Source organism: Phycicoccus avicenniae, from assembly GCF_018139485.1.
In the GTDB taxonomy this organism is placed as follows: domain Bacteria; phylum Actinomycetota; class Actinomycetes; order Actinomycetales; family Dermatophilaceae; genus Phycicoccus; species Phycicoccus avicenniae.
This window is the reverse complement of record NZ_JAGSNF010000019.1, coordinates 1-112,294: the sequence shown is the minus strand read 5'-3', so window position 1 is coordinate 112,294 and position 112,294 is coordinate 1. Positions and strand designations below refer to the sequence as shown.

At 74.5% G+C, this 112,294-nt stretch carries 108 protein-coding genes (1 of these 108 cut by a window edge); 50 read left to right on the top strand and 58 right to left on the bottom strand.

Going from position 1 to position 112,294, the window contains the following annotated elements:
- Together KC207_RS13380 and KC207_RS13375 are read right to left on the bottom strand one after the other, a co-directional pair.
- A protein-coding gene (locus tag KC207_RS13380) for a zinc-binding metallopeptidase family protein (protein WP_211603804.1) crosses the window boundary here: on the bottom strand, positions 1-34 show its start. 1,082 nt of this gene lie to the left of the window's left edge; 34 of the gene's 1,116 nt are visible here — the first part of the coding sequence; its start codon is at positions 32-34; its stop codon lies off the left edge, out of view.
- Positions 35-126: 92 nt separating this feature from the next.
- Positions 127-2,067, bottom strand: a complete 1,941-nt coding sequence (locus KC207_RS13375; protein ID WP_211603803.1) for a DUF6351 family protein — start codon at positions 2,065-2,067, stop codon at positions 127-129.
- Positions 2,068-2,275: 208 nt separating this feature from the next.
- On the opposite strand from KC207_RS13375, the gene KC207_RS13370 reads away from it, so the two are divergent.
- From KC207_RS13370 to KC207_RS13355, 4 genes are read left to right on the top strand one after another with little or no spacing between them, the layout of a single operon-like run.
- A complete protein-coding gene (locus KC207_RS13370) occupies positions 2,276-3,214 on the top strand; it encodes an ABC transporter ATP-binding protein (RefSeq protein ID WP_211603802.1) in 939 nt (312 codons plus the stop codon).
- The gene (locus tag KC207_RS13365; RefSeq protein WP_211603801.1) at positions 3,211-3,957 is read left to right on the top strand and encodes an ABC transporter permease; all 747 of its coding nucleotides are present in this window, start codon (positions 3,211-3,213) and stop codon (positions 3,955-3,957) included. Before KC207_RS13370 ends, KC207_RS13365 begins: the two co-directional genes overlap by 4 nt.
- Positions 3,958-3,988: 31 nt before the next feature.
- Entirely contained in the window at positions 3,989-5,236 is a 1,248-nt protein-coding gene (locus KC207_RS13360; RefSeq protein WP_211603800.1) for a sensor histidine kinase, read from the top strand.
- The gene (locus tag KC207_RS13355; RefSeq protein WP_211603799.1) at positions 5,233-5,877 is read left to right on the top strand and encodes a response regulator; all 645 of its coding nucleotides are present in this window, start codon (positions 5,233-5,235) and stop codon (positions 5,875-5,877) included. Before KC207_RS13360 ends, KC207_RS13355 begins: the two co-directional genes overlap by 4 nt.
- 114 nt (positions 5,878-5,991) lie before the next feature.
- On the opposite strand, the gene KC207_RS13350 is transcribed toward KC207_RS13355, so the two are convergent.
- Positions 5,992-6,567, bottom strand: a complete 576-nt coding sequence (locus KC207_RS13350; RefSeq protein WP_211603798.1) for a methylated-DNA--[protein]-cysteine S-methyltransferase — start codon at positions 6,565-6,567, stop codon at positions 5,992-5,994.
- Positions 6,564-7,151 (bottom strand): RNA polymerase sigma factor, encoded by a 588-nt coding sequence (locus KC207_RS13345; protein ID WP_211603797.1) that lies wholly within the window; start codon positions 7,149-7,151, stop codon positions 6,564-6,566. Before KC207_RS13345 ends, KC207_RS13350 begins: the two co-directional genes overlap by 4 nt.
- A 169-nt stretch (positions 7,152-7,320) precedes the next feature.
- Here KC207_RS13345 and KC207_RS13340 point away from each other — a divergent pair, with 169 nt between their 5' ends.
- From KC207_RS13340 to KC207_RS13320, 5 genes are all read left to right on the top strand, one after another.
- Positions 7,321-8,142 (top strand): glycerophosphodiester phosphodiesterase, encoded by an 822-nt coding sequence (locus tag KC207_RS13340; RefSeq protein ID WP_211603796.1) that lies wholly within the window; start codon positions 7,321-7,323, stop codon positions 8,140-8,142.
- Between the two features lie 9 nt (positions 8,143-8,151).
- Positions 8,152-8,634: an ATP-binding protein gene (locus KC207_RS13335; protein WP_437179136.1), complete on the top strand. Its 483-nt coding sequence runs from the start codon at positions 8,152-8,154 to the stop codon at positions 8,632-8,634.
- A gap of 107 nt (positions 8,635-8,741) precedes the next feature.
- Positions 8,742-9,617, top strand: coding sequence for a DUF5926 family protein (locus tag KC207_RS13330; RefSeq protein ID WP_211603795.1), 876 nt, complete (start codon positions 8,742-8,744; stop codon positions 9,615-9,617).
- Entirely contained in the window at positions 9,617-10,336 is a 720-nt protein-coding gene (locus tag KC207_RS13325) for a glycosyltransferase (RefSeq protein WP_211603794.1), read from the top strand. Before KC207_RS13330 ends, KC207_RS13325 begins: the two co-directional genes overlap by 1 nt.
- A complete protein-coding gene (locus tag KC207_RS13320; RefSeq protein WP_211603793.1) occupies positions 10,321-11,919 on the top strand; it encodes an MptA/MptB family glycosyltransferase in 1,599 nt (532 codons plus the stop codon). The genes KC207_RS13325 and KC207_RS13320 overlap by 16 nt, the downstream gene beginning before the upstream one ends.
- Here KC207_RS13320 and KC207_RS13315 read toward each other — a convergent pair.
- Entirely contained in the window at positions 11,843-14,017 is a 2,175-nt protein-coding gene (locus KC207_RS13315) for a hypothetical protein (protein ID WP_211603792.1), read from the bottom strand. The two genes, KC207_RS13320 and KC207_RS13315, sit on opposite strands and share 77 nt — an antisense overlap.
- 37 nt (positions 14,018-14,054) lie before the next feature.
- Between KC207_RS13315 and KC207_RS13310 the strand changes: the two genes are divergently transcribed.
- From KC207_RS13310 to pheA, 3 genes are read left to right on the top strand one after another with little or no spacing between them, the layout of a single operon-like run.
- Entirely contained in the window at positions 14,055-15,353 is a 1,299-nt protein-coding gene (locus KC207_RS13310) for a glycosyltransferase 87 family protein (protein ID WP_211603791.1), read from the top strand.
- A 4-nt stretch (positions 15,354-15,357) separates the two neighbouring features.
- Complete coding sequence (locus KC207_RS13305; RefSeq protein WP_211603790.1) at positions 15,358-15,786, top strand: DUF4446 family protein; 429 nt, start codon at positions 15,358-15,360, stop codon at positions 15,784-15,786.
- Complete coding sequence (gene pheA, locus KC207_RS13300; RefSeq protein WP_211603789.1) at positions 15,783-16,700, top strand: prephenate dehydratase; 918 nt, start codon at positions 15,783-15,785, stop codon at positions 16,698-16,700. The genes KC207_RS13305 and pheA overlap by 4 nt, the downstream gene beginning before the upstream one ends.
- 80 nt (positions 16,701-16,780) lie before the next feature.
- Here the strand turns inward: pheA and KC207_RS13295 are convergent, their stop codons facing one another.
- The 3 genes from KC207_RS13295 to KC207_RS13285 are packed head-to-tail and all read right to left on the bottom strand — an operon-like array spanning position 16,781 to position 19,193.
- Positions 16,781-17,296 (bottom strand): META domain-containing protein, encoded by a 516-nt coding sequence (locus tag KC207_RS13295; protein ID WP_211603788.1) that lies wholly within the window; start codon positions 17,294-17,296, stop codon positions 16,781-16,783.
- On the bottom strand, positions 17,293-18,336 hold the full coding sequence (locus KC207_RS13290; RefSeq protein WP_211603787.1) for a 1-acyl-sn-glycerol-3-phosphate acyltransferase: 1,044 nt from the start codon (positions 18,334-18,336) through the stop codon (positions 17,293-17,295). The genes KC207_RS13295 and KC207_RS13290 overlap by 4 nt, the downstream gene beginning before the upstream one ends.
- 17 nt (positions 18,337-18,353) lie before the next feature.
- Entirely contained in the window at positions 18,354-19,193 is an 840-nt protein-coding gene (locus tag KC207_RS13285; protein ID WP_211603785.1) for a patatin-like phospholipase family protein, read from the bottom strand.
- Between the two features lie 66 nt (positions 19,194-19,259).
- On the opposite strand from KC207_RS13285, the gene KC207_RS13280 reads away from it, so the two are divergent.
- A complete protein-coding gene (locus KC207_RS13280) occupies positions 19,260-20,033 on the top strand; it encodes a lysophospholipid acyltransferase family protein (protein WP_211603783.1) in 774 nt (257 codons plus the stop codon).
- Between the two features lie 34 nt (positions 20,034-20,067).
- Positions 20,068-21,498, top strand: a complete 1,431-nt coding sequence (zwf, locus tag KC207_RS13275; protein ID WP_211603781.1) for a glucose-6-phosphate dehydrogenase — start codon at positions 20,068-20,070, stop codon at positions 21,496-21,498.
- Between the two features lie 86 nt (positions 21,499-21,584).
- On the opposite strand, the gene KC207_RS13270 is transcribed toward zwf, so the two are convergent.
- On the bottom strand, positions 21,585-22,721 hold the full coding sequence (locus tag KC207_RS13270; protein ID WP_249138738.1) for a diacylglycerol/lipid kinase family protein: 1,137 nt from the start codon (positions 22,719-22,721) through the stop codon (positions 21,585-21,587).
- Between the two features lie 89 nt (positions 22,722-22,810).
- Between KC207_RS13270 and KC207_RS13265 the strand changes: the two genes are divergently transcribed.
- From KC207_RS13265 to KC207_RS13255, 3 genes are all read left to right on the top strand, one after another.
- Entirely contained in the window at positions 22,811-24,127 is a 1,317-nt protein-coding gene (locus KC207_RS13265; protein WP_211603780.1) for a cation:proton antiporter, read from the top strand.
- Positions 24,128-24,233: 106 nt separating this feature from the next.
- Positions 24,234-24,869: a LysE family translocator gene (locus KC207_RS13260; RefSeq protein WP_211603777.1), complete on the top strand. Its 636-nt coding sequence runs from the start codon at positions 24,234-24,236 to the stop codon at positions 24,867-24,869.
- A gap of 130 nt (positions 24,870-24,999) precedes the next feature.
- Positions 25,000-25,701 (top strand): type 1 glutamine amidotransferase, encoded by a 702-nt coding sequence (locus KC207_RS13255; protein ID WP_211603775.1) that lies wholly within the window; start codon positions 25,000-25,002, stop codon positions 25,699-25,701.
- A 36-nt stretch (positions 25,702-25,737) separates the two neighbouring features.
- On the opposite strand, the gene KC207_RS13250 is transcribed toward KC207_RS13255, so the two are convergent.
- Genes KC207_RS13250 through KC207_RS13225 form a run of 6 tightly spaced genes read right to left on the bottom strand, consistent with a single transcriptional unit; the run spans position 25,738 to position 33,228 of the window.
- Positions 25,738-27,453, bottom strand: a complete 1,716-nt coding sequence (locus tag KC207_RS13250; RefSeq protein ID WP_211603773.1) for a dipeptide ABC transporter ATP-binding protein — start codon at positions 27,451-27,453, stop codon at positions 25,738-25,740.
- Entirely contained in the window at positions 27,450-28,619 is a 1,170-nt protein-coding gene (locus KC207_RS13245; RefSeq protein WP_211603771.1) for a serine hydrolase domain-containing protein, read from the bottom strand. The genes KC207_RS13250 and KC207_RS13245 overlap by 4 nt, the downstream gene beginning before the upstream one ends.
- The gene (locus KC207_RS13240) at positions 28,616-29,809 is read right to left on the bottom strand and encodes an anhydro-N-acetylmuramic acid kinase (RefSeq protein WP_211603769.1); all 1,194 of its coding nucleotides are present in this window, start codon (positions 29,807-29,809) and stop codon (positions 28,616-28,618) included. The genes KC207_RS13245 and KC207_RS13240 overlap by 4 nt, the downstream gene beginning before the upstream one ends.
- A complete protein-coding gene (locus KC207_RS13235; protein WP_211603768.1) occupies positions 29,809-30,717 on the bottom strand; it encodes an ABC transporter permease in 909 nt (302 codons plus the stop codon). Before KC207_RS13235 ends, KC207_RS13240 begins: the two co-directional genes overlap by 1 nt.
- On the bottom strand, positions 30,714-31,691 hold the full coding sequence (locus KC207_RS13230; protein ID WP_211603766.1) for an ABC transporter permease: 978 nt from the start codon (positions 31,689-31,691) through the stop codon (positions 30,714-30,716). Before KC207_RS13230 ends, KC207_RS13235 begins: the two co-directional genes overlap by 4 nt.
- Before the next feature lies 1 nt (position 31,692).
- Positions 31,693-33,228, bottom strand: coding sequence for an ABC transporter substrate-binding protein (locus KC207_RS13225; RefSeq protein WP_211603764.1), 1,536 nt, complete (start codon positions 33,226-33,228; stop codon positions 31,693-31,695).
- Positions 33,229-33,469: 241 nt separating this feature from the next.
- On the opposite strand from KC207_RS13225, the gene serS reads away from it, so the two are divergent.
- The 3 genes from serS to KC207_RS13210 all read left to right on the top strand — a co-directional run bounded on the left by serS (position 33,470) and on the right by KC207_RS13210 (position 37,078).
- On the top strand, positions 33,470-34,738 hold the full coding sequence (gene serS, locus KC207_RS13220) for a serine--tRNA ligase (RefSeq protein ID WP_211603762.1): 1,269 nt from the start codon (positions 33,470-33,472) through the stop codon (positions 34,736-34,738).
- Between the two features lie 277 nt (positions 34,739-35,015).
- A complete protein-coding gene (locus KC207_RS13215; RefSeq protein WP_211603760.1) occupies positions 35,016-36,413 on the top strand; it encodes a sensor histidine kinase in 1,398 nt (465 codons plus the stop codon).
- Complete coding sequence (locus KC207_RS13210) at positions 36,410-37,078, top strand: response regulator (protein ID WP_211603758.1); 669 nt, start codon at positions 36,410-36,412, stop codon at positions 37,076-37,078. Before KC207_RS13215 ends, KC207_RS13210 begins: the two co-directional genes overlap by 4 nt.
- Positions 37,079-37,224: 146 nt before the next feature.
- Here the strand turns inward: KC207_RS13210 and KC207_RS13205 are convergent, their stop codons facing one another.
- The gene (locus tag KC207_RS13205; RefSeq protein WP_211603757.1) at positions 37,225-38,175 is read right to left on the bottom strand and encodes a sugar phosphate isomerase/epimerase family protein; all 951 of its coding nucleotides are present in this window, start codon (positions 38,173-38,175) and stop codon (positions 37,225-37,227) included.
- 359 nt (positions 38,176-38,534) lie between these two features.
- Here KC207_RS13205 and KC207_RS13200 point away from each other — a divergent pair, with 359 nt between their 5' ends.
- The 9 genes from KC207_RS13200 to KC207_RS13160 all read left to right on the top strand — a co-directional run bounded on the left by KC207_RS13200 (position 38,535) and on the right by KC207_RS13160 (position 47,408).
- Positions 38,535-39,416: an ABC transporter ATP-binding protein gene (locus KC207_RS13200; protein ID WP_211603755.1), complete on the top strand. Its 882-nt coding sequence runs from the start codon at positions 38,535-38,537 to the stop codon at positions 39,414-39,416.
- Positions 39,416-40,639 carry an ABC transporter permease gene (locus tag KC207_RS13195; protein ID WP_211603753.1) on the top strand — a complete coding sequence of 408 codons (1,224 nt, stop codon included), beginning with the start codon at positions 39,416-39,418 and terminating at the stop codon, positions 40,637-40,639. The genes KC207_RS13200 and KC207_RS13195 overlap by 1 nt, the downstream gene beginning before the upstream one ends.
- A 142-nt stretch (positions 40,640-40,781) precedes the next feature.
- Positions 40,782-41,837: an iron-siderophore ABC transporter substrate-binding protein gene (locus tag KC207_RS13190; RefSeq protein ID WP_211603751.1), complete on the top strand. Its 1,056-nt coding sequence runs from the start codon at positions 40,782-40,784 to the stop codon at positions 41,835-41,837.
- Positions 41,834-42,886, top strand: a complete 1,053-nt coding sequence (locus KC207_RS13185) for a FecCD family ABC transporter permease (protein WP_249138737.1) — start codon at positions 41,834-41,836, stop codon at positions 42,884-42,886. The genes KC207_RS13190 and KC207_RS13185 overlap by 4 nt, the downstream gene beginning before the upstream one ends.
- The gene (locus KC207_RS13180; RefSeq protein WP_211603749.1) at positions 42,886-43,968 is read left to right on the top strand and encodes a FecCD family ABC transporter permease; all 1,083 of its coding nucleotides are present in this window, start codon (positions 42,886-42,888) and stop codon (positions 43,966-43,968) included. Before KC207_RS13185 ends, KC207_RS13180 begins: the two co-directional genes overlap by 1 nt.
- Positions 43,965-44,837, top strand: a complete 873-nt coding sequence (locus KC207_RS13175; RefSeq protein ID WP_211603747.1) for an ABC transporter ATP-binding protein — start codon at positions 43,965-43,967, stop codon at positions 44,835-44,837. Before KC207_RS13180 ends, KC207_RS13175 begins: the two co-directional genes overlap by 4 nt.
- A complete protein-coding gene (locus KC207_RS13170; RefSeq protein ID WP_211603746.1) occupies positions 44,834-45,664 on the top strand; it encodes a siderophore-interacting protein in 831 nt (276 codons plus the stop codon). Before KC207_RS13175 ends, KC207_RS13170 begins: the two co-directional genes overlap by 4 nt.
- Before the next feature lie 97 nt (positions 45,665-45,761).
- Positions 45,762-46,562 carry an HAD family hydrolase gene (locus KC207_RS13165; RefSeq protein WP_211603744.1) on the top strand — a complete coding sequence of 267 codons (801 nt, stop codon included), beginning with the start codon at positions 45,762-45,764 and terminating at the stop codon, positions 46,560-46,562.
- A gap of 57 nt (positions 46,563-46,619) precedes the next feature.
- The gene (locus KC207_RS13160) at positions 46,620-47,408 is read left to right on the top strand and encodes a DUF1206 domain-containing protein (RefSeq protein ID WP_211603742.1); all 789 of its coding nucleotides are present in this window, start codon (positions 46,620-46,622) and stop codon (positions 47,406-47,408) included.
- Here the strand turns inward: KC207_RS13160 and KC207_RS13155 are convergent.
- Positions 47,393-48,148, bottom strand: a complete 756-nt coding sequence (locus KC207_RS13155) for a phosphatase PAP2 family protein (protein ID WP_211603731.1) — start codon at positions 48,146-48,148, stop codon at positions 47,393-47,395. The genes KC207_RS13160 and KC207_RS13155 overlap by 16 nt on opposite strands.
- Positions 48,148-48,939, bottom strand: coding sequence for a phosphatase PAP2 family protein (locus tag KC207_RS13150; protein WP_211603729.1), 792 nt, complete (start codon positions 48,937-48,939; stop codon positions 48,148-48,150). Before KC207_RS13150 ends, KC207_RS13155 begins: the two co-directional genes overlap by 1 nt.
- 120 nt (positions 48,940-49,059) lie before the next feature.
- Here KC207_RS13150 and KC207_RS13145 point away from each other — a divergent pair, with 120 nt between their 5' ends.
- Together KC207_RS13145 and KC207_RS13140 are read left to right on the top strand one after the other, a co-directional pair.
- On the top strand, positions 49,060-49,866 hold the full coding sequence (locus KC207_RS13145; protein ID WP_211603727.1) for a TrmH family RNA methyltransferase: 807 nt from the start codon (positions 49,060-49,062) through the stop codon (positions 49,864-49,866).
- 96 nt (positions 49,867-49,962) lie between these two features.
- Positions 49,963-50,595 (top strand): VOC family protein, encoded by a 633-nt coding sequence (locus KC207_RS13140; RefSeq protein WP_211603726.1) that lies wholly within the window; start codon positions 49,963-49,965, stop codon positions 50,593-50,595.
- Positions 50,596-50,933: 338 nt separating this feature from the next.
- Here the strand turns inward: KC207_RS13140 and KC207_RS13135 are convergent, their stop codons facing one another.
- The 13 genes from KC207_RS13135 to KC207_RS13075 all read right to left on the bottom strand — a co-directional run bounded on the left by KC207_RS13135 (position 50,934) and on the right by KC207_RS13075 (position 62,712).
- Positions 50,934-53,258 carry a heavy metal translocating P-type ATPase gene (locus KC207_RS13135; protein WP_211603724.1) on the bottom strand — a complete coding sequence of 775 codons (2,325 nt, stop codon included), beginning with the start codon at positions 53,256-53,258 and terminating at the stop codon, positions 50,934-50,936.
- A gap of 2 nt (positions 53,259-53,260) precedes the next feature.
- Complete coding sequence (locus tag KC207_RS13130; RefSeq protein ID WP_211603722.1) at positions 53,261-53,578, bottom strand: metal-sensitive transcriptional regulator; 318 nt, start codon at positions 53,576-53,578, stop codon at positions 53,261-53,263.
- 54 nt (positions 53,579-53,632) lie between these two features.
- Positions 53,633-54,031, bottom strand: coding sequence for a hypothetical protein (locus KC207_RS13125; protein ID WP_211603720.1), 399 nt, complete (start codon positions 54,029-54,031; stop codon positions 53,633-53,635).
- A 166-nt stretch (positions 54,032-54,197) separates the two neighbouring features.
- Positions 54,198-54,668, bottom strand: coding sequence for a GNAT family N-acetyltransferase (locus KC207_RS13120; protein WP_249138736.1), 471 nt, complete (start codon positions 54,666-54,668; stop codon positions 54,198-54,200).
- Positions 54,665-56,116, bottom strand: a complete 1,452-nt coding sequence (gene purB / locus KC207_RS13115; RefSeq protein WP_211603718.1) for an adenylosuccinate lyase — start codon at positions 56,114-56,116, stop codon at positions 54,665-54,667. The genes KC207_RS13120 and purB overlap by 4 nt, the downstream gene beginning before the upstream one ends.
- A gap of 58 nt (positions 56,117-56,174) precedes the next feature.
- Positions 56,175-56,681: a low molecular weight protein-tyrosine-phosphatase gene (locus KC207_RS13110; RefSeq protein ID WP_211603716.1), complete on the bottom strand. Its 507-nt coding sequence runs from the start codon at positions 56,679-56,681 to the stop codon at positions 56,175-56,177.
- Between the two features lie 22 nt (positions 56,682-56,703).
- Positions 56,704-57,411 (bottom strand): dethiobiotin synthase, encoded by a 708-nt coding sequence (gene bioD, locus KC207_RS13105; RefSeq protein WP_211603714.1) that lies wholly within the window; start codon positions 57,409-57,411, stop codon positions 56,704-56,706.
- 5 nt (positions 57,412-57,416) lie between these two features.
- On the bottom strand, positions 57,417-58,544 hold the full coding sequence (locus KC207_RS13100; RefSeq protein WP_211603712.1) for an 8-amino-7-oxononanoate synthase: 1,128 nt from the start codon (positions 58,542-58,544) through the stop codon (positions 57,417-57,419).
- Between the two features lie 74 nt (positions 58,545-58,618).
- Positions 58,619-59,935 carry an adenosylmethionine--8-amino-7-oxononanoate transaminase gene (locus KC207_RS13095; RefSeq protein WP_211603710.1) on the bottom strand — a complete coding sequence of 439 codons (1,317 nt, stop codon included), beginning with the start codon at positions 59,933-59,935 and terminating at the stop codon, positions 58,619-58,621.
- A gap of 33 nt (positions 59,936-59,968) precedes the next feature.
- Positions 59,969-60,523 carry an NADPH-dependent FMN reductase gene (locus KC207_RS13090; protein ID WP_211603708.1) on the bottom strand — a complete coding sequence of 185 codons (555 nt, stop codon included), beginning with the start codon at positions 60,521-60,523 and terminating at the stop codon, positions 59,969-59,971.
- Positions 60,524-60,615: 92 nt separating this feature from the next.
- Positions 60,616-60,855, bottom strand: a complete 240-nt coding sequence (gene bsaP / locus KC207_RS13085) for a biotin synthase auxiliary protein BsaP (protein ID WP_211603705.1) — start codon at positions 60,853-60,855, stop codon at positions 60,616-60,618.
- A gap of 2 nt (positions 60,856-60,857) precedes the next feature.
- Positions 60,858-61,871 (bottom strand): biotin synthase BioB, encoded by a 1,014-nt coding sequence (gene bioB / locus KC207_RS13080; protein ID WP_211603703.1) that lies wholly within the window; start codon positions 61,869-61,871, stop codon positions 60,858-60,860.
- Between the two features lie 82 nt (positions 61,872-61,953).
- Positions 61,954-62,712 carry an AIM24 family protein gene (locus KC207_RS13075; protein WP_249138735.1) on the bottom strand — a complete coding sequence of 253 codons (759 nt, stop codon included), beginning with the start codon at positions 62,710-62,712 and terminating at the stop codon, positions 61,954-61,956.
- A gap of 98 nt (positions 62,713-62,810) precedes the next feature.
- Between KC207_RS13075 and KC207_RS13070 the strand changes: the two genes are divergently transcribed.
- A complete protein-coding gene (locus tag KC207_RS13070; protein WP_211603701.1) occupies positions 62,811-63,431 on the top strand; it encodes a hypothetical protein in 621 nt (206 codons plus the stop codon).
- Between the two features lie 159 nt (positions 63,432-63,590).
- Here KC207_RS13070 and KC207_RS13065 read toward each other — a convergent pair whose 3' ends face one another.
- The 9 genes from KC207_RS13065 to KC207_RS13025 form a co-directional block, all read right to left on the bottom strand.
- Complete coding sequence (locus KC207_RS13065; protein WP_211603699.1) at positions 63,591-64,433, bottom strand: M56 family metallopeptidase; 843 nt, start codon at positions 64,431-64,433, stop codon at positions 63,591-63,593.
- 147 nt (positions 64,434-64,580) lie between these two features.
- Entirely contained in the window at positions 64,581-64,979 is a 399-nt protein-coding gene (locus KC207_RS13060) for a BlaI/MecI/CopY family transcriptional regulator (RefSeq protein WP_211603697.1), read from the bottom strand.
- Between the two features lie 5 nt (positions 64,980-64,984).
- The gene (gene cydC, locus KC207_RS13055) at positions 64,985-66,736 is read right to left on the bottom strand and encodes a thiol reductant ABC exporter subunit CydC (RefSeq protein ID WP_211603695.1); all 1,752 of its coding nucleotides are present in this window, start codon (positions 66,734-66,736) and stop codon (positions 64,985-64,987) included.
- A complete protein-coding gene (gene cydD / locus KC207_RS13050; protein WP_211603693.1) occupies positions 66,733-68,352 on the bottom strand; it encodes a thiol reductant ABC exporter subunit CydD in 1,620 nt (539 codons plus the stop codon). Before cydD ends, cydC begins: the two co-directional genes overlap by 4 nt.
- Before the next feature lie 8 nt (positions 68,353-68,360).
- Complete coding sequence (cydB, locus tag KC207_RS13045) at positions 68,361-69,389, bottom strand: cytochrome d ubiquinol oxidase subunit II (protein WP_211603691.1); 1,029 nt, start codon at positions 69,387-69,389, stop codon at positions 68,361-68,363.
- Positions 69,390-69,418: 29 nt separating this feature from the next.
- A complete protein-coding gene (locus tag KC207_RS13040; RefSeq protein WP_211603689.1) occupies positions 69,419-70,870 on the bottom strand; it encodes a cytochrome ubiquinol oxidase subunit I in 1,452 nt (483 codons plus the stop codon).
- 447 nt (positions 70,871-71,317) lie between these two features.
- Complete coding sequence (gene galE / locus KC207_RS13035; RefSeq protein ID WP_211603687.1) at positions 71,318-72,337, bottom strand: UDP-glucose 4-epimerase GalE; 1,020 nt, start codon at positions 72,335-72,337, stop codon at positions 71,318-71,320.
- A 91-nt stretch (positions 72,338-72,428) separates the two neighbouring features.
- Complete coding sequence (locus KC207_RS13030; RefSeq protein ID WP_211603685.1) at positions 72,429-72,809, bottom strand: phage holin family protein; 381 nt, start codon at positions 72,807-72,809, stop codon at positions 72,429-72,431.
- Between the two features lie 96 nt (positions 72,810-72,905).
- Positions 72,906-73,748 carry an aldo/keto reductase gene (locus tag KC207_RS13025; protein WP_211603683.1) on the bottom strand — a complete coding sequence of 281 codons (843 nt, stop codon included), beginning with the start codon at positions 73,746-73,748 and terminating at the stop codon, positions 72,906-72,908.
- Between the two features lie 55 nt (positions 73,749-73,803).
- Here KC207_RS13025 and hisC point away from each other — a divergent pair, with 55 nt between their 5' ends.
- A complete protein-coding gene (hisC, locus tag KC207_RS13020; protein WP_211603681.1) occupies positions 73,804-74,919 on the top strand; it encodes a histidinol-phosphate transaminase in 1,116 nt (371 codons plus the stop codon).
- A 43-nt stretch (positions 74,920-74,962) separates the two neighbouring features.
- On the opposite strand, the gene KC207_RS13015 is transcribed toward hisC, so the two are convergent.
- Complete coding sequence (locus tag KC207_RS13015) at positions 74,963-75,538, bottom strand: hypothetical protein (RefSeq protein WP_211603679.1); 576 nt, start codon at positions 75,536-75,538, stop codon at positions 74,963-74,965.
- 53 nt (positions 75,539-75,591) lie between these two features.
- Here KC207_RS13015 and KC207_RS13010 point away from each other — a divergent pair, with 53 nt between their 5' ends.
- Positions 75,592-76,644 carry an NAD-dependent epimerase/dehydratase family protein gene (locus KC207_RS13010; RefSeq protein WP_211603677.1) on the top strand — a complete coding sequence of 351 codons (1,053 nt, stop codon included), beginning with the start codon at positions 75,592-75,594 and terminating at the stop codon, positions 76,642-76,644.
- A gap of 13 nt (positions 76,645-76,657) precedes the next feature.
- On the opposite strand, the gene KC207_RS13005 is transcribed toward KC207_RS13010, so the two are convergent.
- On the bottom strand, positions 76,658-78,061 hold the full coding sequence (locus KC207_RS13005) for a hypothetical protein (protein ID WP_211603675.1): 1,404 nt from the start codon (positions 78,059-78,061) through the stop codon (positions 76,658-76,660).
- Between the two features lie 107 nt (positions 78,062-78,168).
- Here KC207_RS13005 and KC207_RS13000 point away from each other — a divergent pair, with 107 nt between their 5' ends.
- Positions 78,169-78,825, top strand: a complete 657-nt coding sequence (locus KC207_RS13000; RefSeq protein ID WP_211603673.1) for a glycosyltransferase family 2 protein — start codon at positions 78,169-78,171, stop codon at positions 78,823-78,825.
- Positions 78,822-79,523, top strand: coding sequence for a TIGR04282 family arsenosugar biosynthesis glycosyltransferase (locus KC207_RS12995; protein WP_211603670.1), 702 nt, complete (start codon positions 78,822-78,824; stop codon positions 79,521-79,523). The genes KC207_RS13000 and KC207_RS12995 overlap by 4 nt, the downstream gene beginning before the upstream one ends.
- 9 nt (positions 79,524-79,532) lie before the next feature.
- Here KC207_RS12995 and KC207_RS12990 read toward each other — a convergent pair whose 3' ends face one another.
- Positions 79,533-79,973, bottom strand: a complete 441-nt coding sequence (locus tag KC207_RS12990; protein WP_211603668.1) for a hypothetical protein — start codon at positions 79,971-79,973, stop codon at positions 79,533-79,535.
- A 149-nt stretch (positions 79,974-80,122) separates the two neighbouring features.
- Between KC207_RS12990 and pdhA the strand changes: the two genes are divergently transcribed.
- The 4 genes from pdhA to KC207_RS12970 are packed head-to-tail and all read left to right on the top strand — an operon-like array spanning position 80,123 to position 85,269.
- Positions 80,123-81,322: a pyruvate dehydrogenase (acetyl-transferring) E1 component subunit alpha gene (gene pdhA / locus KC207_RS12985; protein ID WP_437179135.1), complete on the top strand. Its 1,200-nt coding sequence runs from the start codon at positions 80,123-80,125 to the stop codon at positions 81,320-81,322.
- Positions 81,319-82,290, top strand: coding sequence for an alpha-ketoacid dehydrogenase subunit beta (locus tag KC207_RS12980; protein ID WP_211603666.1), 972 nt, complete (start codon positions 81,319-81,321; stop codon positions 82,288-82,290). The genes pdhA and KC207_RS12980 overlap by 4 nt, the downstream gene beginning before the upstream one ends.
- A 13-nt stretch (positions 82,291-82,303) precedes the next feature.
- Complete coding sequence (locus KC207_RS12975) at positions 82,304-83,803, top strand: dihydrolipoamide acetyltransferase family protein (protein WP_211603664.1); 1,500 nt, start codon at positions 82,304-82,306, stop codon at positions 83,801-83,803.
- Between the two features lie 2 nt (positions 83,804-83,805).
- A complete protein-coding gene (locus KC207_RS12970) occupies positions 83,806-85,269 on the top strand; it encodes a hypothetical protein (RefSeq protein ID WP_211603662.1) in 1,464 nt (487 codons plus the stop codon).
- A gap of 13 nt (positions 85,270-85,282) precedes the next feature.
- Here the strand turns inward: KC207_RS12970 and KC207_RS12965 are convergent, their stop codons facing one another.
- The 4 genes from KC207_RS12965 to KC207_RS12950 form a co-directional block, all read right to left on the bottom strand.
- Complete coding sequence (locus KC207_RS12965; RefSeq protein WP_211603660.1) at positions 85,283-86,461, bottom strand: RNA polymerase sigma factor; 1,179 nt, start codon at positions 86,459-86,461, stop codon at positions 85,283-85,285.
- Positions 86,458-86,871, bottom strand: a complete 414-nt coding sequence (locus KC207_RS12960) for a YciI family protein (RefSeq protein WP_211603658.1) — start codon at positions 86,869-86,871, stop codon at positions 86,458-86,460. The genes KC207_RS12965 and KC207_RS12960 overlap by 4 nt, the downstream gene beginning before the upstream one ends.
- 40 nt (positions 86,872-86,911) lie before the next feature.
- Entirely contained in the window at positions 86,912-87,868 is a 957-nt protein-coding gene (locus tag KC207_RS12955; protein ID WP_211603657.1) for a DMT family transporter, read from the bottom strand.
- A 130-nt stretch (positions 87,869-87,998) separates the two neighbouring features.
- On the bottom strand, positions 87,999-89,135 hold the full coding sequence (locus tag KC207_RS12950; RefSeq protein WP_211603655.1) for a carboxylate-amine ligase: 1,137 nt from the start codon (positions 89,133-89,135) through the stop codon (positions 87,999-88,001).
- 306 nt (positions 89,136-89,441) lie between these two features.
- Between KC207_RS12950 and KC207_RS12945 the strand changes: the two genes are divergently transcribed.
- The 3 genes from KC207_RS12945 (at position 89,442) to KC207_RS12935 (ending at position 93,107) form a co-directional block, all read left to right on the top strand.
- Positions 89,442-90,440 (top strand): DMT family transporter, encoded by a 999-nt coding sequence (locus KC207_RS12945; protein ID WP_249138734.1) that lies wholly within the window; start codon positions 89,442-89,444, stop codon positions 90,438-90,440.
- A 126-nt stretch (positions 90,441-90,566) separates the two neighbouring features.
- A complete protein-coding gene (locus KC207_RS12940; protein ID WP_249138733.1) occupies positions 90,567-91,766 on the top strand; it encodes an acyl-CoA dehydrogenase family protein in 1,200 nt (399 codons plus the stop codon).
- A 123-nt stretch (positions 91,767-91,889) separates the two neighbouring features.
- Positions 91,890-93,107: an MFS transporter gene (locus tag KC207_RS12935; RefSeq protein ID WP_211603653.1), complete on the top strand. Its 1,218-nt coding sequence runs from the start codon at positions 91,890-91,892 to the stop codon at positions 93,105-93,107.
- A 149-nt stretch (positions 93,108-93,256) separates the two neighbouring features.
- Here the strand turns inward: KC207_RS12935 and KC207_RS12930 are convergent, their stop codons facing one another.
- The 4 genes from KC207_RS12930 to KC207_RS12915 all read right to left on the bottom strand — a co-directional run bounded on the left by KC207_RS12930 (position 93,257) and on the right by KC207_RS12915 (position 97,173).
- A complete protein-coding gene (locus KC207_RS12930) occupies positions 93,257-95,128 on the bottom strand; it encodes an MDR family MFS transporter (RefSeq protein WP_437179134.1) in 1,872 nt (623 codons plus the stop codon).
- Entirely contained in the window at positions 95,125-95,601 is a 477-nt protein-coding gene (locus KC207_RS12925; RefSeq protein ID WP_249138732.1) for a MarR family winged helix-turn-helix transcriptional regulator, read from the bottom strand. Before KC207_RS12925 ends, KC207_RS12930 begins: the two co-directional genes overlap by 4 nt.
- A gap of 151 nt (positions 95,602-95,752) precedes the next feature.
- Positions 95,753-96,229 (bottom strand): SRPBCC family protein, encoded by a 477-nt coding sequence (locus KC207_RS12920; protein ID WP_211603651.1) that lies wholly within the window; start codon positions 96,227-96,229, stop codon positions 95,753-95,755.
- Positions 96,230-96,324: 95 nt separating this feature from the next.
- Entirely contained in the window at positions 96,325-97,173 is an 849-nt protein-coding gene (locus tag KC207_RS12915) for a maleylpyruvate isomerase family mycothiol-dependent enzyme (protein WP_211603649.1), read from the bottom strand.
- A gap of 26 nt (positions 97,174-97,199) precedes the next feature.
- On the opposite strand from KC207_RS12915, the gene KC207_RS12910 reads away from it, so the two are divergent.
- The 5 genes from KC207_RS12910 to KC207_RS12890 all read left to right on the top strand — a co-directional run bounded on the left by KC207_RS12910 (position 97,200) and on the right by KC207_RS12890 (position 102,136).
- Complete coding sequence (locus KC207_RS12910) at positions 97,200-99,188, top strand: bifunctional copper resistance protein CopD/cytochrome c oxidase assembly protein (RefSeq protein WP_211603647.1); 1,989 nt, start codon at positions 97,200-97,202, stop codon at positions 99,186-99,188.
- Positions 99,189-99,249: 61 nt separating this feature from the next.
- Entirely contained in the window at positions 99,250-100,056 is an 807-nt protein-coding gene (locus tag KC207_RS12905) for a nitrilase-related carbon-nitrogen hydrolase (RefSeq protein WP_211603645.1), read from the top strand.
- Between the two features lie 39 nt (positions 100,057-100,095).
- Positions 100,096-101,460: an FAD-binding oxidoreductase gene (locus KC207_RS12900; RefSeq protein ID WP_211603643.1), complete on the top strand. Its 1,365-nt coding sequence runs from the start codon at positions 100,096-100,098 to the stop codon at positions 101,458-101,460.
- A gap of 133 nt (positions 101,461-101,593) precedes the next feature.
- Positions 101,594-101,788 (top strand): hypothetical protein, encoded by a 195-nt coding sequence (locus tag KC207_RS12895; RefSeq protein ID WP_211603641.1) that lies wholly within the window; start codon positions 101,594-101,596, stop codon positions 101,786-101,788.
- Between the two features lie 90 nt (positions 101,789-101,878).
- The gene (locus tag KC207_RS12890) at positions 101,879-102,136 is read left to right on the top strand and encodes a DUF6458 family protein (RefSeq protein ID WP_211603639.1); all 258 of its coding nucleotides are present in this window, start codon (positions 101,879-101,881) and stop codon (positions 102,134-102,136) included.
- A 185-nt stretch (positions 102,137-102,321) separates the two neighbouring features.
- Here the strand turns inward: KC207_RS12890 and KC207_RS12885 are convergent, their stop codons facing one another.
- Positions 102,322-104,193, bottom strand: coding sequence for an acyl-CoA dehydrogenase (locus KC207_RS12885; RefSeq protein ID WP_211603637.1), 1,872 nt, complete (start codon positions 104,191-104,193; stop codon positions 102,322-102,324).
- A gap of 244 nt (positions 104,194-104,437) precedes the next feature.
- Here KC207_RS12885 and KC207_RS12880 point away from each other — a divergent pair, with 244 nt between their 5' ends.
- Positions 104,438-105,208 (top strand): hypothetical protein, encoded by a 771-nt coding sequence (locus KC207_RS12880; protein ID WP_211603635.1) that lies wholly within the window; start codon positions 104,438-104,440, stop codon positions 105,206-105,208.
- Between the two features lie 247 nt (positions 105,209-105,455).
- Here KC207_RS12880 and KC207_RS12875 read toward each other — a convergent pair whose 3' ends face one another.
- The 5 genes from KC207_RS12875 to KC207_RS12855 form a co-directional block, all read right to left on the bottom strand.
- A complete protein-coding gene (locus tag KC207_RS12875; RefSeq protein ID WP_211603633.1) occupies positions 105,456-106,262 on the bottom strand; it encodes a CHAP domain-containing protein in 807 nt (268 codons plus the stop codon).
- A gap of 146 nt (positions 106,263-106,408) precedes the next feature.
- Positions 106,409-107,077 carry a LuxR C-terminal-related transcriptional regulator gene (locus KC207_RS12870; RefSeq protein ID WP_211603631.1) on the bottom strand — a complete coding sequence of 223 codons (669 nt, stop codon included), beginning with the start codon at positions 107,075-107,077 and terminating at the stop codon, positions 106,409-106,411.
- 10 nt (positions 107,078-107,087) lie between these two features.
- Positions 107,088-107,495, bottom strand: a complete 408-nt coding sequence (locus KC207_RS12865; RefSeq protein WP_211603629.1) for a hypothetical protein — start codon at positions 107,493-107,495, stop codon at positions 107,088-107,090.
- A 45-nt stretch (positions 107,496-107,540) separates the two neighbouring features.
- Entirely contained in the window at positions 107,541-109,010 is a 1,470-nt protein-coding gene (locus KC207_RS12860; RefSeq protein ID WP_211603627.1) for a sensor histidine kinase, read from the bottom strand.
- Positions 109,011-109,607: 597 nt separating this feature from the next.
- A complete protein-coding gene (locus tag KC207_RS12855) occupies positions 109,608-110,747 on the bottom strand; it encodes a D-alanyl-D-alanine carboxypeptidase/D-alanyl-D-alanine-endopeptidase (RefSeq protein WP_211603625.1) in 1,140 nt (379 codons plus the stop codon).
- Positions 110,748-110,805: 58 nt separating this feature from the next.
- On the opposite strand from KC207_RS12855, the gene KC207_RS12850 reads away from it, so the two are divergent.
- A complete protein-coding gene (locus tag KC207_RS12850; protein ID WP_211603623.1) occupies positions 110,806-111,261 on the top strand; it encodes a hypothetical protein in 456 nt (151 codons plus the stop codon).
- A gap of 53 nt (positions 111,262-111,314) precedes the next feature.
- Here the strand turns inward: KC207_RS12850 and KC207_RS12845 are convergent.
- The coding region (locus KC207_RS12845) for an HNH endonuclease signature motif containing protein (RefSeq protein ID WP_211603620.1) at positions 111,315-112,294 on the bottom strand (980 nt) is incomplete at its 5' end.

Here is a 112,294-nt window from a genome sequence, read left to right as displayed (position 1 = left end):
CGGCGTCGCAGACCCGGCAGCGGAAGGCACGCACCGGTGGAGTGTGTCACGGCCGGGGGGGGGGGGGCCCCCCCCCCCCCCGGCCGGGAAACGGGGCCGCACCCCGCTGACCTGCGGCGTCGGGTCTCAGCGGGTCGGGTCGCTCCCGCGCACCGTCCACTCGCCAGGGGCGGAGAAGTCGAGCCACGTCCCGTCCGGGTCCTGCTGGTCGACGCCGTCGCGGGAGTAGTCGCACACGCCGCCGGCGAAGACCTCCTGGAGCCGCTCCCACTGGGCGTCGGTCGTCTGCGGGTACTCCTCGCGATCCGGGGCCGCGAGCTCACAGGTGATGACGTCGCTCGCGACCGGCCCGCCCGCGACGATGCGCGGCGAGGCGTACGACGGGTAGAGCTCGTTGCAGCGGGTGTCGCCCTCGTAGACCTGGCGCTCGCGGATGCGCTCGCCGTCCGGGGTCCAGCACGAGTCGACGAGGTCCTTCGGGCGGCTGCGCGAGACCTTGCCGTGCTGCGACCCGGGCCGGGTGTCCTTCTGCACGGTCGCGATCCACCGGTCGATGGCGTCGAGCGCGTAGACCAGCACCGGGCTCTCGCTGTCGAACAGCCCGCGCGAGTCGTCCTCGACGAGCATCACCTGGTTGTCGGCGTCGCCGTTCGCCGCCACGAGCCGCTCGCGGGTCGAGAACGACTGGTAGCGCATGTGGATGTCGCCGCCCTCGAGGTCGTCGGTGTAGGCGCGGTAGTCGATGAGGGGCACGTCGCCGAGGCCGTTGCCGCCGTTCAGCATCCGACCCGTGCGGTAGGCGTTCTCGCGGGCGGTCGGGTCGGCCGCCGTGCGGCTCGCGGTCGGGTTCGCGTCGACGTCGATGCCGCCGACGCCGGCGTTGAGGTCGAGGAACTGGTCGGCGTCGATGACCCCGTCCTCCCACGCCTCGAGGCCGTACTGCACCCCGACGTTGTCGCTCGGGACGCGGGCGAACCCGGTCTCGGGGTCGACCCCGTAGGCGTTGCGGCCGTGGTCCCAGACCGTGCCGCGCGCGCCGTCGGGGTTGGCCTGCGCGTCGTAGCGGGCGTCGGCCGGGACGGAGGAGTCGAACTCGGCGTCCGGGTCGAGCCGGGCCGCGCCGCCGCTCTGGGCCGGCAGGGCGTTCGCGACGCCGAAGCCGGAGACGGCGGTGCGCTGGTCCTCGGTGAAGGCGTCGGGGTTGTCCTCGAACCACGTCTGCAGGACGCGGGAGTCGAAGAGCATCTGCGAGGTGCCGAAGCCGACGTCGGGGAAGCTGCAGCCGGCGATGACGCCGTCGAGCAGGCCCGGGTAGTTGTCGGCGATCTGGTGGCCCTGGTAGCTACCGCCGGAGCAGCCCCAGCCGATCGTCCAGCGCGGCGTGCCGTAGGTCTGCTCGAAGTGCCGCTTCGTCTGCGCCATGACCTCGGCGGAGAGCAGGTCGTCGCAGTTGTGGCCGAAGACGTTGAGCGAGGACGACGCGACGGCGTACCCGCGCTCGAGCATCGACGGGACGAGGACGCCACCGGTGCCGGGGCCCTGGCGGTACCAGCCGGACCGGCAGCCGCCGCCGAAGGTGTAGACGAGCTTGTCGTTCCAGCCGGGGCTGCGGGTGCCCGCGGTCGGCTCGACGTCGTCGGCGGGGTCGTCGAGCATCGCGATCTCGTAGATGCCGCGGTCCTCGGTGCCGGTCTCGACGCGGACGATGAACGGGACGCGCTCGCCCTTCACCGTCGTGTAGGCGAGGTCGTCGGGGCGGGTCTCGTCCTCGGGCAGCGGGGTGAAGCCGCCGCCGGTGCTCCGGTACACGTGGTCGACCTCGGTCGGGACCTCGCAGTCCGGGCCGGTCGACGCCGGCAGGTAGGACCCGTCGGCGGTGCGGAACTCGTCGGACTCGCAGAAGAACGGCGTCTCCCGCGGGCCGGCGAAGGCGAGTGGGTCGGCCTCGTCGGCGGCGGCCCCGGCGGGGGCGAGGGCGCCGATGCCGAGGGGGACGGCGAGGGCGAGCGGGGCGGTCCCGGCGAGCGCGCGGACACGCCGGGAGGGGCGTCGGGACGTCGGTGTCACGGGGGCTCCGGGGGTCGGGGCGCTCCCGTTTGGAAGCGCTTACATCGGATGCTGACCCTCCCTGTCTACCCCCGGGCGTGCCGGTCGGCAACCGGGGAGCGACCCGCGGGACACCGCGCACGCCGTCCCGACATCCACCGATCGATGGACGATGCCGGCGCCCACGGGACGATGCGCTCGACCTCCGCACGCTGCTCGAATGGGCCCCATGACCACACCCGAACCCCTCGTCGAGGTCATCGACCTGCGCAAGTCCTACGGCGCCGTCCGCGCGGTCGACGGCGTCTCGATGACCGTCGACCGCGGTGAGATCCACGGCGTCCTCGGCCCCAACGGCGCGGGCAAGACGACGACCGTCGAGAGCATCGCCGGCCTGCGCACCCCCGACTCCGGGACGGTCCGCGTCGCGGGGACCGACCCCGCGGCCGACCGTGCCCGGACCACCCGCCTCGTCGGGGTGCAGCTGCAGGAGGCCCGGCTCCAGCCGAAGATCCGCGTCGGGGAGGCCTTGACCCTCTGGTCGGCCCTCTACCCGGATCCGGTCCCGTGGCGCGAGCTCGCCGCCCGCCTCCGGCTCGACGGTCTGCTCGACCGTCGGTTCGACGACCTGAGCGGCGGGCAGCGGCAGCGACTGTCCATCGCCCTCGCCCTCGTCGGGCGCCCCGAGCTCGTCGTCCTCGACGAGCTGACGACCGGCCTGGACCCGCAGGCCAGGCGAGAGACCTGGAGCCTGGTCCGGGAGACCCGTGACCGTGGGACGACCGTCCTCCTCGTGACCCACTCGATGGAGGAGGCCCAGCAGCTGTGCGACCGGGTCACGGTCATCGCCGGGGGCCGGGACTGTGCGACCGGCACCCCGGCCGAGCTCGTCGGGGGAGCGGACGCCGCGACGGTGACCTCGTTCGTCCCGTCCGGCCCCCTGTCGCTCGACGAGGTGGCCGCCCTGCCGGGGGTGGCGACGGTGCGCGCCGAGGGCGACCGGGTCGTCGTCGGCGGCAGCGAGGACCTCGCCCTCGAGCTCGTCGGCTGGCTCGAGGGGCGCGGTGTCGTCCCGCGGCGGCTCCGCGTCGCCGAGGGCAGCCTCGACGACGCCTACCTGACCCTCGTTAGCGACCCGGCCGCGACGACGGAGGAGGCCACCCGATGAGCTCCGGACCGACGACGGCGCTGCTGCGCACCGAGGCACGGCTGTTCGTCCGTGAGCCCGGTGCGTGGTTCTGGATCCTCGTCTTCCCGACCGCGCTGCTGTGCGTGCTCGGTCTCGTCCCGAGCTTCCGCGAGCCGTCCCCCGACCTGGGGGGCGCCCGCGTCCTCGACCTCTACGTCCCCGTCTGTGTCCTCTTCGCCGTCCTCGTCGCGGGGGTCCAGACGATGCCGACCGTCCTCGCGACCTACCGTGAGCGCGGCATCGTCCGCCGACTGCGGACGACCCCGCTCTCACCGGCGTCGCTCCTCCTCGCGCAGGCCGTCGTCCACGCGGCCCTCGTGGTCGTCTCGGTCGTCCTCGTCCTCACCGTCGGCTGGCTCGGCTACGGCTCGCCGCTGCCGGCGCAGCCGCTCGGCTACCTCCTGGCCCTCCTCCTCGCCGTCGCGGCGATGACCGGGGTCGGAGCCCTCGTCACGGCCTTCTCGAGGACCACGAAGATCGCCGCGGCGGTGGGTAGCGTCGTCCTCTTCCCGATGATGTTCACCTCCGGGGTGTGGCTACCGGTCGCGGCGATGCCCGAAGGGCTGCAGCGGGTCGTCCTGCTGAGCCCGCTCGGTGCCGCGGCTCGGGCGCTGACGGACGCGACGGCCGGTGACGTCCCCGCGCTGGTCGACCTCGCCGTCATGGCCGGCTGGGCGCTCGTGCTCGGCGCGGCGGCGGTCCGGTGGTTCCGCTGGGAGTGACGAGGGTCCGCGCGGCTGGGACAGTGTCGTCATGAGGCGTGGCGCGGACGTCCGGCCCGGATCCAGACGTCCGGCGGCGTCCCGGTGGGAGGTGGGTCTGCCCTTCGGCCTGCTCGCCGTCGCGACGGCGGTGGCACTCGTCGCCCAGCCGGCGATGCCCCGTCGGCCCGGCGGGACGGTCCTGGTCGTCGCCCTCGTCGTCGCCACGGCCGGCTGGCTGGTGGTCGCGGCCCGGCTGCCGCGGGAGGCGGGGCCCGTTCGTGGCGCGACGTTCTGGGTGCGGACGTTCCTGGCGTTCTGCCTCACCCTGCTCAACCCGTTCTTCGCCATCTTCTCGTTCGTGGGGATGACGGACGCGTTCGACACCTTCCGGCGGCGCGGTGCGGCTCATGCGGGGTTGCTCGCGACGGCGGTCATCACCGGCGGCGCCCAGTCGGGCGGCCTGCCACCGGCGAGTGGCTGGCAGGCGGCCACCTTCGTGGGACTCGTGGCGGTGAACTTCGGTCTCGGTTCCGTCTTCGCGACGATGCACCTGGGGGTCGTCGAGGCCCGCGACGAGCATGCGGCCACCGCGGCGGACCTCACGCGGCTCAACACCGACCTGACCAGGGCCGTCGAGGAGAACGCGGCTCTGCAGCGGCGCCTCGTCGCACAGGCGAGGGAGACCGGCGTCCAGCAGGAGCGGCAGCGGCTCGCCCGCGAGATCCACGACACCCTCGCTCAGGACCTGGCCGGGATCGTCGCGCAGCTGGAGGCCGTCCGTGGCGACGGCGACCCCGTACGGGTGGCGCGAGCCCTCGACCTGGCACGAGGGGCCCTGACGGAGGCCCGCCGCTCGGTGCTCGACCTGGCCCCCGTCCCGCTCGGTTCGGCAGGACTGACCTCGGCGGTGCGCGCCGCGGCGGCGTCGTGGTCGGCGGGCGAGGGGGTCGACGTCGAGGTGCACGAGAGCGGCGACCCCGTGGAGCTCCACCCGGAGGTCGAGGCTGCCGTGCTGAGGATCGTCCAGGAGTCGCTGGTCAACGTCCGCAAGCACGCCGCGGCGACCCGGGTCGACGTGACGTTGAGCCACCTCGAGGACGAGATCCTCGTCGACGTCCGCGACGACGGTGTCGGCTTCGACGTCGCGGCGTCGCGGCGCCCGACGTCCTTCGGGCTGCGCGGGATGCGGCAGCGGGCCGAACGACTCGCGGGCGAGATGGTCGTCGAGTCCGCACCCGGCCGGGGAACCGTCGTCTCGCTCCGGCTCCCCGCGCTCGCACCTGGTGTGCTCGCATGATCCGCATCGTCGTCGCGGACGACCATCCCGTCGTCCGCGACGGCATCCGTGCCGTCCTGGACTCCGAGCCCGACTTCGAGGTCGTCGGCGAGGCCGCGGACGGACCGGCCGCGGTCGACCTCGTCGCAACCCTCGACCCGGACGTCCTCGTCGTCGACCTCCGGATGCCCGGCGGGGGCGGCGTCGATGCGGTCCGGGAGCTCGGGCGACGCGGGCTGCGGGCGGCCTCCCTCGTGCTCACGACGTACGACACCGACGCCGACACGGTCGCGGCGGTCGAGGCCGGGGCGAGGGGCTACCTCCTCAAGGACGCACCGACCGCCACGCTCCTCGACGCCGTCCGTGCGACCGCGGCGGGGGAGACGTTCCTCTCACCCGCCGTCGCGGCCCGCCTCGCCTCGCACGTGCGCACCCCTCGCCGGTCGGCGACGCTCACCGGGCGGGAGCGCGAGGTGCTGGCCCTCGTGGCGCTCGGCACGACGAACCGCGCCATCGCCACCCGGCTGCTCGTCAGCGAGGCGACGGTCAAGACCCATCTCGTCCACGTCTACGAGAAGCTCGGGGTCGTCGACCGTGCGGCTGCCGTGGCCGTGGCCTACGACCGCGGCATCCTCGGGGGGAGTGCTCCCGACCGTTCCTGAGCCGGCCGAGCGGACCACCGGGGGAGACACGGACAGGCAGCAGGGTCCCCGTCGGCCCTCCGACGGGGGTCTTCGCGGGGCCCGGCGGCTTCTGCCGGTCGGTGCGGCGGCGCCTCAGCCGCGGGCGGACTCCAGGGCGAGCAGCTGCTCCTTCGCGGCCGGCCCACCGGCGTACCCGCCGACGCCGCCGGAGGCCGGGAGCACCCGGTGGCAGGGCAGGGTGACGCAGAGCGGGTTGCCGCCGAGCGCCGTCCCGACGGCCCGCGCCGCCCGCGGCCGGTCGACGGCGGCAGCCAGCCTGGCGTACGTCGTCCGCTCCCCGTAGCCGACGGTCGTGGCGAGCCGGGTGAGGACGTCGCGCTGGAAGTCCGAGGCGAGGACGAGGTCGGTCGGTACGTCGACGAGGCGGGCACGGCCGGAGAGGTAGTCCTCGAGCGCCCGGCGGACCGCGTCGGTGTCGGCGGGGCGGCGCAGCACCCGGGGGCTCACCGCGTCGGCGACCCGCTGCAGCCACCGGTCCTCCGCGGCCCCGTCGGGCGCGTACGCGGTGGCGAGGGCCCGGCCGTCGTCGCGGACGACGAGGAGCATCCGGCCGACGGCGGTGTCGTCGACGACGTAGGAGACATCGGTGGCGGAAAGCGCCGGCGGGCGGTCCGTGGCCGGGGCGAGTGTGGCGAATGGGCTGGTCATGACGGGTCCTCGGGGTCGGAGGGAGCAGCGGCGTCGACGGGGGCGGCGGCGTCGGAGGCGGCGGTGTCGACGGGGGCGGCGGCGTCGACGGGGGCGGCGGCGTCGAGGGGGTCGACGAGGTCGAGGCGGAGGGTGGCGAGGGCGTCGCTGACGAGGCGACGGCTCATCCCGGGGGTCGTGCCGAGCGCGGCGGCGACGGCGCGGTGGTCGAGGTCGCCGACGAAGCGCAGGACGACGGCGTCCCGCTGCCGCGGGGGCAGGGCGGCGACGTGGGCCCACAGGTCGGCGTCAGGCGGCTCGGCGGGTGGCGCGACGACGGGTGCGACGGCCATCGACCCCGGGTCCTCGTGCGGGTCGCTCCGGCGGGCCCTTCGGTGGTGGTCCATCGCGCACCGGTGCGTCACCGTGAGCAGCCACGAGCGCAGGTTGCGGGCCGAGCGCAGCCGCGGGTACGCGGCGAGCGCCTGGGTCCACGCCTGCTGGGCGACGTCGTCGGCGTGGACCGGCCCGACGAGCCCGCGTGCGAGGCGGGAGACGTCGCGCCAGTGGTCGTCGACGAGCTGCTGGAACGGGGGGAGGCTCACGATGGTCCAACGGTAGGGCGCCGGAGGATGTGAGTCCCGCGTCCGGGCGGGCTCCGTCCCGCCGTCCCGGGTCACGCCGGGACGCCCCGGACCTCGGCGGGCCCCGACGCGGACGGCGCGCGGGCCCACGTCGGGCCGGGGTCGGGTCGGGGTTGGCATGATGGTCCCCGTGAGGCAGGACCCGGCGACGACGCCCCGTCCGCTCGTCGTGGCCCACCGCGGGGCCAGCGACGACGAGCCCGAGCACACCCTCGGGGCCTACCAGCGGGCGCTCGACGAGGGCGCCGACGGGGTCGAGTGCGACGTCCGGCTCACCGCCGACCACCACCTCGTCTGCGTCCACGACCGCCGCGTCGAGCGCACGTCGAACGGCGCCGGCGTCGTCTCCGCCCTCGAGCTCGCCCGGCTCGAGGAGCTGGACTGGGCCTCGTGGAAGACCCGCCCGGACGCCGCCGAGGCCCCGGACGCCGACCCCGAGCGCGGCCGCCTGCTCACCTTCCGGCGCCTGCTCGACGTCCTCGTCTCCTCCGGCGACGAGGTCCTCACCCTCGTCGAGACCAAGCACCCGACCCGGCACGGCGACGACGTCGAGAAGACGCTCGTGCAGACCTTGCGCTTCTTCGACCTCGACCGCGGGGACCGGCCCGGCGCCCCGCGGGTGCGGGTCATGTCGTTCTCGACCCGCGCCCTCCAGCGGGTGCACCGGCTGAGCCCCCGGGTGCCGCTCGTCCAGCTCGTCAAGGCGTCCAAGGGCCCGCACCTGCCGCTCGACGGGACGCTGCCGCCGGGCGTGCGCACGGTCGGCCTCGACATCGCGATCCTGCGCCGCGCCCCGCACGTCGTCGAGCGGTTCCGGCGGCACGGGAACGCGGTCTTCGTCTGGACGGTCGACGAGCAGGCCGACGCCGCCCTGTGCGCCCGGCTGGGGGTCGACGTCGTCATCACGAACCGTCCGCGGTCCGTCATGCGCACCCTCGTGCCCACCCGTTAACGTGGCCGGGTGACCACCGAGGACACCGCACGGACCACCGACGGCGGGCTCACCGTCACCGAGACGTCGGGGCCGGGCACCGACTCCGTCATCTGCACGATGCGCGTCCCCGCCGACGCCTCCTCCGTCGCACCGGTCCGCCACGAGATCGTCCGTGACCTCGAGGAGCGCGACCTGCCGGAGGACCTCGTCGGGGAGGCCGAGATCGTCGCCTCCGAGCTGCTGACCAACGCGGTCCGGCACGCCCGTCCGCTGTCGGACGGCACGATCCGGGTCCGGTGGAAGATCCGCGGCGACGTCGTCGAGGTCGAGGTGACCGACGGCGGCGGGACGACCGTCCCCACCCCCGCGCCGCGCACCGTCTGGCTGCAGTCCGGCCGCGGGCTGCGGATCGTCCGGTCGCTCGCCCACGAGTGGGGCGTCACCGAGGACCGCACCGGCAACGTCGTCTGGGCGACCCTCGGCGGCCCCAGCCGGCGCCGCGCGACCTGACCGCTCGCGCCACCTGACCGCTCGGGCCACCCGACCCGCCGACCGCGCCGGCCTGCGCCGGACCGCGGCGGCCGGACGACCACCCCACGGCCAGTAGGGTGGCGCGCATGGGCAAGGCATCCCGACGCTCCCGCGAGCGCACGCAGACCCGCCGGAAGCCGGCACCGTTCGAGCCCCGTCCCTTCGCCGGGCTCCCGAACGAGACGGACTGGGTGGCGCTGCGCGAGATCCTCCCGGCCGCCACCGCGGTCGTCACGCTCCAGGCCGACCGCGTGCCGGACGGCGCACCGACCGAGGCCACCGTCGCCACCGTGCTGCCGCTCGCCTGGCCGGGCCTGCACCGGGCCGACGGGACCGTCCTCATCGGCACCCAGTCCGGCAACTCCAGCGGCGACGCCTCCCGCGACCTCGCCGCCCAGCTCCTCGCGGCGCTCTCCGCGGAGGAGGGCCACCCCGTGACGTCCGCGGCGCAGGTCGACGCCGACAGCCCGCGGCTGCAGGACCTCCTCGCGGACGACAGCACGTTCGACGTCACCGTCCACGAGGGCTTCGACTTCTGGGTCGGTGAGCAGGACCTCGAGGGCGACGCGAAGGCCTCGCTCGAGCGCGCCAACGAGACCGTCGTCCCGACGGTCGCGCTCACCTCGCTGCCGTCGGCGTACTGGGTCCGGATCGGCGACCGCGCGCACGTCCGGCTCGTCCTGCCCGAGGACGAGGACGCCGCGACCGACGCGCTCGCCCGTCTGCACGCCGCGGGCGACGACACCCTCGGCGAGGGCACCCGGCTCCTCGGTGCCTTCCGGGCCTGCGGCCTGCTCGTCCCGGTCTGGGACCTCGACCCGGACGCCGAGCCGGAGACCCACGAGGACGCCCTCGCGGCCTGGGGCGAGCGCTACCGCGCCGCGCTCACCGACGCCGCCCTGACCCCGGAGGAGCGTCGCGCCCGCTCCGGGCTGCTCAGCCGTCAGGTCACGCTGCGCTGATGTCCCCGACCCGGGTCGCGGCCGTCGTCCCGTGCAAGGACGAGGCCGACCGCATCGCCGCGACGGTCCGCGCCGTCGCCGCGCTGCCGGCCGTCGGGCGGGTCGTCGTCGTCGACGACGGGAGCACCGACGCGACGGCCGCCGTGGCCCGGGACGCCGGCGCCGACGTCGTCCGACACGAGCGCAACCGGGGCAAGGCCGCAGCCCTCGGCACCGGCGTCGCCCACGTCCGCGGCCTCGAGCGCACGGCCGGGGAGGACCCCGCCCCGCTCCTCTTCGTCGACGGCGACCTCGAGGGGACCGCCGCCGAGCTCGGCGTCCTCACCGACGCCGTCCTCTCCGGCGAGGCGGCGATGACGATCGCCACCCTCCCCGCCCAGCTGACGAGCGGCGGCGGTCGCGGTCTCGTCGTCGGGCTGGCTCGCGACGGGATCGAGCGCCTCACCGGGTTCCGCGCCGTCCAGCCCCTGTCCGGGATGCGGTGCCTCACCCCTCGGGCCTACGACGCCGCCGCGCCCCTGGCCCGCGGCTGGGGAGTCGAGACCGCCCTCACGGTGGACGTCCTGCGGGCCGGGCTCACCGTCCTCGAGGTCCCCTGCGAGCTGCAGCACCGGGTGAGCGGCGCGGACTGGCGCGGACAGCTGCACCGCGCCGGGCAGTATCGCGACGTGTGGCTCGCCCTGGTCCGACGCGGCTGGCGGCCGTGGCACAGGGGCTGACGACCGCGGACACCACCGCGGACGGTCCCACCCGACGGAGACGGCCGCGGCCCGAGGTCGCGCGTCGCGTCACCCTCACCGTCTCGCTCCTCCTCCTGCTGCTCGTCGGCCTCTCCCGCCCGAACGCCGCCCAGCCCGACCTGCTCCCCCGCGGCTGGGCCCCGGGCCCGGTCCTGCCGGTCTCGCTCGACCCGGCGGTCCTCACCGCGCTCCTCTGGGCCGCCTACGCGCTGGCGGCGGTCACCCTCCTGCTCGCGACGCGGACCCTGCCCGGGCCCCTGCGCGGCTGGCGGGTGCCCGGGCTGCTCGGCGCGGTCACCCTCCTCGCCGCACCCTTCGGGTCCGCCGACCACGTCAACTACCTCGCGTACGGGCGCATCCTCGTCACCGGCGGCGACCCGTGGCTCGTCTCGCCGGTCGAGTGGGGTGGGGGCGCCGACCCGGTGACGAGCCGGGTCGAGGAGCCGTGGACCGAGGAGCCGAGCGTCTACGGGCCGGCGGGCACGGCGGTCTTCGGCGTCGCGGCGCGGCTCGGCGGCGAGAACCTGCGGGAGGGGGTCTGGGTCTGGCAGCTCGTCCTCGTCCTCGCCTGGCTCGCGGTCCGGGCGGCGCTGCGGGCGACCCTGCCGGCGGACCGGCACGGCCGGGTCGACGTGTTCTGGACCCTCAACCCGTTCGTCGTCGGCGTCGGCGTCCTCGGTGCGCACGTCGACGTGCTCGCCGCCGCGTTCGTCCTCGCGGCCGTCCTCGCCGCGGCGCGCCTGCCGGGGACCCCGGGGGCGCTGCTCGCCGGGGCCCTCGTCGCGCTCGCCGGGTCGACGAAGGTGACCTACGCCGTCGCGGCGGTGGCCCTCGCGGTCGGCTGGTGGGTCGTCGGGGGGCCGATGGCGGCGCTGCGGCGCAGCGCCGTGCTCGTCCTCGGGGCGCTCGTCATCGCCGGGCCGCTGCACCTGTGGGCCGGGGAGCACGTGTACGACCAGCTCGACCGGTCGCGCCAGGCCGTCTCGCTCGCGACCCCCTGGCGGCTGCTGCTCGACGCGGTCGACACGGTGGGCCCGTTCGGCGTGCGCGACGTCATCGGGGTCGGCGCGGCCGTGCTGGCCGTCGTCCTCGCGCTCGCCCTCACCCGCGCGACCGCCCCGGACCCCGGCACGCCCACGGCGTCCGTCGCGCGGAGCGCAGACCTCCCGCCCGCGGCGACGCGTTCCTCGGCCGGTCCGGACGCGTTCGCCCCGCTCGTGCTGCGGGTGCTCGTCGTCCTGCACCTCGCGTACTCGCTCGCGGCCTCCTACTCGCTGCCCTGGTACGACGCCGTCGTGTGGGCCGCCCTGCCCGCGCTCGCCGCGTCGGCCGTCGACGTGCTCGCCGTGCTGCGCGGGCTCGTCGCGGCGCTCGCCTACGTCCCCGGCCGGGTGCTCGGGATGACCCCCGGCGTCGAGGAGGTGACCCTCGGCTTCCGGGCGGACGTGGCCCCGTTCCTCGTCGCGGCGCTCTGGGTGCTCGCCGTCAGGCTGGGCGTCCGCGGCGGCCGCGCCGGGTCGAGGAGCCGTCCTGCGCCTCGCGGAGCACCACCGCCAGGGTGAGCGAGACGAGCAGGGGGACGGCGAGGGTGGCGCCGACCGCGGGGATGGCGACGCCGGAGTCGTTGATCGCGAACCCGATCGTCAGGGTGAGCACGAGCGCGACGAGCCCCGCGCGCAGCGTCGGGGCCTGCTCCTGGGCCCGGGCCAGTGCCCGCGAGCCCCAGGACGAGGGACGGGCGAGGACGACGACGAGCACGACGAGCGCCACCGGGACGAGCAGGCTGAGCGGCGCCCCGTCGACGAGCAGCCGGTAGTTCTGCTCCGCCTTGCGGACGACGACGTCGTCGGCGGTGCCGTCGAGCACCGACTGGACGAACCGCCCGAGGTGGCTGCGGGAGGACGGCTCGCGCAGCCAGTCCCCGATGGATACGGCGAGGAAGAGGCCGACGACCGACGCCGCGACGAGCGCCCACCGGCGCCACGTCATCCGGATGCCGAGGACGGCGACGACGAGCAGGACGACGCCGGGGACGAGGGCCGGCGGTCCGCCCCCGTCGGCCCCCCACCACGGGGCGCCGTTGACGACGACGGCGACGGCCCCGATGACGGCGACCGCCACGGCCGCCGCGGTCCGCAGCCCGCGGCGCACGAGGACCGACGACACGGTCGTCGCGAGGAGCAGCGCGGCCGTCGCGAAGAGCGCGAAGGTCGGGTTGCTCATCCCGTAGAAGCGTCCGGCGACGACGGGCTGCAGCCCCATGAGCGAGGACAGCTGGAGCCGCGAGCCGGTGACGACGTCGACGGCGAGCACCCCCATCGTCACGGCCGCGACGAAGGCGGGCGGGCCGAGCGGGCTGCGGGCCCACGGCCCTCGGAGGGCGAGGGTCGCGACGAGTGCCGCGAAGCCCCCGACGACGGCGGTGACGGCGACGATCTCGACGGGGAACCGCCACCACGGCACGAGGTTCGCGAGGAAGGTCGAGGCCGGGACGGACGCGGCGAGGACCGACAGCGCGCGCACCCGGGACACGACGGTCGTCCGGGTCGACTCGGCGCCGAGGCGGCCCTTCCACACGAGCAGGACGAGCACGTAGACGAGCAGCTGCCCGTAGGCGAAGACCTGGAAGAACGGCTCGACGAGGTCGTTCACGTCGTGGCTCGCCTCGTCGAGGTCGCGCAGGGTCTGCAGCCGCTCGTCCGCGCGGGCCTGGGAGTTGTCCGCGGCCGGCTGGCTCGTCAGCGGGGTGCCGGTGGCCTCGGCGGGCACCTCGAGCCCGACGGCGTCCAGGACGGTCGCGGTGAGGTCGGGCGACTGGACGAGACCGACCTGGCGGGTCGAGCGAGACTCCAGCGTGCCCGGCCCGAACCCCGGGCCCCGGGCCAGCACCATCCGCAGCCGCTCGGTGCGACCGGCGTCGGCGAGGCTCGCGACGAGGTAGTCCGCACCGTTCGGTCCGGCCGCGAGGACCTCGCCGATCCGGGCGTCGACGGCCCGCAGCTGGTCCTCGCGGGAGGCGGAGACGAAATCCCCCGACGTGGTGTCGTCCGGGTCGCGGACGACGCCGACGTCGACGAGCGTCACGGGGCAGCCGTTGAGGGCGACGAGCAGGTCGTCGGTGTCCAGCGGTGCCCACCGGTCGACGGTGCCGTCGGGCAGCGCCGCCCCGGCGGCGGCGTACCGGCCGACGCCCTGGAGGCACAGGCCGGCCCCGTCGACCTCCTCGGCGAGCAGCCCGAGGCGGGTGTCGAAGCGCTGCTGCTCCGCGTGCTCAAGGTAGGACGGCCACGACGGGATCGCGTCGTCGACGACGCTCGGCGCCCCGGGGCAGGGCCGGTCGGCCGGGTCGGGGGCCTCGCCGTCGCGGGGGGCGGCCGCCCGGGAGCCGGCGGACAGGCCGAGCCAGCCGTCGGCCGGGCACGTGTTGTCGTAGACCGAGCGGGCCGCGAGGGCGGCCGACGAGCCGTCGCGGAGCATGAGCCAGAGGTTCGGCGTCGTCTCCTGGGAGACGTCGGACCAGCTGATGCCGCCGGTGCCGACGACGACGACCGCTCCCGGCACGTCGTCCGCCCGGGCCTGGCCCGAGCCGAGCACCGCGACGCCCACTCCCCCGAGCGTCGCGAGGAAGGCCAGCGCGACGGCCAGGGCTCGGTGGGTCACGCCGCACAGGGTATGCGAGCGAGTGGAGAATGGACGCGTGAGCACCCCGCCCCCGACGCCCCGGTCGGCGGTCCCCCGTCGCCGGTGGGTGCTCGCGGTCCTGCTCCTCGCCGTCGCGGCGGCGCCGGTCGCCCTGCGCTACCTCGTGTTCTGGCCCCTCGACCAGTGGCAGGTCGACGTCGACGTCTACCGCTCGGCCGGGGTCTCGGTCCTCACCGGGCGCCCGGTGTACGCCCACCTCACCGAGCCGCCGCAGCTGCTGCCGTTCACCTACCCGCCGTTCGCGGCGTTCCTCGCCGTCCCCCTCGCGATGCTGCCCTTCGGGGTCGTCGGCTGGCTGTGGACCGCCGCCCAGGTCGTCGCGACGACGCTGACCGTCCGGTACGCCGGGTGGGGGATGCTCCGGCACGCGGGGCCGTGGCTGCCGCTCGCGCTCGCCGCCGTCGCGGCGCCGATGCTGTGGCTGCACCCCGTCGGCGACGGCATCCGCTTCGGTCAGGTCAACGCCTTCATCGTCCTCGCCGTCGTCCTCGACATGGTGGCGCCTCGCCCCCGGTTCCTGCGGCACGTGCCCCGCGGTGTCCTCATCGGCCTCGCGATGGCGGTCAAGCTGACCCCCGGGGTCTTCCTCGTGCACTTCCTCGTGACCCGGCGCTGGCGGGAGGCGGGCACCGTCGTCGCGTCCGCCGCCACCGTCACCCTGCTGTCCGCGGCCCTGCTGCCGTCGGCGTCGTGGGACTTCTGGCTCGGCGCCCTGCAGGACAGCGACCGGCTCGGGCCGAACGCGGGCACCGCGAACCAGTCGATGCGCGGGCTGCTCCTGCGCGTCGGGCTCGACGGGGGTGTCGGCACCGCCGTGTGGCTGCTCGCCGTCGCCGTCGTCGGGGTGCTCGGGTACGCCCTGGCCCGGCGGACGTACCTGCGCGGGGACCCGGTCGGGGAGGTCGCGGTCGTCGGGCTGCTCGCCTGCCTGCTGTCCCCGGTGGCCTGGGTGCACCACTACCACTGGGTCGTCGTCGTCGTCCTCGCGCTGCTCGGCGCCCGCCCGTGGGTCGACCGTCGCCGGGCCGTCGCCGGGCTCGCGGTCCTCGTCTTCTTCGTCCTCCGGCTGCCGTGGTGGGGCATCGACTGGCTCGCGCAGCCGTGGCCGGAGTGGCCGGGGCGGGTGCTGCAGAACGCCGACGTCGTGGGCGGCCTCGCCTCCCTCGTGCTCCTGTGGTGGGTGAGCCGTCGACCGGTCGACGAGGTCGGCCCGACCGGCTCCGGCACGGGTGCGGCGGCGACGGACACGGCCGCGGACGCGCCCGTCCGGCAGGGGTCGGCCCGCCTACCCTGAGCACGTGGCCGGCATCACCCCCCTCGAGCTCCTCCTGCTCGGGGTCCCCCTCGCGCTGGGCGTCGCGTTGCTCGCCCTGGTCGTCGTCCTGCTGCGCCGCTCGGCCGACACCCGACGCCGGCTCGCGGCCCTCGAGGCGCACCGCCCCGCCGGGGACGCCGACCTCGCGGCCCTGCGCGGCGAGCTCGCGCAGGCGCTGCGGCACGTCGCCGTCGTGCGCTACGACGCCTTCGGCGACATGGGTGGGCGGCTCAGCTTCAGCGCGGCGCTCGTCGACGACGGCGGCGACGGTGTCGTCCTCAGCGCGATCCACGCCCGCGGGGAGTCCCGCACCTACGCCAAGGCGGTGGTCGGCGGCACGTCCGACACCACCCTGACCCCGGAGGAGCAGCAGGCCCTCGCGGCCGCGCGCACCGGGAAGGAGACCGGATGACCCGCGTCGGCTACCTCGGCCCGGACGGGACCTTCACCTCGATGGCGCTCGACCAGTGGCCCGCCTCGGACGGCGCCGAGCGGGTGCCGTTCGGCTCGGTCGACGCCGCGCTCGCCGCGCTGCGCGCCGGGGACGTCGACGGGGCGATGGTCCCGATCGAGAACTCCGTCGAGGGCGGGGTCTCGGCGACCCTCGACGCGCTCGCGAGCGGCGACCCGCTGCTCGTCGTCGGTGAGGTCGTCGTCCCCATCACCTTCGTCCTCGCCGCTCCGGCGGGGGTGGCGCTCGCGGACGTCCGGGCGGTCGGGACCCACTCGCACGCCTGGGCCCAGGTGCGCGGGTGGATGGGGCGTCACCTGCCCGGTGCGGGGTACGTCCCGGCCCTGTCCACGGCGGCGGCCGCCGCGGGTGTCGCCGCCGGTGGGCAGCCGTACGACGCGGCCGTCTGTGCGCCGTCCGCCGCGACGCTGCACGGCCTCGAGGTGCTCGCCGACGACATCGGGGACATGCAGGCGGCCGTCACCCGGTTCGTCCTCGTCGCCCGGCCCGGGTCGATGCCGGAGCCGACCGGGGCCGACAAGACGACGCTCGTGCTCTTCCAGCGTGACGACCACGCAGGCGGGCTCCTCGAGCTGCTCGAGCAGTTCGCGGCCCGGGGCATCAACCTCACCCGGCTGGAGTCGCGGCCGACGAAGGCGTCGATGGGCTCGTACTGCTTCTCCGTCGACATCGAGGGCCACGTCCTCGACGAGCGGCTCGGCGAGGCGCTCATGGGCCTGCGCCGGATCTGCGCCGAGGTGCGCTTCCTCGGCTCCTACCCGCGCGCCGACGGCCGGGCGGCGACCATCGCCCCGCGGGCGCAGGACAGCGACTTCGCCGAGGCCCGGGAGTGGCTCCGCTCGATCCGCGGCTGAGTGGTCCTCGTGTGGAGGATCGTCGGGGTGATGGCCCCTGAGAACCTCCACGCGGGCGTCCGAGGGCGCCGGTAGGGAGGTCAGGGCAGGTCGTCGGCCCGCTCGAGGCCGAGCCAGGAGCGGCCGCCGTCCCACGTGACGGACAGCATCGGTCCGGACAGCCCGAGGAGCGGCTCGTCGTGGAGCATCTCGAGGACCCAGCCCTCCTGGTAGGTGCGGTCACCGTCGCAGCCCATCTCGGTGACGGCGAGCCCTGGACCGTCGACGACCAGCCGGGAATCCTCGACGCGCACCTCGCCCCGGCCGGTGTTGCACCCCGTCCGCGCGCGCAGGGCGTCCCCGTCGACCTCGAGCTCGACCGGGACGACGAGCGCCGCCGGGGCGCCGGCGTCGTTCACCGAGACCCACCGACCCTGGAGGTCCTCCACCGACGTGACCGGGACGGACCCGTTGGCCGAGGCCTCGGCGAGGGCCGCGTCGGCGGCGCGCCGCTCGAGGACGACGGCGAGGACCGCGAGGAGGACGAAGGGGACGACGAGCGCCACGACGACCCCGCGACGGGAGAGTGGGCTGCGGGACGTCGTCGGTGTCGTCATGGGGCTGGGACGTCGCCGCCGGGGTCGGAGGTTCCCCGCTCTCGCTCCGCGCGCCGGGCCGCGACCCAGTCGTCGACCTCGGACCAGCGCTCGTCGAGCCAGTGCCCGAACGCCTCGGGCTCGTCCGGCACGTCCTGCGCCGGGTAGGTCCACGTCCGCACCCGGAAGTCCCGGCCGTGGAACGGCACGGCCTCCCAGACGAGCCGGGCGGTCGAGAGGTCGCCGAAGCCGGCGTGCGCGACGACCATGACGTCCGCACCCGGGCGCGCGGCCCGGGCCTCCCACGCCCCGCGCGCCTTCGGCGGCAGGACGTTGCGCAGCCGCTCGGCGCGCTCGGCCCGCTCGCCGTCGCCCTTCGCCCGGAGGCGCTCGATGACCCGCAGCCGCCGGCCGGGGGTCCAGTTCTGCCCCTCGGGGAAGAGGAGGAAGACGTCGTCCTTCCCGAGCGTCGCCGCCATCGTGCGCACGCCGGCGAGCCGGTCGCCGCCCGACGGCACGAAGCTCGAGTCGAGCCGGGAGAGGATCGTGTCGATGCCGGGGTCCCAGCGCATCGCCTCGGCGAGGACGATCCGCGGCAGCCGCCCCGCGGTCCGCGCGAGCAGCCAGGCGACGGCGAGCGAGTCGAACGGTCCCGCGTGCCGGGCGAGGGCGACGAGCGGCTCGTCCTCGGACCCGAAGTGCATCCGGTCGGTGAGCTCGATCTCGAGGCCGAGCCAGCGCCGGGCGTAGAAGACGAGCGAGTCGAGCGCGTCCGACAGCAGCTCCTCGTGCGTCTCGCGCCACGCGGGGTCGGACGCGTCGGGCAGGCGCCGGGCGATGTCCCGGCAGCGCAGCAGCAGCCGGACGTCGACCCAGAGGACGAGGACGGCGAGGACCGACACCCGGAACAGCCGGGCGCGCCGGTCGAGGACGACGAGGCAGGCGCCCGCGACGACGACCGGCACCGCGAGCCCGGTGAGCACGACGACGACGAGCGGCCACACCGCGCGCAGCGCCCGCCGGACGACCCGCGGCGGGGGCGGGATGCTCCGTGCTCCCATGCGGGTGAGCCTAGGGGTCAGAGGGCGTCGAGGTATCGGGTCGAGGCCTCGAAGGCCTGCCGGGCCCGCTCACGCATCCGGGACCGGCGGGCGTGTCGCACCGGCAGGTTCGGCGAGGAGTCGGTGCCGCTCGGCAGCACGTGCGTCTCGACGCCCTCCGGCAGGTGGGCCATCTCCTCGACGAACCGGTGCCGGCGGGCGATCTCGAAGGCCACCATCCCGACCTCCCACGGGCGCCGCGGCGGGCGCAGCGCCTGCTCGACCCGGCCGACCTGCAGCACGAACACCCGGGTGGCGCCGAGGGCGAGCGCCCGGCCGACGGGGATGGAGTGGACGAGCCCACCGTCGAGGTGGTGCGCCCCGTCGATCTCGACCGGCGGGAAGATGCCCGGCACCGAGCACGAGGCGACGACCGGGTCGACGAGCGCACCCTCGGAGAACCACGCCGCGGCGGCGTCCTCGACCCGGGCCGCGACGCACTGGAAGGGGACGGCGAGCTCCTCGAAGGTGTCGACCGGCAGGTGGCCGTCGACGACGTGCCGGAGCGGGGCGTTCGAGAGCAGGTGGGTGCGTGAGCGCGCGACGCGGGCGGCCTGCCGGACGGGGTTCTCGACGAAGACGCGCTCGCGGACGACGGCGTCCCAGACCTCGGCGAGGCGCTCGGCACCGCGTGGGGTCGGGTCGGCGGCGACGAAGGCGCCGTTGAGGGCGCCGATGCTCGTCCCGACGACGAGGTCCGGCCGGACCCCGGCGGCGGCGAGGGCCCGGACCATCCCGACCTGGGTCGCCCCGAGCACCCCGCCCCCGCCGAGGACGAACGCCGTCCTCGGCGTCGGCGACGGGTCGTGCGCGCTCATCCCGCCAGCGTACGGACGCGCTGCCGGACCCCTGGCCTGGCGTGGTCGGCCGGTAGCCTCGGTCCCATGCGCGGCGTGGCGGACAACCGGTTCCAGCGGCTCGTGTTCCTCGCCTCCCCGCCGCTCTTCGTGCCGTTCGCCCGCTTCGACGTCGAGGGGACCGAGCACCTGCCGGTGCGCGGGCCGGTCGTCCTCGCCGGCAACCACCGCTCGTACTTCGACATCCCTGCCATCGTCGCGATGATGCGGCCGACGGGCCGCACCGGCCGCATCCTCGCCAAGCGCGAGCTCTTCGACGTCCCCGTCCTCGGCCCCGTGGCGCGCCGGCTCGGCGGCATCCCCGTCGACCGCGGCACCGGAGGCGTCGAGTCGATGGCCGCCGCGCGCGAGGCCCTCGAGCGGGGTGAGCTCGTCTGCCTCCTGCCGCAGGGGACGATCCCGCGCGGCGAGCGCTTCTACGACCCGGTGCTCGTCGGCCGGACCGGCGCGGCCCGGCTGGCCGCCGCGACCGGGGCGCCCGTCGTCCCGTTCGGGATCTGGGGGAGCGAGGCGGTCTGGCCGCGCAGCTCCTCGCGGCCGCGGGCCGACCTGCGGCACCCGCCGACGGTGCGGGTGCGGGTCGGCGAGCCGTTCCACGTCGACGGCGGATCGGCGTCGGCCGACACCCGGACGATCATGGCCGCGATCGCCGAGCTCCTGCCGGACGAGGCACGGGCGTCCCGGGTGCCGACCGCCGAGGAGGTCGCCCGGGCCACCCCTCGGCGTCGCGGGTCGGCAACTGGGCGGGGGGAGGGCTCCGGTCGGGGCGAGGGGTCTGGTCCAGGGTCGACCCCGGGGTAGCGGGCGGACACCCCGGCACGGAAAGGTGGGTGCCATGACAGCACCCACGACCGTCGTCCTCTTCGGTGCGACCGGCGACCTCGCCAAGCGGAAGCTGATCCCCGGCCTGCTCCACCTCTTCAAGTCGGGGCTGCTCGACGACCTGCGGGTCGTCGGCACCTCCCTCGACGACATGAGCGTCGACGAGTTCCGCGACTCCGCCATGGCGGCGATCGCCGAGTTCGGTACCCGGGAGAAGGAGGACGAGGACACCCGCGCCTTCGCCCAGCACCTCGACTACGTCCCGCTGTCCGCCGGCCCGGACGCCCTCTCCGACGCCGTCGCCCGCGCCGAGGAGCAGCTCCCCGGCGACACGACGCTCCGGCTGCACTACCTCGCCGTGCCCCCGAAGGCGGCGCTCGCGGCCGTCCGCACCATCGCCGACGCCCGGCTCGTCGAACGCAGCCGGGTCGTCATGGAGAAGCCGTTCGGGCACGACCACTCGTCCGCGGTCTCGCTCAACGCGGAGCTGCACGAGGTGTTCGCCGAGGACCAGATCTTCCGGATCGACCACTTCCTCGGCAAGGAGCCGGCGCAGAACATCCTCGCCTTCCGGTTCGCCAACGGGCTCTTCGAGCCGATCTGGCACCGCAACAACATCTCGCACGTCCAGATCGACGTCCCCGAGACGCTGGGCCTGAGCACCCGCGCCGACTTCTACGAGAACACCGGCGCCTACCGGGACATGGTCGTCACGCACCTGTTCCAGATCCTCGCGTTCACCGCGATGGAGCCGCCGACCGCGCTCGAGCCGCTCGCCATCAGCCGCGAGAAGAACAAGGTGTTCGACTCGATGCAGCCGCTGCAGCCGTCCGACGTCGTCCGCGGGCAGTACAGCGGCTACCACGACGAGCCCGGGGTGGCGCCCGACTCCGAGACCGAGACCTTCGTCGCGCTCAAGTGCTTCGTCGACAACTGGCGCTGGGCCGGCGTGCCGTTCTACCTGCGGACCGGCAAGCGGATGGCCGAGGGCGCCCGGATCATCTCGATCGCCTTCAAGGAGCCGCCGCAGTCGATGTTCCCCAAGGGCTCCGGCGTCGGCGACCAGGGCCCGGACCACCTGACCTTCGACCTCGCCGACCGGTCCCGGATGTCGCTGTCGTTCTACGGCAAGCGCCCCGGCCCGGGCTTCCGGCTCGACAAGCTGTCGATGCAGTTCTCGATGCAGGAGACCGACTGGGCCGGCGCGGTCCTCGAGGCCTACGAGCGGCTCATCTACGACGCCGCCCGCGGCGACCGGACCCTCTTCACCTCGGCCCAGGGCATCGAGCGGCTGTGGGAGATCAGCCAGCCCGCCCTCGACAATCCCCCGCCGGTGCACCCCTACGCGCCGGGCACGTGGGGCCCGAACCAGATCCACCAGCTCATCGCGCCGTTCACGTGGCGGCTGCCGTTCGAGCGGAAGTGGCGCGAGAGGAAGAGCTGAGAGCGGCCCGCCGGCGTCCGGACGGGGCGTCGTCCGCGGCCCGGCGGTGTCGTCGGCGCCCGGGCTGACCGGTCCGGCCCGTGGCCTCAGGCGGCGTCGGCGGCCTTCGTGCCGTTGACCCGGACGGTGAGCGCCCGGGGCTCGATCTCGACCCGCAGCCGGCGGGCCTCGCCGATGATGTCGCCGTCGACCTGCACGCTCTGCCGCTCGTCGACCTCGATCGTCGCGCCGGCGCACTTCATCCGGGACAGGCTCGGTGCGGACTTGTCGCTGCGGGTCACGACGCGGGCGGCGACCCCGGCCCAGGCGGCGACGCCCCGGGGGGCGAGGACGATGACGTCGAGCATCCCGTCGTCGGGCTCGGCGTCGGGCAGCAGGTCGATCCCGCCGGTGATCCGGCCGCAGTTGCCGATGACGACCATCCGGGCGCGCTGGGTCTCGGGGGCGCCCGCGTCGCAGGAGATCGTCACCTTGAACCGGTCGCGCAGCCAGTGCCGGAACCCGGAGGGGACGTAGGCGGCCCAGCCGATGCGCTTCTTCAGCTCCTCGTCCGTCGACTCCATGATCGCGGCGTCGAGCCCGAGACCGGCCATGACGAAGAAGGCGTACCGCTTGCGCCCGGTGCTCGAGCCCTCCCCCGCGCCGTCCTCGAGCTCGACGGTCTCGTCCTCCGGGTCGAGGGTCATCCAGGCAGCGTCGATGTGCCGGTTGCGGCCGGTGAGCGCGACGGTCATCGCCTTCGCGAGGTCGTCGACCGGAACCTCGAGGTTGCGGGCGAGGAGGTTGCCGGTGCCGCCGGGCAGCAGGCCGAACGGCACGCCGGTGCCGACGAGCTCCTCGCCCACGGCGCGCACGGTGCCGTCCCCGCCGAGCGCACAGACGAGGTCGACCTTCTCCTCGAGGGCGCGGCGGGTCTGCCCGTAGCCGACGTCCTCGGCGGTGGTCTCGAGCAGCAGCGGCTCGTCCCAGTCCTGCGCGGTGCAGGCCTTCGCGAGGACGGCCCGTACCTCCTCGAGGTCGTCGAACTTCGTCGGGTTGACGACGACGGCGGCCCGCTTGCGCGGCGGCGGATCGGCGTCCTGCCGGAAGGACCCACGGGCGGGGCGGGCCTCGCCGGAGCCGTCGTCGCCGGCGTCGCGCGAGGTCAGCAGGAGGTAGACGCCGACGACGGCGAACACCACGGCGACGCCGATACCGACCCACATCCACGCTGTTCCCGACACAGAGGCGAAGGTACATCAGCCGAGGTCGCGCCCGTGGAGCGCCCGTATGCTGCGGACATGGACGAGACCACCGCCGACGCCGTGCAGCGGTGAGCGCCACCCTCGTCTACGTCCTCCTCGGCGGCTCGCTGCTCGTCGCGGCGGCGCTGCCGCAGCTGCTCACCCGCTACGCCCTGTCGGCGCCGATCGTGCTCGTCGGGCTCGGTGTCCTCATCGGCCTGCTGCCCGCGACGGACACCGTGAGCGTCGACCCCGTCGCGTTGCGACCGTGGATCGAGCACCTCACCGAGGTCGCGGTCCTCGTCGCCCTCATGGGGGTCGGGCTCGCCCTCGACCGTCCTCTCCGTCCGCGACTGCGCGCGTCCTGGGCGACGTGGTCCCCGACGTGGCGGCTGCTCGGCGTCGCGATGCCCCTGACGATCGCCGGGGTCGCGGCGATCGCCTGGGGGCCGCTCGGGGTGGCCCTGCCCGCCGCGGTCCTCCTCGGCGCCGTCCTCGCCCCGACCGACCCCGTGCTCGCGTCCGACGTGCAGGTGGGCGGCCCGCTGCAGGGCGAGCCCGACCAGGAGAGCGACGAGGAGCAGCACGAGGACGAGGTCCGGTTCGCGCTGACGAGCGAGGCGGGGCTCAACGACGGGCTCGCGTTCCCCTTCGTCTACGCGGCGATCTTCCTCGCGGCGGGCCCGCCCGACGGTGGCGTGTGGCGGTGGCTCGGCTGGGAGCTGGTCGGCAAGGTCGTCGTGGGCGTCCTCGTCGGTGTGGCACTGGGGTGGGTCCTGGCGCGGCTGGCGTTCCGGGCGCCGAGCCCGAAGCTGCGCTTCGCCGTCGTGGGGCAGCCGATCCTCGCGCTCGCCGCCCTGCTCCTCGCGTACGGCCTGGCGGAAGCAGCCCACGGGTACGGCTTCCTCGCGGTGTTCGCGTGCGCCGTGACGATCCGGTCGGTCGAGCGGCAGGACATCTACCACCAGCACATGCACGAGGTCGTCGAGCGTCTCGAGATCCTCCTCACCCTCGTGCTCCTGCTCGGGCTCGGTTTCGCCTTCACGACCGGACTGCTCGCGCGGCTCGACTGGCGGGGGGTCGTCGTCGGGCTCGCGCTCGTCTTCGTCGTCCGCCCCCTCGCGGGGTACCTGTCGTTCGTCGGGCACCGCTCGCGCGCCGGGGTCGCCGGACTCCGGCGGCGGGAGCGGCTCGTCATCGGCTTCTTCGGGGTGCGCGGGGTCGGCTCGCTGTACTACCTCGCGTACGCGGCCGGGACCGCCTCGTTCACCGAGGAGCGGTGGATGTGGTCGACGGTCGCGTTCACCGTCGCGCTGTCGGTGGTCGTGCACGGCGTCCTCGCGACCCCGGCGATGCGGTGGCTCGACGCGACCCGCGAGCGGGAGCCCGAGCCGACCTCCCCCTGACTCCGGCGACACGCCCTCGCCGTGGGGGCCGGCGACGGCCGGGTCCTGTCGCGGCCGTCGCGGAACCCCTGTGCACCGGTCCGCCTCCGCGAGCACACTGGCCGTCGTGCCCACCTCGTCCACGCTGCTCGCGTTCTTCCTCGCGTCGGTCCTGCTCGTCGCCCTGCCGGGCCCGTCGCTGCTGTTCACCATCGGTCGCGCCCTGTCGGTGGGCCGGACCGCGGCCCTGCGCACCGTCGTCGGCAACGCGACCGGCATCGTCGTCCAGATCGTCGCCATCGCCCTCGGCCTCGGCCCGCTCGTCGCCTCGAGCGCCACCGCCTTCACCGTCGTCAAGGTGGCCGGCGCCGGCTACCTCGTGTGGCTCGGCGTCCAGGCCGTCCGACACCGCAGGCGCACCGCCGCCGCCCTCACGGGTCCGCTGCCGCGCGAGCGCGCGGGCGGCGCGGTGTGGGCCGGCTTCGTCGTCGGGGTGACGAACGCCAAGACCCTCGTGTTCTTCATGGCCTTGCTCCCGCAGTTCGTCCTCGCGAGCCAGCCCGTCGCGCCGCAGCTGCTCGCGCTCGGGACCGTGTTCGCGGCCGTCGCGCTCGTCATGGACGGCGCGGTGGCGCTCACGGCCTCGCGGTTCCGCGAGTGGTTCGCCTCGTCCCCGCGCCGGATGGAGCGGGTCGGCGGGGCCGGCGGCCTCATGATGATCGGCCTGGGCGCCGGCATCCTCGTCAGCGGCCGCGCCGACTGACGCGACCGCTGCGACCCGACCGCCTCGACCCGACCGCCTCCCCGGGGGGAGGATCCACCACGTCAGGACGGGGTCGATGCTCCCCCGGGCGGCCGGACCGGTCGTCGCGACGCGTCCCTAGACTCGCCGGGTGCCCGGTCCCCTCCTGCTCGTCGTCGTCAACGACCCCGACAGCGGTCCGGGTCGGCTGCTGCCGTGGCTGGAGGACCTCGGCGTCGCCGCCGACGTCGCCGAAGGTCACGACGTGCCGTCGACGCCGGACCGGCACGACGGCGTCGTCCTCCTCGGGGGCGGCCTCATGCCGGACGACGACGCCGCGCACCCCTGGCTGCCGCGGGAGCGGGACCTGGCCCGCCGCTGCGTCGGGACCGGGACCCCGCTCCTCGGGGTCTGCCTCGGCGGCCAGCTGCTGTCGCTCGCCCACGGCGGCACCGTCGTCGCGGACTCCGGTCGGCCCGAGCGCGGGCTCGTCACGGTGACCCGGACCGCCGACGGCGCGCACGACCCGGTCCTCGGACGGCTCCCGGAGCAGTTCCCCGCGATGCAGAACCACCGGGACGAGATGACCGACCTGCCGCCGGGCGCGGTCCACCTCGCGACGTCGACGACCTGCCCGGTCCAGGCCTTCCGACTCGGGACGGCGGCCTGGGGTCTGCAGTTCCACCCCGAGGCGGGCGCGGAGCGGATGGCGCGGTGGGACACGCACCGGGTCGCGGCCGACGGCTTCGACCTCGCGGCCCTGCGCCGCGCCGGGGAGACCCGCGAACCGGCGTCCCGGGCCGCGGCGCGCTCGCTCGTCGAGGCGTTCGTCGACGTCGTCCGTGCCGCCTGAGGACGTCGCCCGGGCCACCCGACCCGGTGCCGGGACTCAGCGGGCCGCGAGGCCCTGACCGGGGATCGCCGCGATGAGCTCGCGGGTGTAGTCCACCTGCGGGGCGGCGAAGATGCGCTCCGGCTCGCCCCGCTCGACGACCCGCCCGCGCTGCATGACGTACACCTCGTGGGCGACGAGCCGGACGACGGCGAGGTCGTGGGTGATGAAGAGGTAGGACAGCCCGAGGTCGCGCTGCAGGCCGACCATGAGGTCGAGGATCTGCTCCTGGACGAGGACGTCGAGGGCGCTCACCGCCTCGTCGAGCACGACGAGGCGCGGCTCGAGGGCGAGCGCCCGGGCGATCGCCACCCGCTGGCGCTGCCCGCCCGACAGCTCGTGCGGGCGCCGGTCGCGCAGCGCCGTCGGCAGGGCGACCTTCTCGAGCAGACCGGAGACCAGCCCCCGGCGGTGGGCGGCGTCGCCGACCTGGTGCACGACGAGGGGCTCGGCGACCGCCTCCTCGACGGTGTAGCGCGGGTCGAGCGAGGCGTAGGGGTTCTGGAACACCGGCTGCACGGAGCGGCGGAACGCGAGCAGCGCCTTCCCCCGCAGCCGGGACACGTCCTGCCCCCCGAACCGGACGGTCCCGGCGTCGGCGTCCTCGAGCCGCAGGGCGAGCCGGGCGGTCGTCGACTTGCCCGACCCGGACTCGCCGACGACCGCGACCGTGCGACCCGCGGGCACCGTGAGGTCCACCTCGTCGACCGCGGTGAACGGCTCCCGGCGGCCCCGGATGCGGTACCGCTTCGTCGCCCCGGTGAGCTCGAGGAGCGGCTCCGGCGCCACCGGTCCCGCCGCGCCTGCGCCGACCGGCCCTCCGGCGCCGTCCTCGGTGGGCCGCCCGGCCGTCGCGACGTCGGTGACCTTGCGGCGCGCCACCCCGGGAGCCGCGGCGAGCAGCCGCCTCGTGTACTCGTGCCGCGGGTCCGCGACGAGGTCGCGGGAGGGGCCGGACTCGACGACCTCGCCGCGGTACATGACGACGACCCGGTCGGCACGCTCGGCCGCGAGGGCGAGGTCGTGGGTGATGAGGACGACCGCCGCACCGAGCCCGGACGCGAGCTCGGCCATCTGGTCGAGGACGAGCCGCTGCACCGTGACGTCGAGCGCGGACGTCGGCTCGTCGGCGACGAGCACCCCCGGCCGGCAGGCGAGCGCCATCGCGATGAGCACCCGTTGGCGCATCCCCCCGGAGAACTCGTGCGGGTACTGATCGAAGCGCGTCGCGGCGTCCTCGATGCCCGCGCCCTCGAGCAGGGCGACCGCGCGTTCCCGGGCCTGCCGTCCGGTCGCGAGGCCGTGCACCTCGAGCGCCTCGACGATCTGGGCGCCGACGGGCATCACCGGGTTGAGGTTCGTCATCGGGTCCTGCGGCACCATCCCGAGCCGGCGCCCTCGCACGCCGCGCATCGTCCGCTCGTCCGCCGCGGTGAGGTCGAGGTCCCCGAGGGTCACCGTCCCCCCGGAGATCCGCCCGTTGTCGGCGAGGAGGCGGGCGACCGCCGCGGCGACGGTCGACTTGCCCGACCCGGACTCGCCGACGACGGCGACGGTCTCGCCCGCGGCGAGGTCGAGGTCGACCCCACGGACGGCCTCGACGTCGCCGTGGGAGGTCGTGAAGGTGACCCGGAGGTCGCGGACCGACAGCACGGGGGTGGTGCGTGGGCGGTCGCCGTCGGGGCGTCCGGCGCCGGTGGGGGAGGTGGTCATCGGGTGGCTCCTGCGGCGGTGGTCAGGGCGGTCGTGCCGGCGTCGAGGAGGACACCGGCGATCTCGTCGCCGGTGGCGACGCCCGCGAGGGGGTCGGCGAGCCCGACGGTCCTCGGTCCGGGGAGGGGGCCGACCGTCCCGTGGAGCCGGGTGGCCGCCCCGGCGACGACGGTCCGGCTCCCGGGCTCGACGCCCCAGAAGGTCCCGGTGAACCCGCCGTGCCAGAGCCACGTGACGGGGCCGTCCGGGCCGGGGGCGTGGTGGAGGCGGAACCCGAGGCCACGGTCGGGGTGGGCCTCGCCGGCAGTCGCGGCGCGCCCGGCCGCGTCCGGGCCGGCGACCGTCCCGTCGAGCAGGGCCGTCCCGAGGTCGAGGAGGGCGTCCGCGGTACCGAAGAGCCCGGCGTGGCCGGCCACCCCGCCGAGGGCGTGCGCGGCGTTGCCGTCGGCGACCTCGCCGCGCAGCGGGCCCTTCCGCCAGACGGCGACGTCGTCCGGGCCGACCGGGACGGGGTAGGGGCGGCCGGTGGCGAGCATCGCGTGCTCGACCGCGTCGCTGTCGGCGCTCGTCGCGCAGCCGGCCGGGTCGACCGGGCCGTAGCGCAGGTCGAGACCGAGGGGCTGCGACACGTGCTCGCGGACGGCGGTGGCGAGGTCGGTGCCGAGCACCCGCTCGACGACCCGGCCGGCGAGCACCATCCCGAGGTCGGAGTACCGGACCTCCCGCCCCGGCGGCCCCGCGAGGTCGAGGGCGGCGATGCGCTCGGCGACGTCGTGCCCGGCCCGCGTCCCCGCGTAGAGCGGCCACCACGGCCGCAGCCCGGACGTGTGCGTCAGCAGGTGGTGGACCGTGACGTCCTCGCGCCCGCCCCCGTCGAACGCCGGGACGAACCGGCGCACCGGGTCGTCGACGGACAGGGCGCCGTCGCTCGACAGGCGCAGGAGGAGGACGGTCGTCGCGGCGACCTTCGTCACCGAGGCCAGGTCGAGCCACGTGCCCGCGGTCATCGGCTCGCCGGGCGCACCCTCGCGGGGGAGGGTGGCCCACCCGGTGGGGTGCACCTCGGTCCCGGCGGTGGTGCGGACGCCGACGACCGCCCCGGCGGGCCCGCGCCCGGGATCGCCGAGCGAGAGCAGCCGCGCGGTGGCGTCGGCAGCGACGCTCATCCCTGCCCCTCGCCGTCGACGACGAGCCGGGTCGGCCAGGCGGGGAGCGGGGCCGGCAGCGTCAGCGTCGACCCCGGCGCCGGCGCGACCCGACCGAGCACCCGCGGCCCGGACGCGCCGGTGCACGAGGGGACGTTGCCCGGCAGGCCGTGCATCGTGGCCCAGCCGACGAGGGCGAACGCGACGGCCTCCTTCTCGTCCCCCGGCACCCCGAGGTCGTCGGTCCCGAGCAGCCGGACGTCGCCGAGGAGGTCGCGCAGCCGGGCGAGCAGGACGGGGTTGCGGACACCCCCGCCGGCGGCGACGAGTACGTCGGCCCCCGCGGCGCGGACGTCGTCGGCGACGGTCCGCGCGGTGAGCTCGACGAGGGTGCGGACGAGGTCCGGCAGGTCGGGTCGACGCCCCAGTCGGGCGAGGGCGTCCTCGACGTAGCCGTGGTGGAAGACCTCCTTGCCGGACGACTTCGGCGCCGGGAGCCGGTAGTAGGGGTCGGCGAGGAGGAGGTCGAGCAGGGCGTCGTCGACCGTGCCCGAGGCGGCGATCCGGCCGTCCACGTCGTACCCCCGCTCGCCGTCGGTCGCAGCGTGGACGACGGCGTCGACGAGGGCGCCCGCCGGGCCGACGTCCCACGCCAGCGGGTCGGCGCCGGGGCGGCACACGGTGACGTTGGAAATGCCCCCGAGGTTGAGCGCCGCGGCGACCTCCCCGTCCTCGACGAACGGACCGAGGAGCAGGCGGTCGAGCAGCGGGACGAGCGGGGCGCCCTGGCCGCCGGCCGCGACGTCGGCGGAGCGCACGTCGGAGACGACCGCGGCGCCGGCCACCTCGCCGACCCACGCCGGCTGCCCGAGCTGCAGGGTGCCGAGCGCGCGGCCGTCCTGCACCCAGTGGAAGAGCGTCTGCCCGTGCGTGCACACGACGTCGACCGGTCCCGGCGCCGCGGCGACGGCGGCCGCGGCGGCCCGGGCGAACGCCTGCCCGACGAGGGTGTCGAGGGCGCAGACCTCGTCGAGGCCGACCCGCCCGGGTGGCAGGGCCGCGACGACCCGGGCCCGCAGCGCGGGGTCGTAAGGGGTCGAGGCGGTGTGCTCGATCGTGGCGTGCAGCGCCCCGTCCTCGGCGTGCAGGTCGACGACGGCGACGTCGATCCCGTCGTGCGAGGTGCCGGAGATCATCCCGAGGACACGCATCAGCGACCTCCCGAGCGCGGGTCGAGGGCGGAGCGGAGGGCGTCGCCGAGGAGGTTGAGCGCGACGACGACCACGACGAGGGCGATGCCGGGGAAGGCGAGCATCCACGGGGCGATCACGGCGAGGGTCTGCGCCTCGTAGACCATCCCGCCGAGCGACGCGGCCGGCGGTGGGGTGCCGAAGCCGAGGAAGCTCAGCGAGGCCTCGGTGAGGATCGCCCAGGACAGCGACAGCGTCGTCTGGACGACGAGGATGCCCGTCATGTTCGGGACGACGTGCCGCACGAGCGTCGACAGCCGCGAGCGGCCGATGGCGTCCGACGCGACGACGTACTCGGCCTCGCGCAGGCCGAGGACCGGGGCGCGGGCGACCCGCGCGAAGATCGGGACGTAGACGACGGCGATCGCGACCGACACCGTGACCCAGCTGCGCTCGAGCGTCGCCGCGAGGGCGAGGGCGAGCAGCAGCGACGGGAACGCGAAGAGGACGTTGTTGACGATGCCGACGAGGCGGTCGGCCCAGCCCCGGTAGTACCCCGCGAGGACGCCGAGCGAGATGCCGACGACCCCCGAGACCGCGACCGACACGACGGCGACGCGCAGGGAGTTCGCCAGCCCGCTTGCCACCCGGGCGAAGACGTCCCGCCCGAACTGGTCGGTGCCGAACCAGCCCTGGGCGCCGGGGCCGAGGAGGGAGCGGCCGACGTCCTGGGCGCTCGGGGACGCGGTGAGACCGGTGACGGCCATCCCGGCGAGGAGGAGGACGAGCGCCATGAGGACGAGCCCGACGACCCCCGCCGGGGTGAGGAACGCCCGCCGCCACGCGTGCCCCCGTCCCGGTCGCGGCGTCGGCGTCGGCCCGTCGGTGCTGCCGCCGGTCAGCGCGTCGGTCCCGGCCTGCGCGCTCATGCGACCCGCACCCGGGGGTCGACGAGGCGGTACACGAGGTCGGTGAGGAGGTTGACGAGGACGAACATCACGGCGATGACGAGCGTCGTGCTCTGCACGAGGGCGTACTCCTGCTGGCCCAGGCCCAGCAGCACCTGTCGGCCGATGCCGGGGATGGCGAAGATCTGCTCGGCGACGAGGGCGCCGCTGAGGAGGAAGCCGAACTGGAGGCCGGTCATCGTCACGACCGGGATGAGGGCGTTGCGCAGGACGTGCCGGACCTGCAGGCGTCGCGCCGGCACTCCCTTGGCCTGCGCCGTCCGGACGTAGTCCTCGGCCCGGACCCCGAGGATCGCGGTCCGGGTCGTCTGGAGCACGGGCGAGGCGATGCTGATGCCCAGGACGAGCGCCGGCAGCAGCATCTGCTGGAGGTTGAGCCACGGGTCCTCGAGCAGGGTCCGGTAGCCCTCGCCGTTCGGGTACCACCCGAGCCGGTTCGCGAGGAACGTCGCCACGGCGGTCGCCAGGAGGAAGGACGGGACCGACAGGGCGAGCAGGCTGCCCGCCTGCGTCGCGTTGTCGCGGGCGCGGCCGGGCCGGCTCGCGGCGAGCATCCCGCCGGGCACGCCCAGGGCGAGCCCGACGAGGATCGACAGGACCGCGAGCTCGATCGTGTTCGGCAGCGCCTGGGCGGTGAGCTCGGCGACCGAGACCCCGGAGTTCGCCGACACCCCGAGGTTGCCGGTGAGCACGCCGCCGAGCCACGAGAGGAACTGGACCGGCAGCGGCTGGTCGATGCCGTAGTACGCCTCGAGGTCGGCGATCTGGTCCGGCGACAGCTCGCCGGCGGCGATGCCGTACTGCGCGGTGATCTGGTCACCGGGGACGACGCGCAGGACGACGAAGGTGAGGACGGACACCCCGAGCAGGGTGACGACCGCCTCGCCGAGCCGCCGGGGGACCGGGTGGCCGAGGAGGGTTCGCAGTGCCGTCATGTCAGCCGGTCGTGGCCGTCCACAGGCGCGACAGGCTCGCGTCCGTGCGGGCCTCGACGCCCTCGACCCCCGGGCCGGTGACGAGGAACAGCTGCGGGGTGAAGAGCCAGACCCAGGCGGCGTTGTCGACGAGCTCGCTGCTCACCTGGCTGTAGATCTGCTGGCGCTCCGCCGGGTCGGTCGTCTCGATGCCCTGCGCGAAGAGCTCGTCGAGGGTGTCGGAGGAGTAGCCCGCGACCTCGTTGAAGCTGCCGTCGGAGGTGAAGTACCGGGCGTACATCGTGTTCGGGTCGGTGCTGCCGCCGTTGAGGGCGACCGCGGCGTCGAAGTCGCCGGCGAGCCAGCGGTCGACGTACGCGCTCGAGTCGAGGCTCTGGACGTTCACGTCGATGCCGACCTCGCCGAGCTGGGCCTGGATCGCCTGCGCCTCGTCGACGGCCGTCGAGTACAGGCCCTGGGACGTCATGAGGTCGAGGCTGAAGCCGTCGGGCGTCCCGGCCTCGGCGAGGTACTCGCGGGCGCGGTCGAGGTCACGCTCGGCGCAGGGCGCGGCGGTCGGGTCGGACCGGTACTCCGGCGACGTGATGGGCCCGGTGACCTCGCCCGCGCCGAGCGCGGCGGTGTCGACGATGCCCTGCCGGTCGAGGGCGCACTGGATGGCGAGCCGGGAGCTGACGTCCTCCAGGGCCGGGGAGGCGGCCCGCAGCTGGAGGACGTGGTAGCTCAGCGAGTCGACCGTCGTGCTCGTCACGTCGCCGGTCGCGGCGGTGCGGGCGGTCACGGGGTTCTCGAAGATCGCGACGTCGACCGACCCGGTGCGCAGCGCGGAGACCATCGACTGCTCCTCGGGGATGACCCGGAAGACGACCTCGGCGGCGCCGACGTCCCCGGCGAAGTAGTCCTCGTTGCGGGTCAGGGTGATCGACTCGTTCGGGGTGCGCTCGGACCACACGTACGGGCCGCTGCCGACCGGGGTCGTCTCGAGCTCGGCGGTGTCGACGTCGGAGGGGACGATCGCCGTGTTGACGCCGGTGAGACCCGCGGGGAAGGAGGCGTCGGGCCGGCTCAGGGTGACGACGACGGTCTGCGGGTCGGGGGCCTCGACCGTGTCGACCGAGCCGAAGTACGAGGCTGACGACGCGTTCGACTCCGGGTCCATGATCGTCTCGAAGGTCGCCTTGACGTCCTCGGAGTCCAGCGCCGAGCCGTCGCTGAAGGTCACGCCCTCGGTGAGGGCGAAGGTGTACGTCAGACCGTCCTCCGACACCTCGGGCAGCTCGGCGAGACCGGCGACGGGCACGGACTGCTCGTCGGTGTCCAGGAGGGTGCTGTAGACCTGCGAGAGCACCTGGATCGCCTGCTTGGACGTCACGGTCCACGGCAGCATCTGGGTCGGGTCCGCGGTGATCCCGACGACGATCTCGCCGTCACCGGGGGCGGCGGCCTCCTGCCCGCCTCCGCCTCCGCAGGCGGCGAGGCCGAGGGTGGCGGTCAGGGCGAGGGCGGTGGCCGTCCGGCCGGAGGTGCGGGGAGTCATCCGGGGTGCTCCTGGGCTCTGGGGGCCGTGCCGGGCTCGGCGGCACGGAGGATGGCCACCGATGCTATGGCAGAAACTTCCGCCAACGGAAGACCCATCGGAATTTTCTGGCGCTCGGTGTCCGAGGCCGGTCGAGCGGTCCGATGGGAGGACCCACCCCGTCACGACGGGGTCGACCCTCCCACGGAGCGGCCCGGATACTCGCTCGGGAGGCGGTGCCCGCGTCGTTAGACTCGCGGCCGTGATCGACATCAGGCTGCTCCGGGAGGACCCCGACACGGTGCGCGCCAGCCAGCGCGCCCGCGGCGAGGACGAGGGCGTCGTCGACGCCGTGCTCGCCGCCGACGAGCGCCGTCGCTCCTCCCTCACCGCCTACGAGCGGCTGCGGGCGGAGCAGAAGTCGATGGGCAAGGACGTCGCCCGCGCCCAGGGCGAGGAGAAGCAGGCCCTCCTCGCGCGGACGAAAGAGGTCGCGGCCGAGGTCAAGCGACTCCAGGCCGACGCCGACGACGCGCAGGGCGAGCTCGACCGGCTCCTGCGGAACATCGGCAACGTCGTGGAGCCCGAGGTCCCGGTCGGCGGCGAGGACGACTACGTCGTGCTCGAGGAGGTCGGCACCCCGCGGGACTTCGCCGCCGAGGGCTTCGAGCCCAAGGACCACCTCGCGCTCGCCGAGGGGCTCGGCGCGATCGACATGGAGCGCGGCGCGAAGATCTCCGGCTCGCGGTTCTACTTCCTCACCGGGGCCGGGGCGCGCCTCGAGATGGGCCTGCTCCACCTCGCGATGCAGAAGGCGATGGGCCTCGGCTTCGTCCCGATGGTGACGCCGACACTCGTCACGCCCGAGGTCATGGGGGGTGCGGGGTTCCTCGACCACCACGCCGACGAGGTGTACCGGCTCGAGGCGGACGACCTGTACCTCACCGGTACCTCGGAGGTCGCGCTCGCCGGGTACCACGCGGGCGAGGTCGTCGACCTGTCGAAGGGTCCGGTCCGCTACGCCGGGCAGTCGACGTGCTACCGCCGCGAGGCCGGCTCGTACGGCAAGGACACCCGCGGCATCATCCGGGTGCACCAGTTCAACAAGATCGAGATGTTCGTCTACTGCCGTCCCGAGGACGCCCAGGCCGAGCACGAGAACCTCCTGCGGATCGAGCAGGACATGCTCGCCTCGCTCGGGCTGCCGTACCGGGTCATCGACACCGCGGCCGGCGACCTCGGTGGGCCGGCCGCGCGCAAGTACGACTGCGAGGCGTGGGTCCCGACCCAGGGCCGGCACCGCGAGCTGACGTCGACGTCGAACTGCACGACCTTCCAGGCGCGCCGGCTGAACACCCGCTTCAAGGGCGAGCAGGGCAACGAGGTCGCGGCCACCCTCAACGGCACGCTCGCGACGACGCGCTTCCTCGTCGCGATCCTCGAGAACCACCAGCAGGCCGACGGCTCCGTCGTCGTCCCCGAGGTGCTGCGCCCGCACGTCGGCCTCGACGTGCTCACCCCGGTGCGCTGACGCCGTCCGGACGCGCCGGGTGCGCGGTCCCGAGCCCGCTCCGTGAACCCGAGCCCTCTGCAGCAGGCTCGTCACGGGGCCGACGGCTCGCCGGCGACCCGACGGCTCGGCATCGCGATGGGCGCCGTCGTCTCCGCTCGTGTGGAGGATCTCCGGGGTCAGGACCCCCACGATCCTCCACCCGGGCGCAGCCGACTGGGCGTCCGCGTGCGGGGCGAGGCGGTCTCCGTCCCTCGGGGGAGGGCCGGGCGCGTCCAACCGACCTACCCTGGGACGCATGCCTGTCTCCCTGGCCGCCGAGGCGGCGCGCGTCGGCCGCTGGTTCGGCGTGGACGACCCGTGGGAGCGTCCCCGCCCGGCGATCGGCCGGGCCGACGTCCTCGCGGCCCTCGCGCTCGAGACCCTCGGCCTGGTCTCCCTCGAGCTCGTCCGCTCGATCGGGGTGCTCGACGACCTGACGCAGCCCTGGTGGGTGCAGTGGATCGCCGTCTCCACCGGGGCCGTCCTCGTCCTGGGACGCCGCCGCTACCCGCTGGTCGTCGCCTCCCTCGCCGCGGCCCACATGGTCGTCGTCGGGGTCTCGATGCCGGTCGTCATGGGCCAGATGACGCTCCAGGCCGTGTACTTCGTCGCGATCCTCTCGGGGGTGGCCTGGGCCCGCGACCGGCGGTGGATGCTCGTCGTCGTCGGGACGATCCTCGTCGTGATGTTCACCTGGATCGGGCTGCAGTTCGCCATCGGCAACGCGATCCAGGACTTCGTGGACTCCGAGGACGCGGGCGAGCGGTTCGGGCTCATCGGCCAGCTCCCGGCCGCGGTGCTCATGACGCTCGTCGTCAACGCCTTCTACTTCGGCGGCGCGATCGTCGTCGGCCAGCTCATGTGGCGCAGCGCGCGTCACCGGGCCCTCCTGCTCGACCAGTCGACGACCATCGCCGAGCAGGCCGACGAGCTGCGCACCCGGGCCGTCACCGAGGAGCGCCTGCGGATCGCCCGCGAGCTGCACGACGTCGTCGCCCACCACGTGTCCGTCATCGGCATCCAGGCCGCGGCCGCACGCCGGGTCATGGGCCGCGACACCGAGGCGACCGCGACGGCCCTGTCGGGCATCGAGGCCTCGTCCCGGGACGCCGTGACGTCGATGCGCGGTCTGCTCGGCACGCTCCGCGAGGTGGAGCGGCCCAGCGCCCCCACCTCGCGTGCACCGCAGCCGGGCTTCGGCGAGATCGACGCCCTCGTGGCCTCGGCGACGACGGGGGCGCGGCGGGTGTCCTTCGACCTCGTCGAGTCCGAGCCCGGGCTCGCGGCGCGGGTCGTCGCCCCGCTGCAGCACTCGGTCTACCGGACCGTCCAGGAGGCCCTGACGAACGTCGAGAAGCACTCGACCGCGGGCCGGGTCTCGGTCGTGCTGCGGCTGGAGTCCGGGGCCCGCGGCCACGTCGAGCTCGAGGTCGTCGACGACGGCCGCCCGCGGGTCGGTGCCCCGTCGAGCGGTCTCGGCCAGCTCGGCATCCGCGAGCGGGCCGCGTCGCACCGGGGGGCCGTCGAGATGGGCCCCCGCGCCACCGGCGGCTACCGGGTGCGGGTGCGGTACCCGTGGAGCACCGCCGACCCGGAGGCCACCGCACCCGACCGGGCCCAGCCGATGGCCGACGCGACGCCGGGGCCGGCATGAGCGGCGACCGCCTGCGCGTCCTCGTCGTCGACGACCACGCGATGGTCCGGTCCGGCTTCACGATGATGCTGTCCGTCGAGGACGACCTCGAGGTCGTCGGGCAGGCGGCCAACGGCGCCGAGGCGGTCGTCGTGGCCCGGGAGACCCGCCCCGACATCGTCCTCATGGACGTCCAGATGCCGGTGCTCGACGGGATCGAGGCGACCCGGCGGATCGTCGCCGAGGACCTCGGCCGGGTCGTCATCCTGACGACCTTCGACCGGGACGACTACCTCTTCGACGCCCTGCGCGCCGGGGCGAGCGGCTTCCTGCTCAAGAACGCCGAGCCGGAGCAGCTCGTCGACGCGGTCCGGGTCGTCGGGAACGGCTCGGGCATCCTCGCCCCGGAGGTGACGAGCCGGGTCATCGAGCGGATGGCGGCCGAGGGCCCACCGACGTCCCGCACCCCGCCGCCGGGCCTGGAGCGGCTCACCGAGCGGGAGCGGGAGGTGCTCGGCCTCGTCGGGCGCGGCCTGTCGAACGGTGAGATCGCCGGCCGGCTCTTCCTCGGGGAGGCCACCGTGAAGACGCACGTGTCGAACCTCCTCGCCAAGCTCCAGGTCCGCGACCGGGTGCAGGCGGTCGTCCTGGCCCACGAGTCGGGGCTCGTCAGCGCCGAGGACTGAGGGGCGCGCCCCGGGCGCCCGGGACCGCGCCGACCGGCCGGGTCCCCGCGTGTCGACCCCGGGCCGGCCCGGACGCACCCGAGCCCCCGGGGGCAGAGGTGCCGGGGGCTCGGGGCGTGACGACCCAGGACGGGCCGGGAGGTTCCTCAGTACTCGAAGCAGGTGAGGAACTCGAAGCTGTCGCGGGCGAACTCGGCGTCGGCGGGCGCACCGTCGCGCTCGACGACGTAGAGCTTCACGTGACCCTGGGCGGCCTCGAGGATCGGGCCCCACTCCATGTCGCCCTCGCCGACGTCGCCGGGGATGCCCCGGGCGTCGCCGTTGAGGTCGCCGTCCTTGATGTGGAGCAGCTCGACGCGGTCGCCGTACTCCTCGAGGAGCGCGACGACGTCGGCGCCCGCGTCCTGGGCCCAGAACGTGTCGAGCTGGAAGGTGACGTACCGCGGGTCGGTGTTCCGGACGAGCGCCTCCCAGGCGGTCATCGTCTCGCCGGTCTCCGGGTCGGTCACGGTCGTCGTGAACTCCCACTGGTGGTTGTGGCCGAAGAGCTTGCCGGTGCCGTTCTTCACCGACCGCTCGCCGAGCTCGTCCATCGACTCGGCGGTCGCGATGACGTCGGCCCACGTGCTGCTGCCGTCCCGGGCGATCCCGGGCGACGGCCAGCCGCCGGAGCCGACGTACTTGTGGCCGAGGTCCTTCGCGTACTCGAGCGTCGCGTCGAACGAGTCGGCGTTCACCCCGCCGTGCGAGCTCGGGGCCTTGAGCTTGTACTCCTTGAGGAGGCTGCGCAGCTCGTCGCCGGAGTAGCCGCCCCACGGGTTGGGGCCGAAGGCGAAGGGCTCGATGTTGCGGTAGCCGATCTCCTGGAGCTCGGCGAGGACCGGCTCGATGCCGACCTGGTTCGTCCAGCCGAAGTAGCTGAACATCTGGATCGAGATCTTGCTCGCCGGGACGCTCCGGCCGGAGCAGTCGGCCGCGGACGCGGCGTTCCCGCTGCCCGGGGCGGCGGAGGCGGGGGCGACGGCGGCGGCGAGGCCGGAGGCGGCGAGCGCGGCGGCGGCGAGGCCGGAGAGGGCGCGCGTGCTGGTGCGGGACATGGGTCGTACTCCTTCGGACGACGCCGTCCGGGTCGGCTCCCGGACGGCTTGCGTGGCTCCGTCGACGGTGCCCCGTCGGGTGCGGCACGTCCGGGGCTGAGCCGGGGTGTCACGACGACGGCGTCGACGTGCTCACCGTAGGGAGTCTTTTGACCGTAGGTCAAGCAAAAGTTGACCGCATCTTGACCCGAACCGCCGGACGCGAGCCGCGACCCCGGCTGGTCATCGCGGCCGGTGGTCACCGCCCGCGGCCGGTGCCGTCCTGGGGGCGGCGCCCGGGGTGGGTCATCTCGGAGGGGGAGGTCCGACCCGCCCGTGGGGGGATCCGCCACGCGCCGGGCCCACCTAGCGTCGGGTCCATGTTGGAGATCAGGAACCTCACCCGCCGGTTCGGCGGCGTCACGGCGGTCGACGGCGTGACGTTCGACGTCCCCGCCGGACAGCTGACCGGGTTCGTCGGCGGCAACGGCGCGGGCAAGACGACGACGATGCGGATGGTCATGGGGGTGCTCGGCGTCGACGGCGGCGAGGTGCTCTGGCAGGGCCACCCCGTCACCCCGGAGGACCAGCGCCGCTTCGGCTACATGCCGGAGGAGCGCGGCCTCTACCCGAAGCAGCGGGTCATCGACCAGCTCGTCTATCTCGCCGAGCTCAAGGGGATGGGTCCGCGCCCGGCCCGGGCCGCGGCCGAGGAGCACCTCGAGCGGCTCGGGCTCGGCGGGCGGGCGACGGACCGGCTCGAGGCGCTGAGCCTCGGCAACCAGCAGCGCGTCCAGGTCGCGGCCGCGCTCCTGCACGACCCGGTCGCCCTCGTGCTCGACGAGCCGTTCTCGGGTCTCGACCCGGTGGCCGTCGACTCGATGGTCGACCTGCTCCGCGAGCGGGTCGCCGGCGAGGTCCCGGTCCTGTTCTCCAGCCACCAGCTCGACCTCGTCGAGGCGCTCTGCGACCGTCTCGTCATCCTCTCCGGGGGCCGGGTCGTCGCGACCGGCGCCGTCGAGGACCTGCGCTCGCAGGGCCCCCTGCGCTACCGCGTCCGGCTCGACGCCGACGCCGGCTGGGTGCGCGACCTGCGCGGCCTGCACGTCGTCGACGTCGACGGCCCGCTCGCCCTCGTCGAGGTCGTGGACCCCGGCGGTGAGCAGGCCCTCCTGCGCGAGGCGACCCGCCGCGGCGCCGTCCACGAGTTCACCCCCGTCCGCCCCGCGGTCGCCGACATCTACCGGGAGGTGGCGGCCTGATGACCGCGACGCACACCCAGACCCCGACCGCGACGACGCCTCGCGAGGTCGTCCCGGCGCCCCGCTCGGCGTGGGTGACGGTGGCCCGCCGCGAGATCGTCGTGCGGCTCACCGACAAGGCGTTCCTCGGCGGGACGCTGCTCACCCTCGTCCTCATCTGCGGCTTCATGGGCTGGCAGGTGTGGGACTCCTCGCGCACGTCGAGCTACACGGTCGCGACGACCCAGGACGACACCGTGATGGGCGAGCGGCTCGCCGCGGAGGCCTCCGGGATCGACGAGGGCGTCGCCGTGCGGTCGCGCGCCGTCCCGGACGCCGCCACGGCGCAGGACCTGCTGCGCGCGGAGGAGGTCGACGCCTGGCTGCACTCCACCGACGGCGGCTGGGTCCTCACCACCCTGGACAGCGCCGAGGGCGGTCTCACCCGGGTGACCCAGGACGTCGTGCGCTCGGCGGCCCTCGAGGACCAGGCGGCCTCGTTGGGGACGACGGCCGAGGCGCTCGTCGAGGGCTCGACCGTGACGACGGAGTTCCTGCGCGGGGACGTGGAGCGCTCGCAGCTGGCGCAGGGGGTGTCGTTCGCCTTCGCGTTCCTCTTCTACATCGCGGCGCTCACCTTCGGGTACGTCATCGCGAACAGCGTCGTCGAGGAGAAGCAGTCGCGTGTCGTCGAGATCATCGCGACGTCGATCCCGGTGCGGCAGCTGCTCGCCGGCAAGATCGTCGCGACGACCGTCATCGCGATGGTGCAGATGGCGCTGTACGCCGTCGTGGGACTCGTCGGCCTCAGCCTCACCGAGTACTCCGAGCTGATCTTCGCCGTCACCGGACCGGTCGCGTGGTACCTCGTCTTCTTCGTCGCCGGGTTCGTCGCGCTCGCGGCGCTGTGGGCGGTCGCCGGCGCCCTGGCCTCGCGGGCGGAGGACGTGCAGAGCACCGGCACGCCGCTGCTCATGATCGTCCTCGGGGTGTTCTTCGGGTCCTTCTTCCTCGACGGTCTGGCCCGCACGGTGGCCTCGTTCGTGCCGCCGTTCTCCGCGGTGCTCATGCCGGCGCGGATGCTCGACGGGGACGCCGTCTGGTGGGAGGCGGTCGTGGCGCTCGCGATCCTCCTCGCGACGGCGGTGGTCGTCGTCCGGGTGGCCGAGCGGCTCTACCGGCGCTCGCTGCTCCAGACCGGTGGGCGGCTGTCGATCCGGCAGGCGTGGTCCTCCCCGGAGTGACCCGGCGCGGATGTCCGGCGGGTGCCCGGGGTGTCCGACGGGTGGTCGTGGGCAATCGGCGCGAGGAGGGTTTGCTCGACCAGGTGGTGCGTGTAAGGTCAGCCTTACCTAAGTAAGCCTGACCTCACTGCAGGAGTCCATCGTGCCATCCCGCCGGAGGCTGCTCGCCGCAGCCCCCCTCGCCGCCGCCCTCGCCCTCGGGGCCTGCTCCACCGGTCCCACCACCGAGTCGTCCGGAGGGGCCGGCTCGGCGGAGCCCACGGTGGCCGCCGACGCGTTCCCCGTCACGCTCGAGCACGCCTACGGCGAGACGACGGTCGAGGAGCAGCCGACGCGCATCGCCACCGTGGGCTGGGCCGACGCCGACACCCTCGCGGCCCTCGGGATCGTCCCGGTCGGCGCCCCGGAGATCACGTGGGGCGGCAACGACGCGGGCTCGACGGACTGGTTCGACGCACAGGTCGAGGAGCTGGGGGCCGACGCCTCCGGGATGACCCGCTACGACGACTCGGCGGGCATCCCGTTCGAGGACATCGCCGCCACCACGCCCGACCTCATCCTCGGCCTCAGCTCCGGGGTGAGCGAGGAGGACTACGACCGGCTCTCGCAGATCGCGCCGACCGTCCCGTGGACCGAGGCGGCCTGGGGCACACCGTGGCAGGAGCAGGTCGAGGTCATCGGCGAGGCGGTCGGGATGTCCGAGCAGGCCGAGCAGCTGCGCGCCGACACCGAGCAGCTCATCACCGACGCCGTCGCCGCCAACCCCGAGATCGAGGGCACCTCGGCCGCGTGGGCCTGGTTCACCCCCACCGACCTGTCGACGATCGGGCTCTACACGACCTCCGACCTGCGCCCGCAGATGCTCGAGGAGTTCGGCTTCGAGCCCTCGCCGACCGTCGTCGAGCTGAGCGAGCAGGACCCGTCGGCCTTCACCGCCAACCTCTCCGCCGAGCGCGCCGCCGACCTCGAGGCCGACGTCGTCGTCTTCTACGCCGAGGAGGGCGCCGGCGCCGAGGAGCTGACGGCGAACCCGCTCGTCGGTCAGATCCCGGCCCTGCAGGACGGTCACTACGTCGCCTCCGCCGACAACGCGGTGGCCCTGTCGATGTCGCTCCCGAGCCCGCTGTCGGTGCGCACCGCCGTCGACGACTTCCTGCCGAAGCTCGTCTCCGCCGTGAACGGCGAGCCGGCGGAGTGACGACCACCGCGACGCGTCCGACCCGGCCCGCCCCCCTCACCGGGGCGCGGGCCGGGTCGGCGCGCGTCGCCATGCCGGTGGCCGTGGGGGGTGCCGTCGTCGTCCTCGCGCTCGCCGTCGGCGCCTCGGTCCTGCTCGGCGTGCAGTCCCTCGCGCCGGGTGCGGTCCTCGACGCCGTCGTCGGGTCCTCGGCCGACGCGCGGACCGACGCGATCGTCGACTCCCGGGTCGCCCGGACCCTCATCGGCCTCGTCGTCGGGGCCGCCGTGGCGCTGAGCGGCGTCGTGCTCCAGGGCCTGACCCGCAACCCCATCGCCGAGCCCAGCATCCTCGGCCTCAACTCCGGCGCGGCCCTCGCGGTCGTCCTCGGCATCCGCTTCCTCGGGCTCGACGACGTCACCGGGTACGTCCTCGCCGCGATCGTCGGCACCGTCCTCGTCGCCGCCCTCGTCCAGTCCCTCACGATGCTCGCCCCGCGCTCGAGCGCGCCGGTATCGATGGCGCTCGCCGGCGCCGCCGTCATGGCCCTCGCGCAGAGCCTCATCGGGGCGGTGCTCGTCACCGACCGGGGCTCGCTCGACAGCTTCCGGTTCTGGCAGGTGGGCTCGGTCGCGGGCCGGGACGCCGGCGGCGTCCTCGACATCGCGCCCGTCCTCGTCCTCGGCGCCCTCCTCGCCCTGACGGCCGGGCCGACGCTCAACGCCGTCGCGCTCGGCGACGACCTGGCCCGCGGCCTCGGCCAGCGGGTCGTCCTGCACCGGGGCCTCGCGGCCGGAGGGGCCGTGCTGCTCGCGGCGGGCGCCACCGCCCTCGCCGGGCCGATCGCCTTCGTCGGGCTCGTCGTCCCGCACCTCGTCCGTGCCCTCGTCGGGGTCGACCACCGCCGGGTGCTCGTCCTCAGCGCCCTCCTCGGCCCGGCGTTCGTCGTCCTCGCCGACGTCGTCGGGCGCCTCGTCTCCCCGCCGTCGGAGATCCAGGTCGGCATCGTCTGCGCCGTCGTCGGTGCCCCCGTGCTCGTCCTCGTCGTCCGCCGGGTCAGGGGGATGTGATGACGGCCGCCACCCGCCCGACCGCGCCGACCGCGCCGACCGCGCCCGCCGCCCCCCGGTCCACCGCCGACGCGCTCGCCGCCGCCCGCCGTGGGCCCCGGCGCCGGCGGGCCGTCGTCGTCGGGGTGCTCCTCGTCCTGCTCGTCGCGCTCGTCCTCGTCCGCGCGCTGCTCGGCGACTACCGGGTCTCGTTCGTCGACGCGGTCCGGATCATCGGCGGCGCCGAGATCCCGGTCGCCTCGTTCATCCTCATGGAGTCCACGCTGCCGCGGGCCGTCATGGCCGTCCTCTGCGGCGCCGCGTTCGGCGCGGCCGGCGGGGCGTTCCAGGTCATGCTGCGCAACCCGCTCGCGAGCCCGGACATCCTCGGCCTGACCCTCGGGGCCAGCGCCGCCGCCGTCGTCTCCGTCGTCGCCCTCGGGCTGCGCGGCACCCCGGTGACGGTGGCGGCCCTCGGCGGCTCCGTGCTCGTCGCGCTCGTCATCCTCAGCCAGGCCGGCGGGGGCGGCAGCGCCACCGGGCGGATGGTGCTCGTCGGCGTCGCGCTCGCGGCGGGGCTGTCGGCGGTCGTGCACTGGATGCTCGTCCGCTCGAGCATCTACCAGGCGCAGGAGGCCCTCGTCTGGCTGAGCGGCAGCCTCAACTCCGTGACGTGGACCGACATCGGACGGCTTCTCGTCCTGGACGCGTTGCTGCTGCCCGTGCTCCTGGCCCTGTCCGGCCGGCTGCCCGTCCTCGTCCTCGGCGACGACCTGGCCGCCGCCCTCGGGGTGCGTGTCCCCGCGCTGCGGATCGGGGTGACGCTCCTCGTCGTCGCCCTCGTCGCCGCGGCCACGGCGGTCGTCGGGCCGATCGCGTTCGTCGGGTTCCTCAGCGGGCCCATCGCCCGGCGCCTCGTCCCCGGCCGCCCGTCCGTCGGGATCGCCGCCCTCGTCGGCGCGGTCGTCGTCGTCGGCGCCGACCACCTGTCCGCCTACGCCGTCCCCGACACCGCGCTGCCGGTCGGGCTCGTCACCGGACTGCTCGGCGCGCCCGTCCTGCTCTGGATGCTCCGCACCCGCTCGACCCCGGAGGGCCGATGACCGTGACCGAGACCGACCAGCCCACGACGGCGCACCCGGTGCCCGCCGGTGGGGACGACCGCCCCGCCGCCCGGCTGCGGACCGACGCGGTCCGGCTCGGCTACGGCGACCGCGTCGTCGTCGACGGCGTGAGCCTCGACGTGCCGACCGGCCGCACCACCGCAGTCGTCGGACCCAACGGCTGCGGCAAGTCGACCCTGCTCCGCGGGCTCGGGCGGCTGCTGCGCCCCGTCGGCGGGTCCGTGCTCCTCGACGGCGACGAGATCGGCACCCTGTCGACGCGCGAGGTGGCTCGCCGGGTCGGTCTGCTGCCCCAGCAGCCCGTCGTGCCCGAGGGGGTCACCGTCCTCGAGCTCGTCGAGCGCGGCCGGCACCCGCACCACGGCCTGTTCCGCACGTGGGGCCGGGCCGACGAGGAGGCGGTCGCCGCGGCGCTCGAGCGGACGGACCTCGTCCACCTCGCCGGGGTCCCGGTCGACAGCCTCTCGGGCGGCCAGCGCCAGCGGGTGTGGCTGGCCCTCGTCCTCGCCCAGCAGACGCCGGTCCTCCTCCTCGACGAGCCGACGTCCTTCCTCGACGTCGCGCACCAGCTCGACGTCCTCGACCTCGTCCGCGGCCTGTCCGAGGACGCCGGCAGCACGGTCGTCATGGTCCTGCACGACCTCGGGATGGCCGCCCGCTACGCCGACCACCTCGTCGCGATGCGGGACGGCGCGATCGTCGCCGAGGGGCCGCCCGGCGAGGTCGTGACCCCCGCCGTCGTCGAGGAGGTCTTCGGCGTCTCCGCGTCCGTCCTCACCGACCCCGACACCGGCACCCCCGTCGTCGTCCCGCGACGCCGGGTCCGCCCCGAAGGAGCCCACCGATGAGCGTCGCCCCGCCCCGCCCCGAGCGGGTCACCCTCGCCACCCCCGTCGCCCGCGCGGCCCCCGAGCAGTTCCGGATGCGGGTCGCGGCCGTCGCGGACCTCGGCGGCGGGATGCGCCGGGTGACCTTCGAGGCGCCCGAGCTCATGGCCTTCCGGCCCGTCGGCCCCGACGAGTACTTCGGCCTCATGATGCCGCGCCCCGACCGCCCGCTCGTCCTCCCCGGGCCCTCGGGCGGCAACGTCCGCGCGGTCATCGCCGACCTGCCCGAGGAGCAGCGCCCCGACCTGCGCTGGTACACGATCCGGCGGCACGACCCGGCCCGGGGCCGGATGGACGTCGACATCGTCACCCACGGCGACGCCGGACCGGGGTCGGCGTGGACCTGCCGCGCCCGCCCGGGCGACGAGGTCGGGTTCCACTGCGGGGGTGCCCTGTGGCGCGGTGGCGACACCGACGCCCGGAAGCTCCTCGTCGCGGACGAGACCGCGCTCCCGTCGGTCGCCGGGATCCTCGACGTCGCGGGCGGTCCCGACGCGGTCCGCCGCGGGGACCTGGAGGTCCACGTCGAGGTCGCCGACCCGGCCGTCCTCGCCGGGTACGACCTCGGCCCGGCCCACGTCCACGTCCGGCGGCACACGCCGGGCAGCGCCGTGCTGCCCGCCCTGCGCGAGCGGCTCGCCGACCTCGTCGACGTCGGCTACGCGTGGGCCTGCGGGGAGGCCGACCTCGCGGCCGACGTGCGCCGCCTCCTCGTCCGCGAGGCCGGGATGGACAAGCGGGACGTCCTCTTCTGCAGCTACTGGAAGCTGGGCCAGCCGCGCGGCTGAGGCGGGGACCGTCGAGTCCGCTCGGCGCGCCGTCGAGGGGCCCGCCCGCCGGGCGCGTCCACCGCGCGTTCACCCGGAGTCGGTAGCGTCCGCGGTGATGACTCCTCCGCTCATGGTCTGCCTCGACATCGACGGCACGACCGTCGACCACGACGGCCACCTCCACGACCCCGTCCGGGACGCCGTGCAGGCGGTCCGCGACGCCGGTCACGTCGTCGTCCTCGCCACCGGCCGGGGCGTGCTCGGCACCCTTCCCGTCCTGGACGCCCTCGGCATCGTCACCGGCTACGCCGTGTGCGCCAACGGGGCGATCACCCTCCGTCTCGACCCCGACCTCGAGACCGGCTACGAGGTGCTCGAGGCGGTGACCTTCGACCCGGCCCCCGCGCTGCGGGCGCTGCGCGAGGAGTTCCCGACGGCCCTCGTCGCGGTCGAGGAGGTCGGGACCGGGTTCAAGGTCTCGGCGCCGTTCCCGGACGGCGAGCTCGACGGCACCCCTCGGGTCGTGCCCTTCGAGGACCTCATGGCCCGGCCCGTGACCCGCCTGACGATCCGCGACCCGGAGGGCACCGACGAGGACTTCCTCGCCGGCACGGAGCGGATCGGGCTGCACGGCGTCGAGTACGCCATCGGCTGGAGCGCCTGGATGGACATCACCCCCGAGGGAGTCTCGAAGGGGGCCGCCCTCGAGACGGTGCGCCGGCGGCTCGGCGTCGAGCCGTCCGCGACCGTCGCCGTCGGCGACCAGCGCAACGACCTCGAGATGCTGCGCTGGGCCGCCCGGGGGGTCGCGATGGGCAACGCGCCCGACGAGGTGAAGGCCGTCGCCGACGAGACGACGGACCACGTCGACGACCACGGCCTGGCGCCCGTCCTGCGCTCGCTGCTCCCGGGCTGACCCGTCCCCGAGGACGGGCACTCGACGCGGTGTCCTCGCTGGTGGCAGGGTGTGCGCATGACCAGCGCCGATGTGAACCGGGCCACCCGCGAGGCCAACGAGAACCCCGTCGTCGAGTACGGGGCTCGGGCGGGCTTCGCCGTCCTCGGCCTCCTGCACCTCCTCATCGGCTGGATCGCCCTGCGCGTCGCGTGGGGTGGTGGCGGCGGGAACGCCGACCAGGGCGGGGCGCTGAGGTCCCTCGCCGGCAACACCGGCGGTGCCGTTGTCCTGTGGATCGGGGTCGCCGGCTTCGCCCTCCTCGCGCTGTGGTCGATCACCGAGGCGGTGCTCAGCCGTGGCGAGACCTCCGACCGGCTCAAGCACGTGGCCAAGGGCGTGACGTACGGCTTCTTCGCGGTCTCGACGTTCCGCATCGTCGCGCTGGGCTCCGGCGGCAACAGCGAGCAGCAGACCCAGGACGTCACGCAGCGGCTCATGGGCAGCCCCGGTGGCCAGGTCCTCGTCGGGATCGTCGGCCTCGTCATCCTCGGGATCGCCGGGTACCACGTGTACAAGGGCTGGAAGAAGAAGTTCCTCGAGGACCTGCAGCAGCACCCGGGGACCTGGATCGTGCGCGCCGGGCGGATCGGCTACATCGCCAAGGGTGCGGCGCTCGCCATCGTCGGCTTCTTCTTCCTCATCGCTGCCTGGCAGTCCGACCCCGACGACGCCAAGGGCCTGGACGGCGCGCTGAAGTCGCTCAAGGACATGGCGTTCGGGCCGTACATCCTCACTGTCGTCGCGCTCGGCATCGCCGCCTACGGCGTCTACTCGATCGGGCGCGCCCGCTACGCCAAGCTCTGAGCGTCCGGCTCCTCGTCGGCCGAGGACCGTGCGGTCGCCGCATCGCCGGACGGAGCGTCGTCCTCCTCGGTGCGTAGCCAGCGCCACGCGAGGAACGCGCACACGACCCCGTTGACGATGCCGGCGAGGACGTCGGAGACGTGGTGCGCGCCCCGGTACACGCGGGCGAACGCCACGAGCGGCGGGACGATCAGGCAGAGCACGACGACCGCCCGGCGGGCCGCGAGGTTCTCGATCCGCGTCGCGTAGAGCGCGAAGGACGTCCACACGGCCGTCGCGGCGCTCACGTGCCCGCTCGGGAAGCTCGCGGTCGGGGGTGTCGGGTCGAGGCGTTCCACGTCGGGCCGGTCCCGGCCGACGACCGCGGCCGAGCTGACGAAGACGAGCGACTGCAGCGTGATGGCCAGGAGGGGGACCACGGCGTACCACCAGCGTCGTGTCCGCCACATGACGACGCCGGTCCCGAGCGCGGCGATGCCGATGACGACCGGGGTGTTGCCGAGCGAGCTGAAGAGATGGGTCACCGCCTCGCCCGTCGGGGTCCGCTGCTCCTGCAGCCACCAGACGAGGTCGTCCTCGGGCTCGGGGTCGCCGAGCACGTCGACGAGGAGCAGCCCGAGGGCGCACATCAGGGCGAAGAGGCCCGCCGCGGGCAGGATCGAGCGGACGACGAGGTCGCGCAGGGCCTGCCGTGCGGGGGGAGGCGAGGACACGCCGTCCCAGCGGGTGAGCGTGGACATCAGGACTCCCGGTGCTGTCGGGGGCGGGCGGTGGACGCGTCGTCGACGGGGCCACCGTCGGACTCCTCGCGGGTGCTCGACGGGGTGGCGTCGGGGTCGTCGACGACCTCGGGCCGTCGTGGGGACCAGCCGACGAAGCCGGCGAACGAGGCGAGGGCGAGCCCGGCCCCGGTGACGACGCCGACGGTGACGTCGCTCGGGTAGTGCACGCCGAGGAACATCCGGTCGGCCATCGTCACGGCGACGAGGACGACGGCGGCCGCGACGAGGACCCCCCGCAGGAGCCGCCGGGTGACCAGCGGCCAGAGGAGGATCACGACAGTCGTCGCGAAGGCGGCGGAGTTGAGGGCGTGGCCCGAGGGGAAAGAGTAGCCCGGGGCCTCGGAGACCGGGTCCTCGATGACCGGCCGGGCGCGCTGGAAGACGTACTTCGCCCCCAACCCGACGACCCAGGACGCCATGAGCGTGCCGAAGGCCCACCAGGCCCGGGTCCGCATGCCGCGGCGCAGCCAGGCCCAGAGGCAGAGCAGGGTACCGAGGGTGTGGAGGAGGAACGGCTGGGTGACGAGCTCCCAGACGTGGGCGGCGTCCAGGAGCCAGGGGTTGTCGACGGTGATGCCGACGAGGGTGCCGACCGCGTCGTCGTCGAAGGAGATGAGCGGGTCCCAGCGGCTGCGGACGAGGCCGCCGACCCCGAAGAGGACGGCGGCGGTGACGAGCGCGAAGACCGCGGCGCGTCCGACCCGGCGGCGTCGCTCCTCGGCAGGGCTGGGGGCGTCGCTGCTGGTCATCGCCCTTTTCTACCGCACGGGACTCCTGGCGTTCACCCTCCCGTCGCCGGGACGTCCCCGGCTGCGGCCCACGCCGGCTCGGGGCGGGCGACGTGGACGACGTGGGATGCTGGGCCCGCCATGGCCGAGCTGCACGTGACGTCGACGACGAACCCCCGCCTCAAGGCGGTGACGGCGCTGCGCCGACGCCGGGTGCGCGAGGAGCAGGGCCTCACGGTCGTCGACGGGTACGAGGAGCTGCGGCTCGCCGTCGACGCGGGGGTGGTGCCGCGCACGCTGCTGCACTGCCCCGAGCTCATGCTCGACCCGGAGCGCATGGGTGGGCTCGTCGACGAGGCGCGGGCGCTCGGCGCGACGACCGTCCGGTGCAGCCGGGCGGCGTTCGAGAAGGTCGCCTACCGCGAGGGCCCGGACGGTGTCCTCGGTGTCGTCCCGGTGGCCGGGGTGCCGCTGGCCGACCTGCGGCTGCCTGCGGACCCGCTCGTCGTGCTCGTCGAGGGGCTCGAGAAGCCGGGCAACCTGGGCTCCGTGCTGCGCACCGCCGACGCGGCGGGGGCGTCCGCGGTCGTCGCGGCCGACCCCGTGACCGACTGGGGCAACCCGAACGTCGTCCGGGCGAGCAAGGGGACGGTGTTCTCCGTCCCGGTGGCGACGGCCGGGCTGCGTGAGGCGCTGGGCTGGCTCGAGCGTTCGGGGATCCGGCTCGTCGCGACGACACCGGACACCGACCGGGTGCACACCGCGGCCGACTACCGGGGCGCGGTCGCCATCGCCGTCGGGGCCGAGAAGACCGGTCTCACCGACGCCGCGCTCGGTGCGGCGGCCGAGCGGGTGCGCATCCCGATGGCCGGCCGGGTGAACTCCCTCAACGCGGGCGTCTCGGCCGGGGTGGTCGTCTACGAGGCGGTCCGGCAGCGCTCGTCGTGAGGCCCGTGTGACGCCTGGCTCCTCGAGTGTCGGACGTGAACCACGGTCCGGGGGCTGTGTCAAGTGGGGGGTTCGCCGTGTGGGACCATGATGCGCATGCGAGTTGACCACGTCGTCTACGCGGCCGAGCACGATGGCGTCCACGCCACCGCGGAGCGCCTCGCCAAGCTCATCGGCGTCCGGCCGGTCGACGGCGGTGTGCACCCCCGCTTCGGGACCCGCAACGTCATCCTGCCGCTGGCCCACGAGCGCTACGTCGAGGTCGTCGAGGTGCTCGACCACCCCGCCAGCGACAAGGCCCCCTTCGGCCAGGTCGTCCGGGCCCGGTCCGAGGCCGGCGGCGGCTGGCTCGGGTGGGTCGTCACGGTCGACGACCTCGCCGAGCAGGAGCAGCGCCTCGGCCGCAAGGCCGTCGAGGGCAACCGCACCCGGCCGGACGGCGTGAAGCTCAGCTGGCGGCAGATCGGGATCAAGGGCCTCCAGGCCGACCCGCAGCTGCCCTTCTTCGTCTCGTGGCAGGACGGCCCGCACCCCTCGTCCGACGCGGACACCGACGTGACGATCGACTCGCTGAGCATCGCCGGCGACCCGGACCGGGTTCGCGACTGGCTCAACCTGCCGGCCGACTACACCTCGTCCGTCATCAAGTTCTCGTTCGTCTCGCCGCACGGCACGCCGGGCCTGATGTCCGTGACGTTCGCGACCCCGCAGGGCCCCGTCGTCGTCTGACGCCCTCCCTCACCTCGACCGGCCGCCCCGCTCCTGCGGGGCGGCCGTTGTCGTGTCGGGGTGGCCGTCGCCGTTTCCCCGATGGCCGGCCGACCCGATTGATCCTGCCGACCGGCGGACCCCACTGATCCTGCCGACCGGCGGACCCCACTGATCCTGCCGACCCGCGGAAGACCTCTCCGACCCCTGTCGACCTCGCCCGATCGGTGCGACCTCGCCCAGAGGAGGCGCCATGGCGCACCGGCTGGGCGAGGGCGACATGACCCAGCGAGGTCGACGTGACCCAGCGATCTCGCGCCGAGCCGGCGACGTCGCCGGGAGTGGGAGAGGTCTCCCCGTCAGCGGGGGCCGGACCAGCGGCGCAACCGCAGGCTGTTCGTCACGACGAGGACGCTCGAGGCGGCCATCGCGGCACCGGCGACCATGGGGTTCAGCACCCCGGCGACGGCGAGCGGGATGGCGGCGACGTTGTAGCCGAAGGCCCAGCCGAGGTTCTGCCGGATCGTGCGCAACGTCGCCCGCGACAGCCCGATCGCCTCGACGACCGCCGGCAGCTCGGCTCGCATGAGGACGATGTCCGCCGCGTCGGCCGCGACGTCGGTGCCGCTGCCCATCGCGATCCCGAGGTCGGCCTGGGCGAGCGCCGCGGCGTCGTTGACGCCGTCGCCGACCATCGCGACGACCCGCCCTCGGGACTGCAGTTCCGCGATCGTCGCGTGCTTGTCGGCGGGCCGGACGTCGGCGATGACGCGGCCGACCGGGATGCCGACGTCGCGGGCGACGGTGAGCGCGGCGCGGTCGTGGTCCCCGGTGAGCAGGTGCACGGCGAGCCCGGCGTCGGTCAGCTCGCGGACCGCCCGGCCGGAGCTGCGCCGGACCGTGTCGGCGACCGTGAGTGCGGCGCGGGCCGTGCCGCCCCAGCCGACCCAGACGGTCGTGCCCTCGGCCCGCGGGCGGCCGATCTCCGCCGGGACGCTGTCGAAGAGGTCCGCGCGACCGACGACGACCTCGGTGTCCTTGATCCTCGCCCGCGCCCCGGCGCCGGGGAGCGCCTCGAAGTCCTCGATGTCCGGGACGTCGAGCGAGCGGGCCCGCGCGGCAGCGACGACGGCGAGGGCGACGGGGTGCTCGCTGCCGTTCTCGACGGCGGCCGCGGCCCGCAGGGCCTGGTCCTTCGGTAGCCGTCCGGCGGTGGCGACCTCGACGAGCGACATCTCGCCCGTCGTCACCGTCCCCGTCTTGTCGAGGACGATCGTGTCGATGCGGCGGGTGTCCTCGAGGACGTCGACGCCCTTGACGAGGATGCCGAGCCGCGCCCCACGACCGGTCCCGACGAGCAGCGCCGTCGGCGTCGCGAGCCCCAGCGCGCACGGGCACGCGATGACGAGGACCGACACGGCGATCTCGAGGGCCCGCGCGGCGTCGCCCGCCCCGACCCACCAGCCGACGAAGGTCAGCGCCGCGACGACGAGGACCACGGGGACGAAGACCGCCGACACCCGGTCGGCGAGCCGCTGGACGGGGGCCTTGGACGTCTGCGCCCGCTCGACGAGCCGGGTGATCCCGGCGAGCGTCGTGTCGGCGCCGACCCGCGTGGCCTCGACGACGAGCCGACCGGTCGTGTTGACCGTGCCGCCGGTGACCTCGCTGCCGGGGACGACGTCGACCGGCTGGGACTCGCCGGTGACGAGCGAGGCGTCGACGGCACTGCGCCCGTCCCGCACGACGCCGTCCGTGGCGACCTTCTCGCCGGGCCGCACGACGAAGCGCGCCCCGACCGGCAGCTGCTGCACGGGGATCCGCTGCTCGGTGAACGCCCCGGTCGAGGGGTCCTCGCGGAGCACCGCGACGTCCTTGGCGCCGAGGTCGAGCAGGCCGCGCAGCGCGTCGCGGGTGCGGTCCGTGGCGCGGGCCTCCATCCACCGGCCGAGGAGGAGGAAAGTCGTGATGACGGCGGCCGTCTCGAACCAGATGTGGCTGCCCTCACCCGACATGCCGCTCGCGGCGTTGCCGGTCAGGACGACGACGAGCGAGCTGAGGTACGCGGCGAGGACGCCGAGCGAGACGAGCGTGTCCATCGTCGACGCGCCGTGGCGGGCGGTGATCGCGGCGGCGCGGTGGAACGGGTAACCCGCCCAGAGCACGACGGGGGTGGCGAGGACGAGCTGCACCCACTCGGAGCGGGGGACGTCGACGCCGGGGACCATCGCGAGGACGACGATGGGCACGGTGAGCGCCGCGGCGCTCAGGGCGCGGTGGCGCAGGTCGTCGACGCGAGCCACCTGGTGGCCGGGGGTCGCCTCGGCGTCCTCGTCGAGGGCCCCGGGAGCACCCGCGTCGCCCGTGCCGTCGACGTCGTCCGAGGGGTCCGCGCCGGCGGAGCCCGTGCCGGCCGCGGACCCGGGCGCCGCCCCTGCGTCCCCGCCGAGCACCTCGGCGCCGTAGCCGGTCCTCTGCACGGTGGCGAGGATGTCCTCGACGGTGAGCGCGCCGGTCCAGCGCACGGTGGCCTTCTCGGTGGCGAGGTTGACGCTGGCGTCGACCCCGTCGAGGCGGCCGAGCTTCTTCTCGATCCGGGCGGAGCAGGAGGCGCACGTCATCCCGCTGATGGCGAGGTCGACCTCGTGGACCTCGTCGGACGGCTCTGCGGCGGTCTGGGTCATCGTCAGCTCCTCAGCAGTCGGGTGACGGCGGCGGTGACCTCGTCGACCTTCTCGGCGGCGGCCTCGTCGGAGGTGCGCGCGGCGTCGACGACGCAGTGCGCGATGTGCTCCTCGAGCAGCCCGACGCTCACGGCCTGGAGGGCCCGGGTGGCGGCGGCCACCTGGGTCAGGACGTCGATGCAGTACGTGTCGTTCTCGACCATCCGCGCGATGCCGCGCACCTGGCCCTCGATCCGGCGCAGCCGGCGGAGCTGGGCGTCCTTGGTCTCGCTGTAGCCCGGGGCGGGGGCCGCGGTGTCCTGGTCGTCGGTCACGCTCATGGGCAACAGGATACCCCCCTAGGGTATTCCGCGCACACCGGGCGCGGGCCCAGTTCAGCCCAGGTGCTGCTTCACGAGCTTCTTCGGCGCGACGGTCGCCCAGGCGTCGGTGACGATCTCGGCGAGCTCGAGGTAGTCGAGCCGGTGCAGGTCCCGCTCACGGACGAGGACGTGATCGTCCCCGTCGACGTGCGGCGTCGTGAACCACGGCTCGCCCAGGCCGAGGATCGCCTGCTCGTCGTCCGGGCCCGGGACCGTGATGCAGATGACGTCCGGCATCCGCTCGCCGGTGTCGGGGTCGACCGCGTCCTTCCGGGGGCCGCGCCACACGACGAAGGCCTTCCCGCGGACCGCGTAGGCCGGCCGCTCGTCGGTGCCCTCGCGCACCACCTCGGGCAGCGCGAGGGCGATGCCGTCGACGTCGGTCCGGTCGACGGGGCGGGACTCGGTCATCCGACCACTGTGGCACACGGGGCGGACGGGACGGCTCACGACGTCGACGACGTCTGGCGTGGAGCCCTTCCGGGGTGGGAGCACCGGAGATCCTCCACACCAGTGGCCCGGCGAGGCCCCGGCGAGCAGCGGTCGGGCGGCCGGAGAACGGCCCACACCGCCCCGGTCAGAGGGCGAGGGTGAGGAAGGTGCTGTGCGGGTCCTGGCGGTAGTCGCCGAACGGCCCGCAGTCGACGAAGCCGTGCGCCCGGTAGAGGGTCCGCGCCGGGACGAACACCTCACCCGCGCCGGTCTCGAGGCTGACCCGGGTGGCGCCGCCGACCCGCGCCGCGTCGAGGGCGTGGAGCAGCAGCCGGCGGCCGAGCCCGCTCCCGCGTCCGGCCGGGGAGACGCGCATCGTCTTCAGCTCGAGGTGCCCGTCGCCGAGGTCCTTCAGCGCCACCGACCCGAGCAGCGCCGGACCGCCGTCGTCGACGACCCAGAGCCGGACCGACGGCACGCGGAACTGCTCCGCGGTGAGGGCGTGCCGGCTGCACGCGGGCGCCGTCGGCTCCATCTCCGCGAGGTGCTCGTCCACGAGGGCGTCGACGCGCGGGTCGTCCAGGTCGGCGACGACGATCGGCGCGAGGACGCTCACGGCAGGTGGCGGACGAGCCCGGGCGCGAGCCCGGTGTACGACAGCGGGGTCATGGCCGCGAGACGCTCCTCGACCTCGGGCGGCAGGCCCAGCCCTTGGACGAACGCGACGAGGTCCTCCTGGCCGATCCGCCGGCCGCGGGTCAGCTCCTTGAGCCGCTCGTAGGGCTCCTCCATCCCCGGCACGCCCTGGGCGCCGAGCGCCCGCATCGCGGACTGCACGGCCTCGCCGAGGACCTCCCAGTTGCGGTCGAGGTCGGCGGCCATCGCCTCGGGGACCGCGTCGAGCCCGGCGAGCCCGCGGCCCGCGTTGTCGATGGCGAGCAGGCTGTGGCCGAAGGCGGACCCGATGTTGCGCTGCATCGAGGAGTCGGTGAGGTCGCGCTGCAGGCGGCTCTGGACGAGGGTCCCGGCGAGGACGTCGAACAGGGCGTTGGAGACCTCGAGGTTCGCCTCGGCGTTCTCGAACCGGATCGGGTTGACCTTGTGCGGCATCGTCGACGAGCCGACCGTGCCCTGGCCGCGGACCTGGGCGAAGTAGCCCATCGAGATGTAGGACCACACGTCGGTGCACATGTTGTGCAGGACGCGGTTGAACCGGGCGAGGTCGGCGTAGAGCTCGGCCTGCCAGTCGTGGCTCTCGATCTGGGTCGTCAGCGGGTTCCACGTGAGGCCGAGGTGCTCGACGAAGGTCCGGCTCACGTCCTCCCAGTCGGCGTCCGGGACGGCGGCGGTGTGCGCGCCGTACGTGCCGGTCGCCCCGTTGATCTTGCCGAGGAACTGGGCGTCGTCGACCCGGTCGAGCTGACGTCGCAGCCGCCACGCGAGGACGGCCAGCTCCTTGCCCATCGTCGTCGGGGTCGCCGGCTGCCCGTGGGTGTGGGCGAGGAGGGGGACCTCGGCGAGGTCGCGTGCCATCCCCGTGAGCGCGTCGACGAGGTCGCGCGCCCGCGGGAGCCAGACGTCGCGGACGGCGCCCTGGACCATGAGCGCGTAGGACAGGTTATTGATGTCCTCGCTCGTGCAGCAGAAGTGGATGAGCTCGGCGAGCCCGGCGTCCTCGGAGGCGGGCGCGATCTCGCGCAGCCGCGACTTGAGGAAGTACTCGACGGCCTTGACGTCGTGCTGGGTGACCCGCTCGGTCGCGGCCATCTCCTCGATCTCCGCGGCGCCGAACGACGTGACGACCCGGCGCAGGGCGGCCTGCTCGTCATCGGTGAGCCGCCGGACCCCCGGGACGACCTGGCGCTCGGTGAGGTGGATGAGCCACTCGACCTCGACGTGGACCCGGGCCCGGTTGAGCGCCGGCTCGGAGAGGTGGTCGACGAGCGGCGCGACGACGCCGCGGTAGCGACCGTCGAGCGCCCCGAGGGCGATCGCCGGCTCGATGTCGGCGAGGGGCTGGGCGCGCGCGAGGCCGCGGTCGGCGGCGGCGGTCGAACTCGGCATGCGGCCAGTGTCCCAGAGCCCAGCGGGGCGGACCCACCGCGTCCGGACGCCGGGGCCCTCAGCGCTCCAGCGCGCTGCGGACGTGGTCGACGATTCCGGGCGTCGCGGCCCGGATCTCCTCGTACGTCGTCTCGTACTCCTCGTCCCCGCCGTACCAGGGGTCGTCCATCCCGAGCTCGCCGGCGGCGACGGCGTCGGGGTCGAAGGAACGGACGAGGCGGACCTTGTCCCGGTCGGCGTCGTCGCGGGCGATCCGGCCGAGCCGGTCGACGTGCGGGTGGTCGGCGGCCAGGACGAGGTCGATGTCGTCGAACCAGTCGGGCCGGAACTGCCGGGCCCGGTGCTCGGACCAGCCGAGGTCGGGGTGCCCGTGACGCTGCAGCGTCGCGACGGTCCGTCGGTGCGCAGAGTTCCCGGCCTCCTCGTCGGAGGTCCCGGCGGAGTCGACGACGACCCGGTCGCCGAGCCCGGCGTCCTCGAAGGCCTCGCGCAGGAGGAACTCGGCCATCGGGGACCGGCAGATGTTGCCGTGGCAGACGACGGTGACGCGGTACGGCTCGCTCATGCCCCCATCCTCGCCGGGGGGCTCAGGCGATGTCGAACCAGTCCGGCAGCCCGGCGGCGAAGGCCGCTGGGTGGAGCGCGCCGGACCCGGCCGGGATCCGCCCCCAGAGCGGGGCGCCGGTGACCCGGGGCAGGTCGGCGAGGTTCTCGGTCTCGGCGAGGTCGGGCTCCCCCGGCCAGGAGCCGACGACGACGCCGAGGAGCGGCAGCGACCGGGCCGCCAGCGCCTCGGCGGTGAGCGCGGCGGTGCTCAGCACCCCGAGGCCCGCGGAGGCGACGAGGACGACACCGGTCGACACGCCCTTGTACCGCAGGGCGGTCCCGAGGTCGGCGAGGGTTCCGCCGCGTGCGTCGAGCCGGACGAGCAGACCGCCCGCCCCCTCGACGAGGGTCACGTCGTGCCCGGCGGCGATCTCGGTGACCCGCCGGGCGTGCACCGCCACCGGGGGGAGGTCGACGCCCTCGCGGCGGGCCGCCGCCTCCGGCGAGAGCGGGTCGCGCAGCCGGAGCAGCTCGTGGACCGGGAGGTCGGCGCCGACGAGCCGGGCGACGTCGTCGACGTCCCCCGGCTCCCGGGGGGCGAGCCCGGTCTGGGTCGGCTTGACGACGGCGACCGAGCTGCCGCGGCCGCGGACGAGGGCCGCGAGCGCGGCAGTCGCGACGGTCTTGCCCACTCCGGTCCCGGTGCCGGTGACCAGGACGACGGAGGGCAGTGCGCGGGGGTCGGCCACCGGCGTCAGACCGGCGTCGGGACGAGGCCGGCGAGCACGGTGCAGGCGCGGTCGAGCTCGGCGTCGGTGTGGTGGGCGTGGGCCGTGAGCCGCAGCCGCGAGCTGCCGTCCGGGGTCGACGGGGGCCGGAACGCCCCGACCCGCACCCCGTGCTCGGCGGCGCGGGCGACGGCCTCGACGGTCTCGTGCGGACCCGGCATCGGCACCGACATCACGGCGCCGTCGGGGACCTCGATGCCGCACGCCTGCGCGAGGCGGGTGGCGTTCGCGCGGAGCCGGACCGTGAGCTCGGGGTGGTCGTGGAGGACGCCGATCGCGGCGAGGGCGGCACCGGCCGCAGCGGGCGCGAGGCCGGTGTCGTAGACGAACGGCCGGGCCGTGTTGACGACGTGGTCGCGGACGACGGGCGCCGCGAGGACCACCCCGCCCTGGGCCGCGAACGACTTCGACAACGTGCCGGTGACGACGACGTGCTCGGCGGTCCAGGCGCCGGCCGCGGACGCGAGCCCTGCGCCGCCCGGCCCGAGGACGCCGAGGGCGTGGGCCTCGTCGAGCACGAGGATCGCCCCGGACTCGGCGGTGAGGGCGACGAGGTCCTCGACGGGGGCGGTGTCACCGAGGACGGAGTACACCGACTCCGCGACAACGACCGCTCGAGGGGTGTCCCGCCGGGCGAGCAGCTCCGCGACGTGCTCGAGGTCGTTGTGCCGGTTGACGGTGACGGCGGCGCGGGAGAGGCGGCACCCGTCGATGAGCGAGGCGTGGGCGTGCTCGTCGCTGACGATGAGCGTCCCGGCGTCCGCGAGCGTCGAGACGGCCGACAGGTTCGCCGTGTAGCCGGACGACGTGACGAGCGCGGTGGGGGCGCCGGTGAGCCCGACGAGCGCGGCCTCGAGCTCGTCGTGGACGTCGAGGGTCCCGGTGACGAGGCGGGAGGCGCCGGCCCCGGTGCCGTACGTCTCGACGGCGGCGGTCGCGGCGTCCTTGACGGCCGGGTGCTGCCGCAGCCCGAGGTAGTCGTTGCCCGCGAGGTCGACGACGTCGCCGGGACGGTACGCCGAGACCCGCCGCACGAGGCCCGCCTTCTCGCGGGCCGCGGCGGCGTCCCGGATCCAGTCCAGCGAGCTCGTCACGACCCCCCGATCCTGCCACGGACGGCCGACGCCGTCAGGTGTCCGGGGGAGCCGGCGGCGGGCTTCCCTGCGCCTCAACCGTGGACGGCCGCCACGGCCCCGACGAGCCCCGCCGTGAGGGTCGCGAGGTCGGTGTCCGACGTCACGTAGGGCGGCATCGTGTAGACGACGTCGCGGAACGGGCGGACCCAGACCCCGCGCTCCAGGGCAGCGGCGGTCACCTCGGCGGTGTGCACCGGTTCGTGGAGCTGGACGACGCCGACCGCGCCGAGGGTGCGCACGTCGGCGACCGACCCGAGGGAGGTGGCCGGTGCGAGGCCGTCGACGAGGGCGCGCTCGACGCGGGCCACCTCGCCGGCGGTGTCGCGGGACGCGAGCAGGTCGAGGTTGGCGACGGCGACGGCGCAGGCCAGGGGGTTGCCCATGAACGTCGGACCGTGCATGAGGGCGCCCGCCTCGCCGCGGCTCACCCCCTCGGCGACCTCGCGGCTGCACAGCATCGCGGCGAGGGTGAGGTAGCCGCCGGTGAGGGCTTTCCCGACGCAGAGGATGTCGGGAGGGGTCTCGGCCCGGTCGCCCGCCCAGCGGGGGCCGGTGCGGTGGAAGCCGGTCGCGATCTCGTCGTGGACCACGAGGGCGCCGTGCCGCCGGGCGAGGTCGTGGAGGACGTCGAGGACGTGCGGGCTGTAGGCGTACATCCCGCCGGCACCCTGGAGCACGGGCTCGACGACGACGGCGGCGACGTCGTCGGCGTGCGCGGCGAAGAGGGCGGTCGTCTCCTCCGCCCACGCGCGCAGCTCGGGGTCGTCGGCGGGCCGGTCGACGCCCGCCGGGGGGCGGGGGGCGAAGACGTGCTCGGGCAGGACGCCCCGGAAGAGGGAGTGCATGCCGCCCACCGGGTCGGTCACCGACATCGGGGAGAAGGTGTCGCCGTGGTAGCCGCCCCGGATCGTGAGGAAGCGGGTCCGTCGGCGACCCGCCGCGAGGTGGTACTGCAGCGCCGCCTTCATCGCGACCTCGACCGAGACCGAGCCGGAGTCGGCGAGGAAGACGCGCTCCATGCCCGCGGGTGCGAGGTCGAGGAGGCGACGGGACAGGGCGACCGCGGGCTCGTGGGTGAGCCCGCCGAACATCACGTGCGCCATCCGGCCGAGCTGGTCGGTGACGGCGGCGTCGAGTTCGGGCACCCGGTAGCCGTGCACGGCGCACCACCACGAGCTCATCGCGTCGAGCACCTCACGGACGTCGCCGCCGCGATCCCTGACCCGCAGGCGGACCCCGTCGGCCGACTCGACGAGGTAGGGCTCGCTCGGGACGAGCGCCGAGGAGTAGGGGTGCCAGACGTGGTCGCGGTCGAACCCGAGGAGGGCGTCGGGGTCGAGGTCGCTCACGGCCCCATCATGGCGCCCGGAGCCGGGGTGGGGTCAGGCGGCCTCGTGGCGACGGGACGCGTGCGTGGCGAGGCGGGTGACGAGGTCGCGGAGCGCGGCGTCGAGGGCGGTGTCGGAGAGCCGGCCGTCCTCGAAGGCCTGGAACGCGGCGCCGACCCCGACGGTGTCGTCGAGGACGTCGGCCCCCGCGACGCGCAGGACCTTGACGCCCTCCTCGCGGGCCCACTGCGCCGCACGGGGCGAGCCGCTCGCGCCGAGGACGGCGGCGGGGACCCCGGAGACGGCCGACGCGCCGCGGGGACGGGAGGCCCAGTCGACGGCGTTCTTCAGCGCGCTCGGCATCGAGCCGTTGTACTCGGGGGTGACCAGCAGGAGCGCGTCGGCGTCGGCGACGGCCTCGCGCAGGTCGCGGGCGACCGAGGGCAGCACGTCGTCGTGGTCGAGCTCCTCGGAGTAGTGCGGCAGCTCGGCGAGGTGCTCGAAGACGGTGGCGTCGACGCCGGCGGGCAGGTGGGCGACGGCGGCGTCGGCGAGGCGGCGGTTCGTGGAGCCGGCGCGCAGGCTGCCGACGAGGACGAGGACGTTCACAGGGGTCTCCGGGGGTGACGGGGGGTCGGGGGCGTGATCGTCGTCGATCAGATGGTTGAACCGTCAACCATCCGTCCGCATTCCCGCGTCCCTCAGCCCCAGGTCGGCTGCTCGACGCTCCCGTGTCGGCTGCACGTCGCGGTCCACGTCCCCGGGATGACCTGGACGACCATCCGTCGCCGGCAGTGCGCGCAGTACCGCGGCGGCTCGAGGGGGGCGGCGCGGACGCACCGGGCGTGGTCGGCCTCCGTGAGGTCCTCGCCGCACTGCCCGCACCACGGCGCCGGCTCGCCGGGACGGGCGACCGGCCCGGCCGGCGTCGGCGCGTCCATCGTCACAGGGTCTCGTTGAGCGCCTTGATCGGCATCTGCAGCTCGTCGAGGAGGGCGAGGTCCTCCTTCGGGTCCCGCCCGAGCGTCGTGAGGTAGTTGCCGACGATGACGGCGTTGATGCCGCCGAGCAGCCCGTCCCGGGTGCCGAGGTCGCCGAGGGTCAGCTCGCGACCGCCGGCGTAGCGCAGGATCGTCCGGGGCAGGGCGAGGCGGAAGGCGGCGATCGTCCGCAGGGCGTCGGAGGAGCCCATCGGCTCGAGGTCGCCGAACGGGGTGCCGGGGCGGGGGTTGAGGAAGTTGAGCGGGACCTCGTGCGGCTCGAGCTCGGCGAGCTGGACGGCGAGCTCGGCCCGCTGCTCGATGGTCTCGCCCATGCCGACGAGGCCGCCGCAGCACAGCTCCATGCCGGACTCCTTGACCATCCGGCACGTGTCGAGCCGCTCGTCGAAGGAGTGGGTCGTGACGACCTGCGGGAAGTAGGACCGGCCGGCCTCGAGGTTGTGGTTGTAGCGGTGGACGCCCATGTCGGCGAGGTCGTCGACCTGCTCCTGGGTGAGCATGCCGAGGGACGCGGCGACCTCGATGTCGACGGCGGCCTTGATCGCGGCGACGCCCTCGCGCATCTGCGCCATGAGGCGCTCGTCGGGCCCGCGGACGGCGGCGACGATGCAGAACTCGCTCGCTCCCGTGGCGGCGGTCTGCTCCGCGGCGCGGACGAGCTGCGGGATGTTGAGCCACACCGAGCGGACCGGGCTGGTGAACTGGCCGGACTGGCTGCAGAAGTGGCAGTCCTCGGGGCAGCCGCCGGTCTTGAGCGACACGATGCCCTCGACCTCGACGTCCGGGCCCTGGTAGCGCATCCTCACCTCGTGGGCGAGGGCGAGGAGGTCCTCAAGTCGGTCGTCGTCGGTGCGCAGGACGGCGACGACCTGCTCGTGGGTGAGGGGGACCCCGCGCTCGAGCACCTGCTCGCGCGCGACGTCGAGGATGTCCGTGCCGGTCGCCTGTGCCGTCATGGCGCCGAGTGTGCCAGGAGCGGGGCGACCGCCCACCGTGTGGTCCGTCACGCCCGGAGGGCCGCCACCCCGCCCGTCCTGTTCAGCCGAAGAGCTCGCCGAGGCCGCCGCCCTTGTTCCCGCCGCCGCCCTGGTGGCCGCCGTCGACGACGTTCTCGGCCGGCTGGACGAGCACGTAGCCCTGCCCGCCGAACGCCATCTGGAGCATCTCGCCGGTGCCGCCGCGGATCATCGAGCCGATGCCCCCGGTGTCGACGCGCACGTCCATCGTCACCCCGGAGGTCCAGAGCACGACGGCCTGCGCGTCGGCGAAGGTCGGCGACGAGGCGACCTCGAGCGCGACGGGGTTGCCCTTCGTCGTCACCGCCACGTACCCGGTCCCGCGGAGCGAGACGTTGTAGAGGCCGCCGGTCATCGCCGCCCCGCGGGCCTGGACCCGGTGGATGTCCCACTGGATCGAGCTGGAGAACGCGAGGACGTTCGCGCCGTTGACCGACACCATGTCGTCCTGGAGGTACATGACCTGGACCTCGGCGGCGTCGTCGGCGACGAAGAGCTCGCCGCTGCCCGAGCACTCCATCATCTTGACGCCCTCGCCGGTCATCGCCGCCTTGAACATCTTGCCCATGCCGCCGGACCCCTTGTTCTGGAACCGGACGTCTCCCTGGTAGGCGACCATCGAGCCGGTCTTGGCCTGGACGGGTCCGTAGCGCATGTCGATGCGCAGGAGCTTGCTGTTCTGCAGCGAGAACGGGTCCTGGGACTCCTTCTCGCGGAAGTCCTGGAAGAGCGAGCCGTGGATCATCGTGAGGTGCCTTTCGGTGCCGCGGGTGCCCTCCACCCGTCTCGGGAGCCAACGCTAGAAGGGACGGCGGCCGCGGGGCTATGGTTCCGTGCAGGTTCCGGGGTCGGACCCGGGAGCGACCAGGGAGGTCCCCGATGAGCTTCTTCGACCGGGCCAAGGCGGCGGCCAACGACCTCGCCGCGAAGGCCGACGTCGCGATGACCAACGCGGGGGTGGGCGTCCCCGGGACGGGCGCCGACCGCGCACTGCGCGACTTGGGCGTCCTCGCCTGGCTCGAGGCGACCGGACGCCCCGTCGACCCCGCCGACCGCGAGCGGGTGCACGCGACGCTGCGAGGGCTGGAGTCGGAGGGCCGGCTCGGCCCGCTCACCGTCACCCCGCCGCCGTACGGGGCGCCGCCGCCCCCGGGACAGGCCGCCCGGGAGCAGGGCCGGCAGGACACTGTGCCCCCGCCCGCCCCGGGCGGTGGTCCGGGGCAGCCCCCACCCTCTCCGCCGCCCCCTCCCGGGACCGCCCCGGCTCCCGGCGGCACGCCCCCGGCGACAGGTTCGGTGCCCGACGGTCCTCCGCCGTCGCCCGGTCGCGGGCCGATCCCGGGCGACCGGCCCGGGGGAGTCATGCCGGCCCGGGACGAGCCCGCCCCTCCGCCGCTGCCGCGTCCGGACCTCCCGCCGCAGGCCACCCCGCCCGTCCCGCCGAGAGAGGACGAGCCGCCCGCCCCGCCACCCCCGCCGAGCTGGGCCCGCGGCGACTGAAGCCCTCGGCGCGTCGCACTCCATGCCGCGGTGCGTCGCACCCCACGTCGCGGCCCAGTTCGCCGGAGTGGTCGTGAGCGCGACCGGTACTGCGCTGTAGGACGCGACGTGGGCGTCGCCGTGGGTCGCCAGGTGGGGACGTCGGGTCGCTGCGGTCGCTCAGGTCCAGGCGAGGGCGAGCAGGGCCGGGGGCAGGACGAGCGCGGTCACCGCCAGGGCGTAGGCCGCCGCGGCGAGCGTCGGCTGCACTCCCGCGGTGAGCAGCCGCATCCGGACCGGCGCCGATGCCGCTGCCCCCACCCCGATGTCGGGCACCCGCCCCTCGGCGACGGCCAGCAGCGCCCGGGCGGTCGTCACCTCGCCGGTACGACGGACGGCGGCCCGGTCGGCGAGCACCTCGACGAGCAGGCGCACCTCGGCGAGCGCACCGGGTGCCCGCAGGCGCGCCGGCACCGACTCGTGGACGACGGTGAAGAACTCCAGGAGCAGGTCGTGCCGTGCCCGCAGGTGCGCCCGCTCGTGCTCGACGACGGCGGCCAGCTGGTCCGGCGGCAGGGCGTCGAGGACCCCACGGGTGAGGACGACCCGTGACCCGCGCCCCGGGATGCAGTAGGCGGTCGGCATCGGGTGCTCGAGGACGCGGACCCCGTTCCCGTCGTCCGCGCCGAGGACGTCGACGAGCTCGCGGTGCTCGGCGCGGGCCGCCCGCAGCCGGGTCCCGACCAGGTGTCCGGACACGAGCAGGCGCAGGAGGACCGCCACGCTCACGAGGACGGCGAGCGCCGTGACCCACGGGTGCTCGGTCACCTCGTCGCCGCGCAGCAGCATCGGCAGGGTCGCGAGCGGGACGAGCAGCGCCGCGAGCACCCCGCCGACCGACACCGCCTGCCATGCGAGTAGCGCCGCCCGCGGGGCGCGCCGGAACCGGGTCTGCCCCGCCATGAGCCCCGGCGCGACCCAGACGAGCGCGAGGGCCAGTCCGGCGAGGGCGAGCGGGAGCACGCAGGGATCCTCCCAGGAGTACGCGGTCGCCGGGAACGACAGGCAGGAGGAGCTCGGCGGCGACGCTGCGCCACGCGTGGGCGGCTTCTGCCTGTCGGTGCCGCCTCGAGCCCCGGTGCCTGCGGAGCCGACGGTCCGCGCCGGCGGTCAGTCGGTGTGGCGCGCCTCGACCTCGGCGAGCGCCGCCTTGAGGTCGTCGATCTCGGCCGTGCTCGCCCCGTCGAGGAAGTGCAGCAGGGCCGCCCGCCGGTCGGTGACGTCCATGTCGTCGAGCGTCATCCGCATCGTCCTAGCCGTGAGCGCCTCACGGGAGGCCGCCGCCCGGTAGCGCCAGGCCCGCCCGTCGCGCTCGCGGCTCACGAGGTCCTTCTTGGCGAGCCGGTCGAGGACGGTCATGACGGTCGTGTACGCGATGTCGCGGCCACCCGCGAGCGCCTCGTGGACCTCCCGGACGGTCGTCCCCTCGGCCCCGGCGTGCTCCCACAGCTGCTCCATGACGACCCGCTCGAGGTCGCCGAGGCGGGGGCTGGAGGTCGAGTGCGGCATGGGGGTCACTCCTTCGCGGTGGGCACCGGGTCGGCGGTGCCGAGGTCGAGCACGGCGTCGAGGCGGTCGAGCCCCTCGGGACGGTGCCCGACGAGGACGACGGTCCGCTCGCGCAGTGCCTCGAGCACATCATCCGTCACGGAGACCGCCGTCGCGTGGTCGAGGTGCGCGGTCGGCTCGTCGAGGAGGACGACCGGCCGGTCCGACAGCACCGCCCGGGCGACGCCGAGCCGGGTCCGCTCACCGCCGGACAGCCCGCGCCCGCCGGTGCCGAGCGCGGTGTCGAGCCCGTCCGGCAGCCCCGCCGCCCACGGGCCGAGCCCGGCCAGGACGAGGGCGCGGCGCAGGTCGTCGTCCGCGGCGGCGGGGCGTGCGAGGCGGAGGTTCTCGCGCAGGGTCGAGGCGAACACGTGCGGCTCGTCGTCGACGACGGCGACGAGCCGGCGGATCTCCTCGAGCGGCAGGGAGCGGACGTCCGCGCCGTCGACGCGATGGGCGCCGCCGGTGACGTCGAGGTGGCGGGCGAGGACGGCGAGGAGGGTCGACTTGCCCGAGCCGTTGGGGCCGACGACGGCGAGGTGGGTGCCGACGGGCAGGTCGAGGTCGAGGGGCCCGACGTCGGTGCGCTCGCCGGTCCACGAGGCTGTCGCTGCCGCGAGGCGGACGTCCGCGCGGTCGACGGCGACGGGCTCGGCGGAGTCGGTGTCGGAGGGGGCGGTGCCCGGGCGGTCGACGCCTGTGGGGTCGACGCCGGCGGGGTCGGTGACGGCGGGCTCCTGGCCGAGGACGGCCGCGAGCCGGTCCGCGCTGCCCTGCGCCCGGGCGAGGGCGCGCATCGTGTCGGTGAGCGGCGCGAGCGCCTCGCCGACCGCCACGGGGACGAGGACGAGGAGGGCGGCGACCGGCCCACCGAGCGCCGCGACGTCGACGAGCGACGCAGCGGCGACGGTCGCGGCCGCCGTCGCGAGGAGGAGCAGGTTCGCGACGAGGGCGCGGCCGAGGCTCTGCCGCCGGACCGCCCGGGCGAGGACGTCGTGCGCGTCGTCGAGCCAGCCCAAGGCCGTGGCCTCCGCGCCGATCGCCTGCAGCTCGGCGGCCTGCCGGGCGACGAGGTCGGACACCCGGGCGACGTCGGCCCGCGCGGCGAGCAGCTCGTCCCGCGAGCGCGACTCGAACCACCAGGCGAGCGCGCAGCCGGCGGCGACGGCGACGAGGAGGCCGGCGACGACGGCCCCGACGGCGGGGGAGAAGGCGGCGGCGAGGACGGTGGCCCCGAGCCCGGCGAGCGCGCTCGAGACGAGGGGGACGGTGACCCTCACCTCCGCCTCGACGACGTCGGTGAGGTCGTCGACGACGCCGGTCAGCACCTCGCTCCGGGAGCGCCGGCCGAGCCGGGCGGGGGTGAGCGGCACGAGCGCCGACCACACGGCGGTGCGCCGCTCGGCGAGGTCGGCGAGGGCGGCGTCGTGGGTGACGAGCCGCTCGGCGTACCGGAACGCCGGCCGGGCCATCCCGAAGGCGCGCACGGCGACGATCGCCGCGAGGAGGGTGAGGAGGACGGGCCGCTCGCTCGCGCGGACGACGAGCCAGCCGGACGTCGCGGTGAGGGCGATGCCGGCCGACGTCGCCGCCCCGCCGAGCAGGCCGCCGAGGACGGTGGCCCGGGTGGGCCGCAGCCGGGCCGCGGCGAGGCGGCCCTCGGGCACGGCGGGAGAGGCCGTGCGATCGGTCGTCCCGGCGGTGGGGGCGATGCTCATCGAAGGGCCTCCACGGGTCGGGCCGCGAGCGTGAGGTGCCGGTCGGCGCGCGCGACGAGCTCGGGGCGGTGGGTGACGACGAGGACGGTCCGCCGCTCGGCCAGCCGGGCGAGGACGTCGTGGACGAGGGCGCTCGCGGCGGGGTCGAGGTGCGCCGTCGGCTCGTCGAGGAGGAGCACCGGCGCGTCCGAGAGCATCGCCCGGGCGAGGACGACCCGGGCCCGCTGGCCGGCCGACAGACCGACCCCGTCGTCGCCGACCCGGGTGTCGAGCGCCGCGGGCAGGGCGGCGACGAAGCCGTCGAGGCCGACGGCGCGCAGCGCGTCCCAGAGCGCCGGGTCGTCGGCGTCGCTGCCGAGGCGCAGCACCTCCCGCAGGGTGCCCGCCGGCAGGAACGGTCGCTGGGTCACGAGGTGGGTCCTGCCCGCGCGCACGGACCCGGTGTCGGGGGTGCGCAGCCCGGCGACGAGCTCGAGGACGGTCGTCTTGCCGCAACCCGACGGCCCGGTGAGCACGGTGAGGCCCGGCCCGGCGGCGAGGTCGAGGCCGGCGAGGACGGGGGACGCGGCGCCCGGGTAGGTGTAGGTGACGTCCTCGAGCCGGACGTCGACACCCGACCGGCCGGCACCCGACCGCTCGACACCCGACCGGCCGGTCGCCGCCCCGTCGGCGACCGCAGGGTCGCCGTCGATCGCCGCGAGGACGTCGGCGACGGCCTCCGCCCCGTCGGCGGCGTCGTGGAAGGCGGCCCCGACCCGGCGGACCGGCCAGTACGCCTCGGGGGCGAGGAGGATCGCGAGCAGCCCGGTCCCGAGGTCGACGGTGCCGTGCGTGAGGCGGAGGCCGACGGTGACGGCGACGATCGCGACGGAGATCGACGCGAGCAGCTCGAGCGCCGCGGACGACATGAACGCGGTCCGCAGCGTGCGCATCGTCGCCGTCCGGTGCCGGCGGCTCACCTCGCCGACGACCTCGGCCTGGCGCTCGGCCCGGCCGTACCCGACGAGGGTCGGCAGCCCGCGCACGACGTCGGCGAAGTGCCCGGACAGGGCCGAGAGCGATGCCCAGCGACGGGCGGTGTCGTCCCGGGTCGCCATCCCGATGAGCGCGGCGAACGCCGGGAGCAGCGGGAGGGTGAGGACGACGACGAGGGCGCTCACCGGGTCGACGACGAGCAGGGCGACGAGAGCCGCGGCCGGGACGACCGCCGCCGACACGAGCGCCGGCAGGAAGCGCGCGGCATAGGGCTCGACGGCGGCGACCCCCTGCGCGGCGAGCACGCCACCACGGTCGGGGTCGGGGCGGCGCTCGGCCGGGACCGTGAGCCAGTGCCGCAGCAGGGCGGTCCGCAGCGCCGCGGTCACTCGGGCACCCGCCCGGGCCGCCGTCCGCTCGGCGGTCCAGGCGAGGCCGGCGCGCAGGGCGAGCAGCGCCGCGAGGGACAGGGAGGCCTCGCGGAGCGGCTCGCCCCGCACGGCGGCGACGACGAGCGCCGCGAGGGCGAACGCCGTCGCCACCGTCGCGAGACCCTGGAGGACGCCGACGACGGCGAGGGCCGCGACGGGCCTGCGTGCGGCCGGGGCCGCTCGCAGGAGCCGGGGGTCGAGGGGGCGCATCGACGGACCTACTTCACCGCGACGGCGTCCGGGATGTGCTGGGTCCCGAGCCGCTTGCGAAAGGCGTAGTAGGTGTAGCCGGTGTAGAGCAGGACGACGGGGGTGAAGACGACCGCGGCCCACGTCATGATCTCGAGGGTCATCGGGCTGCTCGAGGCGTTCGCGATCGTCAGCGACCGTCCGTCCGCCGAGGTCGTCGGCATGACGTCGGGGTGGAGCGCGAGGAAGTACGTCGCGACGGTCGCCGCGCCCGTCACCGCGGTCCCGGCGAACGCCCAGCCCTCCCGGCCGACGGCGTTGGCACCGAGCCCACCGAGCAGCGCCGCGGCGGCGACGACGGTCGTCGACCACGACCACACCGACCCGGACAGCAGGCCGAGCCAGCCGAGCGTGACGACGGCGAGCCCGGCCGTGACGAGCCCGAGCGGCGTCGCGAGCCGGCGGGCGTCCTCGCGGATCGTCCCCGTCGTCTTGAGGGCGACGAAGACCGCACCGTGGGTCAGCGAGAGGGCGAGCACCGTCGCGCCGCCGAGCAGGGCGAGCGGGTTGAGCAGGGTGAACAGCGACCCGGTGAACTCGAGGTCGGCGTCGATCGGCAGGCCGCGGACGACGTTCGTCAGCGCGACCCCGATGAGGAACGGCGCGAGGACCGAGCCGGCGATGATCGCCGTGTCCCAGCGGCGGCGCCACTGCGCGTCGTCCCGCTTGTGCCGGTACTCCAGCCCCATGTTCCGCACGATGAGCGCGACGAGGACGAGCAGGAGCGGCAGGTAGAAGGCGGAGAACATCGTCGCGTACCACTCGGGGAAGGCGGCGAACGTCGCGCCGCCGGCGGTGAGCAGCCACACCTCGTTGCCGTCCCAGTGTGGGCCGATCGCGGTGAGCATGACCCGGCGCCGCTTCTCGGAGTCGACGGCGTCGGTGCCGCGACCGAGCCGGGGCAGGAGGGCGCCGACCCCGAAGTCGAAGCCCTCGAGGACGAGGTAGCCGGCCCAGAGGAGGCCGATGAGTCCGAACCAGACGAGCTGGAGGTCCATGGGGGTGAGTCCTTTCCGTCCGCGCCGGGTCAGTAGGCGAACTGCAGCGGGGCGTCGTCGTGGGTGTCGTGGTCGGCCGGGTCGACGAACTCCTCCGCGCCCTTGCGGACGTACGTGAGGAAGAGCTTGACCTCGACGACGGCGAGCGCGGCGTAGAGCAGGGTGTAGACGACCATCGAGAACCAGACCTCGCCGACGCTCACCGACGGCGAGACCGCGGTCTGCGTCGTCATGAGGCCGTAGACGACCCACGGCTGGCGGCCGGTCTCGGTGAAGATCCAGCCGAAGCTGTTCGCGAGGACCGGGGAGAGCGGGGCGAGGACGGCGACGAGCGTCCACCAGCGCGAGACGGGGACGCGGCGGCCGCGGGTGGCCCACAGCGATGCGGCGGCGAGCGCCATCGTGAGGAAGCCGAAGCCCATCATGAGCCGGAAGGTCCAGTACGCGAGCGGGATGACCGGGGCGTAGGAGTCGGCCTGGACGTACGGGGCGATGTCGGCGCCGTAGCGGTCGACGACCCGCTGGGCCATCTCGCGCTCGCTCTCGCGCAGGTCGTCGATGCCCTCGACGCGGCCCTCCCAGTCACCGGTGCCGAGGAAGCTCAGCAGGCCGGGGACCTCGATGACCCGGGTGGCCTCCGACCCGTCGAGCGAGCCGATCGACAGGACCGAGAACGGGGCGCCGTCGGTCGTGTCGTAGAGGGCCTCGGCGGCGGCCATCTTCATCGGCTGGACCTCGGTCATGATCTTGCCCTGGACGTCACCGGTCCCGACGACGCCCAGCGAGGCGACGAGCGCGACGACGCCGCCGACCCGGACGGCCCTGCGGTACAGCGGCTCGTCGTCGGTGCCGCGCTCGCGGCGCAGCAGCCACAGCGCCACGCCCATGACGGTCGCGCCGCCGACCATGTACGCGCTGAAGATCACGTGCGGGAAGGTGACGAGCTGGACCTTGTTCGTGAGGATCGCGAGGAAGTCGGCCATCTCGGCGCGGCCGGTCTCGGGGTTGAACCGGAAGCCGACGGGGTTCTGCATGAAGGAGTTCGCGGCGAGGATGAAGTAGGCCGACAGCACCGTGCCGAGGTGGACGAGCCACATCGACGCGGCGTGCAGCCGTTCCGGCACCCGGCCCCACCCGAAGATCCACAGCCCGAGGAACGTCGACTCGAGGAAGAAGGCGAGGAGGGCCTCGAACGCGAGCGGGGCGCCGAAGATGTCCCCGACGAACCGGCTGTAGTCCGACCAGTTCATCCCGAACTGGAACTCCTGGACGATGCCGGTGACGAGCCCGAGGGCGAAGTTGATGAGGAAGAGCTTCCCGAAGAACTTCGTGAGCCGGTAGTACTCCGGCCGGTGGGTGCGGACCCACTGGGTGTGGAAGTAGGCGACGACGGCCGACATGCCGATCGTCACGGGGACGAAGAGGAAGTGGTAGACGGTCGTGATGGCGAACTGCCACCGGGCGACGTCGAGCGCGTCCATGCGGGTCTCCTCGGGCGGGCTGGTAACTACGCGACGTAGTAGAAACTACCGCACGTAGTAGAAGCTGGCGCACCGGGTCCGCTGTGTCCCCCGCCACACCTCCCCCCAGGGGCCTCCACATTTCGGGGTCACCCCGAAATGTCCGCCGACACAAGGGAACGGATGTCGTGTGTCGGGGGATGTTCTCTTGCTTCGGACCGGCGGGCGGACGCCGGGTCGCTCGACGCCGCGTGCCGGGCGCTCCGACGATGCGGGTCGCCCGACCGGTGCCGGGCGCTTCGACGATGCGGGTCGCCCGATCGGTCCCAGGCGCTTCGACGCGGCGGGCGGGCCGACCGGTCCCGGACTTCTTCGACGCGGCGCGCCGGCCGACCGGTCCCGGGCGCTCCGATGGTGCGGGTCGCCCGACCGGCTCCGGGCGCGCGTCGACGCCGCCGGACCGGACGGTCAGGCGTCCGGGTAGCCGTGCGGGTTCTGCGACTGCCAGCGCCACGTGTCGGCGCACATGTCGTCGACGGTGCGCTCCGCCCGCCAGCCGAGCTCGGCCTCCGCCCGCGACGGGTCGGCGTAGGACGACGCGACGTCCCCGGGCCGCCGCGGCGCGATCTCGTACGGCAGCGTGTGGCCGCACGCCCGCTCGAAGGCCCGCAGCAGCTCCAGGACCGACGTCCCCCGCCCGGTCCCCAGGTTCCACGTCGACACCGCGTCGTCGGTCTCGCCCAGCCGGTGCAGCGCCGCGACGTGCCCGGCTGCCAGGTCCTCGACGTGGATGTAGTCGCGCACCCCGGTGCCGTCGACGGTGTCGTAGTCGTCGCCGAACACCCGCAGCGACTCCCGGCGCCCGACCGCGACCTGCGCGATGTAGGGCATGAGGTTGTTCGGGACGTCCGACGGGTCCTCGCCGATCGTCCCGGACGGGTGCGCGCCGACGGGGTTGAAGTAGCGCAGCAGGGCGATCCGCCACGAGGGGTCGGCGACGGCGACGTCGCGCAGCACCTGCTCCTGCATCACCTTCGTCCAGCCGTACGGGTTCGTCGCCGACGTCGGCAGATCCTCGCGCATCGGGACCGGCGCGTCCGCTCCGTAGACGGTCGCGGAGGACGAGAACACGAGCTTGGAGACCCCGTGCCGCCGCATCGCCCGGACCAACGAGAACGTCGAGCCGAGGTTGTTCTCGTAGTACTCGAGCGGCTTCTCGACCGACTCGCCGACGGCCTTGTACCCGGCGAAGTGGATGACGGCGTCGATCGTCTCCGTCGCGAAGAGGTGCTCGGTCTTGTCGACGTCGGTGAGGTCGAACGAGCGGACGTCGAGCGGCTGCCCGGTCAGCGCCTCGAGCCGGCCGACGACCGACGGCTTGGCGTTCGCGAAGGAGTCGACGACGACCACCTCGTGGCGGGCGGCGAGGAGCCGGACGACGGTGTGGGACCCGATGTAGCCGGCACCGCCGGAGACGAGGACGCGCATGGGGCTCACGCTAGCGGCGACGGGCCGCCGGACGCGTCGCACCAGACACCACTCGGGCGCGGCTCCCGGACGGTCGCCGGAGGGTCGCCGGTCAGTCGTCCGGCAGCAGGACGCTGAGCACCCACGACACGAGGGTGATGACGACGGCCGCGAGGACGGCGTCCCAGAAGAACTCGTCGATGCCGAAGGAGAGCCCGATCGCGTCGCCGATCCACTCCGTGATCTGGAGCATGAACGCGTTGACGACGAAGGTGAAGAGCCCGAGCGTGAGGATGACGAACGGGAACGAGAAGAAGCTGACGACCGGCTTGATGACGGCGTTGACGAGTCCGAACAGCAGCGCGACGAGGACGACGGTGACGACCTTCGCGGTCCAGTCGTTCTGCTCCTCGGCGAGGTCGACGCCGGGCACGACGAGCGCGGCCACCCAGAGCGCCACGGCGTTGATGCCGACGCGGATGATGAAGTTCACGGGTCGATCATGGCAGGTCCACCGCGACGGGGGCAGGAGCGAGGTCGCGGCCCGGGTGGTGCGGCGGCGGGCCCCGGGGCCGGGGGGCCGGGGGCGTCACATCTCCTCGTGGGTGTCCGGGTCGCCGCCGAACAGCCGCCCGTCGCTGCGGGCGAGCCCGCCGATCGCGGCCATCTCCTCGTCGGTGAGCGAGAACCCCGCGACGTCGAGGTTCTGCCGCTGGCGCTCCGGCGTCGCCGACTTCGGCAGCGGCATCGACCCGAGCTGGACGTGCCAGCGCAGGACGACCTGGCCCGGCGTCACGTCGTGCGCCGTGGCCGCCGCGGCGACCGCCGGCTCCTCGAACGGGGCCTGCCGCTTGCCGAGCGGGCTCCAGGCCTGGGTGAGGATGCCGAGCCGGGCGTGCACCGCGCGCATCTCGTCCTGCGGGAAGAGCGGGTGCAGCTCGACCTGGTTGAGGGCGGGGGTCACGCCGGTCTCCTCGATGACCCGGGTCAGGTGCTGCTCGGTGAAGTTGCTGACCCCGACCGTGCGGACCAGGCCCTCGCGCTGCGCCTCGACCAGCGCCTGCCAGGCCTGGGGGAACAGGCCCTGGCTCGGGTTGGGCCAGTGGATGAGACCGACGTCGATCCGCTCGACACCGAGCCGGCGGGCGGAGTCCTCGAGCGAGCGCAGCGCGAGGTCGCGGCCGTGGAAGCGGCCCGGGATCTTCGTCGCGACCGTCACCTCCTCGCGCGGGACGTCGCTGCGGCGCAGGGCCTCCCCGACCTCCTCCTCGTTCTCGTAGTTCACGGCGGTGTCGAGGTAGCGGTACCCGGCGTGCAGCGCGGACACCATCGCCTCGACGCCCTCCTCGCCCGTGAGCGGGTAGGTGCCGAAGCCGACGAGCGGGACGGTCGTGCCGTCGTCGAGGGTGTGGGTCGTCGCGGTCGTCGTCATGCCGGCCACGCTACGCCGCCGGGACGACACCCCGGTCGCCCCTACAGTTGGGACCATGTCCGACCAGCCCGCCGCGCCCGCCCGGCCGGAGTCCGTCCGGCTCCGTCAGTCCCTCGACGCGCTCCCCGCGTACGCGCCCGGCAAGCCCGCGACGGTCCGCGAGGGTCTCACCGCGTACAAGATCAGCAGCAACGAGAACCCGTACCCGCCGCTGCCGTCGGTGCTCGACGTCGTCCGCGACGCCGCGGCGTCGATGAACCGGTACCCCGACATGGCGGTCGCCGGGCTCACCGCCGCCCTCGCCGAGCGCCTCGACGTCCCCGCCGAGCGGATCACGACGGGGCCCGGCTCGGTCGGGGTCCTCGACCAGCTCGTCCGGGCGACGTGCGACGACGGGGACGAGGTCGTCTTCGCGTGGCGCTCGTTCGAGGCGTACCCGATCATCACGACGCTCGCGGGGGCGGTCCCCGTCATGGTGCCGCTCGCCCCCGGGGCCCGGCACGACCTCGACGCGATGGCCGACGCGATCACCGCCCGGACCCGGCTCGTCCTCGTGTGCACCCCGAACAACCCGACGGGGACGACCGTCGGCGCCGCCGAGCTCGAGGCGTTCCTCGACCGGGTCCCCACCGACGTGCTCGTCGTCATCGACGAGGCCTACCTCGAGTTCGTCGACGCCGACGACGCCCCGGACGCGATGGCGCTCCACCGGGCCCGGCCCAACGTCGCGGTCCTGCGCACCTTCTCCAAGGCGTACGGCCTCGCCGGGCTGCGGGTCGGGTACGCCGTCGCGCACGAGCCGGTCGCCCGCACCCTGCGCAAGACCGCGCTCCCGTTCGGGGTCAACTCGCTCGCGCAGGTCGCCGCCGTCGCCTCGCTCGAGGCCGCCGACGAGCTCGAGGTGCGCGTCAAGGACCTCGTCGCCGAGCGGGAGCGGGTCGTCGCCGCCCTGCGCGAGCAGGGCTGGGAGATCCCGGACCAGCAGGCGAACTTCGTGTGGTTCGACCTCGGCGAGGACACCCCCGCGTTCGCCGAGGCCTGCGAGGCCGAGGGCCTCACCGTGCGGCCGTACCTCACCGACGGGGTCCGGGCCACGATCGCGGAGCCGGAGGCCAACGACCGGCTCGTCGAGGTCGCGGGTCGGTTCCTCGCCGAGCGTCCCCGCACCTGACGTCCGCCTCCCCGGCGACCCGGGCGCGGGTCCATGACGTGCGTCAGGGACGCGGGACGGGCGGGGCGTCCGAGGCGCCGATCCGGCGGAGGACGAGGGCGAGCAGCCACAGCAGACCCGCGACGAGCACCAGCCCCCCGACGACGAGGACGCCGACCCGGGTGGCCCACGTGGCGAACCCGGCGGGGGCGCCGACGACCCGGGCGGAGGCGTCGGGGTCGGCAGCGGTGCACGCGAACGTGAGACGGCCCGAGGCGGGGACCGTGAGCTCGCTCTCGCCGACCCACCGACGGTCGCCGACGGTCACGGTCGACCCGATGAGGCTGCGGCGAGTGGGGACGTCGATGCCGCCTGCGTCCCGGACGACGCAGCGGACGTCGGCCCCGGGCGTGACCATGAGCAGCAGGTCCTTCCCCGCGGGCGCCGCCACGGTGACCGGCTCCTCGCCCGCTCGGACGAGGGCGACGGGAGCCACGAGGGCCTGCACGCCGCCGAGGAGCATGAGCACGACGGCGGCGAGGACGGCCAGGAGCCCGAGGACGGACGTCAGCCCGGCCGCCCACCACCAGCCGCGCGCCGGTCGGGGGCGGGTCGGTGCGGCGCCTGGTGGGATGCTCACGCGGGAACGGTAGCGCCGCGCCGCGACCGGCGAGGTCAGGGCAGGATGGTCGGATGCGGATCCTGCTGACCGGCGCGGCCGGCTTCATCGGCACGGCGACCTGGCGAGAGCTCGTCACCGACGGCCACGACGTCGTCGCCGTCGACCTCGTCATCCCCGAGGCGCACGGCGCCGCGACCCGCGAGGACCCGCCCCCGGCGGTGCACGTCCTCGACGTCCGGGAGGCCGGGGCGTGGGGAGACCTCTTCGCGGGGGTCGACGTCGTCGTGCACCTCGCGGCGATGGTCGGGGCGGGCGCGAGCGCCGCCGACCTGCCGCTCTACGCCGGGCACAACGACCTCGGGACCGCGGCCGTCCTCGCGGCGATGCACGCCGAGGGGGTCACCCGGTTCGTCCAGGCCTCGAGCATGGTCGTGTACGGCGAGGGCCGGTACTCGTGCCCCGAGCACGGGGTGCGGGCGCCGGGGCCGCGGACCGTCGAGGCGCTCGACGGTGGCGACTTCGACGTCCCGTGCCCGGTGTGCGGCGGTCCGCTCGAGTGGGCGCTCGTCGACGAGGACGCGCCGCTCGACCCCCGGAGCAGCTACGCGGTGAGCAAGGTGGCCCAGGAGGGCTACGCGACGGCGTGGGCCCGGCAGGCTCCCGGGGCGGCGGTCTCGCTGCGGTACCACAACGTCTACGGGCCGGGGATGCCGCGGGACACCCCCTACTCCGGTGTCGCGGCGATGTTCCGCTCCTCGCTGGAGCGCGCCGAGGCCCCGACGGTCTACGAGGACGGCCGCCAGATGCGCGACTTCGTCCACGTCGACGACGTCGCCCGCGCCAACCTCGCGGCCGCGCGGGCCGTCGGCGGGCTGGAGCCCGGCGAGCACCGTGCCTACAACGTGTGCTCGGGGCGGCCGATCGCCATCTCCGACGTGGCCCGGCACGTCGCGTCGGGGTCCGAGCACGGCCTCGCGCCGCGGGTGACGGGCCAGTACCGGCTCGGGGACGTCCGGCACGTCGTCGCCTCGCCGGAGCGTGCGGCGGCCGAGCTGGGCTTCACCGCGCAGGTGACGCCGGAGGAGGGTCTCGCCGCCTTCGCGACGGCACCGCTGCGGGCCTGAGCCGCGGACGCGGTCACCACACGTGGCGGACGGCGTGCTGGATCACCAGCGCCAGCACCCCCTGCGCGACGAGCCCCCACCGCTGCCAGCGCGGGGGCAGCCACAGGACGGCCAGCAGCATCCACGGCATGAACGGCAGCCAGATCCGCTCGACCTCGGCCTTGCTCATGAGGGAGGCGTCCGCGACCGCCACCATCGCGACCCCGGCGACGACGAGGGGTGCCACGGCGAGCTCCCAGCCTTGGGCCCGGGCCCTGCCGGCGGCCGTCGCGAGCCGCGCGACGGGTACCGACGCCGCGCCGAGCGCCGCGGGCAGGAGCAGCCCCGCGACGAGGAAGAGCGCCCCGACGTTGCCGAAGACCCAGTACCAGCCGGGCCGCTGGCTCGCCAGGCCCGCCCAGTAGCGCTCGTGGAGGACGGGGTAGGCGTCCCACCACGCGAAGCCGAGCGCCGCGAACACGAGGACGACCCCCAGGGCTGTGCCGGCCGTGACGACGGCGAGAACGGCGCGCTCGCGCAGGGACCCGCGCATCGCGACGAGGGCCCCGAGGGCGAGCAGCGCGGTGAGCCCCAGCCCGTAGGAGCACATGAGCCCCCACCCGAGCAGCAGCCCGGACACCACGCCCAGCCCGAGCCGCCGCCGCCCACCGGCCGCGCCGGCCGCCGCCAACGCCGCCATGCCCCACGCGACGATCGCCGCGAAGACGGCGTCCGCGGACACCGCCATGACGATCGCGGTCGGGGCGAGGACGAGGAACGGCAGTGCCCGGCGGGCGGCCTCGCGGGCGCCGAGCCGGTCGAGGGTCACGGCGACGGCCGCGGGCACCGTCGCGCCGACGGCGACGACGATGGGTCCGGCCACCTGCCAGGCCCCGAGCCCGATCCGGTCGAGGCCGATGAACATCAGGACCGCCCCGGGCGGGTGCCCCGCGAGGTGGACGGCCCAGTTGCCCTCGGCGTCGAGCGGGATCCGGGAGACGTACGTCCGCAGCATCTCGCCGACGTCGTCGATCATCCGGGCGCTCTCGAGGTACTCCGTCCCGTGGTTGAGGATCTTGCCCATCCCGTCGTAGCCGTCGACGAGGGCGAGGGAGACCATCCACACGATGCCGACGAGCCAGGACGTCCACAGCAGGTGCCGCCACGACAGCCGGTCGAGCGCCGCGTGCGTCCTCGGGTGGGCCGCCGCGGCGACGAGTCCGACGGCGACGACGCTGGACGGGCCGTAGCGCAGCATCCAGTCGCCGAGCAGCGGCTCGGCGCCGCCGGCCTTGACGACGACGCCGAACACCGGCGGGACGAGCATCGACACCGCGACGACGACGAGGCCGACACCCAGCCCCCAGACGGCCCGGCGTCCGGCGCGCGACCGGTCGACCCCGCTCGCGGACGCCGTCGTCGTCGGTGCGCTCGTCATGGGCCCCAGTCTGCCGGTCCGACCCTGGACGCCGGCTGGACGTCGCCGTCCCGTCCGCGCCGCCCCGAGATGTCCCGGGCCTGACCAGGGCCTAAAGTCGTCAGGTGATGACCACGTGCGACCTCGTCGTGCCCTGCCGTGACGAGGCAGCGGCCCTCCCCGGCGTCCTCGCCCTCGTCCCCGAGGGCATCCGTGTCGTCGTCGTCGACAACGGCTCGAGCGACGGCACCGCCGAGGTCGCCCGCTCGCTCGGGGCCCGCGTCGTCCACGAGCCGACGCCCGGGTACGGCGCCGCCGTGCACGCCGGCGTCGAGGCCGCGGACGCCGAGTTCGTCGGCGTCATGGACGGCGACGCCTCGATGGACCCGCGCGAGATCCTGCCGCTCCTCGAGGAGGTGCGCTCCGGCGTCGCGACGATGGCCGTCGGTCGGCGCCGGCCCACCCAGCGCGGGGTGTGGCCGTGGCACGCGCGGGCGGGCAACGCCCTCGTCCTCGCCTGGCTGCGTCGCCGCACCGGCCTCGGCGTCCACGACATCGCCCCGATGCGCGTCTGCCGCCGCCAGGACCTGCTCGACCTGGGTGTCGTCGACCGCCGCTTCGGCTACCCCGTCGAGCTGCTCGCCCGCGCGCAGCAGGCGGGCTGGACCATCACCGAGCACGACATCCGCTACAGCCCCCGGGCCGAGGGCACCCGGTCGAAGGTGTCCGGCTCGGTGAGCGGGACCGTGCGGGCGGCACGCGACTTCGCGAGGGTCCTGCCGTGAGGGGCAGCGTCCTCGTCATGGCCAAGGCCCCGGTGCCCGGCCGCGCCAAGACCCGCCTCGCCGCGACCGTGGGCCCCGAGGCGGCCGCCGACCTCGCGGCCGCCGCCCTGCTCGACACCCTCGAGGCGGGGGCTGCCGCGTACCCGACCGGCCGGCGCGTCCTCGCCCTCTCCGGCGACCTCGCCGACGCCGCCCGCGCCGCCGAGCTGCGCGCCGCGGCCGCCGGCTGGCTGGTCGTGCCCCAGTCCGGACAGGGCTTCGCGGAGCGGCTCGTCGACGGTCACCGCCAGGCGCACCGGCTCGCGGGCGGTCCCGTCGTCCAGGTCGGCATGGACACTCCGCAGGCCCACGCCGCCCACCTGCGCGGCGTCGCCGAGCTCGCGCACGACGCCGGCTCCCCGCTGCTCGGCCCGGCCGTCGACGGCGGCTGGTGGGTCCTCGTGACGACGCACCCCTCGCAGGCGAGCGTGCTCGCAGGGGTGCCGATGAGCCAGCCGGACACCGGTCGGCTCACCGCCGCGGCACTCCAGGCGGCGGGTCACGACGTCCTGGAGGGGCCCCTGCTGCGCGACGTCGACCACGTCGAGGACGCCGACGACGTCGCCGCCGCCGCCCCCCGCACCCGGTTCGCCCGGCGGTGGCGCGAGCTCGCACCCGCGCACCGGGAGGCCGGCACGACGGCGGACACCTCCGACTGACGCGACGGCTCAGTCCGCCTCGGACACCTCGTCGACGAGGAAGGGGAGCCCGTCCGGGCACTCCTCGTAGGGCGTGTCGTCCGGGGCGCCGCTCACCTCGACCCGGTCGCCCTCGGACACCGCCGGCACCTGCCCGCGCAGGGCCCACCGCTCGGCCGTGCCGTCGACGAGGACGTAGACGCACCCGTCCCCGATCGCGTCGACGACACCCGTCGCCGTCGTGAACATGCCGCGCTGACCCGGGTCCGACCCGGTGGGCGACGGGCTGTTCGGCGGCACCCGGCTGATCTCGGGCGTCGCCGTCTCCGACGGGGTCGGCGGGACGGCCCGGGACGCCGGGTCGTCGGCCGCGCCGCCGCCGCACCCGGCGAGGAGCAGGGCCAGCACGACGGGCACGCACGCCGTCGCGGCCGCCGCTCGGGCGGGGCGTCGGGACCGGGCTGCCGTCACCTGTCCCACTCTGCCCCTTCCCGGGACGGGGTGCACGGCGGGTACGGTAAGCCCGACACCGGCCGCGGCCGCTCGCGACACCCAGCACCGCGGCCCCGGCTCACCCGAGAACGGCCCCCGTCACCACGGGGCCCGGAGAAGGAGTGCCAGTGAGCGACAACGAGGTCGCCCCTCTCGAGACGGCGTTCGGCGTGGACCACCACGTGACGCGCGCCGAGGCCCCCGAGCGGTCCGCCCAGGAGGGCGGGCCCGAGATGGTGCAGCTGCTGTCCCCCGAGGGAGAGCGCGTCCCGAACCCCGAGCTCGACGCGATCGTCGACGACCTGTCCGACGAGGCCCTGCGCGGCCTCTACCGCGACCTCGTCCTCGTCCGGCGCTTCGACGCCGAGGCGACCGCGCTGCAGCGCCAGGGCGAGCTCGGCCTGTGGGCCAGCCTGCTCGGCCAGGAGGCCGCCCAGGTCGGGTCCGGCCGCGCGATGCGTCGCCAGGACTACGCCTTCCCCACGTACCGCGAGCACGGCGTCGCCTGGTGCCGCGGGGTCGACCCGGTGAACCTCCTCGGGATGTTCCGCGGCGTCAACCACGGCGGGTGGGACCCGAACGAGAAGAACTTCCACCTCTACACGATCATCATCGGCGCCCAGACGCTCCACGCGACGGGCTACGCGATGGGCGTGCAGCGCGACGGCGACGTCGGGACCGGCGACGACCGTCGTGACACCGCCGTCATCGCCTACTTCGGCGACGGCGCCACCTCGCAGGGCGACGTGTCCGAGTCGCTCGTCTTCGCCGGCGTCAACAACAGCCCGGTCGTCTTCTTCTGCCAGAACAACCAGTGGGCCATCTCGGAGCCGAACGAGAAGCAGACCCGGGCGCCGCTGTGGCACCGCGCCCGGGGCTTCGGCTTCCCCGGCATCCGGGTCGACGGCAACGACGTCCTCGCGGTCTACGCCGTGACGAAGCAGGCCCTCGACGCCGCCCGCACCAGCCAGGGCCCGACGTTCGTCGAGGCCTTCACGTACCGGATGGGCGCGCACACGACGTCCGACGACCCGACGAAGTACCGCGTCTCGGCCGAGGTCGAGGTGTGGAAGCACCGTGACCCCATCGAGCGCTACAAGCGCTGGCTCACGACGACCGGCACGGCCGACACCGACTTCTTCGACGCCGTCGACGCCGAGGCCGTCGAGCTCGGCGCCTCGGTCCGCGAGCGTTGCCTGTCGATGCCCGACCCGGACCCGACCGAGATGTTCGACCACGTCTACGCCGACGCCCACCCGGTGACGGCGCGCGAGAAGGAGTGGTTCGCCGGCTACCACGCCTCGTTCGAGGAGGAGGTGTCCCGATGACCCCGACGACGCTGGCCAAGGGCATCACCTCGGGGCTGCGGGCCGCGATGGAGGAGGACCCCAAGGTCGTCCTCATGGGCGAGGACATCGGCAAGCTCGGGGGCGTCTTCCGGGTCACCGAGGGCCTCCAGAAGGACTTCGGCGAGGACCGGGTCATCGACACCCCGCTCGCCGAGGCCGGGATCATGGGCACGGCGATCGGGATGGCCCTGCGCGGCTACCGGCCGGTCGTCGAGATCCAGTTCGATGGCTTCGTCTACCCCGCGTTCGACCACATCGTGAGCCAGGTCGCCAAGCTGCGGGCCCGCTCGCTCGGGTCGGTCGCGATGCCGCTCGTCATCCGCATCCCGTTCGGCGGCGGCATCGGCGCCGTGGAGCACCACAGCGAGTCGAACGAGGCGTACTTCGCGCACACCGCGGGACTGCGGGTCGTCGCGGTGTCGAACCCGCACGACGCCCACTGGATGATGCGCCAGGCGATCGCGAGCGACGACCCGGTCGTCTTCTACGAGCCCAAGCGCCGGTACTGGGACAAGGGCGAGCTCGGCGACGGCCCCGACGGGGACCTCGGCACCGCCCGGGTCCTGCGCGAGGGCAGCGACGTCACGCTGCTCGCCTACGGCCCGATGGTCAAGACCTGCCTCCAGGCCGCGCAGGCGGCGGAGGAGGAGGGCCGATCGGTCGAGGTCGTCGACCTCCGCTCGCTGTCGCCGCTCGACGAGGAGACGGTCCTCGCCTCGGCCCGCCGCACCGGCCGGGTCGTCGTCGTCCACGAGGCGTCGACGTTCCTCGGGATGGGCTCGGAGATCTCCGCGCTCGTCTCGGAGCAGGCCTTCTACTCGCTCGAGGCGCCGGTCCTGCGGGTCGGTGGCTACAACGTCCCCTACCCGCCCAGCCGGCTCGAGGAGGAGTTCCTCCCCGACCTCGACCGCGTCCTCGACGCCGTCGACCGTTCGCTGGCCTACTGAGAGGCGGTGCGCCATGGCTGTCCGCGAGTTCAAGCTGCCCGACCCCGGTGAGGGGCTGACCGAGGCCGAGATCGTGACGTGGAACGTCGCGCCCGGCGACACCGTCGCCGTCAACGACGTCGTCGTCGAGATCGAGACGGCGAAGTCCCTCGTCGAGCTGCCGGTGCCCTTCGCGGGCGTCGTCGGCGAGCTCCTCGTCGCCGTGGGCGACACCGTCGAGGTCGGCACCCCGATCATCACCGTCGACGACGGGACCGGAGGCTCCCCGGCGCCGGCCGCCCCCGCCGCCGGCTCCGCCGACGCGACCGACGCCGCCGGGTCCTCCGATGGGGCGGCGGACGCCGCCGAGGCCAACAGCGAGGGCAGGAGCGAGGGGTCGATGAGCGGCCGCACGGCGGTCCTCGTCGGCTACGGCGTCAAGCAGACCGAGGCCAAGCGACGCCCCCGCAAGCAGCAGGCGCCCGCCGGCACCGGGGCGACGGACGCCGTCCCCACCCCCGCGCCCGACGGCGACCCCGCCCCGGCCCCCGAGGCGTCCGCCCCGGCACCGGACGTCACGTCCGCGTCGTCCGCATCCGGCGGGGAGCGCACCCGCGCGCTCGCCAAGCCGCCGGTCCGCAAGCTCGCGAAGGACCTCGGGGTCGACCTCGGCTCCGTCACGCCGTCCGGCGACGGCGGGGTCGTGACCCGGGCCGACGTCGAGGCCGCGGCCTCCGCGTCGCACGACGACGCCCCGACGCACGACACCGCGGCCACCGGCCCGTCGACGCCCTCGACCCCGCGTCGGGACGCCCCGACCGGCGGCGAGACCCGCGTCCCCGTCAAGGGCGTGCGGAGGATGACGGCGCAGGCGATGGTCGACTCGGCCTTCACGGCGCCGCACGTCACGGAGTGGGTCGACGTCGACGTCACGGCGACGATGGAGCTCGTCGAGCGGCTCAAGGCCGACCGCGAGTTCGCCGACGTCAAGGTCACCCCGCTGCTCGTCGTCGCCAAGGCGATGTGCCTCGCGGCCCGTCGTCACCCCGACGTCAACGCGTCGTGGGACGAGGCGGCCCAGGAGATCGTCGTCAAGCACGACGTCAACCTCGGCATCGCCGCCGCGACGCCCCGGGGGCTCGTCGTCCCGAACGTCAAGGACGCGGGCCGGATGTCGATGCTCGAGCTCGCCCAGGCCCTCGGCGCCCTCACCGCCACCGCCCGCGAGGGGCGCACCCCGCCCGCGGACATGGCCGGCGGGACGATGACGATCACGAACGTCGGCGTCTTCGGCGTCGACGCCGGGACCCCGATCCTCAACCCGGGCGAGGCCGCGATCCTCGCCGTCGGGTCGATCACCCGGAAGCCGTGGGTCGTCGGCACCGGTGCCGACGAGCGGATCGAGCCGCGCTGGGTCACGACCCTCGCGCTGTCCTTCGACCACCGCCTCGTCGACGGCGAGCTCGGCTCCCGCTTCCTCGCGGACGTCGCCGCGGTCCTGCGCGACCCCGCCCGCGGGCTCGTCTGGGGCTGAGCGTGACGGACGGTCAGCGCGGGGTCGTCTTCCCGCAGGTCGAGGGCAGGCGGTCCACCGCCGCCCTCGGCCGGGCCGTCGTCGCCGACGCGCTGCGCCGGGTCGACCCCGTCGGGGCCGCCGCGGCCGAGCGCGAGACGAACTGGCGCAGCGGCTACCCCGTGCACTTCCGCCGGCTGGTCGAGGCCGGGTTGGGCAGCTACGGCGACGCCCGGACGATCGCCGACGCCGGCCTCGCGGCAGTCCACGGGCGGATGCGGTGGTCGCCCGACGGCGAGGACGACCTGCCGCTCGCGTCCGCGGTCGGCGGCGCGGTCGGCAGCACGCACGACCTTCTCGACACCGAGGTGCTCGAGGGGTCCGGCGAGCCCGACACCGCCCTCACCGTGCCCTACCGCGGCCCCCGGCTCGCCGGGGACGACCTGCGCCGGCAGCTCGACACGTGGGTCGACACCGGCGTCGTCGAGCCGAGCCTGCGCGACGCCGTGACCCGGGTGGTCGAGAACCCGCCGTGGCTCCGGCTCGAGGGGCGGACCGTCGTCGTCCTCGGGGCCGCGGCGGAGATGGGCCCGCTGCGCTCCCTGCTGCGCTGGGGCGCGACCGTCGCCGCCGTCGACCTTCCCCGCCCCGAGGTCTGGGAGCGGCTGCGTGCCGACACCACCGACCTCGCCGGCCGCCTCGTCGTCCCGGTGCGCGCCGGGACCGGCGACCTCACCGCACGGGCGGGCCTGGACCTGCTCCACGACCTGCCGACCGCGACCGCCTGGGTCACCGCGCTCGACGGGCCGCTCGTCCTCGGGAACTACGTGTACGCGGACGGCGCGACGAACGTGCGGGTGAGCACGGCCGTCGACGCGATGACCGAGGCCGTGCGGCACCAGCGTCCGGACACGGCGCTGTCCTTCCTCGCGACGCCGACCGACGTCTTCGCCGTGCCGGGCGAGGCCGTCGCGGCGAGCGTCGACGCGTACGCCCACCGCCGCACCTCGAAGGTGCTGCGGGTGCCGCTGCGGACGGTGTCCGGTGGCCGGCTGCTGCGGCGCAACTACGTGCCGGGCTCCGACCCGGGCGTCAACGACTCCGTCGTGCCGCAGCAGGGACCGAACTACCTCCTCGCCAAGCGGATCCAGCGCTGGCGGGCGACGAGCGCCCGGGCGTCCGGCGCACACGTGTCGTTCACCGTCGCCCCGCCGACCCGCACGCGGTCCGTCGTGAAGAACCGCGCGCTCGCTGCGGCGTACTCCGGCGCGCACCGCTTCGGCGTCGAGGTCTTCGAGCCGGGGACGGCGAACACGCTCATGGCGGCACTGCTCGTCCACGACCTGTGCGCCCGGCCGCCGGCCCAGGACCACCCGTGGCAGGACGAGGCGCAGGCGGCGGCCCACGGTGGGCTGTGGCGGTGCGCGTACGCACCCGGCAGCGCCCTGGGGCTCGCCGCCGTGCTCGGCGCCGCCTCCCGCCCCTGAGGCCTCCCGTCCGTCAGCCGGGGTCGCCGGGGCGGCCCCGGCCGGCGAGCCGGGCGGCCTGCCGGCGCAGGTGGTCCCGCTCGTCGACGCGGGTCGCCGCCTCCGCCGCCTCCCGGTAGAGCCGCGCCGCGTCCGCGGGCCGGTCGCTTCGCTCGTGGAGGTAGGCCGACACGGCGGCGTACCGGGGCATCTCCGGGTCGAGACTCACGAGCGCCGCGAGCCCGGCCGGACCGCCGTCGGCCTCCCCGACGGCGACGGCCCGGGCCAGCCGGTGCACCGGGCTGTCGGTGATCGCGACGAGCTCGTCGTACCACTCGACGACCTGCACCCAGTCGGTCTCCTCGGTGCTGCGGGCGTCGGCGTGCAGTGCGGCGACGGCCGCCTGGGCCTGGTACTCCCCGAGCCGGTCCTGCGCGAGCGCCCGCTGCAGGACGGCCACGCCTTCCGCCGCCATCGCCTCGTCCCAGCGTGACCGGTCCTGCTCCGCGAGCGGGACGAGCCGGCCCTCGGCGTCGGTGCGTGCGGACCGCCGGGCGTGGGTGAGGAGCACGAGGGCGAGCAGCCCGGCGACCTCGGGCTCGTCGGTGAGCCCCGCGAGCCGCCGGGTGAGCCGCACCGCCTCCGTCGCGAGGTCCACGTCCCCGGCGTAGCCCTCGGAGAAGACGAGGTAGAGGACCCGCAGGACGGTCCCGAGGTCGCCCGGCTCGTCGAGCCGCCGCCCCGCGACGGTCCGCTTCGCCCGGCTGATCCGCTGCGCCATCGTCGCCTCCGGGACGAGGTACGCCCGGGCGATCTGCCGGGTCGTGAGCCCGCCGACCGCGCGCAGGGTCAGCGCGACGGCGGCCGAGGGGCCGAGCGACGGGTGCGCGCACCGGAAGAACAGCTCGAGCGTGTCGTCCCGCTGCAGCGCCGGACCGGGGGCGGGCTCCTGCTCCACCCGCTCCTCCCGGGTGCGCCGTGCCGCGTCGGAGCGGACGGCGTCGAGGTGGCAGCGCCAGGCGACGGTGACGAGCCACGCCTTCGGGTCGCGTGGCGGGTCGTCCTCCCACGCCGTGAGGCCGCGGACGAGCGCCTCCTGGACGGCGTCCTCGGCCTCGGTGAAGTCGGCACCCCGGCGGACGAGGGCGGTGACGACCTCGGGGACGACGTCGCGCACGAGCGCGGCGTCGACCCCGGGGTGGTCCTCGCTCACGCCGAGGTCGTCCCGTTCGGCCGGTCGTCGAGGAACGGGCGCACCTCGAGCCACTCGCCGAGCGGGCGGCCCCCGGCGGCGGGGGCGGCGGACAGCTCACCGGCGAGCTCGACGGCCCGTTCGCGGCTGTCGACGTCGACGACCATCCAGCCGGCGACGAGGTCCTTCGTCTCCGCGAACGGGCCGTCGACGACCGGCGGCTTCCCCTCGCCGTCGAACCGGACCCACATCCCGTCGGGGGACAGGGCCTGGGCGTCGACGAACTCGCCGGACTCGCGGAGGCGGTCGGCGAAGTCGTCCATGAACCGGATGTGCGCGTCGACCTCCTCCTGCGTCCACCGGTCCATCGGCACGTCGTTCACCGGCGCGGGGCCGCCCACGTAGTGCTTGAGGAACAGGTACTTGGCCATCGGTGACTCCTTCTGCTCGTGCGGCCCATTCTGGCCACGCTCACCCCTGGGACGGAGCCGACGGGACGTTCTCGACATCCGCGCGCGACCGACGTCCGACCCCGGTCGCGACGGCGACGCCGACGGTGGCGACGAGGATGCCGGCGACCTCGCGGACGCCGAGGGTGTCGCCGAAGAAGAGGAACGCGAGGACCGCGGTCACCGGCGGGCAGACGAAGAACAGGCTCGCCGACGCCCCGGCCCCACCGCTGCGGACGAGGCTGCCGAGCAGCAGCAGCCCGGCGACCGAGTTGACGAGCGCCAGCCACAGCACCGACACGACGCCGAGGCGCACGTCCGGGACGGAGTGCACCCCCTCGAGGAGCACCGCGAGCAGACCGAGCGGCGGGACGCAGACGGCGAACTGGACCGTCGCGGCCCACCACGGGTCCGGGGGTGCGGTGTCGACGTCCCGCACCCCGGCGCCGTACCAGCGCTGCCCGAGGGTCCCGAGGCTCAGGGCGAGCAGGCTGAGCAGCCCGAGCACGACGCCGACCGGTCCGCCCGCCTCGTCGACGTCGGGTCCGAGGACGAGGACCACCCCGACGACGCCGAGGACGAAGCCCGCGACCTGGACCCGGGTCAGCCGCTCGTGGAGGACGACCCCGGCGAGCAGCGCCGTGAGCACGGGGCTCAGGGCGTGCAGCAACGAGGCGAGCGTGGCGCCCATCCCCGCGTCGAACGCGAGGTACATGAGCGCGAAGACGGCGCCGTTCATCGCCAGCCCGACGACCGCGACCCGGCCGAGCACGGCACCCCGCAGCCGCATCGGACCGCGCAGCCGCCTCGCGAGCACCGCGGTGACGAGCGCCGCGAGGACGAAGCGGACGGTGAGCGAGGTGAACGGCTCCAGCGCCTCGACGGCCGCCGGCCCGGCGATGTACCCGGAGCACCAGACGAGGACGAAGGCCGCGGCCGGGACGACGGGAAGGGCGCGGGTCGGCAGCGGGGTCGTCACACCGGCAGCCAACCACGGCGGTGGGCGCTCGCGTCCCGTCGGTCCGGACGGGTCACCCACCCTCCCCGGGGGTCGTCGGAGCGTGGTGCGGGGTCGCCCGCCGCCCCGTGGGCGGCGCTCCGCGGCACGGTCAGCGCCAGACGGCGTTCGTCCGCTCCACGAGGTCGTCGACGACGCCCTCGACCTCGCCGGTCCGCTCGAAGGCGGCGCGCTGCCGGGCGGCGCCGGCGCCGGAGGACACCCGGCGGACCCCCTCCTCGACGAGCTCGAGGTCCCCCGCCTCCTCGAGCGGCTCCCGGACGACCTCGACCAGCCGGCCGAGGACGTCGGTCGCCTTCGCCGGCTCCCCGGTCTCGGGGTCGAGGAGGCGGTCGGCGAGGGCGTACCGGGCGGCCCGCCACTGGGCGGCGCGCAACAGCTCCGCACGCCAGACGTAGTCGGCCGACCGGCCCGCGGCGGTGCGCTCCTCGTCGTCCGCGGCAGCGCGGGCCGCCGCCCGGGTGACGAGCGCCCGGACGAGCGCCGCGACGAGCACGGCGTTGTCCGGGTCGGTGCACACGTCGCTGATCCGCACCTCGACCGTCGGGTGGTCGGCGGCGAGCCGGGCGTCGAAGTAGAGCATCCCGTCGTCGCGGGCGGCGCCCGAGGCGCGCATCGACGCGCTGACCCTGCGGTAGGTCTCGAGGTCGCCGAAGGGCTCGGTCGGGCCGGCGCTCGGCCACTGGGCCCACACCTGCGAGCGCCACGAGGCGTAGGAGGTGTCGTGGCCCTGGTAGAACGGCGAGTTCGCCGTCGTCGCGAGGACGACCGGCAACCACGGGACGACCTGGTCGATGACCGCCACCCCCTCCTCCGGTGAGGCGACCCAGGTGTGGACGTGCATCCCGCACGTGCCCTGCGGGCGGGCGGTCTCGCCGAACCGGCCGAGCATGTCGCGGTACCGGTCGTCGGCGGTGACGCGGGGGTCGGGTCCCGCCGTCGGGACGGTGCCGGACGCCATCGTCACGAGCCCGGCCGACGCGGCCGACTCCGCCGCGAGGCGACGGCCGCGGACGAGGTCGGCGCGCAGGTCCTCGAGCGACCGGTGCGGCGGGGTGCGGGTCTCCAGCTGGTGCTTGAACAGCTCCGCCCCGAGGTCGTCGGGGTCGGCCTCGGGCTCGTTGCGGGCGAAGTGCTTGAGGACCTCGGGCGAGCGGGGTGAGCTCGTGCGGGTTTCGGGGTCGACGAGGAACAGCTCCTCCTCGACCCCGACGGTGCGGACGGACATGCGGGTCCTCTCGGGGCGGGCCGGGTCCGGACGCTCGCGCCCGGCCCTGCGCCGGTGCTGCGGCGCACGGCCCTGTCCGCCCGATCCAACACCACGCGGGCGGCCGACGGGGTGTTCGTGCGTCCCGGCCCCGTGGTCCTGACCTGCGACGACGGCCGCCACCGTTCCCTCGCCGCGTGGCCAGGGTCCCTCGCCGCGTCGCCAGGGCGGGACCACGGCACCGCCGCGACCCCGGGACGGGACCCTCGTCGACCGGGGCGAGGACCCGGCGCCGCCCGCCCGACCCCGGCGGAGGATGATGACGCCGTGACCCGACCCGACGGCCGCAGCCTCGACGTGCTCGCCATCCCCGCGATGCTGGGCGTCGGCGCCCTCGTCGCCGTCCAGTCCCAGATCAACGGCACCCTCGCCGGGCGGCTCGGCGAGGGCCTGCGGTCCGGGGCCCTCGCGGCCGTCATCTCCTTCGGCTCCGGGCTGGTCGTCCTCGCGGTCGTCGCCGCCCTGCGCCCCGGGGTCCGCCGCGGCTTCTTCGCGGTCCCGCGCCTCGTCCGCGACGGGCGGCTGCGCTGGTGGCAGCTCGTCGGCGGCGCGGCCGGAGCGCTGCTCGTCGCCTCGCAGAGCATCACCGTCGGCACGATCGGCGTCGCGCTCTTCACCGTCGCCGTCGTCGCCGGCCAGACGAGCACCGCCGCCCTCGTCGACCACCTCGGCCTCGGCCCGTCGGGGCGGCAGGCGGTGACCCGCGGCCGGCTCGTCGGGGCCGTCGTCACGCTCGTCGCCGTCGTCGTGAGCGTCGCCGGCCGGCTCGGTGGGTCCGGCGGGATCGGGCTCGCCGTCGCCCTGCTCGCGCTCCTGCCCCTCGTCGCCGGGGCCGGGACGTCCTTCCAGCAGGCGGTCAACGGCCGGGTGTCGCACGAGACCGGGCCGATCGCCGCCGCGCTCAACAACTTCACCGTCGGGACGACCGTCCTCGTCCTGCTCCTGCTCGCCGCCCTGCTGCTCCCCGGGCGGATCGACGGGCTGCCCGGCACGTGGTGGCTCTACCTCGGCGGCCTCGTCGGGGTGCTCTTCATCACCGCCGCCGCGGCGCTCGTCAAGGTGCACGGCGTCCTGGTCCTCGGGCTCTGCACGATCGCCGGCCAGGTCGTCAGCTCCGTGCTCATCGACGCCGCGCTCGGTGAGCACCTCGGTGTCGGCACCCTCGTCGGGGCCGCCCTCGCCCTCGTGGGGGTGGGCATCGGCTTCCTCACGACCCGCACCCGCCAGGAGCGGCCGGAGCCGGCCGACGCCTCTGCCCTGCGGTGACGTGACGCGCCGACGTCCCGCCCTGGCGGACGGCGAGTCGCGCCACCCAGGCCGGGCCGCGAGCACCATCCGCGTTGGGCTCCCCGCACGACGGTGGGGACGGGACCGGCGGGGCATGATGGGTCGATGAGCTCGTCATCGATGCCGAAGCGCCCGTCCGACCCCCTCGACCTCGTCGACGTCGACGCGATGCTCACCGACGAGGAGCGGGCCATCCGCTCGACGGTGCGCCAGGTGTGCGACGACCTCGTCGAGCCGCACGTCGTCGACTGGTACGAGAAGGGCGACCTGCCCGCCCGCGACCTCGCGCTGGAGTTCGGCAAGGTCGGCCTGCTCGGGATGCACCTCGAGGGCTACGGCTGCGCGGGGATGTCGTCGGTCGACTACGGCCTCGCCTGCCTCGAGCTCGAGGCGAGCGACTCCGGCATCCGCTCCCTCGTCTCGGTCCAGGGCAGCCTCGCGATGTACGCGATCCACGCCTACGGCAGCGAGGAGCAGAAGCAGGAGTGGCTGCCCCGGATGGCGACCGGTGAGGCCATCGGCTGCTTCGGTCTCACCGAGCCCGACCACGGCTCGGACCCGGCCTCGATGCGCACCCGCGCCCGCAAGGACGGCGAGGACTGGGTGCTCGACGGCGGCAAGCTGTGGATCACGAACGGCACGATCGCCGACGTCGCCGTCGTCTGGGCCAACGCCGGGGAGGAGAACGGCGGCATCCGCGGCTTCGTCGTCCCCACGGACACCCCCGGGTTCTCCGCGCACGAGATCACCCACAAGATGTCGCTGCGCGCCTCGGTCACGGCCGAGCTCACCCTCGAGGGCGTCCGGCTGCCCGCCGACGCCGTCCTGCCGGAGGTCCGGGGCCTCAAGGGGCCGCTGGGCTGCCTCACCGAGGCCCGGTTCGGGATCATCTGGGGCTGCCTCGGCGCCGCCCGGACCGCGCTCGAGGCGGCCCGCCGGTACTCGACCGAGCGCACCCAGTTCGACCGGCCGATCGCCGGCTTCCAGCTGACCCAGGCCAAGCTCGCGCACATGTCGACCGAGCTGCAGCTCGGACGGCTGCTCGCCCTCCACCTCGGCCGACGCAAGGACACCGTCGGCCTGCGCCCCGAGCAGGTCTCGGTCGGCAAGTACAACAACGTGACGAAGGCGATCGAGATCTGCCGGACCGCGCGGACCGTCCTCGGCGGGAACGGGATCAGCGGCGAGTACCCCGTGATGCGGCACGCGAACAACCTCGAGTCCGTCCTCACCTACGAGGGCACCGTCGAGATGCACACCCTCGTCATCGGCCAGGCGCTCACCGGGGAGTCCGCCTTCCGCTGACCCCCGCACCCCTCGCCCGGAACCGGTTTGTCGGAGCGGGTCACGCGGCGTGAGGATGAGGGGCCGGCCCCCGCCGGCACCCACCCGCGCCGCCTGCCGTGGCGCCCGTCCGACGGAGACGCCGTGTTGTCCGCCTACGCCCCGCTGTTCCGCGTCCCCGGCGTCGTGCCGTTCGTGACCGGCACGATGGTCGCCCGCGTCGGCGGGGCGATGTTCGGCGTCGCGGTCGTCGTCATGGTGAGCGAGCGCCAGGGCTCGTACGGGATCGCCGGGGCGGTCTCCGCCGTCGGTCTCACGGCGCTCGCCGTCGCCGGGCCGCTGCTCGGCCGGCTCGTCGACCGGCACGGCCAGCGCCGGGTCGCCCTGCCGTTCGTCGGCCTCTCGCTCCTCTTCAGCCTCGCGACGGCCTACGCGTCGGCGACCCTCGCCCCGGTCTGGACCCTCTTCGTCCTCTACGCGGTCAGCGCGTTCCTGCCCGAGCCGGGACCGATGTCGCGGGCCCGCTGGGCGCACCTGGTCGGGGACGACCCGGACCGCCTGCACACCGCGATGTCGTTCGAGCAGGTCGCCGACGAGGCGTCCTTCGTCCTCGGCCCGGTCCTCGCGGTGCTCACGGCGACGTTGTGGTTCCCGGAGGCGGGGCTGCTCCTCGCGACCGCGTTCTTCACGGTCGGGATGCTCGTCTTCCTCTCCGCCCGGGCGACCGAGCCGCCGGTGTTCCCGCACGCGGAGCGCCCCGCCGGGCTCGCCGTCCGGTGGCCCGGCGTCCTCGTCGTCGCGCTCGTCCTCACGATGACCGGGATGATCTTCGGCGCCAACGAGGTCGTCGCCGTCGCGTACACCGAGGCGCAGGGCAACAGCAGCCTGTCCAGTCTCGTCCTCGGGATGTTCGCCCTCGGCTCCACCCTCGCCGGTGTCGTCGTCGGCAGCCGGAGGGTGCGCTGGCCACTGACCCGCCGGCTGCTCGTCGCCGCGACGCTCATGTGCGTCCTCGAGGTCCCGGCCCTGTTCGTCACGAGCACGTGGCAGCTCGCCGTCGTCATGTTCGTCGCCGGCTCCGCGACGGCGCCGATGCTCATCACCGGGCTCTCGCTGGCCCAGCGGCTCGTCCCTCCGGCGCTCATGACCGAGGGGATGGCGGTCGCCGTGACCGGCATCCTCATCGGCATCGCCGCCGGGTCCGCCGTCGGCGGCTGGGCCGTCGAGGTGCTCGGCCCGCAGCGGGCCTACCTCGTCCCCGTGCTCGCCGGGCTCGTCGCCGTCGTCCTCGCCGCCGTGCGCTACCGCGCACTGGACCGCGCGGACACGGCCCGCACGCGGACCCCCGCCCCGGTCGGCTGACCCGCGTCTCCGCCGGTGAGCCACCCACCGCCGGGTGAGCCACCCCCGCTGGGTACGTCACCCACCGCCGGGTGGGCCATCGACGACGCCGGCCCCCGTCGCGTGACGGGGGCCGGCGTCGGGTGCTGCCGCGGAGGTCGCGGCGCCGGTCAGGCGCGCGGCACCCCCGGTGACGCCTCGACGGCCGGCTCCTCGGGGGCGGCCCGGTCGCGGGTGCCCTCCCTCGAGGGCTCGTCGGCGGACGGGGCCGTCGACGCGACCGTGGCGGGCTCGCCGGCCGGAGCCGCCGCGGAGGCGCCACGTGCGGCCTCGGCGCGCTCGCTGTAGGCCGACCCCGAGCGCAGCTCGACGCTCGGCAGCCGCAGCATGATGAGGAACCCGATGACCATGACGGCGGCGCCGACGAGGAACACGAGGTCCATCGCGTCGGAGAAGCCGACGAGGAACGGCCGGGCGAGCGCCGGGTCGAGGCTGGAGAGGAACGAGGAGTCGTTGAGCACGCCGCTCGCCGCGGTCGCCCCACCGTCCCCGCTCTGGGCGGCCTGCTGGATGGCCGTCGCGACCTGGTTGTCGACCGTCCCGGCCGGGGCCTGGAGGCCGTCGCGGACGGCGGCCTGGAACTCCGGGGAGGACCCGCTGGCCGCGAAGGCCTGCGCGATCCGGTCCGGCACGGTGGAGAAGAGGATCGACAGGAAGACCGCGGTCCCGATCGTGCCGCCCATCTGCCGGGTGAAGGTCGCCGTCGCCGTCGCGACGCCGATCTGCTGCGGCGGCACGGCGTTCTGCACCGCGAGGGTCAGCGGCTGGAAGTTGAAGCCGAGGCCGAGGCCGAAGACGGCCATGACGAGCATCGTCTGCCACAGCGGGGTGTCGTAGGACACGAAGTGGAAGCCGAAGAGGCCGAGGACGAGCAGCCCCGAGCCGACGACCGGGAAGATCCGGTAGCGCCCGGTGCGGGAGATGATCTGGCCGGAGACGATGGAGCCGGTCATGATGCCGCCGACGAGCGGGATCATCTGCAGGCCGGCCTCCGTGGGGGTCGAGCCCTTGACGATCTGGAGGTAGAGCGGCAGGGCGGCGAGCCCACCGAACATCGCGATGCCGATGACGACGGAGGCGGCCGAGGAGACCCCGACGGTGCGGTTGCGGAAGATCCGCAGCGGCAGGATCGCCTCCTCGCCCATCCGGGTCTCCTGCCACACGAAGGCGGCGGCGGCGAGCGCCGACAGGACGTACGCAGCGATCGAGCGCCCGGAGTCCCAGCCCCACGTGCGGCCCTGCTCGAGGACGACGAGCAGCGGCACGAGCGCGGCCGACAGGAGGGTCGCGCCCAGCCAGTCGATGCGGTGGTCCAGGCGCTGGTGGCTGAGCTTGAGGGTGCGGGAGACGACGACGAGGGCGGCGAGGCCGATCGGGACGTTGACGAGGAAGACCCAGCGCCAACCGGTGATGCCGAGGATGGAGTCGGTCCCGGCGAAGAAGCCGCCGATGACCGGCCCGGCGACGCTCGAGGTGCCGAACACGGCGAGGAAGTAGCCCTGGTACTTGGCGCGCTCGCGCGGCGGGACGATGTCGCCGATGATCGCGAGGGCGAGCGACATGAGGCCGCCGGCGCCGAGGCCCTGGACGGCACGGAACGCCGCGAGGCCGTACATCGAGCCGGCGAACGAGGCGGCCGCCGAGCCGACGACGAAGATCGAGATGGCGAACAGGAAGAGGTTCTTGCGGCCGTAGATGTCGCCGAGCTTGCCGTAGAGCGGGGTGACGATCGTCGCCGTCACGAGGTAGGCGGTCGTCGCCCAGGCCTGCTGGTCCAGGCCCTGGAGGTCGTCGGCGATGGTGCGGATCGAGGTCGCGACGATCGTCTGGTCGAGGGCCGCGAGGAACATCCCCATCATGAGGCCGACGAGGATCGTCACGATCTGGCGGTGGGTCATCCGGCCGTCGCCGGGTTCGGGCTCTGCGGCGGCGACGTGCCGGCCGGTGGCGGGCGCGCCCGCGGCGTGCTGGGGGGTGCTCATGCGTCGTCCCTCTGGGTCGTGGTGGTCAGGTGGGTCTCGAGGTCCCCGGCGAGACGCGCCAGGTGGCCGGTGAGGTCGCGGACGTCGTCGTCCGTCCAGTCGGTGAGGAGCTGCCGGAGCCAGCGGTCCCGCCCGGCCCGGATGTCGGCGAGCAGGCCGAGCCCGGACTCGCCGATCGACAGGGCGTGGGCCCGCCGGTCCTCGGGGTCGGGGCCACGCTCGACGAAGCCGAGGTCGACGAGGGTGCTCACCTGCCGGCTCACCGTCGACACGTCGGCATGGACGGCCTCGGCCAGTGCGGACACCCGCATCGGGCCCTGCGCCAGGTGGTGCAGCAGGGGGTAGGCCATCGGGTCGACGAGCGGGTGCTGGCGGGGCTGGCGCTGGCGCGCCACCGTGAGCAGCTTGACGACGCGGACGAGCTGGTCCCCGAGGTCGGTCGTGACCGGCCGGGTCGTGTCGGTGGTCGGCACGGGCGCTCCTCTCTGATCAGTTGCTTGCAGCATACAACTATCAAGGGGCGGGTGACATTCCCGCACGGGCGGACATGCCGTCGTCGTCGGCCCGAGCGGTGCCGGTACGGCGACGACGTGGTGCCGGCGTGGCGCCCGGACCCGGGCCGGGTCAGGCCTCGGAGGCCCCGAGCTCGCGGAGCAGGTTCTGCGCGAAGCGCTGGCCCATCCCGCCGACGACGCCCTTCATCCCGGCCTGGACGCCGGAGCGGGCGATCTTGGGGAACGGCAGGTCGACACTGATCTCCATCGAGGTCTCGAGCCGGGTGCCGTCCTCGTGCTCGCTCAGGTCGTACCAGCCTTCGACGGCGGCCGACTCCTTGCCGTCGGCGGCGTCCGGGTCGTGGTGGAACTCCATCCGCCGTGGCTCGTCGAAGCTCATCCGCTCCGTGAAGGTGAAGGAGAAGGACTTCCCGAGGATCGGGATCTTCTGCAGCTCCCACACCCAGTGCTCGCCGCGCTCGGTGACCCGCTCGAGGAACGGGGTGAGGCGGGCGACGGTGTCCGGGTCGCTGATCTTGGCCCAGACCTCCTCGGGCGTCGCCGTGACGACGGCCTCGTTGCGGGTCGAGGTCGTGAAGGTGGTCATCGGGTCCTCGCTGGGGTCGGGGGCGGGGAGGGGCTCTTGGAGGCGGAGGCTCGGCGGTCGGACGGCGTGGCCAGGGGCGGGACGGTGCGTGGGTGTCAGGGGGTGATGGCCATCGCCGTGAGGACGGCGGCCGCGACGTCCTCGTCGCCGGAGACGGTGACGTGGAGGTCCTCCGGGGCGCGGCGCCCGCCCGCGAGCCGCATCGCGACCCGGGTCGACATCGAGAGCGACGTCGTCACGACGTCCTCGTGCTCCTCGGTGCCGCCGGTGAACAGCGGCACCCCGACGTTGCGCCCGTCCTGGGCCTCGACCCGCACCCCGTCGCGGCCGACCGTCGGCCCGGTGAGGTCGAGCACGACGGCGTGCCCCGGCGGCACGGCGGCGTCCTTCGCGACGACCCGGCCGAGACCGCGGAAGAGGACGGCGACGCTGGACGCGGCGGCCGGGGAGTCGAGCCCGCCGGGCCGCTCGAGCGCCTCACGGAGGTCCTGCTCGTGCATCCACACGTCGAAGGTCCGCGTCGTCACGAGGTCGCGCAGCGTCGTCGGACCGAACGGCCCCCGGACCGGCTCCTCGCCGTTGACGCCCTCTCCGCGGTAGACCTCGAGGCGCTCCGCGAGCCGCCACTCGAGCTCGTCGAGGACGTCCTCGAGGGTCCGGCCGCGGCGGGACTCGACGAGCTTCTCGATCCAGGCCCCGAACTCGGAACGGACGTGCGGCAGGCCCGAGACGTCGACGTCGGGGGTGGCCTCGCCGGCGATCCCGGCCTCGGCGCTCGCGACGTGGGCGATCTGGTCCTGGACGGTCCACCCGGGGCAGTCGGTGGCGAGGCCCGCGTCGTCCGGGCGGATCGTGCGCCCCAGGTCGACGACCGACTGCACGGTCTGCGCCCAGGCCGCGACGATCTCGGGGAAGGTCGAGGGCGGCGGCGGGTGCAGCGGCATGTCGTCACACTACCTACGCTGGTGGCATGTCCGCCCAGGACGGCACGGCCGTCAGCCCCGCCCGGCCGCTCGCCGTCGCCGTCGGGGCCGCCCTCGTCGCCCTCGTCCCGGCGGCCGTCGTCACCGGGGCCGTCGACCCGCTCGCGCTCGCGGACCCCGGACCCGTCGTGCGCTGGGGCGTGCCGGTCGTCGACGCCGTGGCGATCCTCGCGTCCGTCACCGTCGTCGGCCTCCTCGGGCTCGCCGCCTTCGTCGTCCCCGAGCGCCGCTCCACCGACCGGCGGCGCGCAGCCGCCCGGGCCGCGGGGGCCGTCGCCCTCGTCTGGGTCGGCGCGGCGGCCCTGCAGCTCGTCCTCACCTTCGCCGACCTCGCGGGGGTCCCGCCCACGGCTCCCGGCTTCCTCGACCAGCTCCTCGCCTTCACGTGGGAGCTCGACGTCACGCGCGTGCTGCTCGTCTCGCTGCTCCTCGCGCTCGTGACCGCCGTCGCGGCCCAGCTCGTGGCGACCCGGGCCGCGATGGCCTGGACGTGCGTCGCCGCCCTCGTCGGGATCGTCGTGCAGTCCCTCACCGGGCACGCCGCCGGGTCGGCGAGCCACGAGGACGCGGTCAACGGACTCGCCGTCCATCTCCTCGGGGTCGTCGTGTGGGTCGGCGGCCTGTCCGCGCTCGTCGTCCTGCGGCCCCGGCTGGGCAAGGACCTCGGGGTGTCCGTCGCCCGCTTCTCCAGCCTCGCGCTGTGGGCGTTCGTCGCGGTCGCGCTGTCCGGGACGCTCCAGGCGGTGATCCGGATCGGGACGCCCGCCGGGCTCGCGACGCCCTACGGCGCCGTCGTGCTCCTCAAGGTCAGCGCCCTCGTCGCGCTCGGGGCCCTCGGGTGGCGCCAGCGGCGGGGCATCGTCGGGCGGCTCACGGCGGACCCGTCTGACGGGCGGGCCTTCGCCCGTCTCGCCGTCCTCGAGGTCGCGCTCATGGGCGCCGCCACCGGGCTGTCCGCCGTCCTCGCCCGCAGCGTCCCGCCGGTCCCGGACGCGCTCCCCGACCCCAGCCGGGTCCTCGAGCTCACCGGTTTCCCCGACCCCGGGCCGATCACGGCGGGCGACTGGTTCACCGCCTGGCGTCTGGACTGGCTGTTCATCGGCATCGCCGTCCTCGCGGTGGGCCTCTACGTCGCCGGGGTCCGCCGGCTGCGCGGCCGCGGCGACGCGTGGCCGGTGCTGCGGACCGTCCTGTGGGTCCTCGGCTGGGCGCTCTTCGTGTGGGCCACGTGCGGGGCACCGGGCATCTGGGGCCGGGTGATGTTCAGCGCCCACATGGTGATGCACATGGCGGTCGCGATGATCGTCCCGCTCCTCCTCGTGCCGGCCGCGCCCGTGACCCTCGCCCTGCGCGCGCTGCCGAGCCGGCCGGACCGGACGTGGGGGCCGCGGGAGGTGCTCCTCGAGGTCGTCCACTCGCGGGCGATGCGGGGGCTGTCGAACCCGGTCGTCGCCGCGGCGCTCTTCTTCTTCAGCCTCGCGGCGTTCTACTACACGGGCCTCTTCGAGCTGGCGCTCACGACCCACACGGGCCACCTGCTGATGATGGCCCACTTCTTCCTCACCGGGTACCTCTTCGTCTGGGTGATGATCGGCGTCGACCCGGGGGTGCGCCGCTGGCCGCCGCTCGCCCTGCTCGTCATCCTCTTCGCGACGGTGTCGTTCCACGCCTTCTTCGGCGTCGCGCTCACCGAGAGCCGCAGCCTGCTCGCGCCCGAGTTCTTCCGGGTGCTCGACCTGTCGTGGCTCACCGACCCGCTCGCCGACCAGCACACCGCCGGTGAGATCGCGTGGGGCATCGGGGAGGCCCCGACCCTCACCCTCGCGGTCGTCGTCGCGGCGCAGTGGTACCGGCGGGACCGCAGCGAGGCGGCGCGCCGGGACCGCAAGGCCGACCGGGACGGCAACGCGGAGCTCGAGGCCTACAACGCCCGGCTCGCGCGGCTCAAGGAGGAGGCGGAGCGGCTCGAGCGCTGACCGCTCGCAGGCGACCCGCGGCGGCGTGCATCGACGGGCCAGGGTGCGCGAGGATGGCCCGATGCGTGTCGCCGCCGTCCAGCTGTCCTACGAAGACGCCGAGCCCGCCGCCGACCGGGTGGCCCGGGCCGCGGGCCTCGTCCGCGAGCACGCCGACCACGACCTCGTCGTCCTCCCCGAGCTGTGGGCTCCGACGGGCTTCGGGTACCGCCGGTGGGCCGAGCAGGCCGAGCCCCTCGACGGTCCGTTCGCCGCGGCGATGGCCGACCTCGCCCGCACCGTCGGCACGACGCTGCACGCCGGCTCCTTCGTCGAGCGGCTGCCCGAGCCGGGGCCGGACGGCAACGACCTCGCGAACACCTCGCTGCTGTTCGACGGCGACGGCACGCTGCTCGCCCACTACCGCAAGGTGCACCGGTTCGGGTTCGGCTCGGGCGAGCCGCGGCTCATGGAGGCCGGGACCGAGGTCGTCGTCGTCGACCTGCCGGACGGGGCGGGCGGCACCGTCCGGACCGGGCTGTCGACGTGCTACGACCTGCGCTTCCCGGAGCTGTACCGCCTCCAGCAGGAGGCCGGCGCCGAGCTGTTCGTCGTGCCCGCGGCCTGGCCTGCGGCCCGGGTGGCGCACTGGACGATGTTCGGGCGGGCGCGGGCGGTGGAGAACCAGGCCGCGCTCGTCGCCGTCAACACCGGCGGGACGCACGCCCGGACCCCGATGGGCGGGCACACCCAGGTCGTCACCGCGGCGGGTGAGGTGATGGGCGAGCTGGCGCACACCGACGAGGCCGTCCTGTCCGTCGACCTGGACCTGTCGACCACCGCCGAGTACCGGGACGCCTTCCCCGTCCTCGCCGACCGCCGCCTCTGACCCGCCTGTCCGGGGGGTCGGCGTGCGAGAGTGGGAACCATGGACGACGTCGTCAAGGAGCTCGCGGACGCCCTCCCCGACGGGGTGGTGACCACCGACGAGGCCGCGCTCGAGAAGTACCGGCACGACTGGACGCACGACGCGGGGGCGGGCATGCCGCTCGCCGCGGTCCGTGCCGAGTCCGCCGAGCACGTCCAGGAGACGGTCCGTTGGGCCGCGCGCCACGGCATCGGCGTGGTCCCCCGGGGTGCGGGCACGTCGCTCTCGGGCGGCTCGATGGCCGTCGACGGGTGCGTGACCCTCAGCCTCGAGCGGATGAACCGCGTCGAGATCGACACCGACTCCCGGGTCGCCGTCGTCGAGCCGGGGGCCTTCAACGTCGAGGTGAAGCGGGCCGCGGCCGCCGAGGGGCTCTGGTACCCGCCGGACCCGTCGTCGTACGAGATCTGCTCGATCGGTGGCAACGTGGCGACGAACGCGGGCGGGCTCTGCTGCGTGAAGTACGGCGTGACGACGGACTACGTGCTCGGGATGGACGTCGTCCTCGCCGACGGCACGCTGGTCACGCTCGGCGGCAAGCGGATCAAGGACGTCGCGGGGCTGTCCCTCCTCAAGCTGTTCGTCGGCTCGGAGGGCACGCTCGGGATCGTCACGAAGGCGGTGCTGCGGCTCGTCCCGGCGCAGCAGCCGAGCTCGACGGTCGTCGCGACGTTCCCGACCGTGGCGGACGCGGCGGCCGCCGTCGTCGAGCTCGGGCGCAGCGTGCGGGCGTCGATGGTCGAGCTGATGGACCGCGCGTCGATCAACGCGGTCGAGGACTTCCGGCCGATGGGGCTGGACCGGGACGCGGGTGCGCTGCTGCTCGTCCAGTCCGACGCCCCGGGCGCGACCCGGGCGGACGAGGTGGCCGCCATCGTCGCCGCGTGTGAGCTGCACGGCGCGAAGGAGGTCCTCGACACCGACGACCCCGAGGACGGCGAGATGTTCGTCCAGGCGCGGCGGATCCATTTCACGGCGCTCGAGCCGCGGGGGTCCGTCCTGCCGGAGGACGTCGGCGTCCCCGTGCCTCAGCTGCCGGAGCTGCTCGCCGAGATCGAGGCCATCGGCCAGCGGCACGACGTCGAGATCCCGGTCGTCGCGCACGCCGGCGACGGCAACACCCACCCCGCGATCGTCTACGACGCGGGCGACGCCGACTCCGAGCGGCGGGCCCGGCTCGCCTTCGACGACGTCATGCACGCGGCCATCCGCCTCGGCGGCACGATCACCGGCGAGCACGGTGTCGGCCGGATGAAGAAGGGCTGCCTCGAGGACCAGGTGGGTCCCGACGTCATGGCGCTCAACCGCAAGGTCAAGGCGGCGCTCGACCCGCAGGGCATCCTCAACCCCGGCTCCTTCGTCTGAGGGTCGACGCCCGCGCCGGGTTGACCGCGGTGTGGGGCCCGGTCGCCCACGACCTGTGGACACGCCTCGTCGCCGCTGGGAGGATGGGCGGTCCACGAGGTCACGGCCCACGTGACAGGGGAGGGGGAACGCGATGACCATCGCAGGCGCGATCATCCTGGGACTCATGGCGGTGCTCGTCGTCGCCGGGCTCGTCGTCTGGACGTACCAGGCGAGTCGTCGACGGCACTCCCTGCCGGGGCGCTCCGGCTCCTCGGACGCGCCGGTCTCCGCGGAGTCCGCGGCCGCCCAGCACACGCGGCAGGCGGACCGCGGCGGTCTGTTCTGACCCGAGGAAGAATCGACAAACGTTAGACAGTCGAGGTCAGGGGCGGTACGGTCGGACGGTCAGCCGATCCCGTCCCACAGAGGAGACCCCATGTACATCGGACTCGGCATCTTCCTTCTCGTCCTCGGCGCGATCCTCGTCTTCGCGGTCGGGAGCACGACCGTCGCGGGGATCAACCTCTACGTCATCGGGATCATCCTGCTCATCGGCGGCGTCCTCGCGATCGTCCTGTCGTTCGTGCAGCAGGCGAGCAGCCGCCGCGCCGGTCGGGTCACGACGACCCGCGAGAGCCACGTCGACCCGGCCACCGGCACACGCGTGGACCGCACCGACATCGAGAACCACTGACCGACACCGCTCTGCCGCAGCCGCCCAGGTCGGTCCCGGACGACGACGAACGGCCCGCCCCCGAAGTGGGGCGGGCCGTTCGTCGTGGGCGGGAGCCGTGCCGGAGTCCAGCCCCGACGGATCGCGGACCCCACCGATCGCGGGCCCGCGGACTGTGAGGATGCGGGCCGGCAGGACGCGGGTCGTCAGAACGCGGACTCGGGGACCTCCATGAGCGCGTTGTCCGTGGCCTCGGCCATCGCCCGCTCGGCGGCCAGCCGCGGCAGCACCTGCCGCGCGAAGAACTGCGCCGCGGCGACCTTGCCCTCGTAGAAGTCGCGGTCGGCCCCCTCGGCGCCCTTCGCGAGCGCGTCCAGCGCCACGTCGGCCTGACGCAGCAGGAGCCAGCCGACGACGAGGTCACCGGCGCCGAGCAGCAGCCGGGTCGTGTTCTGGCCGATGAGGTAGGTGTTCGTGATGTCGCCACCCTGGCGGGGGTCGGCCGCCATGAGTCGGTCGACCATGTAGCCGAGGATGCCCTGGACGTCCTCGAGGCCCTTGCCGAGGAGCTCGCGCTCGCGGTCGATGCGCCCGTCGTGCCGACCGAGGTCCTTGGCGAACTCCTGCATCTGGGTCGCGAGGTGGGTCAGTGCCTGCCCCTTGTCCCGGACGATCTTGCGGAAGAAGAAGTCCAGGCCCTGGATCGCGGTCGTGCCCTCGTACAGGGTGTCGATCTTGGCGTCGCGCACGTACTGCTCGACCGGGTAGTCCTGGAGGAAGCCGGACCCGCCGAACGTCTGGAGCGACTCGGTGCCGAGCAGCACCCACGCCCGCTCCGACCCCAGTCCCTTGACGATCGGTAGCAGCAGGTCGTTGACCCGGTTCGCGACGTCCGCGGCGGACCCCTTCTCGAAATCGTGGCGACCGGTGGCGAGGACGTGCTGGTCGACGACGTCCTGCTGGGTCGCGGTGAAGAGCACGAGCGCGCGTAGGCCCTCGGCGTAGGACTTCTGCAGCATGAGCGAGCGCCGCACGTCGGGGTGGTGGGTGATCGTGACCCGCGGCGCCGACTTGTCGGCCATCTGGGTGAGGTCGGCGCCTTGGACGCGCTCCTTGGCGTACTCGAGGGCGTTGAGGTAGCCGGTGGACAGCGTCGCGATGGCCTTCGTGCCGACCATCATCCGGGCGTTCTCGATGACGTGGAACATCTGCGCGATGCCGTCGTGGGCCTCGCCGAAGAGGGTGCCGACGGCGGGCTGCTCGCCGCCGAAGGTCAGCTCGCAGGTCGGGGAGACCTTCAGGCCCATCTTCTTCTCGACGTTCGTCACGTAGACGCCGTTGCGGGCGCCGAGCTCGCCGGTCTCGAGGTCGACCTCGTACTTGGAGAGGATGAAGAGCGAGAGGCCCTTCGTCCCGGGGCCGGCGCCCTCGGGACGGGCGAGGACGAAGTGGACGACGTTGTCGACCATGTCGGACTCGGCGCTCGTGATGAAGCGCTTGGTCCCGGTGATCGTCCAGGTGCCGTCGTCGTTCGGCGTCGCCTTGGCCCGGCCGGCGCCGACGTCGGAGCCGGCGTCGGGCTCGGTGAGCACCATCGTGCAGTGCCAGCCCTTCTCGACGATCCACCGGGCGAGCTTCTTCTGCTCGTCGGTGCCGAGCTCGAAGAGCAGCTTGGCGAAGGAGTAGGAGGCGGCCATCATCGCGAGCGCCGGGTTGGCGCCGAGGACCATCTCGTTGACGGCCCAGCGCAGGCTCGGCGGGGTAACGGTGCCGTCGAGCTCGGCGGGCAGGTCGATGTTCCAGAAGCCGCTCTCGCGGTAGGCGGCGAAGCTCTTCGCGAACGACTCCGGCATCGTCACGGTCTGGGTCTGCGGGTCGTAGACCGGCGGGTTGCGGTCCGCGTCCTCGAAGGAGTCGGCGATCTCGTGCTCCGCGAGCCGGGAGACCTCCTTGAGCATCTCGCGCGCGGTGTCCGCGTCGATGTCGGCGTACGGGCCGTTGCCGAGGACCTCGCCCCGTCCGAGGACCTCGAAGAGGGTGAACTCGATGTCCCGCAGGTTGCTCTTGTAGTGACCCATGCCGGTCCTTCCGTGACGTCGCAAAGTGAGCGCTTGCTCACCAGTGTGCTACTCGCGGGTAACCGACGCAAGCGACTCCGCCTCGACGCATCGAGCACGCGCGCCGGTCCGGACCGGACGCAGCATGCTCGGACCAGAAGCAGCACGCTGGGGAACAGGCGTACCAGGCTCCGAACCGGACGTTTCGGGCTCCGAACGAGACGCGACAGGCTCGGGAGGAGCCGTCGCGGGCATACTCGGGGAGATGACCCCGGACTCCGGTGCTGACGTCGTGGCCCGGGCTCGCGCACTCACCGACGCGGGCCGGACCTGGCAGGCCCGTGACCTCCTGGCCGCGCACGTCGAGACGCGTCGGGACGTCGAAGCGCTCACGATGCTCGGCCACGTCCACCACGGGATGGGGGACCTGCCACGCGCCGGCGCCGCCTGGTTCGCCGCCGGGGTGCGCGGACCCGAGGCCGACGAGGCGGTCGCGGCCTGGCGGGAACGGTCCCGGGACGACTTCGGCGTCATGTGGCGCTCGCTGCCGCCGCCCTTCCAGGCCGAGCCCCGGCCGGCGCGCATCGAGGCCCTGCGCGCGCGGGCGCTCGACGCCGGGGCCGAGCCGGAGGACCCCTCGGCGGGTACTGCCGGTGGGGACGGGACGACGGGCGGGTCGTCGGGATCGACCGGTGCCGTCGGCGCCGGGCGCCGGGCCGAGGAGGTCGACCACCCGCACGACGGCGGGCTGCATGACGGTGGGCCACACGACGACGGACGCGCGCAGGGCGGTCATCCGAACGGCGACGACGACGCTCGCAGCCGTGCTGCCGACAGCGCCCACGACGAGGGCGGCGGAACCGCCGCGCGCGGGGCGAAGTCCGGCGGGGGCCACCCGGACGGCACGGACGCCGAGAGTGCGGACGCCCAGGGTACGGACGCGGCTCAGGTCGTCGCCTGGATCGTCGCCGCGGTGTTCGTCTTCTGCGCCGTCGTCGGGTTCGTCACGGTGCTCGGCTGGATGGTGCCGACCTGACCGAGGCGCCGGTGAGAATGCAGGAACGGTGGAGCGAGTCCCCCTCACGTCCTGCGGGTCCATCAGCCGACGGTCGTCCGGTAGGCCCTGAAGATGATGCGGCCTCACGGACTGGGTGCGGGTACGTGCTGTCCCGGACCGCCGCAGCCGACCGACCGCACCCACTCGCTCCCGCGGATGCCGCGGAAGCGAGTGGGTGCGGGTGGTGGCGGCCCGTGCGAATTCCCCGGTGCGCCGGCTCCTGCGGTCAGGACCGCGGGCGAAGGAAGCCGATGACGTAGCTCTTGGAGAACGTCGCCTTCTTCGTCGCGCCGGGGTTCTGGGTCAGGGCGGTGAAGGTCGTGCCCGACGCGGACAGGACGATCGCCACGTGTCCTGCGCCGCCGCTGTAGGGGTAGTTCGAGGACCAGATGGCGACGTCGCCCTTCCTCGGGGTGCTCGAGGCCGAGACCTTGATGTAGCGCGTCGTGTCGTAGCTCCCCCACAGCTGATAGGCGTAGGAGGCCGGAGCGAAGCGAGCCTTGACGACGTCGCGGTTGTAGAAGTTGAAGAGGTCGACGCACTGCGCGCCGTAGTAGCCGTCGAAGTCGACGTACTTCCCGTTGTACTTCGCGACGAAGGCGTCGACGCGAGAGCCGAGTGAGCTCGCGGTCGTGGCGGTCTTCCATGTGCAGCCGTTGCTGCAGCTGGCGATCGTCGTCGTGCTGCCGATGGTGAGCTTGCCCGTGTACGCGGTGGTGCCCGGAGCGTACGACTGCATCGACCAGGAGGCAGACGCCGTGTCCACCTCGGTCCTGGTCCACGTGTTGGTGCGCGCGTCCTTGCCGGTCTTGGTCGTCTTCTGCGTGTTACCGCGGTACTCGACCCAGTTCGTGCCACAGGCGCTGGAGGCCTTGATGTACATCCGCCCCCCGGAAACGGCCTTCGACGAGATGGTCGAGGCGGTCTTGGAGCATCCGGTCGTGTACGGATTGGTGTTGAAGTGGCCGGCCGAGGCGTTCGCCGAAGCACCTGCAACCAGCACGGAGCCGGCGACGAGCAGGGGAACGGTCACGAGCCGCGCCGCGCCGACGAGTCGTGGACGGCGCGTCACCCGGCCTCGAGTCCTGGTGGTGGACGTGGTTGACATGGGATGCTCCCTTCCGACCGAGGCACCTCCTCGGGTGGCGTCACGCTAGGAAGCGGTGCGTCCGCTGCGCTTCATGCGTTCCCGGTATCTTTCGCCCGTGGCGGGTCGATGTACCCGTCGCGGGACCCCTCGCGCAGCATCTTCACCCGGTTGACCCTGTGGCCGGTGAGCCCGACGTACCGCGCACGGATGGACTCGATCTGGGAGCCGACGGTTCCGGGTGACTTGTGCAGGTGGCTTGCAATCTCCTTGACGGTGAGGCCTCCTGCAAGGGCGTTGAGGACCTTGATCTCTTCAGCGGTGAGGTCGGCCATCACGATCTCGTCACGCACGACCGCCCGCGCCAAGGGCCCCGACCAGCCAGGTCGGCCGCCGGCGACTTCGGTGATGACCTGGGCCAGCTCAGTGAGCCCGTCGTTCTTCAGGCTCAGCCCGTCGACGCCTGCTCGAATGCAGTCACGTAGCCGTGCTGGGCCTTCCTCGCTGGTGTAGAGGACGACGCATCCGCTCCATCGCTTCAGGTCGGTGATGTATCGGATGCTCGCGTCGTCCTCGCGTCCCAGCCAGTAGTCCAGGACGACCACGTCCGGGGGCGACGCATCTGTGTCGATCTCGCCGGCGTGCTGGAAGGTGGAGATCCTCCGGACGACGGACGGATGAGTGAGCTGGAGGCTGGTCAGGCCCATGCGGATGACGTCAAGGTTGTCGACGGCGACCACGTCGCACGGGAGGGAGAACATCCTCGTCGTTCTACCAGCGGGTCGCTGCGACCGCATCGAGTGTTCGCCTGATTCCGTGCACGACAACCGTGGTGCTGAGACCATCGTTCTCCACCGTGTGCGAAACCTCCGAGAGGCACCCGACCACCCGCCGCAGTCCGCCGACCGAGAGCTCGGGTGTCGTGCTCAGTCGGGTCGTCGCGTGCTGCGGGAGATAGACCACCACACTGCCGACGGAGTCCGCCTCGTCGAGTACCCGGTCGAGAAGGCGAAGTGCGAGAGTCTGATGGTCGTCCTCCGGGTCGCCCGGAATGACGGTGATCGACGTCCCTTGACGGCGCGCCCGGGTGATGCGCTCCCTCAGAGGAGGGTCGATCTGTCCGGGCAGGTTTAGCACGTCGCGGGCTTCGCCCGCCAGGAGGCGGGACTCCTCGATCACGGCACCGTGCCCGAGCGGGGATTCGCGAGAGCCCAGGCTTCGAAGTCAGGGGGCCGCCCGCTCGACCAGGAAGCGTCGTTGGGCGACCGACTCCGGTGTCGGTAAGTCTCCGCTGAGGTCCCAGGTCCTACGAGCCAAGCGCTCGACCTCATCCGAGAGCTGCCGCTCGGTAGCCCGAACGGCCGCCCCGCATGCCATCGCCCACAAAGGAAGGGCAGCGGCGAACACGGCGCCCAGGACGTCGGTGACACCGACCGTGGGCTCGACGTAGACGAAGAGAGCGACAACGGCGACATTGGGAATCACGAGGACGGGCGACCACCTCGGCGACATGTGGAAGGCAAGCACCGCTGGACCGACCGCCGCCAGACCCACACACCAGCTGTCGTATGTGCGCAGGGCGTCGGCAGGTTCGGCGAGAATCAGCCCGACCACGATGGTGAAAGCGGAGCTCGTCATGAGGACCAGGACCGTCACCGCCGAAGGGCCGTGGAGCAGCAGTCGGTGGACACGATGCAGGGTGATCGCGACATACGCTGCTGCGAGTGCGATCTGTGCGATTGCGGTGCTGTCGCTCGCGGAGTACCTGATCGCGAGGTATGCGTTGGCGACGAGGATCGGCGCGACGAAGACCTTGAGGAGCCGGACTTCCCCGATGGCGGCCCTGGTCTCCTGGAAGGTCTGTAGCCGCGCGCTAGCCGGCGCGTCTGCGGTCCGCCTCGGCCAGGTGAGGCTCACGGTCGTCCCACGTCCCGGGTCGCCCTGCACCTGGGCGCTTCCCTGAACGCCGAGCATCGGCGCCAGGATCGAGTGGGCGGTGCCCCAACCGGAAGGGGCGCCTCGGAATCCTCTTCCTTCATCGGATATGACCAACGTGGCGTGAGATGCAGACGACTCGAACCGTATCTGGGCCTGATCGGATCCGGAGTGTCTCGCGCAGTTGCGCAGGGCCTCCGCGACCGCCCGACGAAGGGCGCGGGCAACGGGCGGGTCCAGTCGCTCGTCTTCTGGACGGGAACCCGGTACGACGAGGAGCGGGAGGGGTGAGTCCGCGAGCACGGACTCCAGAAGGTCCGCCACGCTGCTTGCAGGCGGGTCCTCCCACCCCGGTTGCCCCTCGATGGTCTCGGCGACCGAGCGACAGTAGTCGGCGATGCGCGGCCGATCTTCAGGGGCGTGCGAGACAACGAGCCCAAGGACCGCCAGCACCCGATCGTGAAGGAACTGATGCATCGAGTTCGCAGCGGACGTCGACGCGAGGCTGAACGTCGTGGACAGCCGTGCGCGGACACCCTGCTCGTGCAGCTGGTCTGCGCGGTGCAGGTTACTCACGAGGGCCGATACGAACAGGCTCAGGGCCAGGGCGGCAGGGATGGTGAGCAGTGCGTCGTCCACCGCGACCAAGGGAGACCGTCCGGCCGCCCACTCCAGCGCGACGTACGCGACCGCCGTCGGCGGTAGGACCGCCGCGAGAGCCCTGGTCTTCACCGTCGCGACGAGGTTGAAGTAGATCATCGACAGAACGTTCGCCGGAGTCGGCGAACCGCCGGTGGACACGCTGGAGGTCACGAGGGCGAACAGGAGAAGGAAGGATCTAGGTAGAGGGGCTCGATCCAGGAGAAGGGAGACCGCGACCAGGCCGAGAGAAGCGAGGGTGAGGACAGCCGCCACGTCCGGGGGCGTCGAGTTGAGCCCGAAGATGGAGAGGGCAACTGCATACGTTGCGTTGAGCCACAGAGTTGCGGACCGCAGGCGCTCCAGTCGGGGGTAGTCCGTGCGCTGCCGTGGCCACAGCAAGGCGTCGGTCGGCGGGAAGGTCCCGAACCCCCGTGCTCGGGCACGCGCCGCGCAATCCTGTTGCCCCCCGGTCCGATCATGCGGCATTGTGGCGCATGGGTGGGTGGCCGCGGCGGCAACCTGACAGACGCTCCGTCGTGGATGAGTTCGCGCAGTCGAGTTGGTCGGAGCAACGGCACGGACTCCGAGGGCGTGGACGCCGCTCAGGTCGTCGCCTGGATCGTCGCCGCGGTATTCGTCTTCTGCGCGGTCGTCGGCTTCGTCACGGTGCTCGCTGGATGGTGCCGAGCTGACCGGACGACCTGGGGCCACAGGTCAGTAGCAGCCGTTGACGGTCGCCGCGAGCATGTCGACGTTGCTCTTGAGCGTCGACGACGAGTCCTTGCGGTTGACGAGGAACGAGAACACCTTCGTGCGCCCGTCCGTGCCGGTCGTCCAGCCGGACAGCGCCACGGTGTCGCCGAGGGTGCCCGTCTTGGCCCACACCCGGCCGCGGGCGCAGTCGGCGGCGGAGGAGGTGAACCGGTTCTTCAGCGTGCCGGTCCGCCCGGCGGTGGGCATGACGTTGCGCGAGCGCAGGGTGTTCAGCCGCGGGTTGTCGCCGTTCTGGACGGTCCTCAGCAGCTTGGCGATCTGGAAGGTCGAGAGGCGGTCGGCGCGGGAGAGGCCGGACCCGTCGTAGAGGACGCCGAAGCCGGTGCCGTGCCGAGCCGCCCCCGCGGTCTGGGTGGTCTTCGCGCCGCTCCAGGCCGTGCCGTTGCCCATCTCGTAGGAGGTGCGGCGCAGGAGGATCTCGGCGACGTCGTTGTCACTCGTGAGGATGGTGCGGCGGACCATGCCGGCGACCGTGAAGCTCTGCTTCGAGGCGATCGTCGTGCGCCAGGTGGCCACGTCCTGCCGACCCGCGTACCGAGCGCCGGGGATACCGAGCGCGCGGAGCCGGGCTGCGAGGTAGCGGCCCGCGTCGGCGCTCGTGTCCATGATGTCGCGGTTGTCGCGCACGAGCGGCCGGACGGGGGTGACGGAGTCGATGACGTACGACTCCTTCCAGCCGTACGCGAGGCTGGGCGCGGGGAAGAACGAGTCGTCGATGTAGACCTGGGGCTTCTTGTAACCCTTGGCGTCGACCCACGCCTTCGTCTCGCGCGCGAGGGTGGTCAGCTTGGCGCTGTTGAGCAGGGCGTCGCCCGTACCGACGAGCACGACGTGGTTCGCCCGCTTGCCGCGTCGGACGGACGTCGTGAAGGTCGTGTTCGGACCGAGGGTGTCGAGGGCGGTCGCGGCCGTGAAGAGCTTGGCGTTGGAGGCGGGGAGCATCTGGGCCGTGCGCCGGTGCGCCCAGACGATCTCACCGGTCCCGGCGTCCAGCACGGTGCCGGAGAAGTAGCGGCCGAAGCGGGAGGTGGTGGCGCGAGCATCGAGCCGGTCGGCGATGCGGCGGTCGGCCGAGGTCATCGCCGCGACCTGCCGGTCGAGATCCTCGGCCCCGGCGGGCTCGTCGACGGGTGGCGGCGTGGCGGACCTGTCGGGCGTCGAGGGAGCGGGTGCCGAAGGCGCGGGCGTCGAAGGGGCGGGTGTCGACGTCGCGGCCGTCCTCGGGTCGGCGGAGGTGTTCGGCGTCCCCGAGCCCGGGGTCGTCGTGCCCGGGGTCGTCGTGCTCGTGGGTGACGAGGTCGCGGTGGACGTCGCGCCTCCGGAGGGCGTCGAGCTCGCCGTGGGGTCGGGCGTCGACGAGGGGTTCGCGGAGGGGGCCGCCGTCGCGGTCGCCGACGAGCCCGCCGTCGGCGACGGCTCGGCGACGGCCGGCGGGGCGAGGGCGAGGAGCGCGGGGGCGGCCACGGCGAGGGTCGCGGTGGCGACGGTGCGGCGGAGTCCGAACAGCGGCGAGCGGGTCATCGACGGTCCTGTGACGGTGGGGCAGGTCCTGTCGCAGCCCCCTGCAGCGCGACGCGGGGACAGTAACCCGTGATGTGGTCTCCTGTCCGCGGGACGCGCGGACTCGCCGGGCCGGCGACCCGGCGGTCAGGCGGGTTCGCGGGCGGCGCGTTCGGCGAGGAGGTGGTCGTAGGAGCCGTGGGTGAGGTTCCATTCGATGCCGTGGGGGCCGAGGTGGCCGGTGAGGCGTCTGGTGTGGACGGTGGTGTGGTGTCGGCCGCAGAGGAGGGCGGCGTTGTCCAGGTCGGTGGTGCCGCCGTCGGCCCAGTGGGTGAGGTGGTGGGCGTCGGTCCAGCGGGCGGGGATGTCGCAGCCGGGGAAGGTGCACCCGCCGTCGCGGAGCCAGAGGCGTCGGGTCTGTCCGGGGGTGAAGAGTCGGCGGGTGCGTCCGAGGTCGAGGATCTCGGAGGGGCCGTCGAGGACGGCGGGGAGGATCTCGGCGTCGCAGGCCAGGCGCCGGAGGGTCTCGGGGGCGAGGTGGGTGCCGGTGGCCAGGTCGCCGAGGGTGACCCCTGCCCCGGTCAGGCCGGTGCGGAGGGTGTCGAGGTCGACCTGGACCAGGAGGGTGGTCTTGGGGTGGGGTCCGGTGCCGTCGCCGGTGGCGACGGCCCGGGCGACGAGCGCCATGAGGGCCTCGCCTCGGCGGCGGTCGGCGGGGCGTAGGTCAGGGTCGCCGTCGAGCGGCTGTGGGGCGGACAGGGGTCCGATGGCGGCTTCGAGGGCGGCGTGCCCGACCGGGTCGAGGGTGAGGCGGTAGTCGGCGATGCCGGTGGCGTCGACCGAGGGGTGGGAGAGGGAGACGAAGCGGGCGGCGGCGTCCTGCTCGGCCTGGAGGACCCCGTCTCGGCCGTGGCGGGCGAGGATCCCGGCGCGGAGCTGGCGGCAGGCGGCGGGTCCGTGGGCGGCGGCGACGTCGACCATCCCGGTGATGACGCTCTCCTCGACGCCGTCGGCGAGCAGCGGACGGAGCAGGTCGACCTGCCGGGCGACGGTCGCGGCGGAGGTCACGGGCAGCCGCCCGGACTCGACGGCGGTCTTGACGGGGGCGTTGCCCGGGACGGCGAAGG

Excerpts from the sequence above, each read along its gene's own strand:
- KC207_RS13370 (WP_211603802.1), top strand. The coding sequence starts at position 2,276 with ATGACCACACCCGAACCCCTCGTCGAGGTCATCGACCTGCGCAAGTCC.
- KC207_RS13365 (WP_211603801.1), top strand. The coding sequence starts at position 3,211 with ATGAGCTCCGGACCGACGACGGCGCTGCTGCGCACCGAGGCACGGCTG.
- KC207_RS13360 (WP_211603800.1), top strand. The coding sequence starts at position 3,989 with ATGAGGCGTGGCGCGGACGTCCGGCCCGGATCCAGACGTCCGGCGGCG.
- KC207_RS13355 (WP_211603799.1), top strand. The coding sequence starts at position 5,233 with ATGATCCGCATCGTCGTCGCGGACGACCATCCCGTCGTCCGCGACGGC.
- KC207_RS13350 (WP_211603798.1), bottom strand. The coding sequence starts at position 6,567 with ATGACCAGCCCATTCGCCACACTCGCCCCGGCCACGGACCGCCCGCCG.
- KC207_RS13330 (WP_211603795.1), top strand. The coding sequence starts at position 8,742 with ATGGGCAAGGCATCCCGACGCTCCCGCGAGCGCACGCAGACCCGCCGG.
- KC207_RS13325 (WP_211603794.1), top strand. The coding sequence starts at position 9,617 with ATGTCCCCGACCCGGGTCGCGGCCGTCGTCCCGTGCAAGGACGAGGCC.
- pheA (WP_211603789.1), top strand. The coding sequence starts at position 15,783 with ATGACCCGCGTCGGCTACCTCGGCCCGGACGGGACCTTCACCTCGATG.
- KC207_RS13295 (WP_211603788.1), bottom strand. The coding sequence starts at position 17,296 with ATGACGACACCGACGACGTCCCGCAGCCCACTCTCCCGTCGCGGGGTC.
- KC207_RS13290 (WP_211603787.1), bottom strand. The coding sequence starts at position 18,336 with ATGGGAGCACGGAGCATCCCGCCCCCGCCGCGGGTCGTCCGGCGGGCG.
- KC207_RS13285 (WP_211603785.1), bottom strand. The coding sequence starts at position 19,193 with ATGAGCGCGCACGACCCGTCGCCGACGCCGAGGACGGCGTTCGTCCTC.
- KC207_RS13280 (WP_211603783.1), top strand. The coding sequence starts at position 19,260 with ATGCGCGGCGTGGCGGACAACCGGTTCCAGCGGCTCGTGTTCCTCGCC.
- zwf (WP_211603781.1), top strand. The coding sequence starts at position 20,068 with ATGACAGCACCCACGACCGTCGTCCTCTTCGGTGCGACCGGCGACCTC.
- KC207_RS13250 (WP_211603773.1), bottom strand. The coding sequence starts at position 27,453 with ATGACCACCTCCCCCACCGGCGCCGGACGCCCCGACGGCGACCGCCCA.
- KC207_RS13245 (WP_211603771.1), bottom strand. The coding sequence starts at position 28,619 with ATGAGCGTCGCTGCCGACGCCACCGCGCGGCTGCTCTCGCTCGGCGAT.
- KC207_RS13240 (WP_211603769.1), bottom strand. The coding sequence starts at position 29,809 with ATGCGTGTCCTCGGGATGATCTCCGGCACCTCGCACGACGGGATCGAC.
- KC207_RS13235 (WP_211603768.1), bottom strand. The coding sequence starts at position 30,717 with ATGAGCGCGCAGGCCGGGACCGACGCGCTGACCGGCGGCAGCACCGAC.
- KC207_RS13230 (WP_211603766.1), bottom strand. The coding sequence starts at position 31,691 with ATGACGGCACTGCGAACCCTCCTCGGCCACCCGGTCCCCCGGCGGCTC.
- KC207_RS13225 (WP_211603764.1), bottom strand. The coding sequence starts at position 33,228 with ATGACTCCCCGCACCTCCGGCCGGACGGCCACCGCCCTCGCCCTGACC.
- KC207_RS13215 (WP_211603760.1), top strand. The coding sequence starts at position 35,016 with ATGCCTGTCTCCCTGGCCGCCGAGGCGGCGCGCGTCGGCCGCTGGTTC.
- KC207_RS13210 (WP_211603758.1), top strand. The coding sequence starts at position 36,410 with ATGAGCGGCGACCGCCTGCGCGTCCTCGTCGTCGACGACCACGCGATG.
- KC207_RS13205 (WP_211603757.1), bottom strand. The coding sequence starts at position 38,175 with ATGTCCCGCACCAGCACGCGCGCCCTCTCCGGCCTCGCCGCCGCCGCG.
- KC207_RS13200 (WP_211603755.1), top strand. The coding sequence starts at position 38,535 with ATGTTGGAGATCAGGAACCTCACCCGCCGGTTCGGCGGCGTCACGGCG.
- KC207_RS13195 (WP_211603753.1), top strand. The coding sequence starts at position 39,416 with ATGACCGCGACGCACACCCAGACCCCGACCGCGACGACGCCTCGCGAG.
- KC207_RS13180 (WP_211603749.1), top strand. The coding sequence starts at position 42,886 with ATGACGGCCGCCACCCGCCCGACCGCGCCGACCGCGCCGACCGCGCCC.
- KC207_RS13175 (WP_211603747.1), top strand. The coding sequence starts at position 43,965 with ATGACCGTGACCGAGACCGACCAGCCCACGACGGCGCACCCGGTGCCC.
- KC207_RS13170 (WP_211603746.1), top strand. The coding sequence starts at position 44,834 with ATGAGCGTCGCCCCGCCCCGCCCCGAGCGGGTCACCCTCGCCACCCCC.
- KC207_RS13165 (WP_211603744.1), top strand. The coding sequence starts at position 45,762 with ATGACTCCTCCGCTCATGGTCTGCCTCGACATCGACGGCACGACCGTC.
- KC207_RS13160 (WP_211603742.1), top strand. The coding sequence starts at position 46,620 with ATGACCAGCGCCGATGTGAACCGGGCCACCCGCGAGGCCAACGAGAAC.
- KC207_RS13155 (WP_211603731.1), bottom strand. The coding sequence starts at position 48,148 with ATGTCCACGCTCACCCGCTGGGACGGCGTGTCCTCGCCTCCCCCCGCA.
- KC207_RS13150 (WP_211603729.1), bottom strand. The coding sequence starts at position 48,939 with ATGACCAGCAGCGACGCCCCCAGCCCTGCCGAGGAGCGACGCCGCCGG.
- KC207_RS13145 (WP_211603727.1), top strand. The coding sequence starts at position 49,060 with ATGGCCGAGCTGCACGTGACGTCGACGACGAACCCCCGCCTCAAGGCG.
- KC207_RS13140 (WP_211603726.1), top strand. The coding sequence starts at position 49,963 with ATGCGAGTTGACCACGTCGTCTACGCGGCCGAGCACGATGGCGTCCAC.
- KC207_RS13135 (WP_211603724.1), bottom strand. The coding sequence starts at position 53,258 with ATGACCCAGACCGCCGCAGAGCCGTCCGACGAGGTCCACGAGGTCGAC.
- KC207_RS13130 (WP_211603722.1), bottom strand. The coding sequence starts at position 53,578 with ATGAGCGTGACCGACGACCAGGACACCGCGGCCCCCGCCCCGGGCTAC.
- KC207_RS13125 (WP_211603720.1), bottom strand. The coding sequence starts at position 54,031 with ATGACCGAGTCCCGCCCCGTCGACCGGACCGACGTCGACGGCATCGCC.
- purB (WP_211603718.1), bottom strand. The coding sequence starts at position 56,116 with ATGCCGAGTTCGACCGCCGCCGCCGACCGCGGCCTCGCGCGCGCCCAG.
- KC207_RS13110 (WP_211603716.1), bottom strand. The coding sequence starts at position 56,681 with ATGAGCGAGCCGTACCGCGTCACCGTCGTCTGCCACGGCAACATCTGC.
- bsaP (WP_211603705.1), bottom strand. The coding sequence starts at position 60,855 with ATGGACGCGCCGACGCCGGCCGGGCCGGTCGCCCGTCCCGGCGAGCCG.
- bioB (WP_211603703.1), bottom strand. The coding sequence starts at position 61,871 with ATGACGGCACAGGCGACCGGCACGGACATCCTCGACGTCGCGCGCGAG.
- KC207_RS13070 (WP_211603701.1), top strand. The coding sequence starts at position 62,811 with ATGAGCTTCTTCGACCGGGCCAAGGCGGCGGCCAACGACCTCGCCGCG.
- KC207_RS13060 (WP_211603697.1), bottom strand. The coding sequence starts at position 64,979 with ATGCCGCACTCGACCTCCAGCCCCCGCCTCGGCGACCTCGAGCGGGTC.
- cydC (WP_211603695.1), bottom strand. The coding sequence starts at position 66,736 with ATGAGCATCGCCCCCACCGCCGGGACGACCGATCGCACGGCCTCTCCC.
- cydD (WP_211603693.1), bottom strand. The coding sequence starts at position 68,352 with ATGCGCCCCCTCGACCCCCGGCTCCTGCGAGCGGCCCCGGCCGCACGC.
- cydB (WP_211603691.1), bottom strand. The coding sequence starts at position 69,389 with ATGGACCTCCAGCTCGTCTGGTTCGGACTCATCGGCCTCCTCTGGGCC.
- KC207_RS13040 (WP_211603689.1), bottom strand. The coding sequence starts at position 70,870 with ATGGACGCGCTCGACGTCGCCCGGTGGCAGTTCGCCATCACGACCGTC.
- galE (WP_211603687.1), bottom strand. The coding sequence starts at position 72,337 with ATGCGCGTCCTCGTCTCCGGCGGTGCCGGCTACATCGGGTCCCACACC.
- KC207_RS13025 (WP_211603683.1), bottom strand. The coding sequence starts at position 73,748 with ATGACGACGACCGCGACGACCCACACCCTCGACGACGGCACGACCGTC.
- hisC (WP_211603681.1), top strand. The coding sequence starts at position 73,804 with ATGTCCGACCAGCCCGCCGCGCCCGCCCGGCCGGAGTCCGTCCGGCTC.
- KC207_RS13010 (WP_211603677.1), top strand. The coding sequence starts at position 75,592 with ATGCGGATCCTGCTGACCGGCGCGGCCGGCTTCATCGGCACGGCGACC.
- KC207_RS13005 (WP_211603675.1), bottom strand. The coding sequence starts at position 78,061 with ATGACGAGCGCACCGACGACGACGGCGTCCGCGAGCGGGGTCGACCGG.
- KC207_RS13000 (WP_211603673.1), top strand. The coding sequence starts at position 78,169 with ATGACCACGTGCGACCTCGTCGTGCCCTGCCGTGACGAGGCAGCGGCC.
- KC207_RS12980 (WP_211603666.1), top strand. The coding sequence starts at position 81,319 with ATGACCCCGACGACGCTGGCCAAGGGCATCACCTCGGGGCTGCGGGCC.
- KC207_RS12975 (WP_211603664.1), top strand. The coding sequence starts at position 82,304 with ATGGCTGTCCGCGAGTTCAAGCTGCCCGACCCCGGTGAGGGGCTGACC.
- KC207_RS12960 (WP_211603658.1), bottom strand. The coding sequence starts at position 86,871 with ATGGCCAAGTACCTGTTCCTCAAGCACTACGTGGGCGGCCCCGCGCCG.
- KC207_RS12950 (WP_211603655.1), bottom strand. The coding sequence starts at position 89,135 with ATGTCCGTCCGCACCGTCGGGGTCGAGGAGGAGCTGTTCCTCGTCGAC.
- KC207_RS12940 (WP_249138733.1), top strand. The coding sequence starts at position 90,567 with ATGAGCTCGTCATCGATGCCGAAGCGCCCGTCCGACCCCCTCGACCTC.
- KC207_RS12930 (WP_437179134.1), bottom strand. The coding sequence starts at position 95,128 with ATGAGCACCCCCCAGCACGCCGCGGGCGCGCCCGCCACCGGCCGGCAC.
- KC207_RS12920 (WP_211603651.1), bottom strand. The coding sequence starts at position 96,229 with ATGACCACCTTCACGACCTCGACCCGCAACGAGGCCGTCGTCACGGCG.
- KC207_RS12915 (WP_211603649.1), bottom strand. The coding sequence starts at position 97,173 with ATGCCGCTGCACCCGCCGCCGCCCTCGACCTTCCCCGAGATCGTCGCG.
- KC207_RS12910 (WP_211603647.1), top strand. The coding sequence starts at position 97,200 with ATGTCCGCCCAGGACGGCACGGCCGTCAGCCCCGCCCGGCCGCTCGCC.
- KC207_RS12905 (WP_211603645.1), top strand. The coding sequence starts at position 99,250 with ATGCGTGTCGCCGCCGTCCAGCTGTCCTACGAAGACGCCGAGCCCGCC.
- KC207_RS12900 (WP_211603643.1), top strand. The coding sequence starts at position 100,096 with ATGGACGACGTCGTCAAGGAGCTCGCGGACGCCCTCCCCGACGGGGTG.
- KC207_RS12895 (WP_211603641.1), top strand. The coding sequence starts at position 101,594 with ATGACCATCGCAGGCGCGATCATCCTGGGACTCATGGCGGTGCTCGTC.
- KC207_RS12890 (WP_211603639.1), top strand. The coding sequence starts at position 101,879 with ATGTACATCGGACTCGGCATCTTCCTTCTCGTCCTCGGCGCGATCCTC.
- KC207_RS12885 (WP_211603637.1), bottom strand. The coding sequence starts at position 104,193 with ATGGGTCACTACAAGAGCAACCTGCGGGACATCGAGTTCACCCTCTTC.
- KC207_RS12880 (WP_211603635.1), top strand. The coding sequence starts at position 104,438 with ATGACCCCGGACTCCGGTGCTGACGTCGTGGCCCGGGCTCGCGCACTC.
- KC207_RS12870 (WP_211603631.1), bottom strand. The coding sequence starts at position 107,077 with ATGTTCTCCCTCCCGTGCGACGTGGTCGCCGTCGACAACCTTGACGTC.
- KC207_RS12860 (WP_211603627.1), bottom strand. The coding sequence starts at position 109,010 with ATGATCTACTTCAACCTCGTCGCGACGGTGAAGACCAGGGCTCTCGCG.
- KC207_RS12855 (WP_211603625.1), bottom strand. The coding sequence starts at position 110,747 with ATGACCTCGGCCGACCGCCGCATCGCCGACCGGCTCGATGCTCGCGCC.